The 115343-nt window shown below is 47.1% G+C and carries 110 protein-coding genes and 4 tRNA genes (2 of these 114 cut by a window edge); 48 read left to right on the top strand and 66 right to left on the bottom strand.

The window, feature by feature from the left end; genetic code table 11:
- From pta to BACHE_RS01845, 3 genes are all read left to right on the top strand, one after another.
- Nucleotides 1-580 carry the 3' portion of a phosphate acetyltransferase gene (gene pta, locus BACHE_RS01855; protein ID WP_013546000.1) on the top strand. 440 nt of this gene lie to the left of the window's left edge, so 580 of the gene's 1020 nt are visible here — the last part of the coding sequence; the start codon falls outside the window, past its left edge; the stop codon is at nt 578-580.
- Nucleotides 581-600: 20 nt separating this feature from the next.
- Nucleotides 601-1800, top strand: a complete 1200-nt coding sequence (locus tag BACHE_RS01850) for an acetate kinase (RefSeq protein WP_013545999.1) — start codon at nt 601-603, stop codon at nt 1798-1800.
- A 177-nt stretch (nt 1801-1977) separates the two neighbouring features.
- Nucleotides 1978-3375: an alkaline phosphatase gene (locus tag BACHE_RS01845; RefSeq protein WP_013545998.1), complete on the top strand. Its 1398-nt coding sequence runs from the start codon at nt 1978-1980 to the stop codon at nt 3373-3375.
- 67 nt (nt 3376-3442) lie between these two features.
- Here the strand turns inward: BACHE_RS01845 and BACHE_RS01840 are convergent, their stop codons facing one another.
- Both BACHE_RS01840 and BACHE_RS01835 read right to left on the bottom strand, forming a co-directional pair.
- Nucleotides 3443-4207: a UDP-2,3-diacylglucosamine diphosphatase gene (locus tag BACHE_RS01840; RefSeq protein WP_013545997.1), complete on the bottom strand. Its 765-nt coding sequence runs from the start codon at nt 4205-4207 to the stop codon at nt 3443-3445.
- Between the two features lie 26 nt (nt 4208-4233).
- The gene (locus BACHE_RS01835; protein ID WP_013545996.1) at nt 4234-4545 is read right to left on the bottom strand and encodes a metal-sulfur cluster assembly factor; all 312 of its coding nucleotides are present in this window, start codon (nt 4543-4545) and stop codon (nt 4234-4236) included.
- Nucleotides 4546-5370: 825 nt separating this feature from the next.
- On the opposite strand from BACHE_RS01835, the gene BACHE_RS01830 reads away from it, so the two are divergent.
- The 8 genes from BACHE_RS01830 (at nt 5371) to BACHE_RS01795 (ending at nt 16348) form a co-directional block, all read left to right on the top strand.
- Nucleotides 5371-8520, top strand: a complete 3150-nt coding sequence (locus tag BACHE_RS01830; protein ID WP_013545994.1) for a SusC/RagA family TonB-linked outer membrane protein — start codon at nt 5371-5373, stop codon at nt 8518-8520.
- Nucleotides 8521-8539: 19 nt separating this feature from the next.
- Nucleotides 8540-10459 (top strand): RagB/SusD family nutrient uptake outer membrane protein, encoded by a 1920-nt coding sequence (locus BACHE_RS01825; RefSeq protein WP_013545993.1) that lies wholly within the window; start codon nt 8540-8542, stop codon nt 10457-10459.
- A 16-nt stretch (nt 10460-10475) separates the two neighbouring features.
- Nucleotides 10476-11336 (top strand): discoidin domain-containing protein, encoded by an 861-nt coding sequence (locus BACHE_RS01820; protein ID WP_013545992.1) that lies wholly within the window; start codon nt 10476-10478, stop codon nt 11334-11336.
- 263 nt (nt 11337-11599) lie between these two features.
- Complete coding sequence (locus BACHE_RS01815) at nt 11600-12955, top strand: hypothetical protein (protein ID WP_148229805.1); 1356 nt, start codon at nt 11600-11602, stop codon at nt 12953-12955.
- Between the two features lie 20 nt (nt 12956-12975).
- Nucleotides 12976-14199 carry a 6-bladed beta-propeller gene (locus BACHE_RS01810; protein ID WP_013545990.1) on the top strand — a complete coding sequence of 408 codons (1224 nt, stop codon included), beginning with the start codon at nt 12976-12978 and terminating at the stop codon, nt 14197-14199.
- Nucleotides 14200-14213: 14 nt separating this feature from the next.
- Complete coding sequence (locus BACHE_RS01805; protein WP_148229804.1) at nt 14214-14759, top strand: hypothetical protein; 546 nt, start codon at nt 14214-14216, stop codon at nt 14757-14759.
- An 8-nt stretch (nt 14760-14767) separates the two neighbouring features.
- On the top strand, nt 14768-15748 hold the full coding sequence (locus tag BACHE_RS01800; protein WP_013545988.1) for a retropepsin-like aspartic protease: 981 nt from the start codon (nt 14768-14770) through the stop codon (nt 15746-15748).
- A gap of 30 nt (nt 15749-15778) precedes the next feature.
- On the top strand, nt 15779-16348 hold the full coding sequence (locus tag BACHE_RS01795) for a hypothetical protein (protein ID WP_148229803.1): 570 nt from the start codon (nt 15779-15781) through the stop codon (nt 16346-16348).
- 26 nt (nt 16349-16374) lie between these two features.
- On the opposite strand, the gene radC is transcribed toward BACHE_RS01795, so the two are convergent.
- The 3 genes from radC to efp form a co-directional block, all read right to left on the bottom strand.
- Complete coding sequence (gene radC, locus BACHE_RS01790) at nt 16375-17061, bottom strand: RadC family protein (protein WP_013545986.1); 687 nt, start codon at nt 17059-17061, stop codon at nt 16375-16377.
- Between the two features lie 35 nt (nt 17062-17096).
- The gene (locus BACHE_RS01785; RefSeq protein WP_013545985.1) at nt 17097-18086 is read right to left on the bottom strand and encodes a glycosyltransferase family 2 protein; all 990 of its coding nucleotides are present in this window, start codon (nt 18084-18086) and stop codon (nt 17097-17099) included.
- Nucleotides 18087-18258: 172 nt separating this feature from the next.
- A complete protein-coding gene (gene efp, locus BACHE_RS01780; protein WP_013545984.1) occupies nt 18259-18825 on the bottom strand; it encodes an elongation factor P in 567 nt (188 codons plus the stop codon).
- A 193-nt stretch (nt 18826-19018) separates the two neighbouring features.
- Here efp and rpmH point away from each other — a divergent pair, with 193 nt between their 5' ends.
- From rpmH to BACHE_RS01745, 7 genes are all read left to right on the top strand, one after another.
- Nucleotides 19019-19180 carry a 50S ribosomal protein L34 gene (gene rpmH / locus BACHE_RS01775; RefSeq protein ID WP_013545983.1) on the top strand — a complete coding sequence of 54 codons (162 nt, stop codon included), beginning with the start codon at nt 19019-19021 and terminating at the stop codon, nt 19178-19180.
- Between the two features lie 190 nt (nt 19181-19370).
- Complete coding sequence (locus tag BACHE_RS01770) at nt 19371-20024, top strand: PASTA domain-containing protein (protein WP_041579562.1); 654 nt, start codon at nt 19371-19373, stop codon at nt 20022-20024.
- A gap of 59 nt (nt 20025-20083) precedes the next feature.
- A complete protein-coding gene (locus BACHE_RS01765) occupies nt 20084-21151 on the top strand; it encodes an RluA family pseudouridine synthase (protein WP_013545981.1) in 1068 nt (355 codons plus the stop codon).
- The gene (locus tag BACHE_RS01760; protein ID WP_013545980.1) at nt 21148-22137 is read left to right on the top strand and encodes a D-alanine--D-alanine ligase; all 990 of its coding nucleotides are present in this window, start codon (nt 21148-21150) and stop codon (nt 22135-22137) included. The genes BACHE_RS01765 and BACHE_RS01760 overlap by 4 nt, the downstream gene beginning before the upstream one ends.
- On the top strand, nt 22134-23282 hold the full coding sequence (locus BACHE_RS01755) for a hypothetical protein (RefSeq protein ID WP_013545979.1): 1149 nt from the start codon (nt 22134-22136) through the stop codon (nt 23280-23282). Before BACHE_RS01760 ends, BACHE_RS01755 begins: the two co-directional genes overlap by 4 nt.
- Nucleotides 23283-23310: 28 nt before the next feature.
- The gene (locus BACHE_RS01750) at nt 23311-23979 is read left to right on the top strand and encodes a NigD1/NigD2 family lipoprotein (RefSeq protein ID WP_013545978.1); all 669 of its coding nucleotides are present in this window, start codon (nt 23311-23313) and stop codon (nt 23977-23979) included.
- A gap of 13 nt (nt 23980-23992) precedes the next feature.
- The gene (locus BACHE_RS01745) at nt 23993-24379 is read left to right on the top strand and encodes a rhodanese-like domain-containing protein (RefSeq protein ID WP_013545977.1); all 387 of its coding nucleotides are present in this window, start codon (nt 23993-23995) and stop codon (nt 24377-24379) included.
- An 84-nt stretch (nt 24380-24463) separates the two neighbouring features.
- On the opposite strand, the gene BACHE_RS01740 is transcribed toward BACHE_RS01745, so the two are convergent.
- The 11 genes from BACHE_RS01740 to ribD all read right to left on the bottom strand — a co-directional run bounded on the left by BACHE_RS01740 (nt 24464) and on the right by ribD (nt 36514).
- A complete protein-coding gene (locus BACHE_RS01740; protein WP_013545976.1) occupies nt 24464-25417 on the bottom strand; it encodes a Rossmann-fold NAD(P)-binding domain-containing protein in 954 nt (317 codons plus the stop codon).
- A gap of 50 nt (nt 25418-25467) precedes the next feature.
- A complete protein-coding gene (locus BACHE_RS01735; protein ID WP_013545975.1) occupies nt 25468-26718 on the bottom strand; it encodes a glutamate-5-semialdehyde dehydrogenase in 1251 nt (416 codons plus the stop codon).
- Nucleotides 26719-26756: 38 nt separating this feature from the next.
- On the bottom strand, nt 26757-27836 hold the full coding sequence (proB, locus tag BACHE_RS01730) for a glutamate 5-kinase (protein WP_013545974.1): 1080 nt from the start codon (nt 27834-27836) through the stop codon (nt 26757-26759).
- Nucleotides 27837-27863: 27 nt separating this feature from the next.
- Nucleotides 27864-28103, bottom strand: coding sequence for a DUF2007-related protein (locus BACHE_RS01725; protein ID WP_013545973.1), 240 nt, complete (start codon nt 28101-28103; stop codon nt 27864-27866).
- Between the two features lie 310 nt (nt 28104-28413).
- On the bottom strand, nt 28414-29259 hold the full coding sequence (murI, locus tag BACHE_RS01720; RefSeq protein ID WP_013545972.1) for a glutamate racemase: 846 nt from the start codon (nt 29257-29259) through the stop codon (nt 28414-28416).
- Between the two features lie 93 nt (nt 29260-29352).
- The gene (locus tag BACHE_RS01715) at nt 29353-29859 is read right to left on the bottom strand and encodes an OmpH/Skp family outer membrane protein (protein WP_013545971.1); all 507 of its coding nucleotides are present in this window, start codon (nt 29857-29859) and stop codon (nt 29353-29355) included.
- 68 nt (nt 29860-29927) lie between these two features.
- The gene (locus tag BACHE_RS01710) at nt 29928-30443 is read right to left on the bottom strand and encodes an OmpH/Skp family outer membrane protein (RefSeq protein ID WP_013545970.1); all 516 of its coding nucleotides are present in this window, start codon (nt 30441-30443) and stop codon (nt 29928-29930) included.
- Between the two features lie 45 nt (nt 30444-30488).
- Nucleotides 30489-33128, bottom strand: coding sequence for an outer membrane protein assembly factor BamA (bamA, locus tag BACHE_RS01705; RefSeq protein WP_013545969.1), 2640 nt, complete (start codon nt 33126-33128; stop codon nt 30489-30491).
- A 53-nt stretch (nt 33129-33181) separates the two neighbouring features.
- The gene (locus BACHE_RS01700) at nt 33182-33916 is read right to left on the bottom strand and encodes an isoprenyl transferase (RefSeq protein ID WP_013545968.1); all 735 of its coding nucleotides are present in this window, start codon (nt 33914-33916) and stop codon (nt 33182-33184) included.
- Between the two features lie 95 nt (nt 33917-34011).
- Nucleotides 34012-35337 (bottom strand): BamI family beta-barrel-assembly machinery protein, encoded by a 1326-nt coding sequence (gene bamI / locus BACHE_RS01695; protein WP_013545967.1) that lies wholly within the window; start codon nt 35335-35337, stop codon nt 34012-34014.
- 133 nt (nt 35338-35470) lie between these two features.
- Complete coding sequence (ribD, locus tag BACHE_RS01690) at nt 35471-36514, bottom strand: bifunctional diaminohydroxyphosphoribosylaminopyrimidine deaminase/5-amino-6-(5-phosphoribosylamino)uracil reductase RibD (protein ID WP_013545966.1); 1044 nt, start codon at nt 36512-36514, stop codon at nt 35471-35473.
- Between the two features lie 176 nt (nt 36515-36690).
- Between ribD and prmC the strand changes: the two genes are divergently transcribed.
- From prmC to BACHE_RS01655, 7 genes are all read left to right on the top strand, one after another.
- Nucleotides 36691-37527: a peptide chain release factor N(5)-glutamine methyltransferase gene (prmC, locus tag BACHE_RS01685; RefSeq protein WP_041579110.1), complete on the top strand. Its 837-nt coding sequence runs from the start codon at nt 36691-36693 to the stop codon at nt 37525-37527.
- Entirely contained in the window at nt 37524-38003 is a 480-nt protein-coding gene (locus BACHE_RS01680; RefSeq protein WP_013545964.1) for a regulatory protein RecX, read from the top strand. The genes prmC and BACHE_RS01680 overlap by 4 nt, the downstream gene beginning before the upstream one ends.
- A 79-nt stretch (nt 38004-38082) precedes the next feature.
- Nucleotides 38083-38721 (top strand): orotate phosphoribosyltransferase, encoded by a 639-nt coding sequence (gene pyrE, locus BACHE_RS01675; protein ID WP_013545963.1) that lies wholly within the window; start codon nt 38083-38085, stop codon nt 38719-38721.
- A 92-nt stretch (nt 38722-38813) separates the two neighbouring features.
- Nucleotides 38814-39224 (top strand): SRPBCC family protein, encoded by a 411-nt coding sequence (locus tag BACHE_RS01670; RefSeq protein ID WP_013545962.1) that lies wholly within the window; start codon nt 38814-38816, stop codon nt 39222-39224.
- A 19-nt stretch (nt 39225-39243) separates the two neighbouring features.
- Nucleotides 39244-40584 (top strand): argininosuccinate lyase, encoded by a 1341-nt coding sequence (gene argH, locus BACHE_RS01665; protein ID WP_013545961.1) that lies wholly within the window; start codon nt 39244-39246, stop codon nt 40582-40584.
- Between the two features lie 103 nt (nt 40585-40687).
- Nucleotides 40688-40760: transfer RNA gene (locus BACHE_RS01660), tRNA-Gly, on the top strand.
- 14 nt (nt 40761-40774) lie between these two features.
- Nucleotides 40775-40858: transfer RNA gene (locus tag BACHE_RS01655), tRNA-Leu, on the top strand.
- 445 nt (nt 40859-41303) lie between these two features.
- On the opposite strand, the gene BACHE_RS01645 is transcribed toward BACHE_RS01655, so the two are convergent.
- A complete protein-coding gene (locus BACHE_RS01645) occupies nt 41304-41567 on the bottom strand; it encodes a hypothetical protein (protein WP_013545960.1) in 264 nt (87 codons plus the stop codon).
- 119 nt (nt 41568-41686) lie between these two features.
- Between BACHE_RS01645 and BACHE_RS01640 the strand changes: the two genes are divergently transcribed.
- From BACHE_RS01640 to BACHE_RS01630, 3 genes are all read left to right on the top strand, one after another.
- The gene (locus BACHE_RS01640) at nt 41687-41941 is read left to right on the top strand and encodes a helix-turn-helix domain-containing protein (RefSeq protein WP_013545959.1); all 255 of its coding nucleotides are present in this window, start codon (nt 41687-41689) and stop codon (nt 41939-41941) included.
- An 86-nt stretch (nt 41942-42027) separates the two neighbouring features.
- Entirely contained in the window at nt 42028-42354 is a 327-nt protein-coding gene (locus BACHE_RS01635; RefSeq protein ID WP_013545958.1) for a type II toxin-antitoxin system RelE/ParE family toxin, read from the top strand.
- Nucleotides 42341-42646: a helix-turn-helix domain-containing protein gene (locus BACHE_RS01630; RefSeq protein ID WP_013545957.1), complete on the top strand. Its 306-nt coding sequence runs from the start codon at nt 42341-42343 to the stop codon at nt 42644-42646. Before BACHE_RS01635 ends, BACHE_RS01630 begins: the two co-directional genes overlap by 14 nt.
- Nucleotides 42647-42965: 319 nt before the next feature.
- Here BACHE_RS01630 and BACHE_RS01625 read toward each other — a convergent pair whose 3' ends face one another.
- From BACHE_RS01625 to proC, 15 genes are all read right to left on the bottom strand, one after another.
- Entirely contained in the window at nt 42966-43154 is a 189-nt protein-coding gene (locus BACHE_RS01625) for a hypothetical protein (RefSeq protein WP_013545956.1), read from the bottom strand.
- 2 nt (nt 43155-43156) lie between these two features.
- Nucleotides 43157-43459, bottom strand: coding sequence for a hypothetical protein (locus BACHE_RS01620; RefSeq protein ID WP_013545955.1), 303 nt, complete (start codon nt 43457-43459; stop codon nt 43157-43159).
- A 2-nt stretch (nt 43460-43461) separates the two neighbouring features.
- On the bottom strand, nt 43462-44151 hold the full coding sequence (locus BACHE_RS01615; protein WP_013545954.1) for a hypothetical protein: 690 nt from the start codon (nt 44149-44151) through the stop codon (nt 43462-43464).
- A gap of 16 nt (nt 44152-44167) precedes the next feature.
- Entirely contained in the window at nt 44168-44374 is a 207-nt protein-coding gene (locus tag BACHE_RS01610; protein ID WP_013545953.1) for a hypothetical protein, read from the bottom strand.
- Complete coding sequence (locus BACHE_RS16575) at nt 44358-44690, bottom strand: hypothetical protein (protein WP_013545952.1); 333 nt, start codon at nt 44688-44690, stop codon at nt 44358-44360. Before BACHE_RS16575 ends, BACHE_RS01610 begins: the two co-directional genes overlap by 17 nt.
- Nucleotides 44691-44712: 22 nt before the next feature.
- Nucleotides 44713-45297 (bottom strand): P-loop NTPase family protein, encoded by a 585-nt coding sequence (locus tag BACHE_RS01600; protein WP_013545951.1) that lies wholly within the window; start codon nt 45295-45297, stop codon nt 44713-44715.
- Between the two features lie 2 nt (nt 45298-45299).
- On the bottom strand, nt 45300-45845 hold the full coding sequence (locus BACHE_RS17695; RefSeq protein WP_013545950.1) for a DUF6291 domain-containing protein: 546 nt from the start codon (nt 45843-45845) through the stop codon (nt 45300-45302).
- Nucleotides 45846-45887: 42 nt separating this feature from the next.
- Entirely contained in the window at nt 45888-46160 is a 273-nt protein-coding gene (locus BACHE_RS16800) for a helix-turn-helix transcriptional regulator (protein ID WP_013545949.1), read from the bottom strand.
- A gap of 204 nt (nt 46161-46364) precedes the next feature.
- Nucleotides 46365-46940, bottom strand: coding sequence for an ORF6N domain-containing protein (locus tag BACHE_RS01580; protein ID WP_013545948.1), 576 nt, complete (start codon nt 46938-46940; stop codon nt 46365-46367).
- 76 nt (nt 46941-47016) lie between these two features.
- Complete coding sequence (locus tag BACHE_RS17235; RefSeq protein ID WP_148229802.1) at nt 47017-47235, bottom strand: site-specific integrase; 219 nt, start codon at nt 47233-47235, stop codon at nt 47017-47019.
- A gap of 288 nt (nt 47236-47523) precedes the next feature.
- The gene (locus tag BACHE_RS01575) at nt 47524-48765 is read right to left on the bottom strand and encodes an acyloxyacyl hydrolase (protein ID WP_013545947.1); all 1242 of its coding nucleotides are present in this window, start codon (nt 48763-48765) and stop codon (nt 47524-47526) included.
- 69 nt (nt 48766-48834) lie between these two features.
- Nucleotides 48835-50493, bottom strand: coding sequence for an AMP-binding protein (locus BACHE_RS01570; RefSeq protein WP_013545946.1), 1659 nt, complete (start codon nt 50491-50493; stop codon nt 48835-48837).
- Nucleotides 50494-50506: 13 nt separating this feature from the next.
- On the bottom strand, nt 50507-51061 hold the full coding sequence (locus BACHE_RS01565; protein WP_013545945.1) for a helix-turn-helix domain-containing protein: 555 nt from the start codon (nt 51059-51061) through the stop codon (nt 50507-50509).
- A gap of 60 nt (nt 51062-51121) precedes the next feature.
- Nucleotides 51122-54073: a sensor histidine kinase gene (locus BACHE_RS01560; RefSeq protein ID WP_041579107.1), complete on the bottom strand. Its 2952-nt coding sequence runs from the start codon at nt 54071-54073 to the stop codon at nt 51122-51124.
- A gap of 1 nt (nt 54074) precedes the next feature.
- Complete coding sequence (gene proC / locus BACHE_RS01555) at nt 54075-54857, bottom strand: pyrroline-5-carboxylate reductase (RefSeq protein ID WP_280956461.1); 783 nt, start codon at nt 54855-54857, stop codon at nt 54075-54077.
- A 197-nt stretch (nt 54858-55054) separates the two neighbouring features.
- On the opposite strand from proC, the gene BACHE_RS01545 reads away from it, so the two are divergent.
- Both BACHE_RS01545 and BACHE_RS01540 read left to right on the top strand, forming a co-directional pair.
- Nucleotides 55055-55873: a hypothetical protein gene (locus tag BACHE_RS01545; RefSeq protein ID WP_013545942.1), complete on the top strand. Its 819-nt coding sequence runs from the start codon at nt 55055-55057 to the stop codon at nt 55871-55873.
- Nucleotides 55874-55962: 89 nt separating this feature from the next.
- Nucleotides 55963-56403 carry a DUF6078 family protein gene (locus BACHE_RS01540; protein ID WP_013545941.1) on the top strand — a complete coding sequence of 147 codons (441 nt, stop codon included), beginning with the start codon at nt 55963-55965 and terminating at the stop codon, nt 56401-56403.
- A 116-nt stretch (nt 56404-56519) separates the two neighbouring features.
- Here the strand turns inward: BACHE_RS01540 and BACHE_RS01535 are convergent, their stop codons facing one another.
- On the bottom strand, nt 56520-57437 hold the full coding sequence (locus tag BACHE_RS01535; RefSeq protein ID WP_013545940.1) for a helix-turn-helix domain-containing protein: 918 nt from the start codon (nt 57435-57437) through the stop codon (nt 56520-56522).
- A 138-nt stretch (nt 57438-57575) separates the two neighbouring features.
- On the opposite strand from BACHE_RS01535, the gene BACHE_RS01530 reads away from it, so the two are divergent.
- Entirely contained in the window at nt 57576-59048 is a 1473-nt protein-coding gene (locus tag BACHE_RS01530) for an amino acid adenylation domain-containing protein (protein ID WP_013545939.1), read from the top strand.
- Entirely contained in the window at nt 59045-59506 is a 462-nt protein-coding gene (locus BACHE_RS01525; RefSeq protein WP_013545938.1) for a GNAT family N-acetyltransferase, read from the top strand. The genes BACHE_RS01530 and BACHE_RS01525 overlap by 4 nt, the downstream gene beginning before the upstream one ends.
- A gap of 16 nt (nt 59507-59522) precedes the next feature.
- On the opposite strand, the gene BACHE_RS01520 is transcribed toward BACHE_RS01525, so the two are convergent.
- A complete protein-coding gene (locus BACHE_RS01520) occupies nt 59523-60272 on the bottom strand; it encodes a DUF1349 domain-containing protein (RefSeq protein WP_013545937.1) in 750 nt (249 codons plus the stop codon).
- Between the two features lie 88 nt (nt 60273-60360).
- Here BACHE_RS01520 and BACHE_RS01515 point away from each other — a divergent pair, with 88 nt between their 5' ends.
- Entirely contained in the window at nt 60361-61107 is a 747-nt protein-coding gene (locus tag BACHE_RS01515; RefSeq protein ID WP_013545936.1) for a response regulator transcription factor, read from the top strand.
- Between the two features lie 65 nt (nt 61108-61172).
- On the opposite strand, the gene BACHE_RS01510 is transcribed toward BACHE_RS01515, so the two are convergent.
- The 12 genes from BACHE_RS01510 to BACHE_RS01455 all read right to left on the bottom strand — a co-directional run bounded on the left by BACHE_RS01510 (nt 61173) and on the right by BACHE_RS01455 (nt 72771).
- Entirely contained in the window at nt 61173-61790 is a 618-nt protein-coding gene (locus tag BACHE_RS01510; protein WP_013545935.1) for a hypothetical protein, read from the bottom strand.
- Between the two features lie 325 nt (nt 61791-62115).
- On the bottom strand, nt 62116-62832 hold the full coding sequence (locus BACHE_RS01505; RefSeq protein ID WP_013545934.1) for a LytR/AlgR family response regulator transcription factor: 717 nt from the start codon (nt 62830-62832) through the stop codon (nt 62116-62118).
- Nucleotides 62829-63914 (bottom strand): sensor histidine kinase, encoded by a 1086-nt coding sequence (locus BACHE_RS01500; RefSeq protein ID WP_013545933.1) that lies wholly within the window; start codon nt 63912-63914, stop codon nt 62829-62831. Before BACHE_RS01500 ends, BACHE_RS01505 begins: the two co-directional genes overlap by 4 nt.
- A complete protein-coding gene (locus BACHE_RS01495; RefSeq protein WP_013545932.1) occupies nt 63911-64963 on the bottom strand; it encodes a sensor histidine kinase in 1053 nt (350 codons plus the stop codon). The genes BACHE_RS01500 and BACHE_RS01495 overlap by 4 nt, the downstream gene beginning before the upstream one ends.
- Before the next feature lie 45 nt (nt 64964-65008).
- The gene (locus tag BACHE_RS01490; RefSeq protein ID WP_041579553.1) at nt 65009-67363 is read right to left on the bottom strand and encodes a TonB-dependent receptor; all 2355 of its coding nucleotides are present in this window, start codon (nt 67361-67363) and stop codon (nt 65009-65011) included.
- A 300-nt stretch (nt 67364-67663) separates the two neighbouring features.
- A complete protein-coding gene (locus BACHE_RS01485; protein WP_013545930.1) occupies nt 67664-68788 on the bottom strand; it encodes an aspartate aminotransferase family protein in 1125 nt (374 codons plus the stop codon).
- 6 nt (nt 68789-68794) lie between these two features.
- Entirely contained in the window at nt 68795-69763 is a 969-nt protein-coding gene (argC, locus tag BACHE_RS01480) for an N-acetyl-gamma-glutamyl-phosphate reductase (RefSeq protein WP_013545929.1), read from the bottom strand.
- Between the two features lie 7 nt (nt 69764-69770).
- Nucleotides 69771-69965 carry a PspC domain-containing protein gene (locus BACHE_RS01475; protein WP_013545928.1) on the bottom strand — a complete coding sequence of 65 codons (195 nt, stop codon included), beginning with the start codon at nt 69963-69965 and terminating at the stop codon, nt 69771-69773.
- Between the two features lie 20 nt (nt 69966-69985).
- Nucleotides 69986-71194 (bottom strand): argininosuccinate synthase, encoded by a 1209-nt coding sequence (locus BACHE_RS01470; protein ID WP_013545927.1) that lies wholly within the window; start codon nt 71192-71194, stop codon nt 69986-69988.
- Nucleotides 71195-71206: 12 nt separating this feature from the next.
- Nucleotides 71207-71764 carry a GNAT family N-acetyltransferase gene (locus tag BACHE_RS01465; protein ID WP_013545926.1) on the bottom strand — a complete coding sequence of 186 codons (558 nt, stop codon included), beginning with the start codon at nt 71762-71764 and terminating at the stop codon, nt 71207-71209.
- Between the two features lie 39 nt (nt 71765-71803).
- Nucleotides 71804-72277 carry an arginine repressor gene (argR, locus tag BACHE_RS01460; RefSeq protein ID WP_013545925.1) on the bottom strand — a complete coding sequence of 158 codons (474 nt, stop codon included), beginning with the start codon at nt 72275-72277 and terminating at the stop codon, nt 71804-71806.
- Nucleotides 72278-72372: 95 nt separating this feature from the next.
- Nucleotides 72373-72771 carry an HU family DNA-binding protein gene (locus BACHE_RS01455; RefSeq protein ID WP_245530908.1) on the bottom strand — a complete coding sequence of 133 codons (399 nt, stop codon included), beginning with the start codon at nt 72769-72771 and terminating at the stop codon, nt 72373-72375.
- A gap of 401 nt (nt 72772-73172) precedes the next feature.
- Here BACHE_RS01455 and BACHE_RS01450 point away from each other — a divergent pair, with 401 nt between their 5' ends.
- The 7 genes from BACHE_RS01450 (at nt 73173) to BACHE_RS17690 (ending at nt 84805) form a co-directional block, all read left to right on the top strand.
- Nucleotides 73173-73775: an RNA polymerase sigma-70 factor gene (locus tag BACHE_RS01450; RefSeq protein WP_013545923.1), complete on the top strand. Its 603-nt coding sequence runs from the start codon at nt 73173-73175 to the stop codon at nt 73773-73775.
- Nucleotides 73776-74104: 329 nt separating this feature from the next.
- Nucleotides 74105-75079 carry a FecR family protein gene (locus BACHE_RS01445; protein ID WP_013545922.1) on the top strand — a complete coding sequence of 325 codons (975 nt, stop codon included), beginning with the start codon at nt 74105-74107 and terminating at the stop codon, nt 75077-75079.
- A gap of 177 nt (nt 75080-75256) precedes the next feature.
- A complete protein-coding gene (locus BACHE_RS01440) occupies nt 75257-78709 on the top strand; it encodes a TonB-dependent receptor (protein WP_013545921.1) in 3453 nt (1150 codons plus the stop codon).
- Between the two features lie 28 nt (nt 78710-78737).
- Nucleotides 78738-80621 carry a RagB/SusD family nutrient uptake outer membrane protein gene (locus BACHE_RS01435; RefSeq protein ID WP_013545920.1) on the top strand — a complete coding sequence of 628 codons (1884 nt, stop codon included), beginning with the start codon at nt 78738-78740 and terminating at the stop codon, nt 80619-80621.
- Between the two features lie 25 nt (nt 80622-80646).
- Nucleotides 80647-81561 carry a DUF4959 domain-containing protein gene (locus BACHE_RS01430; RefSeq protein WP_013545919.1) on the top strand — a complete coding sequence of 305 codons (915 nt, stop codon included), beginning with the start codon at nt 80647-80649 and terminating at the stop codon, nt 81559-81561.
- Between the two features lie 292 nt (nt 81562-81853).
- Entirely contained in the window at nt 81854-84616 is a 2763-nt protein-coding gene (locus tag BACHE_RS01425) for a M60 family metallopeptidase (protein ID WP_013545918.1), read from the top strand.
- Between the two features lie 18 nt (nt 84617-84634).
- Nucleotides 84635-84805 carry a hypothetical protein gene (locus BACHE_RS17690; protein ID WP_245530907.1) on the top strand — a complete coding sequence of 57 codons (171 nt, stop codon included), beginning with the start codon at nt 84635-84637 and terminating at the stop codon, nt 84803-84805.
- A gap of 78 nt (nt 84806-84883) precedes the next feature.
- Here BACHE_RS17690 and BACHE_RS01420 read toward each other — a convergent pair.
- The 10 genes from BACHE_RS01420 to BACHE_RS01380 all read right to left on the bottom strand — a co-directional run bounded on the left by BACHE_RS01420 (nt 84884) and on the right by BACHE_RS01380 (nt 92194).
- Nucleotides 84884-84956, bottom strand: a tRNA-Pro gene (locus tag BACHE_RS01420).
- Nucleotides 84957-84971: 15 nt separating this feature from the next.
- Nucleotides 84972-85044 (bottom strand) — tRNA-Phe (locus BACHE_RS01415).
- 137 nt (nt 85045-85181) lie between these two features.
- On the bottom strand, nt 85182-86183 hold the full coding sequence (locus tag BACHE_RS01410) for a malate dehydrogenase (protein ID WP_013545917.1): 1002 nt from the start codon (nt 86181-86183) through the stop codon (nt 85182-85184).
- Between the two features lie 237 nt (nt 86184-86420).
- Nucleotides 86421-86543, bottom strand: a complete 123-nt coding sequence (locus BACHE_RS17905) for a hypothetical protein (RefSeq protein WP_280956417.1) — start codon at nt 86541-86543, stop codon at nt 86421-86423.
- Between the two features lie 55 nt (nt 86544-86598).
- On the bottom strand, nt 86599-87108 hold the full coding sequence (locus BACHE_RS01405; protein ID WP_013545916.1) for a DUF4870 domain-containing protein: 510 nt from the start codon (nt 87106-87108) through the stop codon (nt 86599-86601).
- Nucleotides 87109-87140: 32 nt separating this feature from the next.
- Complete coding sequence (locus BACHE_RS01400; RefSeq protein WP_013545915.1) at nt 87141-87614, bottom strand: zinc-ribbon domain-containing protein; 474 nt, start codon at nt 87612-87614, stop codon at nt 87141-87143.
- Nucleotides 87615-87649: 35 nt separating this feature from the next.
- Nucleotides 87650-88663: a hypothetical protein gene (locus BACHE_RS01395; RefSeq protein ID WP_013545914.1), complete on the bottom strand. Its 1014-nt coding sequence runs from the start codon at nt 88661-88663 to the stop codon at nt 87650-87652.
- Between the two features lie 20 nt (nt 88664-88683).
- Nucleotides 88684-89649 (bottom strand): HlyD family secretion protein, encoded by a 966-nt coding sequence (locus tag BACHE_RS01390; RefSeq protein ID WP_013545913.1) that lies wholly within the window; start codon nt 89647-89649, stop codon nt 88684-88686.
- 6 nt (nt 89650-89655) lie between these two features.
- Entirely contained in the window at nt 89656-90915 is a 1260-nt protein-coding gene (locus BACHE_RS01385; protein ID WP_013545912.1) for an OmpA family protein, read from the bottom strand.
- A gap of 136 nt (nt 90916-91051) precedes the next feature.
- The gene (locus BACHE_RS01380; protein WP_013545911.1) at nt 91052-92194 is read right to left on the bottom strand and encodes a helix-turn-helix domain-containing protein; all 1143 of its coding nucleotides are present in this window, start codon (nt 92192-92194) and stop codon (nt 91052-91054) included.
- Between the two features lie 343 nt (nt 92195-92537).
- On the opposite strand from BACHE_RS01380, the gene BACHE_RS01375 reads away from it, so the two are divergent.
- The 3 genes from BACHE_RS01375 to BACHE_RS01365 all read left to right on the top strand — a co-directional run bounded on the left by BACHE_RS01375 (nt 92538) and on the right by BACHE_RS01365 (nt 94944).
- Complete coding sequence (locus tag BACHE_RS01375) at nt 92538-93374, top strand: CvfB family protein (protein WP_013545910.1); 837 nt, start codon at nt 92538-92540, stop codon at nt 93372-93374.
- Between the two features lie 100 nt (nt 93375-93474).
- Nucleotides 93475-94110, top strand: a complete 636-nt coding sequence (locus BACHE_RS01370; RefSeq protein WP_013545909.1) for a proline and serine-rich protein 1 family protein — start codon at nt 93475-93477, stop codon at nt 94108-94110.
- Between the two features lie 12 nt (nt 94111-94122).
- Nucleotides 94123-94944, top strand: coding sequence for a hypothetical protein (locus BACHE_RS01365; RefSeq protein WP_013545908.1), 822 nt, complete (start codon nt 94123-94125; stop codon nt 94942-94944).
- Here the strand turns inward: BACHE_RS01365 and BACHE_RS01360 are convergent.
- The 6 genes from BACHE_RS01360 to BACHE_RS01335 form a co-directional block, all read right to left on the bottom strand.
- Nucleotides 94912-96864, bottom strand: a complete 1953-nt coding sequence (locus BACHE_RS01360; protein WP_041579099.1) for a biosynthetic peptidoglycan transglycosylase — start codon at nt 96862-96864, stop codon at nt 94912-94914. The genes BACHE_RS01365 and BACHE_RS01360 overlap by 33 nt on opposite strands.
- Nucleotides 96865-97046: 182 nt before the next feature.
- Nucleotides 97047-98375, bottom strand: a complete 1329-nt coding sequence (locus BACHE_RS01355; RefSeq protein WP_013545906.1) for a TolC family protein — start codon at nt 98373-98375, stop codon at nt 97047-97049.
- Between the two features lie 28 nt (nt 98376-98403).
- Nucleotides 98404-99510 (bottom strand): efflux RND transporter periplasmic adaptor subunit, encoded by a 1107-nt coding sequence (locus tag BACHE_RS01350; RefSeq protein WP_013545905.1) that lies wholly within the window; start codon nt 99508-99510, stop codon nt 98404-98406.
- Nucleotides 99511-99586: 76 nt separating this feature from the next.
- Nucleotides 99587-100828 carry an ABC transporter permease gene (locus BACHE_RS01345; protein WP_013545904.1) on the bottom strand — a complete coding sequence of 414 codons (1242 nt, stop codon included), beginning with the start codon at nt 100826-100828 and terminating at the stop codon, nt 99587-99589.
- 32 nt (nt 100829-100860) lie between these two features.
- Nucleotides 100861-102120, bottom strand: coding sequence for an ABC transporter permease (locus BACHE_RS01340; protein ID WP_013545903.1), 1260 nt, complete (start codon nt 102118-102120; stop codon nt 100861-100863).
- Between the two features lie 10 nt (nt 102121-102130).
- Entirely contained in the window at nt 102131-102847 is a 717-nt protein-coding gene (locus tag BACHE_RS01335; protein ID WP_013545902.1) for an ABC transporter ATP-binding protein, read from the bottom strand.
- A gap of 176 nt (nt 102848-103023) precedes the next feature.
- On the opposite strand from BACHE_RS01335, the gene BACHE_RS01330 reads away from it, so the two are divergent.
- On the top strand, nt 103024-104004 hold the full coding sequence (locus BACHE_RS01330) for an ROK family protein (RefSeq protein WP_013545901.1): 981 nt from the start codon (nt 103024-103026) through the stop codon (nt 104002-104004).
- A 90-nt stretch (nt 104005-104094) separates the two neighbouring features.
- Here BACHE_RS01330 and BACHE_RS01325 read toward each other — a convergent pair whose 3' ends face one another.
- From BACHE_RS01325 to BACHE_RS01310, 3 genes are all read right to left on the bottom strand, one after another.
- Complete coding sequence (locus BACHE_RS01325; protein ID WP_013545900.1) at nt 104095-106128, bottom strand: tetratricopeptide repeat-containing sensor histidine kinase; 2034 nt, start codon at nt 106126-106128, stop codon at nt 104095-104097.
- 5 nt (nt 106129-106133) lie between these two features.
- A complete protein-coding gene (locus tag BACHE_RS01320; protein ID WP_013545899.1) occupies nt 106134-107246 on the bottom strand; it encodes a sensor histidine kinase in 1113 nt (370 codons plus the stop codon).
- Nucleotides 107247-107638: 392 nt separating this feature from the next.
- Nucleotides 107639-109666, bottom strand: coding sequence for a tetratricopeptide repeat-containing sensor histidine kinase (locus tag BACHE_RS01310; RefSeq protein WP_013545898.1), 2028 nt, complete (start codon nt 109664-109666; stop codon nt 107639-107641).
- 227 nt (nt 109667-109893) lie between these two features.
- Between BACHE_RS01310 and BACHE_RS01305 the strand changes: the two genes are divergently transcribed.
- On the top strand, nt 109894-110661 hold the full coding sequence (locus tag BACHE_RS01305; RefSeq protein ID WP_013545897.1) for a LytR/AlgR family response regulator transcription factor: 768 nt from the start codon (nt 109894-109896) through the stop codon (nt 110659-110661).
- Between the two features lie 122 nt (nt 110662-110783).
- Nucleotides 110784-113354: a mechanosensitive ion channel family protein gene (locus BACHE_RS01300; RefSeq protein WP_013545896.1), complete on the top strand. Its 2571-nt coding sequence runs from the start codon at nt 110784-110786 to the stop codon at nt 113352-113354.
- Between the two features lie 63 nt (nt 113355-113417).
- On the opposite strand, the gene rplS is transcribed toward BACHE_RS01300, so the two are convergent.
- On the bottom strand, nt 113418-113771 hold the full coding sequence (rplS, locus tag BACHE_RS01295) for a 50S ribosomal protein L19 (RefSeq protein ID WP_013545895.1): 354 nt from the start codon (nt 113769-113771) through the stop codon (nt 113418-113420).
- 221 nt (nt 113772-113992) lie between these two features.
- On the opposite strand from rplS, the gene BACHE_RS01290 reads away from it, so the two are divergent.
- Nucleotides 113993-114763 (top strand): 5'-nucleotidase C-terminal domain-containing protein, encoded by a 771-nt coding sequence (locus BACHE_RS01290; RefSeq protein ID WP_013545894.1) that lies wholly within the window; start codon nt 113993-113995, stop codon nt 114761-114763.
- A gap of 15 nt (nt 114764-114778) precedes the next feature.
- On the top strand, nt 114779-115343 hold the 5' portion of the coding sequence (locus BACHE_RS01285; RefSeq protein ID WP_013545893.1) for a bifunctional metallophosphatase/5'-nucleotidase. The gene runs 278 nt beyond the window's last position; the window shows 565 of its 843 coding nt (coding positions 1-565); its start codon is at nt 114779-114781; its stop codon lies beyond the right edge, outside the window.

Raw genomic sequence — 115343 nt, 5'->3', positions numbered from 1 at the left:
CATTACTTGTGTCTCCGGCGCCATGCTGCTGCTTACTCATGCGCCCGAATATGGAAAGAACGGTATTTTAGTGATGGGAGATGTTGCCGTGACCCCGGTTCCCGATGCCGGCCAGTTGGCGCAGATCGCCGTTTGTACGGCACGTACGGCTCAGGCTGTGGCAGGACTTGATCCTAAGGTGGCATTATTGAGCTTCTCTACCAAGGGGTCGGCCAAACACGAAGTGGTTGATAAGGTGGTTGAGGCCGTGAAGATTGCCAGAGAGATGGCTCCTGACATTGCCATTGACGGTGAATTGCAGGCCGACGCCGCATTGGTTCCTGAAGTCGGTGCAAGCAAAGCTCCGGGCTCTCCGATTGCCGGACAGGCAAATGTTCTGATTGTTCCGAGTCTTGAAGTGGGAAACATCTCTTATAAGTTGGTTCAACGCCTGGGACATGCCGATGCTGTGGGACCTATCTTGCAGGGTATCGCCCGTCCGGTGAACGATTTGTCACGCGGTTGCTCCATCGAGGACGTTTATCGCATGATTGCAATTACTGCCAATCAGGCAATCGCAGCTAAAAATAACGCCAAATAACTTATAAATCTGAATATACAATGAAAGTCTTAGTATTGAACTGCGGCAGCTCGTCCATCAAATATAAATTGTTTGATATGGATCATAAAGAGGTCATCGCTCAGGGTGGTATTGAAAAAATAGGATTGAAGGACTCTTTTCTGAAGTTTACTTTGCCTGACGGCAAGAAGAAAATCCTCGAAAAAGACATTCCTGAACATACCGTAGGTGTGGAGTTTATTCTGAATACACTGACCGATGCGGGATATGGAGCAATCAAATCTTTGGATGAGATTAATGCCGTAGGTCACCGTATGGTGCACGGAGGAGAGAAGTTCAGCAAATCGGTATTGCTGACAAAGGACGTTTTGGATGCTTTTACCGCATGCAATGATCTGGCTCCTCTTCACAATCCGGCCAATCTGAAAGGCGTAAATGCAATCTCCGCCATTCTGCCCGATGTGCCGCAGATAGGTGTTTTTGATACCGCTTTCCATCAAACCATGCCTGACTATGCATACCTGTACGCCGTTCCTTACGGTTTGTACGAGAAATATGGCGTACGTCGCTATGGCTTCCACGGGACTTCTCACCGCTATGTGTCACAACGCGTTTGTGAATTCCTCGGTGTACAATCCGAAGGAAAAAAGATTATCACCTGTCACATAGGTAACGGTGCTTCCATCTCTGCCATTAAAGACGGTAAGTGCATGGATACCAGCATGGGACTGACTCCGCTTGAAGGTCTGATGATGGGTACTCGCAGCGGTGACATCGACGCGGGTGCGGTGTCGTTCATTATGGAAAAGGAGAGCCTGGATGCCAATGGTGTTTCCAATCTTCTGAACAAGAAAAGCGGTGTGCTGGGCATTTTCGGGGAATCCAGTGATATGCGCGACTTGGAGGCTGCCGTGGCGGCAGGCAATAAGAAAGCCATTCTGGCGGAAAATATGTACTTCTATCGTATCAGGAAATATATCGGTGCATACGCTGCTGCCCTGGGCGGTGTGGATATTATCGTGTTTACCGGCGGTGTAGGTGAAAATCAGGCGAGCGCCCGTTGGGGAGCATGTGAAGGCCTGGAATTCATGGGTGTGAAGCTGGATGCCGGGAAGAACAACGTTCGAGGTGAAGAAACGGTTATTTCTGCGGAGGACTCCAAAGTGAAAGTCGTTGTGATTCCGACGGATGAAGAATTGGTGATTGCTTCGGATACACTGGCCATTCTGAAGGCCGAGTAATCCCGAAATCATATTCCTGACCGGGTAAGATAGAAAGCCGGAGGCAGCGAAGCTGTTCTCCGGCTTTTCATTTTTAACAGAATCTTCATCACTTAATGCTTTAAAATCTCTATCTTTGTTAGCCTTTTGATAGATATAGGCATTTTAAAACAATTCTAAATAAATGGATAAACTTTTATGAAACGATTAATGTATCTGTTGTTTTTTGTACTGTTGACGGGCGCTGCACATGCTCAACAGGCAAAATATGTGTTTTATTTCATCGGTGATGGAATGGGAGTAAACCAGGTGAACGGTACAGAAATGTATCTTGCCGAGAAAGAAGGGCGTATCGGTATAAAACCTTTATTGTTCGCTACATTTCCCGTAGCCGGTGTGGCTACCACTTTCTCCGCCACCAATTCCATTACCGACTCTGCGGCTGCCGGAACGGCTCTTTCCACAGGAGTGAAGACTTATAATTCCGCCATCTGTATGGACGGTGACAAGAATGTTCTCCAGACGGTTGCCGAAAAAGCCAAGAAAGCAGGAAAGAAAGTCGGTGTCACCACCAGTGTAAGTGTGGATCATGCCACTCCTGCTTCATTTTATGCGCATCAGCCCAGTCGCAGCATGTACTACGAAATAGCTCTTGACCTTCCGAAAGCGGATTTCGATTTCTATGCAGGCAGCGGCTTCCTGAAACCGACCACGACTGCCGACAAGCAAGAAGCTCCGAGCATTTTCCCTATTATCGAAGAAGCTGGTTATACCATTGCCAGAGGGCTTGAAGAATATAAAGCGAAAGAAGCAGATGCCAAGAAAATGGTACTTATCCAAAAAGAAGGTGCAGAACCTTCCTGCCTTCCCTATGCCATCGACCGCAGAGAAGGTGACCTGACCCTGGCCGAGATTACGGAAAGTGCCGTATCCTTTTTGACAAAGGGAAGCAATAAGGGCTTTTTCCTCATGGTGGAGGGCGGAAAGATTGACTGGGCTTGCCACAGCAATGATCCTGCCACGGCTTTTGAGGAAGTAGTGGATATGGACAATGCCGTTAAAGTGGCTTATGAATTCTATAAGAAACACCCCAAAGAGACGCTGATTGTGATTACTGCCGACCATGAAACCGGTGGTCTGGGGCTGGGGACTTCCAAGTATGAACTGCACTTGAAGTCTTTGACTAACCAGAAAGAATCACAGGATATGCTTTCACGTTCCATTACCGACTTGCGCAAGATGCGTAAAATCATCAATTGGGAAGAAGTGAAGTCTCTGCTTGGCGAGAAGATGGGATTCTGGAAAGAATTGCCGTTGACATGGGAACAGGAAAAGATGCTCCGTGATGCTTATGAGGAGTCTTTCGTAAAGAAAAATGTGGTGTTTGAAGAAAGTCTTTATGCCAAGACCGAACCGCTTGCAGCCGCAGCCCGCAAAGTGATGAGCCAGATTGCTATGGTAGGATGGACAAGTCCTAACCATACAGCAGGGTATGTGCCGGTATATGCGATAGGAGCAGGTTCAAACCTGTTTGCAGGCAAGATGGACAATACGGATATTCCGAAACGTATAGCAAAAGCTGCCGGATATAAATAATCCCTTGGGTAGCTTTGGAAAGAAAGAGGTTGTTTTCGAGAGAAGGCAACCTCTTTCTTTTGAAGTCTTACAAGATTGTTTCCCCTTCAATGAATTCTTCCAGAAACAAATTCTCGCCGTCGAAAACGGCATAGGAGAAAAAGTTTATCCAGTCTCCTAAAATCAGGACACGTGCCGTGGAGCTGAGCATCAAGTCAAGTTCGATATGGCGATGCCCGTAGATGAAGAAATTGATGTTGGGATGGCTTTTCAGATACTCTTTGGTGTAGAGCACTAAATATTCCTTATTCTCCCCCATGTAGTCGGGCTCTTTTCCATCTATTCTTTTTTGGCGGCTGTGCTTGGCCCATGTCAGTCCCAACTCCATGCTCCAGCGGGGATGCAGAGCAGAGAAGATGCATTGCAGTGTGGAGTTGCGGAACATGCTGCGTAGAAATTTGAATTTTTTGTCAGGATCTCCCAGACCGTCGCCATGAGCAAGGTAGAACTCCTTACCATAGATTTCGGTAGTAAGCGGTTCGCGATGGATGATGACACCGCATTCCTGAGTCAGATAGTCACCACACCAGATGTCGTGGTTGCCGGTGAAGAAGTGCACTTCCACTCCCATATCTGTCAGTTCTGAAAGTTTTCCCAAAAAACGGGTGTAGCCTTTGGGCACTACTGTTTTGAATTCGTACCAGAAATCGAACATGTCTCCTAACAGATACACGGCGTGCGCTGTGTGCTTTATACTGTCTAAGAAGTTGACCAATCTCCGTTCCTGGGTGCGTCCGTGCTCGATGGCACGTGAACCCAAGTGGGCATCTGAAAGGAAATATACATTCTTCATAATAGCATTCTTATTCTGTGGTCTGCCTAAAGGAATCCCAGTTCCAGTTTGGCTTCTTCGCTCATCATGTCCTTGTCCCATTCGGGCTCAAAGACAAGGTTGATGGTGGCGGATGTCACTCCGTCGATGGACTCTATCTTTTGGCGTACATCTTCCATGATGAAGTCGGCTGCCGGACAGTTTGGGGCAGTCAGTGTCATGTCGATGGTTGCTTCTCCATTGTCAGAGATGTCTATTTTATAAATCAGTCCCAAGTCGTACACGTTCACCGGGATCTCCGGATCAAATACGGTTTTGAGCATGGCTACTATTTTTTCTTCTGTTTCAAATCGGGTCATACGCGTGTGATTCTGGATTTAGTTTGGCAAAGCTAAAGAATTTAATCGAGACTACAAAGAAACGGGAGGGGAGCTTTATGGCCTGTTGTCGGGAACACTTCTTTTTCTACCGTTTCCCGGATTACTGACATGTGTTTCAGCCTAAGTACTTATGAAATAAACAGATGATTGATATGTTGAGATATTTATATAAGTTCTTCTTGAACTATATTTACTTTATAAAACAAGATATTGGTTGCAAATATACAATTTATTTTAAATATAAGAATATTTAAATGAACTTTTAATAATTTTCCTATTCTCATCTTTCTACTTTTGATTAATTAAAACATTTTATTTCCATTATCTGTCATATTTCTCTCAGGAATTGCGAATATGATAGTAGAATAAAAGAATGTGTTTTCCTCGAAAGGGGTACTCTTTTCTATACCGGTTTTTCTATGCCAGGAAACGCAATAACTTATTTTTTTGTTTTGATTTCGGATGAAAATCCGAACTATATACACTTGGTATTTACTATCTCCTTAATTTATTCAAAATGAAAGCCGAAATGAAATTATGAAATACATTCTCAGGTAGTTCTTTTTCAGAATAGATACTTCCGGGAGTGTATTTTTCATAATGAAGATGTCATCATTTTATTAAGTTCAAGAAGAACTTGGTTTATCTCTTTAAACGCATTTAAACGCAAGTTATATAGTTAACATTTTTATTAATCTTAATCCACATCGAGAAAATGAGAAAAACTTAGAAAACACTATCTCTTCAAGAAACAATTAAGCAAAAAACTTAGAAAAAACAAAACCTTTAATTAGTAAAAGTATTATGAGAAAAAGAATACTATTGGTAGCCCTTTTGGGAGGATATTTCCTTGGGGCACAAGCAGTAGAGGTTCCTGTTACGAATGAATCGGCCATTGTACAGCAAAGCGGAAAAGTGCAAGGCGTGGTGGTCGATGAGACAGGAGAGCCGGCCGGCGGCGTAACTATCCGGATAAAAGGCAAACCCGGACAAGGAACGGTGACTGATATTAATGGTAAATTCAGTATCAATGCTTCCTCAAAAGATGTCTTGGTTATTTCGTTCATTGGCTACACTACTCAGGAAGTTAAAGTAGGAAATCAGAAGAATTTGCAAATCAGACTGAAAGAAGACAATGCCCTGTTAGACGAGGTGGTGGTTACAGCTTTTGGTACAGGACAAAAGAAGGAAAGTGTTGTGGGCTCTATACAGACTGTACGCCCCAACGACTTGAAGGTTCCATCCTCTAATCTGTCCAACTCTTTTGCCGGACGTCTCTCCGGTGTCATAGCCTACCAGCGTAGCGGACAGCCGGGAAGCAACGGCTCCGATTTCTATATCCGTGGTATTTCCACTTTAAGCGGTATGACTTCACCGCTTATCATTCTGGATGGTGTAGAGGTGAGTTCGGCGGACTTGAATGCGCTTGATCCCGAAATCATCGAAGGCTTTTCTATTCTGAAAGACGCCACTGCCACCGCAATGTATGGTACACGCGGTGCAAACGGTGTGATGATTGTGACTACAAAAAGCGGAGCCGACCTGGAAAAACCTATTATCGGCGTGCGTGTGGAAACCAATATCACTACCCCGACCAAGATACCGAGCTTTGTGGACGGATATCGCTATATGGAACTGTATAATGAGGCCGTCAACAACGAAAAAACGGGTAATATCCTCTATACGCAGGAACAGATTGACAATACACGTAGCGGCGCAAATCAATACATCTGGCCTAATGTGGATTGGTATGGATCACTGTTCAAGGATATGGCTTTCAACCAAAAGGCGAACTTCAACATCCGTGGCGGTACGAAGAAGATCACTTATTTCATGAATGTAGGAGCGAACCACGAAACGGGTATGTTGAAGAACGAAGCGTCCAAATACTTCTCCTATAAGAACAACATTGACCTGATGAAATATACCTTCCAGAATAATATTGACTTTCACATGTCCAAGACTTCAACCATCTCTTTGCACCTGAATGTGCAGTTGAATGACTTGACGCAACCTAATACATCGGTAGGTAGCCTCTATTCGGCCGTAATGAACTCCAATCCGGTGGACTTCCCCATTGCTTATCCGGCAGACGGAGTAAACAACTGGGTTTATTGGGGTGCATACGCCGGTGGTAACGATCAGGGAGCAGTGAACCCTATGGCAAGCTTGACCAACGGCTATACCGATATTTTTGAAAGTACCGTGATGGCGAACATTGATTTCGAGCAGAAGTTAGATTTCTTGCTCAAAGGTCTTCGTTTCAAGGCTTTGTTCTCTTATAAGAATTACAATAAGACTACTACCAAACGTTCGCAAGGCATCAACCGCTATACTTTGAGTGGATATACGCAAAATGCAGACGGCACTTATGATTTGAATGTGACTCCTTTCGGTTCGTCCAATCCTACAAAGCCGGTATTGAGCACTACCTCGGAGGTGGGTGGCGATCGCCGTATCTATTTCCAGTCTTATCTGGACTATAACCGCAAGTTTGGCGACCACAATGTCAGCGGAATGGTGCTTTGGAACATCGACCAGTACGACAACAATGCTCCCTCTGATTTGGTGGCTTCTCTTCCGCGCCGCAAGATGGGATTTGCCGGACGTGCGTCATACGACTATGCCAACCGCTACATGCTGGAGGTGAATGCCGGTTACAACGGTTCCGAAAACTTTGCCAAAGGGCATAAATGGGGCTTCTTCCCCTCCGTTGCCATAGGATGGAATGCCAGCCAGGAGCGCTTCTTCGAACCGCTGAAGGATGTCATTTCCAGCTTGAAGCTTCGTGCTTCCTACGGTTTGGTAGGTAATGACCAATTGCTGAATTCAAGTGGCGCCCTTATCCGGTTCATCTATATGTCCGACATTACGTTGCAGGGTGACAATGCGGGCTTCATTACCGGAGACAGGCAGCAGGTTTCCTTGAATGGCCCGGTATATACCCGCTATCAGAACAATGACCTGACGTGGGAAGTAGGCGAGAAGCTGAACGTGGGACTCGACCTGCAACTGTTCCATGCCTTGAACTTCACGGTGGACGCTTTCCGCGAAATCCGTCGCGACATTTTCCAGCAACGCTATTCTATTCCTAACTATCTGGGTACAGCAAGCACGGCTGTTTACGGCAATCTGGCCAAAGTGAAGAATTACGGTTTTGACCTGTCATTGGACTATGGCAAGCAGATAAACAAGGATCTTGCCATCCAGTTTAAGGGAACATTCACTTTTGCGCGCAATGAGATATTGGAGTATGACGAAGCTCCGGGCGTGCGCCCTGCACTTTCCAATGTCGGAAAGAAGCTGAATACAATCTATGGTTATGTGACCAACGGACTGTATATTGACAAGGCCGACATCGCCAACAATGCCACCTCTACATTGGGTAACATAGCCATTGCTCCGGGTGACATCAAATACGTGGATCAGCCTGATAAAGACGGCAACTATGACGGAAAGATCACCAGTGACGACCGTGTAGCGATGGGCTATCCCACGGTTCCTGAAATCGTTTACGGTTTCGGCCCGTCCATCTCTTACAAGAATTGGGACTTCTCCTTCTTCTTCCAGGGTGTGGCCAACACTTCGCTGATGATATCCGGTTTTGCTCCTTTCGGAACACAGTACAACCGTAACGTCCTGTCGTGGATTGCCGATGACTACTGGTCTGCCAGCAACCAGAATCCCAATGCCGCCTATCCGCGCCTGACCAAGAACGACAATAATCACAATACCCAGGCATCCGACTATTGGCTGCGCAACGGCGCTTTCCTGAAGCTGAAGAATGCGGAAATAGGCTTTACTTACAAGAAAGCCCGGTTCTACGTAAGCGGTGTCAATCTGCTCACCTTCTCACCGTTCAAACTGTGGGACCCTGAAATGGGTGGAGGTAAAGGATTGAGCTATCCTACACAGCGCACTTTCAACATCGGTTTCCAATTGTCATTTAAATAACCTCCTAAAACGAACAGATATGAAAAAGTTCAATAAAATATTTATCGTGATGGTCTGCTTGCTTTCGGGATTTATGTCCTCCTGCGACTATCTGGACGTAGTTCCCGACGAGAAAGCGACCGAGAAAGATGCCTTTGAAGATAAAGATGCGGCCAAGCGCTTCATCTATTCATGCTATGCATACGTTCCCAATCCGAGAAACGGTACGGGTTCTTTGGATCTCTTTACTGGCGATGAAGTGGTGACGGCATTCGAGCACGAGACGTTCGCCGCTTTCCCCAAAGGCAATTATTCGGCTTCAAATCCTGTAATTTCATACTGGAACTCATTGTTCCAGGGCATCAAGCAATGCTACATCCTGCTGAACAACATAGATATGGTTCCGGCACTGGAAGCATCCATAAAGGCGGACTACATTGCGCAGGCCAAGTTTCTGATAGGCTACTATCACTTCTTGCTGGTGCGCAGCTATGGCCCTGTCATTCTGGTAAAGGAAGAACCCTCACTTGTAACTCCGGCCGATCAATATGCCGCCCGTTCACCCTACGATGAGTGTGTGGACTACGTGTGCCAGATGCTGGACGAAGCGGCTGAAGGCCTGCCCGCCACCCGTCTCAATGAGAACTACGGATTGGCTACCAGCGTAGCGGCCAAAGCCATAAAGGCCAGAATGCTGCTTTATGCCGCTTCTCCCCTGTTCAACGGTAACAGCGAGTTCTATGCCGACTTCAAGGATAAAGAAGGAAATCCGTTGATGCCCCTCACTTACGACGCCAACAAGTGGCAGAAGGCAAAGACGGCCTACGAAGATGCCATCAAGGTGGCCGAGGCCGCAGGATATGCCCTTTATAATAACACTGGTTATATGCTGAACGGATATGACAACCTGGAACCCACCGACCCCGTGCAACACACTTTGCGCTATACGGTCATCGAACCTGCCAATAAGGAAGTTCTTTGGGCGGACTGCCGTTCGGAAGGTGCATACAGCATACAGAACAAGTCATTGCCGTTCTGCAATGGTTCTGCCTATAACGGTGTGTCGCCTACACTGACCATGCTGAAGCGTTTCTATACCAAGAACGGACTTCCCGTGGATCAAGACCCGGATTTCCCGAAAGGCAACGGCATCTTTGAAGTGACTACTCTGGGTGAAGAAAATGCCAATATCGGCGATCCGGAGGCCAAGACTATCCGTTTCAATCTGGATCGTGAACCCCGTTTCTACTCATGGGTGGCTTTTCAGGGAGGCTTCTATGAAATTATGAGCGCTTCGGACGGTAACGGCGCTTACCAGAACGATGCCAGCTATAACAAGTTCAGTGATGATGAATCAGGCAAGTTGGTGTGCGATTTTGTCATTGGCGGCAATACCTCACGCCAGCCCAAAGGAAGCAGCTTGCGCACCAACAACTATTCTCCTACCGGCTACCTCAATAAAAAGGGAGTAGTGCCGGGCTATAATGTGCGCACTTCATTATACTATCCTCCTTTCTATCCGTGGCCCGTTATCCGCCTGGCCGAGCTTTATTTAGGATATGCCGAGGCTTGTGTGGAATGCAACAGTCTGGACTTGGCCAAGACCAACTTGGACAAAGTGCGTACGCGTGCCGGCATTCCTACGGTAGAAACCTCCTGGAACGGTATTGCTACTCTGGACCAAAGCAAACTGCGCGAAATCGTCCGTCAGGAACGTACCATTGAGTTCTATCTGGAGAACCAGACTTTCTGGGACTTGCGCCGATGGAAACAAGCCGAGCAATATTTCGGCGTGAAGGTTAGGGGCATGAATATCATAGGCAACACCATTGACGCGTTTGCCCAGGAAACGGAAGTTTCCTTTGAACGTAAGTTCGAGAGCCCTACCCAATACCTGATGCCTGTTCCGTTGACAGACATCAACCGAAACATGAATCTGGTTCAAAACCCCGGTTATTAATTAAAACAAAATGAAAATGAAGAAAATACTTAAATCTTATGCCGGGCTGCTTCTGTTTGGAGCTGCCTTGGCCACCGCAAGTTGCAGCAGTGACGATGGGGGAGTAACTCCTGCCGAAGTCACTAACCTGACAGCAGAAAGCACTTCCGGGCGCATCGTATTGCGCTGGACTACTCCCGCAGAGAGCAACATCCGCTATGTTGAAGTGAAATATCACGACCCGTTGCTGAAGAAAGACGTGATGCGTGCAGCGAGTGCCTATGCAGACAGCATCGAGATTCCGGACACCCGCAAGAAGTATGGTGAATATCAATTCACGGTGCAATCCGTAAGCGCAACGGGCGACAAGAGCAGTACGCAAACCATCTCCAAAGCTTCGGAGGCTGCGTTGCCCACTTATGTGAATACGCAGATAGCTCTGACTGCCGCCGATTTATCAACCAATGCGCAGGAACCCTCTGAAGGGCCTATTGCCGATTTGCTGGATGGCAATACCGGAACTTTCTTCCATACTGCATGGAGTGTTGCCGTTTCCGGTAAGCACTGGATGCAGGTCAATCTGAAACGAGAGATTACGGGAGCTTATAAATTCTTTTACGCGCCACGTGCCAACGGCAACAATAAACCGACGGATTTTGATTTGATGGGCAGCACGGATGGAGCAGACTGGTTTCTGGTAAGGAACTTTACCAAAGAAGCCGATGGCCTTCCTGTCACTTCTACCGGAACTTACACCTCAGAGGTATATAACGTGGAAAAGCCATTCAGCCAAATCCGTATCGTAGTCAATACGACCAATAACGGCACTGCATACTGGACGATGTCCGAATTCAAGTTCTATTCGGTTTCCATCGAAGATCCTGAAGCAGCAGATTAAGATTTACCATTGACAAATTAGTAAATAACTGACCTTTAATTTAAATCTTTTAAGAGAGGGGCGCAGGTGCTCGTGAGAGTGTCTGCGCTCAATTTTTTACTAACTTTTTAAATTGATTCTTATGAGAAAACTTATTGCTATCGTAGTTTTATTGTTGTTCTCTTGAACTGGAGTTCATGAAAGGAGAACTGAAAGAGGTAAATGCGATAACCAGAATTGGAAAGAACGTATCGTTTAAATAAATATTAAATATGCAAATCCGTATGAAACATCTATTATTTTTATCCTTTTTGTTTGTCGTTTCTGTCGTGTACGGGCAGAATCGCCCGGACATCCCTCATCGGACTTATGCCGAAGAGTTGAAGTTTTATCAGGAAAACTTTGGAGTATCGGAATTTGATTTCCGTTATCGCTATCCGGAAACAGGTGCTGAATTCGACTATTTCCGCTACCTTTACTCGGACGATTGCCTGGGAGATACCTTGGTAGTGAATGGTAAGACGTATTTCTTCAGTCAATCTTCCATGAAACAATTCCCTGAGTATATGTTCGGTGAAAAGGATTGGGGAGCAGTAGAGGCTTTTCCTAAACTTACCACTTCGGGCTTGAGTGACAAGGGCTATGTACTCCACTTCAAGATAGGTGAGGACAAGGTGGCTTATGTGGATAGAGTTACTTACAATGGTTATATCTATCCTGACAGCATGAAGCTTAGTCCGATGGATATGCGGAAGATTGCGGCTCTGACGGGTAGCGAGCTGACAGGCAGCCGGACTATCCGTGCCAACTGGCTGAACGGAAACTACCGCATGAACGACATGCAGATGCTTACCAGGGCACAGAGTTATACAGGAGAACGTTATGTGGCGGTATTCAAAGCCGGGAAGCTGACGGATATACGCATTGACAAGGAGAAGGATCGCAGCAAAATTCCGGTGGTGGACTTAAAGCAGAAGCCGGACACGGTATGGATGCGCAATTATGTTCCGGAATACGTTTATTATGTACAGCCTGACAAGACCGTGAAAGGAGAGAAAAGGACTGCCGCAGCGCAACGGCTGAGAAAGAAAATTATGGGCACTTATAAGAAGGAACCTTTTCTTGATGACTATTGTGTGAAGGTTTTGCGTAAGATGGGAGTTCAGGAATCACTGACATCGGACGAAAGAATACTGGTAGGCGAATATGCCTGCACGATATCACGGGAATTGAATAATGACACGGTGGGTATCAATGCGTGTATGACGCAAAATAGCAATACGTCCTATAAGCCAGACTGGACGTATGAGGACAAGGGTACTGTAGTCTTTGTCATCAGGATGGCAAAGTTAGATCAGGCTGATTTAACTCTTGAGTATGATTTCTCGGACAAGGGCACTTGGAAGATAGAAGATGGATTCTTGCTGGAAACGACAAATGGAGAATTTGAATGCAAGTTCGTCAAATCCAATGCGGAAGCAGATCTGGCTAAAATGCTTGTTGAAGTGATGAAAGCCAATGTGCCGAAAATGGTGATGAAGCAAGCTTCCGGTCGTTCGAGAATAGCGGAACTTACCGGCGAGAAGCTGGTCATAGTGAAGGATTGGGTAGAATTTACTCTGACCAGAATTGGAAATTAAGATTGGATAATTGATAGAATATGAGAACCGCTATTTACATGCTATTATTGGCAGTCTTCACGGGCTGCCAACATAAGGGCAAAGAAACGGTAGCAGAGGCTGCGGGCAATGTAGCAGATACCACAGTTATAGAATTGACTATTGATCCGGACAAGATTCCGGCCGTTCCTTTTGACAGCCTTATGGACGATGTGAAATTCGTTCGTTTACAGACAGACGACAGGTGTCTGGTCGGTGTTGTCGATCAGTTCATCTGTACGGATAATTATATCTTTATAATGGATAGGGAGTCGGCAAGGGCTGTCTTCTGTTTTGATATGCAAGGACGCTTCGTCAGAAAAATAGGACGGACAGGAAGTGGGTCGGGAGAGTATGTCCGGCTATGCAACATCGCCTTGTCTGCCGACAAAGAGCATCTGATAATAGTAGATTGGGCAGGCAAACTATTGTATTATGATTTTTATGGTAATCTTGTAAAGGCTGTCAAAGTGGATATAGGCAAACTCCCGTTTGATAGTATAGAAGAGATAGATAATCAAATTATCGCTGCCTATTATAACATAGGTTGTCAGGAAGAAGATGAAAAGCCAATGCTAACTGTAGCCAATTCTACTGATGGGGATATTCTGTATAGGACATTCCCTACTTACCAAACCAAGCTGTTCCGAATGAATAATGGCATGTTCCCGTTCCGGAAATATGGTGGTAATGTATATCTCAATAAATCATGGACACAATCGTTCTATAAGGTAGGGGCAAATGGTTGCACGGAACTTTATCGCCTTCATATTGCAGGAGGGGGATATCCGGAAATCACTGATGAAATTAATGATGATGCTTATATAGAACTTTTAAATAAAACGACTATTTTGCATGATTATGTTTTCTTGAAAGATGTTTCGGTGTTCTTCTTCTCACCTCCCAAAGTCTATTGGCATCCATTCGTTGTTTACTTTCATGAGACAGGCTCTATGCTTATATGTTCCGGAAGCTATACAAATCCGTTGTTTGAGTTCTATTCAACTCTTAATACCCCTTTGGTTCGTCAAGGTGATAACACTTATGTCGTTCAACATTCGGCCGGTGACGTCTTATCTAAAAAAAAGAAAATATTCGGTAACCCGTTGATACAAGACGATACTTTGGAAAAATTGTACAATGGATTGACAGAGGATGAGAATCCGGTATTCTTCTTTTATCAACTGATGAAATATCGTACTATAAAAACATTAAATAATAAATAATAACTTAAATGATTATGAGAACAACAACAATTACTCTTGTTTTGACGCTTTTTACATTCTTGGCAGGATACGCCAATGATAAGCAATCGCTTACACCGGACGAAAAGAAATTGGTGGGTGAATACTATGGTCTGAAATCACAAAAGCTCGATAATGACAGTGTGGAAGCCAGCGCATTTATTATAATGAAAAGCAATATGCGTTATAAATCAGACAGAACGTATGAGAAAGAAGGTACTATGACATTTGTCTTCAAAATAGGGTTGTTGGGTCAATCTGATTTGACCGCTGAATATGAATTCTCGGAGAAAGGAAGCTGGAAGATAGATGCCGGATTCCTGCATGAAACGGCAGATCCGGAAATGAAATATAGATTTGTCAAGTCTAATGCGGAAACTGATACGGCTAAACTAATTCTCGAATTAATGAAGACCAACCTGGACAAACAGAAGGTTTCAATCGCACAACCTTCTGACAGCTCTAAAATAGTAGAACTTACCGGTAAAAAATTGGTCATAGAGCAGGATGGCGAAAAATTGACTCTGACCAGAAAGAAATGATGATTGACATGGGAAAGATTCATTCCGGAATATTCGTATTATTGATACTTGCCTTGGCGTCTGGTTGCGGCAATAAAGATGTGGTGACTTTATCTTACGAAGAACGAGGAGAAGGGAAGCACATATACATACCTGTCACAATTGGGGGCGAAAAGTACGATTTCATATTTGATACAGGATCGGATGGCTCCGTCCTCGATTATCCGGTTGCATGGAAATCGGGTATTCGTCCCACTCACAAAGCTCTGCAACGTTCCAATTATTCCCTTACTAAAGAGTTTAAGGATGATGTCTATTTTGCCACCAAAGATATCTATATCGGCAAAATGAAATTCGATTCCGTCATGTTGCACTTGGACCATTATAACCACTCTCTTATAGCTGACTTTTGGGGAATGGATCATGATGGAATATTGGGCACTAAAGAAATTGAGAGTAAGAATTGGTTGTTTGATTTAGAATCGAAGACGGTTACTATCTCGAATAAACCGATACGGGAATCCCGGATAAAAAGCCCTTTGGCTCTTTGTCTGGACGTAAATCCCGATTACTCCAATATGAACGTGGATATATTGCTTAATGACTCTTTGCTGAAAACTTTCTTGTTCGATACGGGATATCCGGGGAGAGTGTCTGTGATTTTTAATGATAAGGCTTATCCAATGCGGTTTGGCGTGAGCATTGCAGATTCTCTGCGAAGCATTGTACAAACAATCACTCCTCTTGATTCAATTGCTCTGTTGGCCGACAGGTTGAAGATAAACAATCTGAGCCTTGACAGTCTGGTTATTCTGATTGCGGATAGATATGAAGAGAAGATAGCTCCCGAAACCTCGTATAAATTCCTGAATTTTATAGGACTTTCATTCCTGGACTATTTCAGATACATGCTTTATGACAGCCGTGCAAGGCAAATCCGGTTCTACGGCTATCATGCAAACAACCAAGGAGAGAAGGATTTTATAAAGGCATTAAAACGTAAAGAATGACTTAAATAATAAATAGTAACTTAAATGATTATGAGAACAACAACATTGATTTTTGTACTGACACTGTGCTGCACACTGCTGATGGGCTGTAAAAGCCCAACTTCCCCTCTTACGCAGGAAGAAGAAAAGTTAGTAGGCAAATATTATGTCACCATGTCAAAGGATATGGAAAAGACCGATGAAGCACCGGCAATGTCCGTAATGCTGGAAGGCTATACCCAATACGGTTCTGACAGAACGTGTGGGATGGAAGGAACCGCTATGCTGGCAATCAAGGCTCTGGATGAATTGAAACAGCTTACCGTAACCTTGGAATATAGCATTACGGAAAAAGGGACCTGGAAAATAAAAGATGGATACATAGAGGAAACGCCAGATCCTGAAAGCGTTGAATGGAAATTCGTAAAATCGAATGCCGAAACAGAAGAGGCGAAAAGGTTTGTGAAGCTCCTATATACTAACACTCCCGTAGCGGCTTTTAAGATGAAAGAATTGTTTATGCGGTCGGAAGACAGCAATGCTAAAATAATAGAGCTTACTGATGAAAAATTGGTTGTGGAGCAGGATGGAGAACAAATGACTATGATTAGAAAGAAATAATTCCCAACGTTTCGGCGAGTGGGGGATTACAGTAATCCCTCATCGCAGAAGCTGTAATATCTTCCGTCCGTAATGATGACATGGTCTGTCAGGCGTATGTTCATGGTATGGGCGGCTTTCTTTATGAGTTCCGTCAGGTGTTTGTCTTCCATGCTGGGGTGTGGGCTTCCCGAAGGATGATTGTGGATGAGTGCTATTTGTGTGGCGCGCTGTAGAAGCGCCTCGCGCAGAATGGTGCGTACATCGGCAGTGGTCTGGTCAATGCCACCCCGGCTGATACGCACTTTATCTATCAGCTTGGAGGCCTGGTTCATGAGTAGTATCCAGAATTCTTCGATGGAAAGATCGCAGAGCAGGGGATGAAACAGTTCGTAGATGTCTGCGGAAGAACGGATGGTGGCACGTTCCGGCCGTTCTTGCTGCTTGCGGCGTTTGCCGAGTTCCAAGGCTGCCATGATGGAGATGCTTTTGGCCGGGCCCAATCCTTTGAAACGGGAGAAGTCGTGCACTTCCCATTTGCCGAGTCGGTTCAGGTCGTTCCCGCAATCGGATAGCACCCGTTGCATCAGGGTTACGGCACTCTCTTCCGTGTTGCCGGAGCCGATGAGGATGGCTAACAGTTCGGCATCACTCAGGGCTTCCGCCCCTTTTTGCATCATCTTCTCCCGTGGGCGGTCTTCTTCTGCCCACTGATTGATATTGAGTTTCTCCATAAATAGTTATCTATTGCCCTCTTGCCCGTTGTGTGCTATTTATAGAAGTTCTTTTTGAAAGCCTCGAATTCATTCTTCCCAAGTATGCAGCGGTTCCACCAGGCACGCCAGAAGCCGGTTCCGTATCCGATAAGCTGGATAAAGGCGGCGGCGATGGAATAAATACCGATGCGCAGGCTGTGGTTCCGGATGGTTGAGTCCGTGCATACCAACAAGGCATACAATAAAATCGGTGTCAGGCTATATAGGCAGAAGGGAGCGCCCAACAATAGCAGTGCTACTCCTAAAGTGAATGCGGCAGGAAGCAGGTGGACGAGTTTCAATGATTCGGGATATTTCTTGTACAGGTTGATGCGGGCGATTCCTGAATTATGTACCTGCTTGAAGAATTTCTTCAAATCTGTCCGGCGCTTGTGATAGACCCACGCACCGGGAAACAACCGGCATGTATATCCGCCCTTGAAGATGCGGATGCTGAAGTCGATGTCTTCTCCGAAACGCATCTTGGAGAATCCACCCAAAGCTTGATATACTTCCCGACGTACTCCCATGTTGAAGCTTCGCGGATAGAACTTGTCCAGCTTCTTCTTTCCTCCACGTATGCCTCCGGTGGTGAAGAAGGAGGTCATGGAGTAGTTGATTGCTTTCTGTATATCCGTAAAGGAGGAATGTGCGCGGTCAGGGCCTCCGAAGGCATCGGCGGGAGATGCTTGTATCTCTTGTTCTATTGCGGCGAAATAGCTTTCGGGCAGGATGCAGTCTGAATCGAGTATAATCAGATAATCTCCGTTGCTTTGCTCTGCACCGTAGTTACGGGTCTGCCCGGGACCGGAATTGGGCTTGTTGTAGTAATGTACGTCCAGCTTTTCCCGGTATGTTTCTACCACAGCTTTGCAGGGGACGGAAGAACCGTCCTCGACGATGATTACTTCGAAATCCTTGAAACTTTGCCGGGTCAGGCTTTGCAACAGTTCGTCCACTTCGTCAGGACGGTTATATACGGGGATTATGACAGAATATCTCATATCTCTTTTTATGCTTACGGGGACAAATATACATCTTTATTTGTCGATAATTTCTTCAATAGCCTTTTCTTTTGCTGCATTTTGTGTGATAATGCCTCGAACGGGGGAATAATAAAACAGCTTGTCCGATATATTCGGACAAGCTGTTTTGCCATGTGGTAATTTATATAGTTTATGCCTTTATGCGCCCCACGTAAGAGCCGTCACGGGTATCTATTTCAATAGTCTCGCCTTCGTTGACGAACAAAGGAACGCGAACCGTTGCGCCCGATTCTACGGTAGCGGGTTTCAGGGTATTGGTTGCCGTGTCGCCTTTCAGTCCCGGTTCGGTATAGGTGATTTTTTGTTGCACCTTGACGGGGATGTCGGCATAAAGGACGGTTTCGGTCGATGCGTCTGAAACGACATCTACAATCATTCCTTCGAGCAGGAAGTCCACACCGTTGATCAAATCGTGCGAGATGGGGATTTGATCGAAAGTTTCCTGATTCATGAATTGGTAATTGTCACCGTCATGGTAGAGATATTGATGGGGGCGGCGTTCTACACGTACGTCTTCCAACTTTTCACCGATATTGAAGCGACGTTCCAATACGTAACCGTTGACAACGTCTTTCAGTTTGGTACGCATAAAGGTGTTACCTTTTCCCGGCTTTACATGCAGGAAGTCAATACAAAAATAAAGCTTGCCATCCATACGGATGCAAGTCCCGATTTTAATGTCTTGGGCATTAATCATACTTATAGTCTTTATAATTATTATGTTAGAATATGCTTTTTTGGCGCAACTTTGCAGGTGCAAAAGTAATGGAAATCGGTAAAAAACACAAAACTTTTGAGAGAAAATGAGTTATCTCTTGGTTTATTTGAAAAAAGTACCTATTTTTGCAGCCCGAATTCGTGAGAATAATAACATAAAACAAGATACAGTAATGAAAAGAACATTTCAACCCTCTAACAGAAAGAGAAAAAACAAACACGGTTTCCGTGAGAGAATGGCAACAGCAAATGGTCGCAGAGTATTGGCGTCACGCCGTGCCAAAGGACGTAAGAAACTGACTGTTTCTGACGAATACAATGGAGTGAAGGCATAAGCCCCTGTGTTAAAAGAAAAAAGGCCGCAAAGGATTGGTGACAATGTTTTGCGGCCTTTTTTATCGTAAAACTTATCCCCGGAATGTGCCGTAAATTGTCTCATAACAATGACTTTGGATAAAAACTTGTCACTTCTCCGTGTACTCTGTACTGAAAATCGTATCTTTGCCCCTGATAATGCACTATATTATGACAATAAAAGAATTTTTCTCTTTCCGACAGAATAAATACTTCTGGATAAACATCATTGCGATGGTTATGGCAGTGGGATTGGTGCTGTTCGGAGTTCTGAAAGCGCTTGATATATATACGCGTCATGGAGATGCAGTGGTAGTTCCTAATGTGAAAGGAATGGGAATGGAAGAGGCGGAAAAAATGTTTCGCAATCATGGATTGAACTGCATCGTTTCGGATTCCGGCTATGTGAAGACAATGCCTGCCGGGTGCATCCTCGAATATAATCCTGCTGCCGGACAGAAGGTGAAAGAAGGTCGTACCATCTATCTTACCGTCAATGCCAGGAGTACCCCTTTGCAGACAGTTCCCGACGTGGCGGACAATAGCTCGCTGCGGCAGGCGGAAGCGCGTTTGTTGGCTGCCGGTTTCAAGGTGGCCGAAGTGCAGCATGTGGCTGGAGAACGAGATTGGGTATATGGCGTGAAATACAGAGGACGCCAGCTTGCTATCGGTGAGAAAGTACCTGTCGGTGCTGCCTTGACGCTGATGGTAGGCGGAGGTGGAGAGCTCCCTCAAGAGAGTGACTCATTGGAGACGAAGCCGGTCGAAACCGCCCCTGAGTCTGCTGCGTCCGGTAAGTCTGCGGCAGACGAGTCATGGTTCTAAACACTTTACGGACAGTAAAAGTAACTTCAGTCGTAAACCGTCAAATTGTACATAAGCAGATGATAGAATTGCCGGACGAAATAGAAAATGATGAGTTGGATGACATAGAACCTGTCGGTGATGAGGCGCAACTCTATGAACACTTCCGGGTAGTGGTGGATAAGGGACAGGTGATGATGCGTGTAGATAAATATCTGTTCGACCGCCTGACAAACGCTTCCCGTAACCGTATTCAGAAAGCTGCCGATGCAGGCTTTGTTATGGCTAACGGAAAGCCTGTGAAAAGCAGTTATAAGGTGAAACCGCAAGATGTCATCACAGTGATGATGGATCGTCCGCGCTATGAAAATGAAGTCATTCCCGAAGACATTCCCCTGAATATAGTATATGAAGACAAGCATCTCATGGTAGTGAACAAGCCTGCCGGACTGGTTGTGCATCCGGGGCACGGCAACTATCATGGCACTCTTGTCAACGCCATTGCCTGGCACATGAAAGATAATCCTGATTATGACGCCAATGATCCGCACGTGGGACTTGTGCACCGTATTGATAAGGATACTTCCGGACTTTTGGTGATAGCCAAGACACCGGATGCCAAGACCAATCTTGGCAATCAATTTTTTAACAAGACCACTAAACGTCGCTATCGTGCCTTGGTATGGGGGAATGTGGAACAGGATGAAGGAACCGTAGTGGGCAATATCGGCCGTAATCCCAAAGACCGTATGCAGATGACTGTACTTCCCGATGATCAGGGAAAACATGCCGTCACCCACTACCGGGTATTGGAACGTTTGGGGTATGTTACACTCGTGGAGTGCATACTTGAAACAGGACGTACCCATCAGATCCGTGTGCACATGAAGCACATCGGACACATCCTTTTCAATGACGAACGCTATGGCGGCCATGAGATACTGAAAGGAACCCACTTTGCTAAATACAAACAATTTGTAAACAACTGCTTCGATACTTGTCCACGGCAAGCGTTGCATGCCATGACACTGGGATTTGTGCATCCCGTCACAAAAGAGGCGATGGACTTCACCTCGGAATTACCCGACGACATGGCCCGGCTGATTGATAAATGGAGAAGCTATATCAGTAACAGAGAATTAGAATGAAACGTACCATTGCAATTGTAGGAGGAGGCGATACTTCCGAATACCATGTTTCCCTGCGCAGCGCGCAAGGCATTTACTCCTTCATCGATAAGGAGAAATATACATTATATATTGTGCAGATGCACGGCCTTGACTGGCATGTCTTGCTTCCTGACGGCACAGCGGCTCCTGTGGATCGTAATGACTTCAGCTTTATGCTGGATGGGAAAAAGATTGTGTTCGATTTCGCCTATATCACTATTCATGGCACTCCGGGTGAGGACGGGCGTTTGCAGGGGTACTTCGACATGCTGCACATTCCTTATTCCTGCTGCGGTGTGCTGGCAGCTTCCCTGACTTATGACAAATTTGCCTGCAATCAGTTTCTCAAGGCTTTCGGAGTACGTATAGCCGAGTCGTTGCTGCTGCGCAAAGGACAGACGGTTTCCGATGAGGATGTCATTGAAAAGATTGGTCTGCCTTGTTTCATAAAACCAAGTCTTGGAGGGAGCAGTTTCGGCGTGTCGAAGGTGAAAAAACGCGAACAGATACAGCCTGCCATAGCCAAAGCCTTCGAAGAAGCGCGTGAAGTTGTGGTGGAGGCATTTATGGAGGGCACTGAGTTGACTTGCGGCTGCTATAAGACAAAAGATAAGTCCATAGTATTCCCCATCACTGAAGTGGTGACGCACAATGAGTATTTTGATTATGAAGCCAAATATAATGGTGAGTCGGATGAGATTACTCCTGCCCGAATCCCCGACGGACTGCGTGACCGTGTGCAGAAGCTGACTTCTGCCATCTATGACATATTGGGAGCGCAAGGCATTATCCGTGTGGACTATATCGTTACCGAAGGAGAGAAAATAAATTTGCTGGAAGTGAATACTACTCCGGGCATGACTCCTACCAGCTTCATTCCGCAGCAAGTGCGTGCCGCCGGACTGGATATAAAAGATGTGATGACAGATATAATAGAGAATCAACTAATGACGACAGACTTATGAACGCAGAGTTTGATGAAATCCGTCCTTATTATGATGAGGAACTTCCACAGATTTATGAGGAGCTGATTGCCGATCCGGCATTTCGTGAAGCTGTCTCTACGGTGATACCCGATGTCCCGTTCGACGCACTGGCACAGAAGATGCGGGCATGCAAGACAAAGAAAGACTTTCAGAAAGCTTTTTGCTATGGCCTCTTGTGGAAGATAGCGAAAGAGGCTACGGATGGGCTGACGCTCAATCATACCGCATTGCAGGATACGTCAAAGGCATATACTTACATATCCAACCACCGCGACATCATACTCGATTCCGGTTTCCTTTCCATTTTGCTGATAGATTTGAATCTTGATACGGTAGAAATCGCCATTGGCGATAACCTGCTTATCTATCCGTGGATCAAGAAATTGGTACGTGTCAATAAGTCCTTTATTGTGCAACGCGGATTACCGATGCGGCAGATGCTTGAATCTTCGGCACGCATGTCGCGCTATATGCATTACACGATTGCACAGAAGAAACAGTCCGTTTGGATAGCTCAACGCGAGGGGCGTGCCAAGGATTCTAATGACATTACGCAGGACAGTATTCTGAAGATGATTTCCATGGGTGGTGAGGGTGACATTATTGACCGTTTGATGGAAATGAATATTGCACCGTTGGCCATTTCGTACGAATATGATCCTTGTGATTTCCTCAAAGCGTGGGAATTCCAGCAGAAGCGAGACGTGCCCGATTACAAGAAAACGACGGCCGATGACCTGAGAAGCATGCAGATCGGCTTGTTCGGTTTCAAAGGACTGGTACATTTCCAGACGGCGGCTTGTATCAATGATGAATTGGGACGTATGGACCGTTCGCTTCCTAAACCGGAACTTTTCAGCCGTATATCGGCTATGATAGACAGGCGCATCCATTCCAATTACCGGATTTATCCGAACAATTATGTGGCATACGACCTGCTGGAAGGCAATGACGGTTTTGCCCGTCATTATACGGAGGAGGATAAGCGGCGCTTCCTGGTGTACCTTGAGCAGCAGTTGGCACGTATTGAGATTCCCAATAAAGATATGGATTTCTTGCGTGGGAAAATGTTGTTGATGTATGCCAATCCTTTGAAGAATTACTTAGCGGCAACGAATGCCTGAACTGTGGTTCTGGCTAAACTATAAAAGTATGATTAGAGGTAAGTGTTTTTGGTGTTTTTTGTCCTTGTCTGCCTGTCTGCTGATGGCCTGTGGTGGCGATGAATATCATTATCCGTCCGTGAAGTTGGAGTTTCTTACAGCTTATGCGGGGGCGGATGGCAGTTTACAGTCTATCCGGACAGATGAGGGTAAAGCTTATATGGTGGTTGAAGATGCGGCGAAGTTTAGTATGAAAGCAGATTCATCGGCCCGTATTGTCAGCAACTATGAACCGATGGTTGCGGCTGACGGCACTTCCGGTGTGAAGTTGTATGCTGTGAGGTATGCGGTTTCACCTGTTCCCTTGCCTGCCGCGAGATTTGAAGATGGTGTCAAGACAGATCCTGCCGACGTGTTGAGTATCTGGATGGGATTGGACTATCTGAATATCATTCTGAACGTCAAGGCTCAGGGAGGCAGGCATACATTCCATTTTGTGGAGAATAAGGTTGTTTCGGATGCGGACAGCAAAGAGGTAAGTCTCACTCTTTTTCATGACGCAAATGGGGATGTGGGTTATACACAGCGTGCTTACCTGTCTGTTCCTTTGCGGCAGTATGCGACCGGTGGTGTAAAGAAAGTGACAGTTCACTTCAGCTTGTGCACAGGCTCCGGCAAGATAAAAACCTATGATTTATACTATGTTCCTATCAATTAAAACAAAACGCCCTATGAAAGCATTGTTTGCAGGTATTTGCCTTTTCTTTTCCGCATTCTTCTCTTGCCAGCAGAAGGGAGGAGAATTCCAGACCGTTTCTGCGGATAAATTTGCCGAACTGATTGCTGATCCTGAAGTGCAGCGTCTGGATGTGCGCACGCTGGCCGAGTATTCGGAAGGACACATTTCCGGCAGCATCAATATCAATGTGCTGGACAGGGATTTTGAATCAGTGGCCGATTCCGTTTTGCGGAAAGACAGGCCTGTCGCCCTTTATTGCCGCAGTGGCAAGCGCAGTGCAAAGGCGGCTGCCGTCTTGGGCAGTAAGGGCTATGAAGTCTATAATCTGGATGGGGGAATTATGGGCTGGAAAGAAGCCGGTAAAGGAATAGAGAAATAAAAGAGGAGGGTGTGCCGAAACCCCTCGATAGAAGAGGAGTCTTGACACATCCCCGTGTTTATTAGAGCCTCTGAACCGATGTCTTTATAGACCTTCAATAAGCCTTTTCAGTACCACAGTGGCAGATATTTCGCGGTTTGCGGCTTCGGGTATCACGATGGATTGCGGGCTTTCAATGACGTCGTCCGTCACAATCATGTTGCGGCGCACGGGCAGGCAATGCATGAAGTAGGCATTGTTGGTAACGTTCATTTGGCGTTCGCCAACAGTCCACTCGCGGTCTTTGCTCAGTATTTGTCCGTAGTTGTCGCCTGCATAGGCGGCCCAGTTCTTGGCATAGACGAAGTCCGCGCCTTCAAATGCTTTCATCTGGTCATATTCCACACGGGCATTGCCCACGAATTCGGGAGCAAGCTCATAGCCTTCGGGATGTGTGATCACAAAGTCATAATCCGTGGCATTCATCCATTCGGCAAAGGAGTTGGGAACGGCTTGCGGCAGCGGGCGCGGGTGCGGCGCCCAAGTCATCACCACCTTAGGGCGTGAAGTCTTTTTATATTCCTCGATTGTGATGAGGTCGGCAAAGCTTTGCAACGGATGGCGTGTGGCGGCTTCCATCGAGAATACCGGTCGGCCGGAGTGCCGGATAAACTGATTCAGTATCACCTCATTGTAATCGTATTCCTTGCTCTCGAAGCGGGCAAAAGAACGTACTCCTATCACGTCGCAGTAGCAGCCCATCACCGGAATGGCTTCTAACAGATGTTCGGGCTTGTCACCGTCCATTATGACTCCCCGTTCGGTTTCCAGTTTCCAAGCTCCCTGGTTGATGTCAAGTACCATTACATTCATGCCGAGGTTCAGGGCGGCCTTCTGTGTGCTGAGGCGGGTGCGGAGGCTGGAGTTGAAGAAAATCATCATCAACGTCTTGTTGCGTCCCAGTTCCACGTATTTGAAACGGTCTTTTTTAATCTCGAATGCTTCATTCAGTGCAGACTTCAGGTTGCCGATGTCCTGCACGCAGGTAAACTTCTTCATAATAATCCAAATGTGTTAATGCGGCTGTGCGCCGCCGGTATGCATGTTAATTAATTCTCTCTGATTTGCCCTGTCCCTTCGATAATCCACTTGTACGTGGTGATTTCCTCCAGCGCCATGGGCCCCCGGGCATGCAGTTTCTGTGTGCTGATGCCTATTTCGGCGCCCAATCCGAATTGCGCTCCGTCTGTGAAGGAGGTGGGGGCATTGACATATACGCAGGCGGCATCTGCTTCGCGGTAGAACCATTCGCCGCGTGCCTTGTCTTCCGTAATGATGCATTCGCTGTGTTTGGAACTGTACTTCCGGATATGTGCCATCGCTTCTTGGGCAGATGCCACGGTCTTGATGGCCATTTTATAATCCAGGAACTCCTTGCCGTAGCAATCTTCGGTGGCGGGTCGCAGTAATTCGGTGGGATATTTGCCCTGCAAGGCATTATAGGCAGGTTGGTCAGCGTAAATCACTACATCATGCAGGTGCAGCGGTTGACACAGAGCCGGCAGATCGGTCAGGCGGTCAAGGTCAACGATAAGACAGTCCAAGGCATTGCAAACGCTGACGCGCCGTGTCTTGGCATTGTTGATGATGGAGGCGCCCATCTCCACATCTCCGTAACGGTCAAAATAAGCGTGACAGACGCCTGCACCTGTCTCAATGACAGGAATGGTGGCATTCTGGCGTACAAAGTTGATCAGACTGCTGCTGCCGCGCGGAATTATCAGATCCACATAGCCGTCGGCGTGCAGCAATGCGGAGGTGGATTCGCGGTCGGAGGGGAGCAGTTCCGCGATATGCGGGTCCACATCGAAGCGTTTCAGCACCCCGTGTATGACGTCGGCAATGGCGCGGTTTGAATGATCCGCATCGCTTCCGCCTTTCAGAATGCAGGCATTGCCGCTTTTGAGGCAAAGCGAGAATACATCGAAACTCACGTTGGGGCGGGCCTCGTAGATGATTCCGATTACGCCGAAAGGTACGCTCACTCTCTTTATCTTCAGTCCGTTGGGGAGTACGCTTTCCTTCAGGATACGTCCAAGCGGAGAAGGGAGTGCGGCTACCTTGCGGATGTCTGCTGCAATGGCTTGCAGGCGGGCTTCCGTCAGTTGCAGGCGGTCATACTTGGGATCGGAAGAATCCATGCGTTCCAGGTCTTTCAGGTTTTCGCTCAGAATGAAGTCCGCCTTTTCTATGGCAGCGTCCGCAACGGCGAGCAACACCCGGTTGATTTCTTTGTCGCTCAATGACAGTAATCGGCGGCCGGCTTCTTGTACAGAGGCAAATGTCTGGTTTAAATTCATCTTGTAGGGTAATTATATCTGTTTTATAATGCGTATTTCTATTCTATATACAGATAATCGTAGTGCACCACCGGTTTCTTGCCATGCTTGCCCATTGCTTCGCGTGCCTGCATGGAGTCACAGTTTGCTTTTCCCACGCCGACGGGGTTTCCTTCAAAGTCCACGATCCGCACGATGTCGTCTTTCTCGAATTCTCCTTCGACGGCGGTGATGCCTATCGGCAAGATGCTGGCGGCCTTGTCGGCGAAAAGTATCTTCGTGGTGCAATCGTTGATGTGAAGTTCGCCCTTGGCAAAGCCCTCACTGTGGGCTATCCACTTTTTCACACTCGAAACCGGATTGGCAGAGGGGATGAAGCGGGTGCACACGGTATTTTCGTTTCTTATTATATCCACGAGGATGTTGTCCCGTTTTCCGTTGGCAATGATGACGGTGATGCCTTCATCCGCCACTTTGCGGGCAATGTTTGTCTTGGTCAGCATGCCGCCCCGGCCGAAGCTTGACTTGGAAGCCTGTATGTAGGACGAGAGGTCCTTGCCCTGTCCTATTTCACGGATGACAGTGGAGGCGGGATCGGCGGGAGGACCGTTGTAGATTCCGTCAATGTTGCTGAGGATGATCAAAGCTCCGGCATCCATCATGGAGGCTATCAGGCCCGAAAGTTCGTCGTTGTCAGTAAACATCAGTTCGCTTACGGAGATGGTGTCGTTTTCGTTGACGATGGGAATCACGCCGTTTTCGAGCATGACGCTCATGCAATTCTTCTGGTTGAGGTAGTGGCGGCGTGTGCCGAAGTTCTCTTTTGTAGTGAGTACCTGCCCTACGGGGATGCCGTGTTCGCGGAACAGTTCATAATAGCGGTTGATGAGTTTGGCCTGTCCCACAGCCGAGAACAGTTGGCGCTGATCCACGCTGTCCAGCTTCTTGGCGGGGCGCACTTCGCTCCGTCCCGAAGCCACGGCGCCGGAGGAAATGAGTATGATTTCTACGCCTGCCTTGTGCAGTTCGGCTATCTGATCTGTCAGTGCAGACATGCGCGTGACGTCCAGTGTGCCGTCACGGCGTGTCAAGACGTTGCTGCCTATCTTGACAGCTACTCTTGCGAAAGGTTGTTTCATATTTGTGATATGCCCGGTCGGGGCGGTTTAATCTCCGTCTTTGTTTTTCTCGCGTTCGCGGATTACTTCCATTGCCGCTTCATAGTCTTCTTCCCTGACGAGGATGGCCACATCAATGGCGGTAGGGGGCAATATTACATCTGCTATCAGGCTGTCTTTGGCCATGGAGTCGATGCCGTTGCTTGCAAGTTGGGCTTTTACGAGTTCGGCCTCCCACGGTGCTCCATTGAAAACTTCAATGAGCTTGCTTTTATCATCTTCTTTCATATCGGTATGAATTTAGAGGTTTGGTAGGGCAAATATGCCACCATTTCCATATATAACAATCGCAAAGGTAAAGAAGTTTTTTGGCTTTTCCTCTTTTATGTTTGGATAGTTTCAATAGGAATCCATATCTTGGCTTTGTCTTTATGCCATTGCTGCAAAGATGCGGGCAGATTTGAAAGAGGTGCTTCCCCTGTTCATCTTCCTTGGTGTTATTGCATGAGATGCACATCTCACATTGCACGAGATGCACATCTCATGCAGTACGAGATGTGCATCTCATGCAAGGACGGATGTATCTCTCCTTTCACATTCAGTATTCCAGTGAGATCCGTTCCACTTTTATTGCTTCGTTCAGGAAAGTGGAGGCCGATTCGGTGAATTTTTCTTCGGCTTCGGTGGTGCGGTAAACGCATCTTCCTCCTTTGGTGCACTTCTTGTCCATTTCCGGGTGGCGCCGGAGATAATCCTTCAGGCTCTCTGCCACCAGTTCTCCCTGCGTTACGGTAGTGATGCCTTCAGGCATATACCGGCGGATTTTGGGCAGCAATAGCGGATAGTGCGTACAGCCTAAGATGACGGTATCCACCTGGCGGTCTTTGGCAAGTAATGAGTTGATGTATTTGCGGATGAAGTAATCCGTGCCGTCTCCCTGCGCCTCGTTGTTTTCCACGAGATATACCCACATGGGGCAGGCTTCCCCACTCACCCGGATATCGGGGAAGAGCTTGTGTATCTCCAGTGGATAAGATCCTGACTTGATGGTTCCTGCTGTGGCAAGCACTCCTACGTGGCGGTTTTTTGTGATGTCTCCTATTCGTTCCACCGTAGGGCGGATAACTCCGAGCACGCGGCGCATCGGGTCGAGGTGCGGAAGGTCGTTTATCTGTATGCTTCGCAGAGCTTTGGCCGAGGCCGTGTTGCAAGCTAATATTACAAGATGGCAGCCCATCTCAAACAGTTTGGTGACTGCCTGCAGGGTGAATTCGTACACAATCTCGAAAGAACGGGTTCCATAAGGGGCGCGGGCGTTGTCACCCAGATAGATATAATCGTATTGGGGAAGCGCCTCCCTTATTTTGCTTAAAATAGTCAGCCCGCCGTAGCCGGAGTCAAATACGCCGATGGGACCGGGAGTGGAAGGTAATGTCTGTTTCATGTTTATTTGGAAATTTTCTGCTCCACAAAGATAGTGCAAAAAATAAAAAGGCGCAGACGAAAAGTCTGCGCCTTTTTATTTTTTGCAAGTTTGTTATTTGATGCCCAACTGTGTCTTTACTTTAGCTGTCACATCCGTACTTTGCGTCCCTACAAAGGGTATGGCTGTACGTGCCAGGTCGAAAATGTAGATCACGCCTTCTGCCTTGCCTACAGCCTGTATGGCTTCATCCAGTTTCTTGTAGATGGGGGTCATGGCATCTTGCTGTGCCTTCTGCATGGCTTGGTAGGCTTCCTGCTGGAATGCTTCCTGACGTTGTGCCATTTCATTGATTTCTTTCTGGCGGCGTTCAAGGATGTTCTTGGGCAGAGAGTCCTGCTGTTGCAGCAATTCCTGATATTTTCTGTTGAATTCTGCCTGAGAGGTTTCCATCTCTTTCTGGTACTGCTTTGACAAAGCGTCTAAGTCAGCTTGAGCCTTTGTAAACTCAGGCATGACGGAGATAACCTCTTGGGAATTCATGTGGGCGAACTTAGCTTGTGCCATTGCTCCTAACGGGAGGGCGAACATAACTACGAGTAGTGCGATTTTTTTAAGCATAATGTTTAATTATTTATTTGAATGATTATTTGTTTATAAATTTAGATTCGTTTGGCAAATGTATGAAATTAATTTGAATATCCTAATTTTGCAAGCACTTCATTGCTGATGTCGATGCTTGGGGAAGCAAAGATGATGCTTGTTGCGGAGGCGCGGTCCACTACCATCGAATAGCCTTTCTGCGTTGAAATCTCCTTTACGGCATTGTATATTTCGTTCTGTATCGGGCGCATCAGGCCTTCACGCTTTTTGTAGAGTTCACCTTCCGGGCCGAAATATTGGCGGCGCAGTTCGGATGCGGATTTCTCTTTTGCTACGATGGCTTCTTCTCTTTTGCCTCTCTGTTCTTCCGATAGGGTGGCTATTTGGGCCTGATAGTCCTTATACATCTTCTTGGCTTCTTCGGAAATCTTTTCGACTTCGCTCTGCCATACTTTGGAGGATTTGTCCAATAGTTCGTTGGCGCGTTCGTAGGCCGGAATATTCTTCAGGATGTATTCCATGTCTATCAGGGCAAACTTCTGTGCGTTTGCCGCCATGCCTGCGGCAAACAGCAGAAACAGGATTAATAAACTCTTTTTCATAACATAACGCTTTTTTATTGTCAATTATCAACTGTCTGTTGTAGCTTAGAATTCTTGTCCTAAGATAAAGTGGAATTGGCTGCCACCATATTGTTTGGAGCCGAATACTTTATCGAAACCATAAGCCCAGTCAATACCCATCATACCGATCATCGGGAGGAAGATGCGGACACCGACACCGGCTGAACGCTTCAACTCAAACGGGTTGAATTTATTGATGTCGTGCCAAGCATTACCTGCTTCTACAAAGGTCAGCGCATAGATGCTGGTGCTTGTTTCCAGCATCAACGGGTATCTCAGTTCCAGTCCGAGGCGGGTATAGGCATAGCCTTCATTTCCGTACGGGGTTAATGAACTGTTTTCGTAACCACGAAGGGCGACGCTTTCGGTAGCATAGCTGGAATAGCCGGTCATACCGTCACCGCCCACATCAAAGGTTTCGAACGGAGATTTCTTGTATTTGTTGTAGTGTCCCAACAGACCGAATTCTACACGTCCCATAATTACCGGAGTGCGTTTTACAGTCATCGGGTCCATCAACGGAATATAGACTTTGGATTTGAACTTCCATTTATGGTATTCTACCCATTTGTGCATCTTGTTCATGTCGTTCTGGTTGCTGGTGCTATACTGACTGTAGTCCTTGCCATCGAACAGGGAGTAGGGCGGGGTCAGTTGTACGGATAATGAGAACTCCGAACCACTGCGCGGATAAATCGGGTAGTCGATGGAACTGCGTGACAAAGTCAGATTCAAGCTCAGATTATTACATTTACCATTGGTGACAGGAAAATATTGCCAGTCGCTCAGGATGTAGCGTTGGTATGACAATTCCGCTGTAAACTGGAAGTAGTCATCCGGCCATTTCAGGCGTTTACCGAACATTGCTGAGAGACCGTACATCTGGATGGATTTGTCGGGGTCGTAATAGTTTTCGTAGTTGTTGTAGTTGCCATAATTGTACATGCCATAACCATACATTCCGCTATAATAGCTGTTGTAATAGTTGTTTCTGTATGCCGAGTTATAGTATTGGCTGCTGATGTCTGTTTGGCGGGAGTAGAACGCTGAGACTGAGAAAGCATTAGGGCGTTTGCCTCCAAACCACGGATCGTAGAACGAAACACTGTATGACTGGTAGTATTTGGCATTGGTCTGGCCGCTGATGGTCAGTGTCTGTCCGTCACCTTGCGGAAGTATTCCGCGGTAGTTTTCGCCCGGATGCAGCAAGTTGGCCAGGGAGAAGTTGGTGAACTTCAGACTCAGTTTTCCGATGATACCCGTTTGCCCCCAGCCGGCAGAGAATTCTACCTGGTCGTTTGCTTTGGACACAAGGTCGTATCCTATATCCACGGTTCCGTCTTCAGGGCGCGGCTTGATGTCCGGCTTTATCTGTTCTGCGTCAAAGTGCCCCATCTGTTGTATCTCACGCATGGATCGCATCAGGTCATCGCGGCTGAACAATGCACCGGGGCGGGTGCGCAGTTCACGGCGTATCACATTTTCATACAAGCGGTCGTTGCCGTTGATGCTGATCTTGTTGATAGTGGCCTGACGTCCTTCATAAATACGCATTTCCAAGTCGATGGAGTCACCCACGATGTTCACTTCTACCGGATCGAGGCTGTAGAACAAATAACCGTTATTGTAATAGAGGTTACCGATGGCATCTTCATCCGTCGAGGTACGCTCTTCGAGTAGCTTCTGATTATAGACATCTCCTTTCTTCATGCGGAGCATGAGGTTCAGGTTTTCGGAAGGATACAGTGTGTTGCCTACCCATGTCACGTTGCGGAGGTAGTATTTCTGTCCTTCTTCAATTTCCATGAAGATGTCAACGGTGCGGTCATCGTAAGGCTTGATGCTGTCTTTTACGATCGTTGCATCACGGTAGCCCAATTCATTATACTTGTCGATGATCAGTTGCTTGTCTGCCTCATAGTTCTCTTCAATGAACTTCTTTGTGCGGAATATGTTGAGCAGCTTATTCTTCTCATTTGTTTTCTTCATTACGCGTTTCAGCTTCTTTGCAGTGAGTGCCTCGTTGCCTACAATGGTGATCTCGTGTACTTTTACTTTCTCCTTCTTGTCGATATTGACCTCAACTATAACTTGGTTCTTGTTGTCCGGATCATCTTTCTGGTTGATCATGATGTCTGCATTCTTGAAACCTTTGTCGTCAAAGTAACGTTTGGCCAGTGTTTTGGCGCGGTCTATTATATTAGGAGTAATCTGCCCTCCCTTTATCATGCCTATTCTGCTTTCCAGGTCTTCACGTTCGGATTTCTTTACGCCGTGATAACGGATGTCGGAAACGCGGGGACGCATGGTGAGATGAATGGTCAGCCAGATTCGGTCGCCCTCCATTTTGTCGGCGGTTATCTCTACATCGGAGAACAGGCCGTGACGCCAATAGCGCTTACAAGCCTGCGTGATTTCATCTCCCGGTATGGTGATTGTCTGTCCTTTGGATAAACCGGATAGTCCGATGATTACATAGTCCTCGTAATTCGGGGCTCCTTCGACTTTGATGTCTGCTATTTCATACTTCTTAGGTGTCCCATTATAGAGGATAACCGGTTTTTCGGTTCCATTGGTGTTGTTCGCATCCTGCGCAGTAGTTGTCAGTACGCAGCCAAAAAGGCAGATAAACGTTACGAGTATGGAGAAAATACGATAATGCATCTTTTTATTTACTGTTTTACAAATTACAAATTACTATATATGTGTCCGTTGACTTAGCTGATTTGCTCACTGGTTTTACCGTACCTGCGCTCGCGTTTCTGATAGTCGCAAATGGCTTTGCAAAGCTCCTCTTCGCGAAAGTCAGGCCAATAAGTATCGCAGAAATAGAGTTCCGAATAAGCGGCTTGCCATAGCAGATAGTTGCTGAGACGGATTTCTCCTCCGGTGCGTATAAGCAGATCCGGGTCCGGCATGAAATTGGTGGTCAGGTGCTGTGAAAACAGCTTGCTGTCGATTTGATCAGGAGCCAATTTCCCTTGTTGCGCCAAAACCGCTATCTGCCGGGTAGCTTCTGTTATTTCCCAACGTGAGGAATAACTGAGCGCCAATATCAGGCTCATGCCTGTGTTACGTGAGGTGTGTTCCACGCAAGCGTTTAAACGTTGCTGTACATTCACCGGTAATTTTCCTATATCTCCGATTACCCGGAATCTGATGTTGTTCTTCATAAACGTTTCTTCTTCGATGGAGTCGAAAAGAAGTCCCATCAAAGCGGCCACTTCATCGGAAGGTCGGTTCCAGTTTTCAGTAGAGAACGTGTATAAAGTCAGATACTTGACACCAAGCCTTGCTGCTTCTTCGGCAATGATATGTACGGTTTCCGCGCCGACCTGATGTCCATAGCTGCGCTCGTGTCCGCGCTGCTTGGCCCACCGTCCGTTACCGTCCATGATAATGGCTACATGCCGGGGCATCCGGTTAAAATCAATTTGTTCTTTATATAGCATCTTTTTTAGTTGTTACATTCCTTTCTGAGCTTCGATGCTGCAGAGCCGAAGAATGGGCGGACAAAAACAAGGAATCAGAGACAACAGAGCCGTACTCATTGTTCTTTGAAACCCAGTCTGTTGAGGCGACCACGCCATACTTCATTCTTGGTGTTGTTACCGCCAAATACAATCCAGATAAAGTTGTCTTTGTCTATTGTCATGGAATAAGCCCCCTTGTTTTTGAACTCTGCAGGTAGCAGGAATTTCTTTTTTGTCTTATACCATGCGATACCCGCTACAGAAGAGTAAATGGCATCTAATTCACCTCCAAAGCCGTAAAATGTTCCACCGTAGTACATGATGGAAGGATCAGTCATTCCCGGATAATAGGAGTTTGATGTGGTGGCCAAACTTGCCCACCCTTCACCATTCATTGAAAACCAAGGTGTGGTTTTGTTGTCGCTGCCCGAAGGCATGCCTACAACCACAGCTTTATTTACCCCGTTGGCGGTAGTAAGGATTGTTGAGTATATATTTTCCATTGGGAACCCGTCGGGAACCTTCTCGGCAGTGCTCCATGTAATTCCATCTTTTGTGGTACAGAAGTGGTTTGTGCCGTCACTGCTTTTATGAATGCCGACCATTGTGGCAGCCGTGTCGTCTGTGTCATTCTTTGGGAAGCAGGCAATCAATGCCTTCATGGGAGAAACGGAACTGCCTTTTTCCCACGTTGCTCCGTAAGTTGAGGAATAGAGCTCCCCACTTTCGGTAATCATGTAAAGCTTGTTTTGGAAGTTTATGACAGATGTCAGCTTTGCATCCGAAGGGAGATTGGCAACTGCCAGCTCGCTCCAGCCATATTTGTACAGTTCTGTGGATGTCTTGTAGGCAGTAGTGTTGGACGTGTACACCAATAACTCGTTATTGAGAATGACCGATCTCTGAGTTCCCTGAGTAACAGCATTTGAGAAGATGCTTCCTTCGTCTTTCATGTTTTTCCAAACCAAGGAGTCGGGGTCTTGCATGTGTACGTTTACTTTTAGAGTGTAATCACGAGTTGTCACACCGTCGGGAGCATGTATCTTGAACTTCATCCCTCCGTCATTATTCATAGCGGGTAGCAGGTTTACGGAATCTTTTGTGAGGAACAGTGTGTCTGTAAGCCCGGAAGTGATCCATCCTGAAACAGTCATTGTATCAATCAAAATACGGTCAATGATAGTGTCGGAACCCACAGGAAGCGAGTCTTTGTTGTAGATTAATCTGTTGAGCTGGTCAATTGTAAATTTATAATATTTGCCATGTATGGTATCTATACCGAAAGCATGTACAATAGCATCGGAGCTTAACTCGTAATTGTCGTCAGATTTAAGGCATGAACTTAAAGCTATTGACACAATCAGAAAAACCACAATTACAGATAAAAACTTTATTCTCATTTGAAAGTTAGTGTTTATTTACAAGTTGCAAAAATAGGAACATTTTTTTCTATAAACAGCTTTGCAGGGAAGTTTTATATAAAATTATAGATAATATGCCCCTTTTTCTCGATAAAAAAGCCCAAATATGAGGCTATTGACTGTTTTTTACAGTTGTATAACAGCGAAAGTTCCTACCGAAAGATTGCTTGATGACATAAGGATTCTTACCGCTTATTTCGGGCGCTTTAACACCGGAGTGGAGCAGGATCGGAGCTTCTTCTACGAATATTTCATCCCATATTCCGGTGTCTATGAATGACTGTAACAAGATGCTGCCTCCTTCTACCAAGAGTGATTGGAGTCCGCGCGTATATAATTCTTCCATAATTTGTGGCAGGATGTCTTGTTGATAGTTGATAGGGAGATATTCTACATTAGGTAACAGATCGTGCGGAGTTTCTGTAAACACGAGAGTGAGGGTATCTCCGTCAAACAGGTGCAGGTCGGTTGGCAGGGCCCGATCCTTGTCCAGTACGATGCGTACTGGGGGATGCCCGTACCAATGGCGTACATTCAGGCGGGGATTGTCCAGCTTTGCGGTGTGTGTGCCCACCATGATGGCGCTGTGTTCTGTCCTTTGCTTATGTACCAGCATGGACGTGAACGGACTGGACAATACAACCGGATTTCCATTTGTGCGGTAGCTGTCAATGTATCCGTCTGCCGATTCTGCCCATTTCAGCGTAATGTAGGGGCGTCGCAGTGTGTGGAAAGTGACAAACCTGCGGATAAGTGACTTGCATTCCTCTTCCAATACTCCCACGATAACTTCCCTGCCGGCATCTTTCAGCTTTTGTATCCCCCGGCCTGCCACCTTGGAAAAGGGATCCATGCAACCGATTATGATGCGGGGAATTTGTTTCTCGATAATAAGGTCTGCGCAAGGAGGGGTTTTGCCATAATGAGAGCAAGGCTCCAGACTGACGTAGATGGTGGCCCGTTGTAATAATGATGGGTCTTTCACGGAACGTATCGCATTGACTTCAGCGTGCGCCTCTCCACAATGCACGTGATAACCTTCACCGATAATTTTACCGTCGCATACTATAACCGCCCCTACCATGGGATTGGGGGCTGTATTACATAAACCGTTTTGTGCCAGTTGGATGCAGCGCCGCATGTATTTTTCTTTCATATCCATATTCTCTTATTCTTGTTTTTTGTCATTTCACATCTATGCCCTCTCTATCCTCTCCTTGCCTTCTCCTTATGTCATTGCTTTCTATAGACACGGAGAAAACAAGACATTGTAAAGGGCCGGATACGGTATTTCGAAACTTTTTGCTACTTTTGCAGCCTGAATTCATTTTTATGAACCTTACGACTCAACATATCCGTACTGAATTGGAACGATGCTATTCCGCGCAGGAAGCCGCTTGCCTCTCACGTATCATTTGCTGTGAGATGTTGGGGCAGAGCACGGTCGATTATTACCTGGGCAAAGATATGATTTTATCTTTAAAGGAAAAACAGGAATTGGATGGCATTCTTTCCCGTTTGCGTGATTTTGAACCGATACAATATGTACAGGGAACCACCAGCTTTTTGGGGCGTACATTTAGGGTTGCTCCCGGTGTGCTGATTCCTCGTCCGGAGACGGAAGAATTGGTGGAGATAATGCTGAAAGAAATACCGGCCGATGCACGTATTCTTGATATCGGGACAGGCAGTGGCTGTATTGCGGTTTCTTTGTCAAAGGGACTGCCTTGTGCACAAGTGGTGGCTTGGGACATTTCGGAGGAAGCGCTTGCCACAGCTCACCGGAACAACGATGCTTTGCAGGCTTCCGTACAGTTTGCTTTATGCGATGTGCTGACTTGTTGCCCGGATCAAGAGGATCGTTATGACGTAATAGTCAGTAATCCTCCTTATGTTTTGGAAAAAGAGAAGCTGCAAATGGAACGTAATGTGTTGGATTGGGAACCCTCTTTGGCTTTGTTTGTTCCTGATACAGACCCGCTTCTCTTTTATCGCCGCATCGCCGAACTCGGACAGAAGTTACTGGTGGCGGGAGGTAAACTTTATTTTGAAATAAACCGGGCTTTTGGAGAAGCTACTGTTGCCATGCTTGGCGGGCAGGGCTATGCAAATGCCCATATATTAAAAGATATTTCCGGTAATGACCGGTTTGTAATTGCAGAACGATGATTGAAATAACCGAAACAGAAGCCTTGAACCGGGTAGCGGCCTATTGTGCTGCTTCAGAGCATTGCCGGGCAGAAATAGCAGAAAAGTTGCAACGGTGGGGGATAGCCTATGATGTCATAGACCGTATTTTGAAGCGTTTGGAGGAAGAAAAGTATATTGACGAAGAACGCTTTTGTCGTGCCTTTGTTCGTGATAAATACCGCTTTGCCAAGTGGGGAAAGGTAAAGATAGGGCAGGCCTTGCAATTGAAAAAAATATCTTCCTCGGTTTATTATTCTTATCTTAATGATATAGACGAAGAAGAATATCTTTCCATCTTACGTGATTTGTTGATCTCAAAACGGAAAAGTATCCATGCGGAGAATGATTTTGAATTAAACGGGAAATTAATGCGTTTTGCTTTGAGCCGCGGATTTGAAATGAAAGATATACGTCGTTGTATCGACATTTCCGATGAAAATGAGTCTTCTGAGTGAAAAATATTGGTATTCTCTTTTCTATTCTCATTCCCTTTCCGTACTTTTGCATCATATTTATCATAATAGTTAGTTTGCTATGAAAACTTTAGAAAGATTGTTTGCAGAAAAGTTGCTGAAAATTAAAGCGATTAAACTACAACCGGCAAATCCTTTTACTTGGGCATCCGGCTGGAAATCTCCGTTTTATTGTGATAACCGCAAAACCCTTTCTTATCCTTCTCTCCGTAATTTTGTAAAGATAGAGATTACGCGTCTGATTTTGGAACGTTTCGGACAGGTAGATGCTATTGCAGGCGTAGCGACCGGGGCTATCCCTCAGGGAGCTTTGGTAGCCGATGCATTGAACCTGCCGTTTGTATATGTGCGCTCCACTCCGAAAGACCATGGACTGGAGAATTTGATTGAAGGTGAACTTCGCCCCGGCATGAAAGTCGTGGTGGTAGAAGATTTGATCTCTACCGGTGGTAGTAGCTTGAAGGCTGTAGAAGCAATCAGACGTGACGGGTGTGAGGTTATCGGCATGGTTGCCGCCTACACTTATGGTTTCCCCATTGCCGAAAAAGCTTTCAAGGATGCCAAAGTACCTTTGGTTACGCTGACGAATTACGAAGCGGTGATGGAGGTTGCTTTGCGTACGGGATATATCGAGGAGGAAGATGTGGAAACGCTGAACGAATGGCGTAAAGATCCTGCGCATTGGGAAACCGGAAAATAAGGTTTGTTTTAAATGATATAAGCTTGATGAAAGAGCCATTCGGATAGATTCTGTCCGGATAGTTCTTTTTGTCTTTTTAATTCAATTGGATTATGACGAAATTTGAGAGTGGGGTGAAAGTGATTACAGCTTCGCAAGAGGCTGTTTATGAGAAACTTGCTGATCTGAATAATTTGGAGAAAATAAAAGATCGACTGCCGGAGGATAAGGTGAAAAATCTGAGTTTTGATGCTGATAGCATGACTGTCGAGGTAGCTCCCGTAGGAAAAATTACTTTGCAGATTGTAGAGAAAGAACCTTGTAAATGCATTAAGTTCGGAACAACTACCTCGCCACTGCCATTCAATTTGTGGGTGCAGATTGTACCCGTCACCGATATGGAATGCAAAATGAAACTGACTATCGGTTTGGAATTGAATCCGTTTATGAAGGCCATGGTGCAGAAACCGTTGCAAGAGGGATTGGAGAAAATGGCGGATATGCTGGCCATGATACAATATTAACAATTAATTATTAAACGAAGTGACTCAGAAACTTTGGGAGAAATCCGTTCGGGTAAACAAGGATATTGAACGCTTTACGGTAGGACGTGATCGTGAGATGGATCTTTATTTGGCAAAGCATGACGTGCTGGGTTCGATGGCACACATCACGATGCTTGAGAGCATCGGCTTGCTGACTAAGGAAGAGTTGGAGCAGTTGCTTGCGGAGTTGAAGAATATTTATGTTTCTGCCGAACGGGGAGAATTCGTGATAGAAGAAGGGGTGGAAGACGTGCATTCGCAGGTGGAATTAATGTTGACACGCAGCTTGGGGGATGTCGGCAAGAAAATTCACAGTGGGCGTTCACGTAATGATCAAGTGCTGCTTGATCTGAAGCTTTTTACCCGTGCGCAGATAAAGGAAATAGCGGAGGCGGTAGAACAATTGTTTCATGTACTTCTGATGCAGAGTGAGCGTTATAAGAATGTCTTGATGCCGGGATATACTCATTTGCAGATTGCTATGCCCTCGTCTTTCGGACTTTGGTTTGGGGCGTATGCGGAAAGCTTGGTGGATGATATGTTGTTTTTGCAGGCTGCCTTCAAGATGTGCAATCGCAATCCGTTAGGATCGGCGGCAGGTTACGGTTCTTCTTTTCCGTTAAACCGTACTATGACTACTAATCTTTTGGGATTTGACTCTTTGAACTATAATGTTGTGTATGCTCAGATGGGGCGTGGTAAGATGGAACGTAACGTGGCTTTTGCCTTGGCAAGCATTGCCGGAACAATTTCCAAACTGGCTTTCGATGCATGCCTGTTCAATAGCCAGAACTTTGGTTTTGTGAAGTTGCCGGATGATTGTACTACCGGTTCCAGTATTATGCCGCATAAGAAGAATCCTGATGTTTTTGAACTGACACGTGCCAAATGCAACAAGTTGCAATCATTGCCACAACAGATTATGATGATTGCCAATAACCTTCCTTCCGGTTATTTCCGTGATCTACAGATTATAAAGGAGGTATTTTTACCGGCGTTTCAAGAGTTGAAAGATTGCTTGCAGATGACTACCTATATCATGAATGAGATTAAGGTGAATGAGCATATTTTGGATGACGATAAATATCTGCTTATTTTCAGTGTGGAGGAGGTGAATCGCCTGGCTCGTGAAGGTATGCCTTTCCGTGATGCCTATAAAAAGGTAGGGCTTGATATTGAAGCCGGACATTTCTCGCACGCCAAAGAAGTACATCATACCCATGAAGGCAGTATTGGAAATCTTTGCAATGATGAAATCTCTGCATTGATGCAGCAAATTGTAGATGGTTTTAACTTTCATGGAATGGAAGCCGCAGAAAAAAAATTACTGGGACGATAGTCGTAAAGTATTTAAGTCTCACTTTGGATGCAATACTTTTTGAAGGAAATATTTGGTGGGAAAGGGAAAACTGTTTATCTTTGCACCCGTTCTCCAAAAACCTGCGGAAATAGCTCAGTTGGTAGAGCACAACCTTGCCAAGGTTGGGGTCGCGAGTTCGAGTCTCGTTTTCCGCTCTCCTTCATAGGATGCTCGAATGGTGGAATGGTAGACACGAAGGACTTAAAATCCTTTGGCCATTGCGGCTGTGCGGGTTCAAGTCCCGCTTCGAGTACAAGAAGAAACGCTAATTGCTTTGTTTATAAGTGATTGGCGTTTTTCTTTTGAAATAAATGCGACTAAAATGCGACTTCATTCTGTAAATGCTATCTTTGGGGCGTAAAAAAGGTGTTACCTACCTTCGCAAGCAAGTAACACCAATACGATTTAAAACACCATTATGGCATTTCTCCACAAAGATACGAAATGATTGCATCATATCAAAAAAGGAGTCCCATTTCCGAAACTCCATTATCCAATTAGTACGAAGCTCTCCAGTATCGCTTCAATTCGCTGCCCAAATAAAACTTACGCATATTCGAGCGTCTTATTCCGCACTTAATAAAACCTTGCTTTGTATGTTTTAACAAGGTATCTCTATTTATTTGGAGCACCTTTGCCGCTTCGCCCAATGGGTATCTCGCATTGTCTGAAATCTGAGGTTCTTCTACTATCATGGCTCAATCCTCCGACAAACGTTCTTCATTCAGCTTCTTATGTATGAGTTCTCCGGCAACTTTAAGGCAGAGTTCGATTGAGTGGTTAATGCTCTTTGATAGCTCAATCATTGTTTCATTGTTGATGTCCTCACTCTGTATCGCTACGCTTGTTTTCTCGTCCAACAACGCTAAATCAATAGCCGCCATGTGCAAATCTTTAGCAGCAGGGGAAACGGTTGCAATACCTTCCAAACACTCTTTTATAAAATCTACTCCAGTCTTCATAATACTTTCTTTTTTATTTTTAATAATACGTGATTTAACTTTGATGGTGCAAATGTAAGCCAATAGTTTTACATTTCATTATTATATGTAGTTTTGCAAAGGAATTAATACTTATAGTTATGATAGATAGATTAATGATTAAAGACGCTATGAAGCGTAACGGCACATCTGTAAATGAAGTGGCAGATAAAATGGGAATATCACGTGTGACGTTGAGCACTCACATTAACGGCAATCCATCTACAGAGATTCTTTTGAGGATAGCGGATGCAATAGGTTGCCCGATAACAGAACTGTTTGAGCATCCAAAGAAAGACACCCTATCAATCACCTGCCCCAACTGCGGAAAGGATATTAATATTAAAGTGGAATAATGTGAACGAAAGGATATAGATTAGTTAAACTAAAAAAATGGCTTGATAAAGTTTCATTATCTTAAAACATTTACTATATTTGTCGCATGAAACGTAGCATAAGAACATACGGGGGATATTTTGAGGATTTTATGAAAACCTTGAAAGAAAAGGAGCAAGAAAAAATACAATACGGATTGCTTCTTCTGAAAACGCAAGACAGACTGCCAAAGAAGTTTGTGAAACTTGTAAAAGAAGGGCTTTATGAACTCCGTACAGAATACAATGGAAACATTTACCGGGTGTTCTTTATATTCGATAACGGGCAGATAGTCATTCTTTTCAATGGCTTCCAAAAGAAAACCCAAAAGACACCATCAAACGAAATAGAAAAAGCATTAAAAATAAAGGAGGAATATTATGCGGACAAATAATCATCAAATAGTGGATTACGATGTAGTTCTCGATGCCAAGTTCGGCAAAGAAGGAACTCCCCAACGCATACAAGCGGAGGAAGATGCTTACAATTTCTATACGGGGCAAATCCTTCTTGACGCACGTAAGGAAGCTAAGGTAACACAATCGGAACTTGCCAAGCGTATCAATTCAACCAAATCTTATATATCACGTATTGAGAACGGAGATATAACGCCAAGTGTAGGCGTGTTCTACCGTATCATTGATGCTCTCGGTTTGAGGATTGATATTGTTAGACCAATCATGTGACAATTGAAATAAATGCACTATCTTTGTAGCGGAAAACCTAAGAATGTGATAGTCTTAGGGTTTCAAGGGATGTGTTACGCGTAATGGCGGCTCGGATCGCTCCTGCCTCGGCTTTTGTCGGGGCAGCGTATTTAATAAAAGTTGTGAACAGCAACACACATTTATAACAATATCCGTATCTTTGGAGTGCCGGGAAACGCCCGGTTATTGCTATTTTCAGGTTTACAAAAATGAGTTTTGTCTGTGTCTTTGATAAGGAACTGACGAAAGCCACCACTACAAAGAAAGTAGCAGTGGCTTTTTCAATTATTGATAAAATCTATTTCCTATTTCTTTCCGCAAATCCTTTCAGTGCATTTATAAGTTCATCCTCTTTATCTTCTTCGGCTGCTATATTTTGCGTTTCAGCCACTTTTCTTTGTACCATTGTTGCAACAAAACCGCTAAATTTGCCCTCTTTGGGGTATTCAGATGGAATATATCCAAATGCTTTATCTACTGCTTTCATGTTCATTCCGATTTTAATCGTTCAAATTCATCATCAATCTTAATATAATATCCAATTACTTCTTCATCGTAACTATCAATATAATCACCGTATCTGTTTGAAACAACGGTTACGCTGGAATGTGTCCGACAAACATATTCTGCGATCTTCGTTGTTGACATTCCATTTTTGCGGGCGATGTAATAAAACAGCCCCCTTGCCAAATTCTTCATGTAGGACTTGCCGCTTCTTCTTAAATCATCAATCGTCACACCTGTAACATTGGCAACTGCTGCCGCAAGTATATTCAATTCTTTGTTATCCATAATTACAGATTGTTGAAGTTAATTGTATTATCTACTTTAACGGTATCTTCTTCGTAGTAGAATAAATCAAAAATAGAATGATTTACCTTCATTGCCTTGTGTAAGTCGTTCAGAAGTGGAAGCAATAACTTTGCTTTCTCATAAACTTCAATTCCATGTTTGTCGGTTAAATAAAACTTTGATTGCTCTTCTAAAATGGCTTCCCAACCATCCACAAAAGCTGCCTTGCCGTCTTTGACTTCAAACAAAGAATAATCTACTTCAATGTCGATGCTTGGATTTGTCTTTGCTTTGATAGCTTCATCTTTAGCTGCTTCAAAATCGCCCAATATTTCGGCTTTCATTTTCGCTCTCATCTGCTTACTCAGTCCTTCAATTCCTACAAGAAGCTCCGCTTTGATTTTCTTTTCTGCGGTTGCTTCCATACATGGAACGGAAACTTTGTTTGCAATTGGATTCAGCGTTACACCCATCGGGATAATCATCTCATCTACGAGATTGCAATCGCTAACTTTGTATTTGCATCCTAAAAATGCTTGCAAATGGAATGTGTCGACTTCATAATCGTGCGCATTTAAAACGTTAATAACTCGTTCTGCGTGGACCAATGCCCGGCGATAAGCCAACATCAAATCACTTAATTTCTCCTCATCCATCGTGAGGAAAATTTTCTTTTCTTCTTTCTTTGCCATAATTTCTTTTGTATTTTTATTGTTCAATCTGCGATTTATCGTATATCACTTCTACCGTTATATCACCGCTGCCGTCAGCATCAAAGTAGGTTTCATCTGAAACGGTCCTTTTCGCTTCTAAGCCAGTTCCCTTGTCAAATAGTCTATCTACAACCTTAATACGGGATAGTAGCTTCTTGCCGCTCAAAAGAGCCTTTACTCTGTCTTTAACCCCTATTTCCATTTTCAATTATATTTAAAATGATTTCTTCAAGTTTTTTAAGTTGATTTTCATCGAGCCTATCAACCGCCTGTAATAGCGCATCCGTCTCGTCTTGGATAGAGACTTCTTTCTTCTTCGGAAGAATGTAGGATATAAACTTCTCCACTATCTTCAATCTCTCCACGGCGTCTATTATTTCTAAATCCTCCCGTATTTGTTCGCGATTTTCATTAACGAGCTTTTCAATCCAACTCCTTAAATCAGCAGTAGCCCGATTGGGCGTGCCCTTCTGTCGCCCGCCCATCCTGCCTTTTCCATCGTTCTTAAGTCTTGCCATAACTATATAATACTACTTTAGTTTACTTTCTCATTGATTCCCCAGAAAAGAGTATCGGGGTAGTTATCGCTCTTAATCTATCGAGCGTTCTTACACCGTACTTTTGGGCGAGTTCTTCAACGGTGAAGTTTGTACTGACTACAAGAAAGTGACCTCTCTTCTCTGCGGCATCTACAAGCTCCGGGAACGCCCATCGCTTTTCACCAAATCTAATAGATTGATTTTCCACCCCTATGTCGTCGATATATACAAAGTTCTGATTTTTCAGTGCATCTATCTTATTGTTAATCTCGATTGAGTCAATGCAAGTCAAATTCTTGTGATAATAGAAATTTAACACAACTGGCAATATCTTACCACAGATAAGCGTCTTTCCCCTTCCACAGTTTCCTAAGCAAAGTAAACCTTTGCCATGATTGTTTTCAAGCCACTTAGCCGCCTCGTCATATTCCGGTTGCCATTTGGCGGCATTGCCAGTAAAGTATTTAATACCTCGCCAAAGAACGTCCTTTGCATTTGGTATTTCCATTTGAAATACGTTAGGGTTTGGGTTAAAACCTAAATCTTTCATGTTTTCAATCGTGTTTTTAAAATCTTCTGTGTTCATGTTTACCATAAGTTTTTATGTTCGTCTTTGAATTTGTCTATGTTGTCGTTGTGTAGGATTACCCCGATATCCCCCTTATTCATCTTCTGCCGTTTCTGATTTCGCTGCCATGTTCTTACCGCCGCTCGCCAATCTTTCATTGGGTTTTTCCCTACTCGCCATCCGTTGGCATCGTAGTAGTCTATGAATGATTGTGCATCGATTGAATATTTCTGTTCATAAATATATTCTTCTACATCTTTGAATGTTGGTTTGGAAAATCGGAATGATTTTCCAATAGATGATTTATCATTTACATTAGGTTGTTTTTCGGTTGGTTCTTGGTTAGTCCTTTTTCCTTTTCTCCCACTGGAATTGTTAGAATTTCCGGTAGGAGCACCACCTTTGCAGCCGTTGTTATACCTTCGCCAATTTGCATCAATAATAGGTCGGATAATTGAAAACAAAGCCTTAGGAAATCCAGTTAAATTAGGCTCTACCATATCAAGACTATAATCGGAAATTGCCTCATACATTATCAGCTTATCGGCATCAGACAGTTCGCTCATGCTTTCTTTGAATGACCGATAAAAATAAATGTGTCTCTCATCTCATTTCATCAATTGTTCAACCTCAGATAATCGGTATCTCACTTTTCCACCTATCTTTAATGTTTTCAGATATTCCTCGCGATTCCATCGCCACAAAGTTGAGCGGTCAACGTGGAGCATTTCTATTACTTCTTCTACTCGAAGATACTTCTCTTTTTTCTCTTCCTTTGGCTCGGAAATAATTTTCAATTCCTCAAAAAATTCTTTCAATTCAAGTGCATTTACCACTAATTGCACATTTGCGCCACAACTTACTAATTCGCTTATTTTCATATCTCTTTACTTTGTGTTTTTATTTGTTATTGCAAATGTATTCTGAAAAAAAAGAAAAAATGAAAAAAAATACAACTCACTATGAACAGATCCCCCACTTTGTATGAACAGCTTAATTTTACGCTATTAACCTAATGCCTTTGAATTTTGGCACAAAAAAAGACCGCCTAAAAAGACGGTCTAATCTTATTTCTGATATGTATATTATTCTTCTTTTCTTCTTTCTTGTATCGCCACATACCCGATTGCATTACGGTTAGGCAGCTTCTTCTTTTCAGAAAGTTCAGTGAGAGCCATGTAAATATCATCAAGTTCTTTACGAGTGTCTTCTGATAGGTCGTTGATAGCCGCTAAGGTATCTTCGCTGCTATCTTCCAATTCTTTGACACGCTGTTTAAGTTCCTCCAACTCCTTGTTTGTGTTGACTTGTGGAAGTGCCTTGCGAATGGCTACAAAGGCTCTCATTATTGATATGTTCACGCTTATTGCTATGTCGCTGTTTAGAACGCCCGATAGCATTGCCAATCCTTGTTCAGTAAAGGCAAAGGGAAGTTTACGAGTACCGCCCCAGCTTGAAGTCACAAATTGTGATTTCAAGTTTCCCCATTCATCTTCTGATAGCTGAAACATGAAGTCGGACGGAAACCTTTTTATATTTCTCTTTACTGATTGGTTTAACACTCTTACTTCTACTTGGTAAAGCTCTGCCAAATCTTTATCCAACATTACTTTCTGACCTCTTATCTCGTAAATCTTGTTTTGGATTACTGCTATTTCCATAATATGCGGTTGTTTGAAGTTCCGAATTGGAATTTCAAGTTTTTATTCAAGATGCAATTTTGGCATCTTGGTTATTTTAGTCTATGAGTGATACAACTTCTTGCTTTACTTTATCGTCAATGGCTCTGTATCGGGCAAAAGCCTTGCTCCCTTCTGCGTGGCCCGACATTGATGCAATCAAATTAGGGTCTTTCACTTTCTGATATAGGTTGCCGACAAAGCACCGTCTTGCCATGTGGGATGAGGCTACCTCATTGATAGGTCGCTGAACTTCTTTCCCGGTAACACTATCCACAACAGTAACATTGCGGGTAACACCGCATACCGTGAATATCTCTCTACAAAGATAAGATTTGTTGGTCGCATTTCAAAAGTTTCGTGCGACTAAAATGCGACTTTATGCGACTTTTTGCAATTTATAGCAATAGAGCAAAATTCGTAAACCTCTGAAATACAATTATATTAGTTGAATGGTGTTTTGCGTTGTTTTATATCTTATATTCCCGCTTCGAGTACTTATTCAAAGCCTCGTAAACAAAAGTTTACGAGGCTTTCTTTTTGTATCTCATCGGTTTAAACTGTTTTAATGAAAAATTGGACGTCTATTGTTAAAGCGGTAGCCGATGCCTAACATCAGATAGTTAGGTTCGTGGAGATCTCTGAGGTTGTATCCAATATGTAGGAATGAGTTGCGTGATACGTCTATTTTCAAAGCCAATATCTGATAGAAAGATTTCATGTCACCGCCGCCATGCAATACATTGGCGCCGAACCCTATGCCTATGGTAAAGTAAGGCATTACAAATTCTCCGCGTGCAGATAGACCAAGAGCCAGTTGTCTGCCGGCTGGTGGAGTGTGAAACTGGTCGGTATTGGATTCTGCATTGATATTGGCGCTGCTGTCATACACTCCATCCAATGCTACGCCTGCCCGGAATTTATACCCGAGGTTATACATCGGCGCTAAATTAAAACCGAATACGGGATAAGTGCCGGGTGCAGGGACTTGCCCGCCGGGGACATTTACAGCTTTCTTGCGCCATGAACCGAATAGGGTCAGATCGTAGCTGATATGACGAGGAAAGTGTGGTGCTGTAAGATATTTCCGGTTTTTTCCCAATTCCTCTTTTATGCGGTTGAAGTTATACGCCAGCCCTATTTTGCAATCTACTGTGTTCAGGCCCGAATTGGGATATTGGGTGTTTCCATTGGAAAAGTGGCTTCCTGTAGCTCCTATCATTAAATCGAATTTGGGTGAAAGCACCCAATTCAGATAGATATTGGCATTGAGATAAGCATTGACATTCGAACCAACGACTTTGTTTTCCGGATTAGTGTATTCATCATAAGGCTTCCATCCTGCCGAAATACCGAAATTCCATTCATAGTTGAGTGATAATCGGGGAGAGAACTTGGCAATATTTCCTCCTTGAAATAAATAGAGTGCGACAGGGCTTCCCAGCTCTTGCCGATTGCCGAAATTGAAATATCCCAATCCTATACCTTGGTAGGCGTCTATGTATGTATGGCTGGCAGCAGTATGTGGCCGGAGTTTAAACGAATATTTCAAATGACCGGTATAGACGTTTTTCAGCTCCTTCATTTGAAGATTCTGTCCTTTCAGAAAAGGATTGGTCGGAAAAATATAACCAGCACGGCCTTCTATTTCCAACCGATGGATGAAATGTCGTACAAATGAAGCCGTATCGGTTGCTCTTTCCGGATAACTATCGGATCTCAGTTTCTGTGCGTATGTAATATCAGGCAGGAAGAGTATCATTACAAAAAGGGTTGCCATCTTCCAAGTCTGTATCTTATTTTCCATCTGTCATGCCGATTTTTTAAGTATCTGATAAGCATGCTGATTGGTCATGCTTATCAGATGTTGGATACTCTACTGTTTTTCGTCGTTCTTACGGATTTCTACGCGGCGGATTTTACCGCTGATCGTTTTCGGCAGTTCATTCACAAACTCGATGACACGCGGATACTTGTAGGGAGCCGTCACCTTTTTTACATGGTTCTGCAACTCCTTGATGAGATCTTCGCCTGCTTGTGTTTTGTAATTCTTTGCCAATACTATGGTGGCTTTTACCACTTGCCCGCGAATTTCGTCAGGTACTCCGGTAATGGCGCATTCCACCACGGCAGGGTGTGTCATCAGGGCGCTCTCTACTTCGAACGGACCGATGCGGTAGCCACTGCTCTTAATAACATCATCGGCACGGCCTACGAACCAGTAGTAACCGTCTTCGTCGCGCCATGCCACATCGCCCGTATAATAGATGCCGTCATGCCAGGCATCTTCGGTCAGTTCAGAGGCACGGTAGTATTCTTTGAAGAGACCCAGCGGTTTGCCTTTGTCCGTGCGGATGACGATTTGCCCTTGCTCTCCGTCTTCAGCAGAACGTCCGTCGGGTGTCAGCAGATCGATGTTGTATTGTGGATTGGGCACTCCCATGCTTCCCGGCTTCGGTTCCATCCATGGGAAAGTGCCGAGGGTAAGAGTAGTTTCTGTCTGCCCGAAGCCTTCCATCAGGCGCAGGCCGGTTATCTTCTTGAAGGTCTCATAGACGGAAAAGTTGAGTGCTTCGCCGGCGGTGGTGCAATATTCCAATGAAGACAGGTCATACTTGCTGATGTCTTCTTTGATGAGGAAACGGTAGATGGTAGGCGGTGCACAGAGCGAGGTGATGTGGTAATCGTGTATCTTGCCCAATATGTCGGCGGGTGTAAATTTCTCGTGGTCATAGACGAAGATGTTGGCGCCGGCTATCATCTGTCCGTAGAGTTTTCCCCATACTGCCTTTCCCCAGCCGGTGTCGGCAATGGTGAGATGCAGGCTGTCACGGTGCAGGTTGTGCCAGAAGCTGGCGGTGACAATGTGTCCCAGGGGATAAGTGAAGTCGTGCGCCACCATCTTGGGCTCACCTGTAGTACCGCTGGTGAAGTACATCAGCATGGTGTCCTCATTGGTGTTGGGATGTTCGGGTTTCACAAAGGCGGGAGCGTTTTCCACTCCCCGGTGGAAGTTCTCGAAGCCATCCGGCACGTCGGGGCCGATGCTGACCATTGTCTTCAGACTGGGAGACTGTGGCAGGGCGTCCATGATATGCTTGGTGATGATTTCTTCGCCGGCGCAGACTATCATCTTGATGTCGGCGGCATTGCAGCGATATACGATGTCTTTTTTTGTCAGCAGGTGAGTGGCGGGAATAACCACCGCACCGAGTTTGTGCAGGGCGATGATGCTGAACCAAAACTCTACACGACGCTTTAGGACGAGCATTACCATGTCACCTTTGCCGATCCCCAAACTTTGGAAGTAGGCGGCGGTACGGTCGGTTTCGGTCTTGAGGGCGGAGAAGGTGTATTGGTGGTGCTCGCCTTTATCGTTGGTCCAGAGCAGAGCTTTTTTCTCAGGTTCTTCCGTTGCCCAGGCATCTACTACATCGTAGCCGAAGTTGAAATTCTCCGGTACGTTTATCTTTAAGTTTTTGATAAAGTCCTCTTGAGAAGTGAAGGACGTTTGTGCTAAAAATCTTTCTACCATAATTACTCATTTGTTACATAATGACTGCCAGGAATTTCACGGTCTTTCCGTCCAGTGCCTTCATTCCGTGGGGCAGTTTGGAGTTGAAGTACAGGCTGTCTCCCTCATTCAGTATTAACTCTTTGCCATCGATGCACAGCATCATTCGCCCTTCCAGCACGAGGTTGAACTCTTGTCCGGCATGGCTGTTGTAGTGCATCGGTTCATTGTCCGGTTTCGGCTCCACGGTAACGATAAACGGGTCGGCGCTACGGTTGATGAAACCTGCTGCCAACGACTGATACTTGTAGGCTTTGGTGCGCTCGATGCTTGTTCCTTTTCCGGCACGTGTCAGGAAGTAGGAGCTCATTTTGGGCTCTTCGCCAAACATCAGTGCATCCAATGCGACACCGTAGTGGCGGGCAATCTTTTGCAGCATGCTGACAGAGATATCGAATTCTCCGGTTTCGGCAAGGCGGTATTCTTCAGCAGAGAGGTCGCAGTCGCGGGCAATGTCTTCGGCAGTAAGCTCCAGTACGTCACGCAATCCGCGCAGGCGCTCGGCAATTTGTTTAATCTGTTCGTCCATACTATTTTGTAAGTTATTAGTTTGATGAATGTTTTTTAATGTCTTTAAGCACTTTTTCCTCTATCCCGCTATTTCCAGCCAGAACCAGAAGGTGCTGCCCTTGCCCAAGGTGGAATCCACTCCGATTTTTCCATGCATGCGGTCGGCCAGCATCTTGCAGATGCTCAGCCCCAGTCCCGTGCCTTTCACCATGGAGCCAAGCTTCTCGAAGCGGTTGAAGATTTTGTCCAATGCTTCGGGTGGCATGCCCACTCCGGTATCGGTTACGGTGAATTTCACCCCTTGATCCACTTTTTCATAATCCAGTGTGATGCTCCCCTCGGAGGTGTATTTTATGGCGTTGTTCACAAAGTTCGTCAGTACCTCTATCAGCCGTTGGCGGTCTTGATGCAGGCGGATGGACTTACCTTTGGGCACATACACCAGTTTGGTGGGCAGTTCCCTGAACCGGGGCTGATAGGATGAGAATATCTCTCCCAGCAATTCTTCTACACCGAAGTCGGTTTCCGTGAATTCCACACAGCCCGACTCCAGTTTGCTCAGGTCCAGAATGTCGTTGATGAGTGTCAGTAGCTGTTCGTTGTTCGACCTGATTATCTTCCCGAATTCCCGCTTATCTTCCGGACTCAGGTCTTCTGTCACGAGGATGTCGCTGAAGCCCACGATGGAGTTGAGTGGCGTGCGTATCTCGTGGCTCATGTTTGCCAGGAAGGCGCTTTTCAGTTGGTCGCTTTCTTCGGCCTTCAAGCGTGCCCGATGCATGTCGGTCACATCGGTCAAAGTGCCATAGTAGCCTGCCACCTTGTCTTCGGTATCTTTTATGGCGATGCACCGGCTTTCCATCCACTTTATTTTGCCTCCCGGTGTCTTGAAGCGCAGGATGTATGAGAAGTCTGCTCCCTGTTCCTTACTCTCGGCAGCCAGTCGGTTGAATTCGGGTCGGTCTTCTTCGTAGATGCAACTGCGGATGTCGAAGTCGGGGTCATCCACATCCAGTTCTAACAGCGTGTGTATCTCTTCGGTGTGCATGTGCTTGCCTGTGCGGAGGTCGATGCTCCACGAGCCTACTTTGCCCACTTCCTGCGAGAAGCGCAGCATGCGGTCGGTCTGCTCCTTTTCGGTTTCGTCGATGCGGGTGATGCCATATTCCGTCAGCGTGCCGTTTTCGTCGAAGAAAGGCATCTGAATGAAGTTGTAGTAGCGGTAGTCCATGCTGTTTTCCCAAGCACAGTGGCAATGGAACTGCTGCATGTCCGTGCAGAGGCCGGCGCTGCGGCCGAGGTATTGGCTCACGGTGTCCTTGTCGTTCGGATGCGTGAAGCGCAGCAGGTCATCGGCACTCATGTCGGGCGAATATTCGTCCAGATAAGGGTCTATGTTGTGGAAGATGCGTGTATAGGGATTGTACTTCCACAGGGTGATGCCGCAACTTTTGTTTATCTGGTGCGTATGAGTGGCATATCGGGTGATTTCGTGCAGTTGTTCGCGCTCTTGCGTGATGTCGCGACAGATGAAGATGTAGCGTTTTATCTCGCCGCTCTCATCGCGCACGCAGGATGGCACATAGTGCAGGTAGATGTAAGGAGTGTCCGGCCCCATGTAGTGGCGGAACACGTAAGGCTCCATCTTGAAGGTGTGGTTCCGCATTTCCTCGATGAAGTGTCGGGCGGTGGACTGGTCGTCGGGATGGAGGGTCTTGATGTACTCTTCCATGTTGAGAGACCGGTATAGGGGGTTACTGGAGCCTTCATTGTCGGACACCAACTCATCCTTTTCCATATCATACTCCCAGAGTGAGATTTTGTATTTCTCGTTCAGGGCTTGTATCTGCTTCATGCGGTCTTCCAACTTCTGCCGTCCTTGCACCTCGTCGGTCATGTCGCGCATCTTGCCGCTGTAGGCTATCACTTCGTTTTCGGGACCGTGGTCGGGGACGAGTGTCATCACTTCATGCCGATAGTCCGGGGTGTTAGGGTGGAGGATGCGGAAGCGTACTTCCAGAGTCTCGTCTGCTAAGTTGCATGCCTTGCGGAAGGTCTCGGCCAAAGCATCCCGGTCGTGCGGATGCGTCCGTTGAAGTATGTCCTCCACGGTCCACTCTATGGCGGTGGTGTCGCCGTTGTCCGTGTGCTGCATCTGTTGTATGACGCGTTTGTGCGGGTTCAGCAAGATGCGTGTCAGGTGGAAGTGTTCGTCCAGAATGTACAGTTTCTTTTGGAAGCGCACGTTCTCTCGCTCGCGCAGGGTATCTTGGGTGATGTCTCTCACTAAGAGCAGGTTCACGATGAAGCGGCCTTTGCGGTCTTGTATGGGGATGTAGTTGATGTCGCCCACGAAGAAGTGCTCGATGTTCTCCTGACAGAAGGGCATTCCCGCTTCGCCGTCCAGTTGGGTGCTGAGGGTATAGGTGAAGGGGCGGTGCTGGCAGAAGGCCTCCCGGTGCTCGTCATTATATACGTAGTATTGGATGATGTTCACCTTGTGGATGTCGCAGTGGAACTTCTCCCGGCTCATCAAGATGGCAAGTTCGTTGGCGTTGAGCACCTTTCCCTCGTTGTCGAAGGTGAGGAAGGCGTAGGGCAGTTGGTTGAATATGCCGGTAAACTGGTTTATCAGTTCCGTCTGCTTCTGGTGCTGCTCCACCTTGACGGTGATGTCGCGCCGGGTGCAGAGCATGTAGTCCATGTTGCCCTGCGCGTCGGTGTGGCGCATGAAGCGGATGTTGTAGTGGCGGTAGTTGCCGTCGGCATCCTTCGTCCGGAAGTTGCCTTGACTCTTGCTGACGGTTCCCGCCAGTATGTCGTTGTATATCTGCACGTAACGGGATGCGTCGTCGGGATGCATCAGGGTTACGGCTGTGTCAAAGTCCATGTTGGCGTGTTCCAATCCACCCTTCTTGTAGATGTAGAATTGGTTGTCGCTTACGGTCAGTATCCATACGTCTATCTGCGACTCTCCGACGATGAAGTCGAGGACATCTTCTGTCAGTTCCAAATGGTTGGTGTTCATCATGTCAGACGCTTTTTTTGATAGCCTTTATCAAGGCGGAGGAGAAGCCTTCGTGCTCCAGCTCGTTGATTCCCCGAATGGTGATGCCGCCGGGGGTACACACCTTGTCAATCTCCACACTGGGGTGCGTGTCGTTGTTCAGTATCAGTTCTGCCGCGCCTTTCACCGACTGCGCCACCATCTTCATTCCGTCTTTGGGGTAGATGCCCAGTTCGATGCCCGCTTGCATCACTGCCTGGATGTACTTCAGCGCATAGGCTATGCCGCAGGAGGTCATGGCGGTGGCGGCTGCCATCTTCTCCTCGGGCAGCCACATGGCAAGCCCCATCTCGTTGAAGATGTCCAGCAGCAGTTGCTTCTGCTCAGCCGTGGCATTGTATCCGGTGAGGAGCGTCATGCTTTGCAGCTCGCTGATGGCGGTGTTGGGGATGAGGCGGAAGATGGACTGCCGGATGTTGCCGATGTATGCCGCCAACTGTCCGCAGGCAATGCCTGCCGCTACCGACACTACGATGGCGCCGGGCTGTATGTCCAATTCGCTGATGACGGCTTCTATCAGCCACGGCTTCACGGCCAGTATTATCAGGTCTGCTCCGGTGGTGGCAGTCCGGTTGTCATTGGTTACGTGCAGGGTAGGGAACTCGGCTTTCAGCTTATCCAGTTTTCCCTGCGAGGGGTTTGCCACTGTGATGCTTGTGGCGGGGACAATGCTGCCTTTCGCCAGCCCCCGGGCAATGGCGCCTCCCATGTTTCCGGCTCCAATGATTGCTACTTTCATGTCTGTTATGTTTTTTAAGTACGTTGTTGTGTGGCAAATATAGTCATTTTAGTATTGCAAAGGGCAGTTGAAGGGTGAAAATGTAAGTCACGGGTATATATATTGGAAAATAGTTCGCTCCCTTACGCAGTAATGTTGTACTTTTGGCATTTATTAGCAAGAAATCACGGGCGTGTGCCTCTGGTACGATTAATACAATAAAGATTATGAAAAGCGTAAGATTAGCGGGAGTCCTCTCCATGCTGTTGGCTTTGGTCTGCTTCTCCGGTTGCTCGGACAGCGACGAAGGCATCTATTTCACCCAAGACGAAGTGGTGCAAGGGGATATCTTGACGGGCAAGCAAGTCAATATCGGAAATTCCCTTACCGTCTATACGGGAATGGGCAATGAAGTTTATGTGCAAGGTGGCAGCGGTAACCTTTCAGCGGTTTCGGCTGATGAACAGGTGGCTACGGTGGAGGTGATTCAGGGGCTCTTTGATGACTCCAAGTATCCGCGGTTGCGAATAATGGGAGTCAGCGTGGGCAATGCGGCAGTCACGGTAACCGATGAACGGGGAAATACCGCCACGCTCCAAGTAAAGGTGGAAGACTCCGAGACGCTTTGGAGCAGCTATACCTACCAAAAGACGAGCCTGATAGAAGACGTTTGCCGTGTCACCGGGGTGTCCGATGAGGCTGCCGGGGCTATCCGGTCCGATATCCTTACCCGCAAGAACAAGGAATTCCGGTTCGTGTTTAAGGTTCGTTCTATATCGGCAGGCTTGCCTTCAATGTCTAAACTGTCTGTCAGGGATGCAGAAGGCAACCAACTGTATGAGTTGTCTGACGGGTATCTCACTCAAAAAGGACAACTTACCTTTGGTATAGTGAACGCCGACGGTGTGCCGGAAAAAACCTATACATTCTCCCTGATTGATGACGAACAAGGGCGGTGGTTGGTAGAAGACTTGACCTATGACTACAAGGCGCAATATCCCGGTGTGCAGGTGGAACTCCGGAGACTGGTCAAGAAAATCGGGTGACGCAATATTGCGCCTCCGCTTTTGCCCGTTATCATCTTAATGCCTATATTTGCGCTTCCTTCAGTACGAACTTAACCCCTGAAACGCCCATGAATACCGAATTCGATTACAGCCTTGTACCTTCGGGCTATGCCCACTGCTTCAATGCCTCCTGCCCGCGCGGCGGGGAGTGCCTGCGCCACCTGGTGGCTCTCCATGCTCCGAAAGAAAAGGAGCTCGTCACCTGCCTTAACCCCGCCGCCTATCCCAAGAACGCCGTGCAGTGTCCGTACTACCGTTCCCTGGCCAAAGTGCGCCTGGCATGGGGCACGTCCGTCTTGTGCAACCAAGTGCCCTATGGCATCGGTCGCGGACTGATGTCGAGCGTCCGCCACTCCTTCTCCAAAGCCACCTACTATCGCATCTTGCACCACGAACGCCCCCTCTCTGTAGAGGAGCAGCAGATGATAACCAACCTCTTCCGTCGCAGCGGTGTGGAGACGGAACCCACCTACGATTATTACACCGAAAATTACGACTGGAATAGGTAACTCCTACTTCTCTTAGTATGAACGACTTAATGGTTCCACCATTTTTCATTGAGGTGGAACCTGTTTCCCATAACGAGTGAAGCCAATTCCATCCCGGATGGAATTGGCTTCACTCGTTATGGGAAATCCCCTCTTGTATGGGGAGAGAGTTCATGCTCACGATATTGTAATGGCGTAATGCCGGTTTGCTTCTTGAAATATCGGACAAGATAGGATGACGATTGAAAGTGCATCCGTTCTGCAATCTCCGCAACGGACAAAGAGGTGTATTCCAATAGACTCTTTATTTCCTGCAAGGTTCTGTCGTTGATGTAACCTTTCACATTTGTGCCTAAAGCTTGTTTGGCTATTTTATTCAAGTAATTGGGAGTTATACAGAGCCGGTCTGCATAGAACTGTATGCCACGCTGCTCTGCAAAATACTGTTCAACCATTTTGGTGAAAGGTTCCACATATCGGCTTAGGGACGTTTCATTTTCGGTTGATACCACCCTATCATCGGCTCGCCTTAGCAGTACCAACGTTTCATAGAGCATCGCACGCAATACGTGTTGGTCTATTTCCGGCAGGGATGTTCTTCTCAAATTGGTCTCATCACCATGTATTTCGTCTTGTATCTGCTTCATCACGAGGCACACTCTCTCAAAAAGGCTGTCACCAAGATAGTAGAATGAAGAACGGCGGTTACGCTGCAAATAGGAGAATTTCTGCAAGAACAACCGGTCTTTGAAAAAGGAAAGCAGAAACTCCTCCTCAAAGACCAAAGCATATCCTTGTAACTGCGTGTCCGGATTCCAATGCCAGACATCACCCGGAGTGCTGGTTATAAGTGTTCCTTTCATTGCTATGACAGAATTATCATTAAGACCAATTTCTTCCTGTCCGTCGGTAATAAGTACCACGGAATAAAAAGTATAGCGGTGAATAGGCAGTTTCATGATTCCTGCCTTCATATAATGTATGTCGATGAGGTCAATGAGCAGTTCGCCGCCGTATTTTCGCTTAAAGAACTTTAATACAGGTATCTTCTCCATAAGGGCAAAGGTATTGAAACTTTTGCAATTGAAAAACCGGGAGTCCCGAAAAGTGACATTTCCGTCTCTTTTTGTCTTGCAATGATGAAGCGTGGATGCCGTACTTTTGTACTTAGAAACTAAAAAAACATTAGAAGTATGGAAGAGACTATTTACACGCTTTTCAAAGAACAAGTTCTGACAGGGGCTGATAAGCCGGCGGTGACGGATGGAATACGAAAAGTGTCATTTGGAGAGCTGGATAAGATGGCAGATGCGATAATCGCCGAGTTCCCGGTAGAAAGCCCGAAGTTTGTAGGCATCGTGATGAACCACAGTGTGGAGATGATAGCAGCAATATTTGCTGTTCTGAAAAGCGGGGCGGCGTATGTCCCCGCAGAACCGACATTCCCGGTGGAACGCATCAGGTATATGATGCAAGAGTCGGATGTTGATTTCATAATCACCCATCGTGAATATTCGGAACTGTTGGACGGGATGCCTCAGATGTTTATCGAGTGCGGATTGGATGCGGAACAATCCGACATCGCTGTAACGGCAAAAGGAAACTCGCAGTCACTCGCCTATGTACTTTATACATCGGGGACGACCGGAGCACCCAAAGGAGTAATGGTCGACAACAAGAATGTGTGTCACTATGTGCGTGCTTTCAAGAATGAGTTTCATGTGAAAGAAGGAGACGCGATGCTGCAATATTCCGTCTGTTCGTTCGACATCTTCGTGGAAGAAGTATTCACCACGCTGCTCAACGGTGCGACACTTGTCATTCCACCGGAAGAAGCAAAATCGGATATTCGGAAACTCATGCGGTTTGTAGAGGATAACCGTGTTACGGAAATAAGTGGCTTCCCCTATCTGTTGCTCGAAATGAATAAGTTGGAGAGTATTCCTCCTTGCCTCCGGCTACTTATCAGCGGCGGTGACGTACTTCGGGCTTCCTATATCAGTCGTCTGGCAGATAAAGTGGAAATCTACAATACTTATGGCCCGTCCGAGACAACCGTTTGTGCCTCTTATTATAGATGTAACGATGTGAAACCTCTTGCCGATGGCACTTATCCGATAGGGAAAGCGGTATTGGGAACAACCATCGAAATTCTGAACGCTCATTTGCAACCGGTAAGAGATGGAGAAATCGGTGAAATAGGTATCTTCGGTGACGGTATTTCACAAGGGTACATCGGGCGAAAACCGGAAAATGCAAATTTCACCTATATGGCAGACGGCCGTCGTGTCTATCGCAGTGGAGACCTCGGTTATCGGTTGCCCGATGGAAATATCGCCTTTCTGCGCAGGAAAGACAAACAAGTAATGATAATGGGCAAGCGTGTGGAATGTGACGAAGTGGAGAATGTGCTTTGTGCCTGTCATGAAGTGGAGCGTGGCGTGGTCTGTCCTTACACGGACACACAAGGATTATCCTATCTTGTTGCTTACATTGTGCCACGTACCTCCTTGTCTATCGAACACCTGAAGCGGAATTTGTCCAAGTATCTGACTTCGTTTATGATTCCCGAATATTTTGTAGCCATGCCGGCAATGCCGCTGACCACAAACGGTAAGATAGACCGGAAGGCGCTGCCCGTCATCTTGAAGGAGGGGAGCTTATGAACGACATCGCTATTACAAGAAGTGACAACATTGATTTGTTGATGTTCTGGAGAATGAAAGTGCTGCGTTGCGTGTTTTCCATTCCCGAGGGAGAGGATACCACCGAATTGGAACGCAGCAACCGAGGGTATTATGAACAACACTTGGCAGACGGCAGCCACATAGCTTGCACGGCAAACGTTGCAGGTGAAGTAATCGGTTGCGGAGGCATCTGCTTCTACGACGAGATGCCTTCGCCCGACAACAGAGACGGTCGCTGCGCTTATCTGATGAATATTTACGTGAGTGAGCCTTTCCGTAATCAAGGGGTAGCCAAACGGATTGTCCGCTGGCTTGTGGGGCAGGCATTGGCGCAAGGCGTAGGGAAGATATATCTCGAAACCTCCGATATGGCACGTCAATTGTATGGCGACTTGGGCTTTAATTACATGAAGAATATGATGAAGTTGGAAGCATGATGGAAACTGCGCAAACTCACTCTCCCATGCGGAAGTCGCTTACATTGTCATGCGTCAGGGAAACGTCCTCGAAGCGGCTGGTACAGCTACCCTTCTGGGGGCACTGACTGCTGATGCCCAGATAGATGTCCTTCGGATAATAATTCTTATAGAGGCGCACCATGTGCCATTCCTTCCGGTCGGTGGAGTAGTAGCTGGCTATGGTTCTGGTATCGGATGATATCTTCAGATAGACCGAGGCTACATCTAATTTGTCGTGGTTGTTGTCGTCGGAAGTCCCTTGCGTCCTTACGGAAACTATGCGATGGTTGCCATATTCATCTTGCTCAAAAGCAAGCTTCTGCCAGAGAGAGTCGTTGGCATACACAAAGAGATCGGCTGCATTGTACAGCCCTTCTGCCGTGAACTCAGGCGTAACCCGCGCCACCAGCGTGAAAGGACGGGTGTTGTCCACCGGGACAAGCAGGATGGGGAGGGTGGTGTTCGAGAGTTTTCCGTCAGGGTCGCAGAAGAAGTCGAGCTTTTCGGCACAATGAAACTCCAATGCGCCGTCGTCAAGCAGCTTTACGCAGTTCTCCGCTCCGTTGATGGCATTGGTGAAGGTGATGTTTCCGGCACTGACCTTGCAGTCTGTAATCTTGTTCATGACGGTTTCGCTCGCTGCCTGCGGTGTTTCGTCGTCAGACTTTGCCGGACTCTTGGGTTGGCAAGAAGCCAATATCAGGCTTCCTGTGAGAAACAAATTGCACATAGTACTACTTTTCATTGTTCATTCTATTTTAAAGGATTATTTTTGCTGCAAAATAAGGTCTTTTCCACTATTCCCGCAATGGTGAAATATAACCAAATGCACAATGAAAGAACAAGAACTGAAAGAACTGCTGACCGGGCAATCCTTTGATACCGGAAACGAACGGCTTCACACTCTGAACACCGTGAGGGGCTATGCGCAGGCCTATGCACAAGCCACCAACGGCATTGCCGTCATTTCCGATTTCCAAAGCAAGGCTTGTTATATCTATTCAGGAGCGTTCGGGCGCATATTGGGTCTGTCGGAGTCGTTCATTGATGCTGATACGGCGTTCGAGGACAAGATTTTCAATAACATCCCCGATGAGGAACTGTTGCAGAGGCATATACTCGAACTCCGTTTCTTTCACTTCCTGAAGAGCGTGCCCGCAGCCGAAAAGACAGACTATGCGGCCGGTTGCCTCATACACTTCCAACGGGCAGGGCAAGCGCCCTTGCCTGTCTATCACAGCACCCGCTACATAAAGTTGGACTCCAACGGCAATGCGTGGTTGGGGCTGTGCACCTACATCCCGTTCCGGAATGGACAAGGCGCTGTCAATGAAAGTATCATAAACACCTCTACCGGAGAGGCCGTCTGCCTGATGCAATGCGACAGTCGATTGCTCAGTCAGCGGCAGCTTGAGATAGTCTCTTTGTTGGCCAAAGGCTATGGCAGCAAGCAGATTGCGGATAAGTTGTGTATATCTGTCCATACGGTGAGCCGCCATCGCCAGGACATTCTCTCATTGCTCAATGTCACCAATACCGCCGCTGCGGTGGAGATAGCCTTGCGGATGAACTTGATTTAGCAAAGTAATCTTTGTTTTTCAGTTGGCTTCATCATTGTTTTTCATGCGATTATTACAATTAATTTCTATTTGACGCTATTCTGCAAATCACTTAATTCTTTATCAGTCATTTGTACGTATATGGACACCCCATAGATTTCTCTGTTATTACTTCTTACTCCCAGCGAATGTAGCATACAAAAACTGGGTTGGCTTCCTTGAGTCCAACCTGTTATCTGAAGGTATGTGTCGGAATCTAATAACAAAACAGTTCTTGATGTACCATTATATCTTTCATTGAAACTATATGATATGACGTTCTTCTTAACCGCACCGGCTTCTGCATCTGAATGATAGTATGTTGTCAATTGAGTTTCATTGTCAAAATAGTAATAAGTAGGACTTGCTCCATACATGTTACTATAATACTCGTTTGAAAGTCTTTTCCCATTCTCGTCAATTTCCCACGTGCCATAGTTTTTCCAACCATGTCCAATGAACATTTGGTTAAAATTCTCTTTACTTATTCCTCCACCGTCTCCGAAACATTGTCCATTATCGTCATAGTCATAATTACTGCCATGATTATCCAAAACAGTTTCCCATTCCGAAGATAGTGTTACCTCGTCTTCATCGGAACATGCTGTGAAGGCGAATGATGCAAATAGGACTAATGTAAGTCCGATAAATGATTTAATATTCATATCAATTTAGTTTTAGTTCTTATTAAATGCTTTCCTATTGACATTACTGTATGAGTGCAATGTTATTTTAATAACTTTCTATTTTGAACTGTTATTTTAGCCATTATATAAATTTTGTTGTAAATATACCGCCTTTTCTCTATACAGATAGAATAAAGTAGAATTATTTAATTCATTAAGAATGCATTAAGTTTAAAAAGGCATTTAGTAGAATTTTCTTGAATACAAGCAGCCCCGCCACGGAGATTTTCATCTCCCGGCAGGGCTGCACTTTCTTTATATCGGCAACTCTTTTACCCGTTCGTTGCTGTTTGTTGTGGGTGGCTTATCCTTTTCTTTTGCGGGCAACGAATTCATCGAAGAACGCTTCCCGGTAGCTGTTGCCGATGGCTATCTCGTGGCTTTTGATAAAGAGGTCGTTGTTGTCGAAAGCTTCGATGTGCGTGGTGTTCACGATATACGATTTGTTCACTCTCAGGAAAGTGCTCTTGGGCAGTAGGTCGTACATGGCTTTCAGATTCATCCGGGTGATGATGTGCTGTTCTTCCAGTTGCAGAATCACATAGTCTTTCAGTCCTTCCACAAAGAGAATGTCCTCGAAGTTCACTTTGAAGTACTTCCGGTCCGACTTCACAAAGAAGTAGTCGTCGTCGGCAGGCTCTATGTGTTCCTTTTCCTCTTGCAGCAGCAGTGAATGGTAGGCAAGCGCCTTTTCTGCCGCCTTCTTGAACCGCTCCGGCTCTATGGGTTTGATGAGGTAATCTGTGGCATCCACCTCATAGCTGTCAAGGGCGTATTCCGAATAGGCGGTGGTGAAGATGATGAGGGTTCTTTTGGAGATGGTCCGGGCAAACTCCAAGCCGGTGATGCCGGGCATCTGTATGTCGAGGAATATCAGGTCTACCGTGTGTCCCTCCATGAAGGAGGCTGCCGAGGCGGCATGGTTGAAGCTTCCGGTGAGGTTCAGCCAAGCTATGTCCTTCACCAGCAATTCGATGGCTTCGCGTGCCAACGGTTCATCATCTACGATTATGCAGTTCATAATGTCAGTTGTAAGTTTACTTTATACTCGTCTTCTGTTTCGTCTATTTCCAAAGAATATCTGTCCGGATATAGCAGTTCCAAACGACGCTTTATGTTCTTCAAGCCCAGTCCTCCTGCCTTTGCCGTACTTGTCTCGGCTTTCTTCTTCGGCTTGGAGTTGGTGCATTGAAAGGTGAGTTGCTGCTTCCACATCTTGAAGGAAAGGTGTACGTAGGAGGTGTTCTCATTGTCCGGGTTATGCTTTACGGCATTCTCCACAAAGGGAATGAACAAAAGCGGCGGCAGGTATATCCTGTCTATGTCCCCTTCTTTGGAGAGGGTGTATTCAAAGTGGTCGCGTCTCACCTTCTCCAGATTGAGGAAGTCGTTGAGGAAACGGATGTCGGAACTCAACGCGACTTCATCCTCCGAACTGCTGTTGAGTTGATAGCGCAGCATGTCTTCCAGTTTGAACAGCAATTGTGAAGCTTCTTCCGGGTTCTTCTTGAGAAGGACATTGGCGTTGTTGAGCATATTGAAGAGGAAATGCGGGTTAATCTGCCGTTTCAGTTGCTTTAACTCAGACTGTAGGGTGTTCGACTCCAGCTCACTGATGCGCTGGTTGTAGCCCGCCCAGTGGCGTAGCAGCAAGAAGGTGGAAGTCCCGGCAAGCATCAGACCGATGGCGAGTGTAGAAGAAAGAAGGTTCAGCGATACCAAGCCGGGGCTCAGGATGGTTTCGGGTGATTGGGAATCTAATACGTTGGCCTGCAATGCAAAGACTCCCGCCAAGATAAAGGCCGTAGTACATGCTATGCCGGCGAGATACCTTTTGTATCTCTCCTTTTCCAGATAGCGGGGAGCCAATACATAGAGATTGAAGTAGATGCCGCAGTTGACGAGCAGGTAATAGCTTGCCCAGGCGATGGTGTTGCCGGACTGGCCGCATAGCTTTGCCTCTCGGTCCAAAGCAATGTTGAGGGTCATAATCAGAATGACGGATTGCAGGATGAGGTGTCTGTATATTCTGAGCCGGGGGCTTGTGAACAAGGAAGGGACTGTGTGCTCTCCGGGGTGTTGGGGTGTCGATGTAGGAGTCATTGCTTCAGATTCAGGGTGAGTTGATGTGCCGTTGTGATCAGGGAATAGCGTTTCGCATAGAGTATGTCTATCCGTTGAATCACTTTGGAGTAGTCTATCCGGTCGAATAGGGGGGCCGGACGGCTGTTGCAGCAGAAGGTGATGCCGTTGTCCGTGGCGGTAAAGTCTATTGTCAGTGTCGTCTCTTGGCTCATTTCGTATAGCCGGATGATGGCGGCTTGTACAAAAGAGATGAAAAGCAACGGAGCCACCAGGATGTAGGCGACATGCTGGTCTTCCTGCACCGTGAACCGGAATGTGTGTGAGTAGGCTTGCTCTAAGGCTAAATAGTTGCTGAGGAACTTCACTTCACTGCTCAGCAGCACTTGCTCCCGGTTGCAGTCGTACAATTGGTAGCGTAGCAGTTGGCTCAGCTTGATGAGCATGTCCGAAGCTTGGCCCGGCTGGTGCGTGGCAAGCACGCCGACACGGTTCAATACGTTGAACAGGAGGTGTGGGTTGACCTGTTCCTTCAGCCGTTCCACTTCTGCTTGCGCATGTCTTTTCTCCAGTTGTTCCACTCTTTCGCTCTCCGTCAGCCAGTGTCTCAGCAAGATGGTGACGGCTGCTCCCGACAGGCTCAGGAAGACCAGTGCAAAAGCCGATAGGTTGTTGAGGTAGATGCCGGGGAAGTCATAAGATTCATTGGAGATGTTGAAGTGGGTTAGCAGATAGCGTTCTTCCACCGTTTGCAGGGCTACTAACAGGAAGACGGAGATGGTCAGCAGAAGCGTGTATCGCGCATATTCTTTTTTCAGCAGATAGCGTGGCAACAGAAAGTAGAGGTTGAAGTAGCCGGTCAGCAGGTAGCTGAGACACAGCAGGAAGGCTTGTAGATAGACCCGGCTCCCCAAGATGTCCAACCCGCTTCGGAAAGTCATGAAAGCTTGGTTCAAGGAGATGACAATGATAATGACCACAAGCAGCAGATGTCTGGCCGGCTTGTAGCCGGATTCTACCAGGAATTTGTGCAGAAAGGAGGTCTTGCTTGCTGTGTCGGGATGGTTCATTCCTCGTCTTTTTTTATGCTGTGCCAAAAGTACTACATTTATCTCTTAAAACTCTATTTTATAGTAGATATTCGGCAGGGCGGTCATTTGTTTGTTCTCGTCTATCTTTCCGGTCTTCAGGTTGTAGGAGTGCCCGTAGTGCTCTTGGTAGCCGGTCAGGTTCACCAATTTGATGGCAAACTCATGCGTACATTTCTTCTTGTTTATTTTGTAGCTGGCGGAGAAGTTTGCCAATAGCATCGCTCCATATTGCTGGCTGTAGGCTCGTGTCTCGTCATATTGCACTTCCTTGTCGGGATGGGCTAAGGTGGCATCCGCATCTATCGGTGAGTAACGGTCGCCTCCCTGCAGGGTGATTTTAGCGTTCAGGCTCAATACGTTCTGCTTGCCCGGTCCTGTCATCCATTCTTTTCCGCCTAACAGGTTGAGAATATAGTGGCGGTTGAATTTGGTGTTGTGCCACACTTGGTCTCCTCCGCAGTAGCGGGAGTCGAAGAAAGAGCCGGTGAACAGATAGTAGTATCCCCGGTCGAGGTATCTCTCCAGAGTGATATCTACCCCCATATTCCGCCCTTTTCCTTTGTTCACCAGGGCATCTTCGATGTAGAAATCGGTGCGGTTCAGTACGGAGTAAGAGTCGTTGGGCCTTACCGGAACGTTGAACAGCCTTTGGAAGTAGGGCTCTATCTTCAGCGTCATGTTGTCTGAGATTTTATAGTCGAAGGTCAGCATGAGGTGGTGCGCTTTGGTGAAGTCCAGTTCCTTGTTCACCGGGCTTTCTCCGGTTTGGGGCGTGCGGGTGTAGTACACGTCCATCTTTTCCATCCGGCTATACAGACCGTAGGCCATGGCAAAGGATGTCTTGGCAGATGTCCGCCACTTCAGACCCATGCGCGGTTCCAGTGTCCGGTGCTTGTCCAGCATCAGCATTTGCGCGTTCAGTCCCAAGTTCATGGTCACGCTGCCTATGGTGATGGAATTGCTGGTATAGGCAGCGAGTAGGCTGGTGTTGCCACTGCCCAGTGAAATGAGGTTCATGGGTTGGGCTATGTAGGGTGCGATACTCATCTGCGTGTTGTAGAACATTTCGGTGAAAGTAAACCCGGTCTTGCTGATGAAGCGTGCATTGAACTTATGGTTGTAGGCCGAAGTGACTATCAGGTTGGTGTTCTCCCTTTCCATGTCCAGGTTGGGGGAGGCTTTCAGATGGGTATCGAATGTTTCGGCAAAGGCGGTGCTTCTGAAATAAGTGGCAGCCAGCGTAGTCTTCAAGAATCCTTTTTCATTGATGGGGTAGCGGTGGCTGAGGCCTCCGGATGCCATGTATTGCTTCATCTTGGACTGTGAGCTGTCATCCGTATATTCCCATTTGTCCACATCGTTTTCTTTGTCACTTCCGTATTTGTCTATCAAGCTGGAGCCCCAGATGGAGAAAGAACCTGCTTTGCGGGTAGGGAAGTTCAGCTTGAAATTCAAGTCCTGATAGTCGAAAGCTCCTCCCAAGTCCACTATGCCGGTGTTGGTCAGCAGTCCGGTGGCCGAGTAGCGATAGTTCACGATGTACGATGCCCGGTGCTTCTTGCTCAATGGCCCTTCCGAAGCGAAGTCTATGCCCAATACGCCTATCTGGAATGTATTTTCCATCTTGCGGCTGTTGCCGTTTCGCAGTTGCATGTCGAAGACACCGGATACGGCATTGCTGTATTCTGCCGGAAATGCCCCGGTGAAGAAGTCGGAATTGCCCAATACATGATTGCTGAGCGAGGAGAGTATGCCGCCTCCTAAGGTGGCGATGTCTGCATAATGGTTGGGGTTGGGAATCTCCACGTCTTCCAGCCTCCATTGCAGCAGGTGTGGTGCATTGCCGTGAATGGAGATGCCATTGTGCGATACGCCGGACGATATTCCGGCAAAGGAACTTGCCAGACGTGCGGGGTCGTCCAATCCTCCGGCATAGCGGGATGCCTCTTCTACGCTGAACATACGTGCCCCGGTCAGTGCCATCTTGTTGAGCGCCTGCTCTTTGTTGACTTGCGGGCGCACTACGATTTCCTTCAGTTCTTGAGTGTTTTCATTCATGGTGATGGATAGAAACACTTCTTTGGCGGAAGAAACCAATACTTCGCGCACCAAGCTGGATTCATAGCCTATGAAAGAGGCTTTCACCGTGTGGCGTCCCAAGGGAATGCTTTTCAACAGGAAGTTGCCCACGCTGTCCGTAACGGTTCCCTTATCGGGCATGTCCGTCAGTTGGATGGTGGCGTAGGCAATGGAGATGCCCGACGCTTGGTCGGTTACAGTGCCTCTGATACTTTGGCTGAGTTGCTGGGCGAGGGAGGGAAAACTGAAGAATATCATTAATAGATATATTCCGATTCTTTTGGTGATAGAGCGCTTCATATCGTGTTTGGTACGTCTTCTTGTCTTGTTCATATTTTCTTTTGGCTTTTTAATGACAGACAAAAGTAGATATTGCCGGCAGACGTTGAGGACTTTGTATATCAAAGCGGGTGGTTTGTATATCAAACGCTGTTTTTGGGGGCTGTAACAAGAGAAAGTAGGGGGAAAAGGAGTTGTATCAATTATAGACAAGCAGCCCCGCCACGGAGATTCTCATCTCCCGGCAGGGCTTCACTTTCTTTTGCTGATTATTGATTGATGCGCCTTGCCGACAAGTGCTGCAAGGCGTGTGGGGGCGGCTTACGCCAATACCTTCTTGAACCGTTCGAGGAACAGGTCGGCTTCCTCCATGCTGAGGCAGAGAGGGGGCAACAGTCGGAGTACGTTTGTACCACTGACGCCTGTAAATACGTGTTGTTCCTTCAATAGCTTCAAGCGAAGTTCCTTGATGGGTTCTTCAAACTCCAAACCTATCATCAGTCCCATGCCGCGCACGTCCTTGATTTGCGGGAACTTCTTCAGTTCCGCTAACAGATAGGCGCCTACTTTCCCGGCATTTTTCACTAAGTTGTCCTGTTCCATCACGTCCAGAACAGCAAGTGCTGCACTGCAAGCCAAGTGGTTGCCGCCGAAAGTCGTACCTAATTGTCCGTACACCGGCGTGAACATCGGGCTGATGAGTACGCCTGCCATCGGGAAACCGTTACCGATGCCTTTGGCTACGGTGATGAGGTCGGCCTTGATGCCATAGTGCTGGTGGGCGAAAAACTTGCCACTACGTCCGTAGCCGCTTTGTATCTCGTCCAATATCAATACCGTGTTGTGGTCCGTGCAGGCTTGGCGCAGGGCGTGCATGAATTCTGCGGTAGGCAGTTGTATGCCGCCTACGCCTTGTATGCCCTCTATGATTACGGCGCAGACATCACCCTTTGCCAATTCAGTCTTCATGGCTTCGGTATCGTTCCACGGCAGGTAAGTGACGTGTCCGCAGTCGTTGATGGGAGCGATGATTTTGGGGTTGTTCGTCACTTCCACCGCCAACGATGTACGTCCGTGGAAAGCTTTGGAGAAAGACACCACACGGGTGCGTCCGTTGTAGAACGAGGCAAGCTTCAAAGCGTTTTCGTTTGCCTCGGCGCCACTGTTGATGAGGAACAGGGAATAGTCCTCATAACCGCTGATTTTGCCCAGTCGCTCTGCCACCTGCTGTTGCAGCTTGTTGATGACGGAGTTGGAATAGAATCCTAATGTGCCCACTTGTTGGCTTATCATCTCCACATAGTGCGGATGTGCATGTCCGATGGAGATGACAGCATGACCGCCGTAGAGGTCGAGGTACTCCGTACCTTGTTCGTCCCATACACGGCAGCCTTTCCCTTTGACGATGTTGATGTCAAAAAGGGGATATACGTCGAATAGTTTCATTCTTCATTAAAAAGCGGAAGGTTTCAGCTTGAGGCCTACTGTCTCTTCCAAGTTAAACATTAAATTCATGTTGTGAACCGCCTGGCCACTGGCTCCCTTCAGCAAGTTGTCTATGCAGGAGATGACGAGCAGCTTGTCGCCATGCTTCTCCAGATGGATGAGGCATTTGTTGGTGTTCACCACTTGCTTCAGGTCGATGTTCTTCTCCACGATATGCGTGAAAGAGTCCTTTGCGTAATATTCCTCGTAGATGCGGGTAATCTCTTCGAGAGAAACTTTGGTCTTTACTACGATGGTGGCGAAGATGCCGCGCGGAAAGTCCCCACGATAAGGGATAAAGTCTATCTCCGAGTCGAAGCTGTTCTGCAACTGCTTGAGTGATTGCTTGATTTCGGGCACGTGCTGGTGCTCGAAGGCCTTATATACGCTCATGTTGTTGTTGCGCCAACTGAAATGGCTTGTCGCACCCGGCTTCACGCCTGCGCCGGTACTGCCCGTGATGGCGTTCACCATTACGTATTCGTTCAGCATCAGGTGCTTGGCAAGCGGCAGTAGCCCCAATTGGATGCAGGTGGCAAAACAGCCCGGATTGGCTACGTGTTTCGCGGTGCAGGTGGCGCGGCGGTTCAGTTCCGGCAGTCCGTAGATGAAGTCGTGGTCGGGTGAGGCTATGCGGTAGTCCATAGAAAGGTCGATGATTTTCAGCTCCTCGGGCACGTTGTGGCTTTCGAGGAACTTCTTCGTGTCGCCGTGTGCGGTGCAGAAGAAGAGCACGTCAATCTCGTCCAACGGCAGTTCGTCGGTGAATACTAAATCTGTCTCGCCGTACAGTCCTTCGTGTACGTCGGTGATTTTGTTGCCGGCGTTGCTTGAGCTGTTGATGAATACGATTTCCGCTTCCGGGTGGTTCAGCAACAGACGTATCAGTTCACCTGCCGTATATCCGGCTCCGCCGATGATTCCTACTTTTATCATGTCGTTCTTATCTTTTTTCCGGGACAATAAGCCACATTATTAAATATACCGGTACTCCTGCAAATGCAGTGAATAGCGTGAGTAGTGCATAGCCGATACGCACCATTGAGGAGTCAAGTCCGAAGTATTCTGCCAGTCCGCCGCAAATGCCGACTAACATTTTGTCGCTGCGTGAGCGTGTGAGTTTTTTGTTATTGTCCATGATATTCGTTTCCTTGTTAATTAAATTTTTTCGTCCTTGTGGTTGGAGTAATATGCCCGCAGAGCCGTGGAGGTCACTTTGATAAAACCTTTGGCGTCTTCGGCAGTCCAGCCTTTCTGCCTTTCGCCATATTCGCCGAATTTATTCTTCACAAGGTCGTCTTTGCTTTCCACACCTACGGTAGAGAAACACAGTGGGTGAAGTTCCAGGATAGCCGTGCCATTCACATTGCGCTGCGAAGATTCCAGCATGGCTTCGATGTCACGCATTACCGGTTCCAGGTATTGGCTTTCGTGCAAGAACATGCCGTACCAGTTTGCCACTTGGTCTTTCCAGTACTGCTGCCATTTGCTTAAAGTGTATTTTTCGAGGAACTTGTGCGCTCCGATAATCAGCATGGGTGCGGCAGCTTCAAAACCTACACGGCCTTTGATGCCGATAATCGTGTCGCCTACGTGCATGTCGCGTCCGATGCCGTATGCTGCACCAATCTCTTCCACCTTCTGTATGGCCTTGATAGGGTCATCAAATTTCTCGTCGTTCACGGCTTTCAGTTCACCTTTCTCAAAAGTAAGACGCAACTGTTCGCTGCCTTCTTTGGTGCAGTGCTTCAGGTAGGCCGTTTCGGGCAATCCCTGTGCAGAGTCCAGAATCTCACCGCCACAGATGGAAGTGCCCCACAGACCTACATTATAGGAGTATTTCAATTTGGCGAAGTCGGCGGCAAAGCCATGTTTATTCAAGTAGTCTATCTCCTCTTGGCGGCTCAGCGCCATGTCGCGTGTCAGGGTGATGATTTCCACTCCCGGAGCCATTACCAGGAAAGTCATGTCGAAACGGATTTGGTCGTTGCCTGCACCGGTAGAACCGTGGGCGATGGCATCCGCACCTATTTCATTGGCATAGCGGGCAATGGCAAGCGCCTGGAAGATGCGTTCGGAGCTTACGGAAATGGGATAAGTGCCGTTGCGTAGTACATTGCCGAATACCATATATTTCAGGCTCTTCTCATAATATTCCTGTGTTACATCAATAGTGACATATTCTTTAGCACCTAATTTGTAAGCGTTTTCTTCATTGGTTTTCAGTTGTTCGGGACTGAAACCTCCGGTGTTGGCACAAGCCGCATATACTTCGTATCCTTTTTCTTTGGCAAGATACATCACCGTGAACGAGGTGTCCAGACCGCCGCTGAATGCGACTACCACTTTTTTCTTCTTTGCTTCCATATCCTTGTATTTTTAAATTTTATCTTCTTCGTGCAGTTTCGGGTCGTAAAGCATCGCCGTGCAGATGCAGAACTTGCGCTTTTTGGTTACCAATATATCATGGTTGATGCAACCGGCGCAACCTTTCCAAAATGCTTCGTCATCGGTCAGTTCGTTGAAGGTGACGGGTACGTATCCCAGTTCGGTATTCATCTTCATTACGGCAGCTCCACTGGTCAGACTGAATATCTTGGCGTTGGGCCATCGCAAGCGTGCCAATCGGAAAGATGCTGTCTTGATTCGTTTGGCTAATCCCAGTCCCCGGTAGTCGGGGTGAACTATCAGTCCCGATGTAGCCACATATTGCTTATTGCCCCAGCTTTCTATATAAGTGAAGCCTGCAAAATCATCTCCGCAAAGGGCGATAATTGCCTTTCCTTCTCTCATTTTAGTAGCTACGTATTCGTGTGTGCGTTCTGCGATGCCTGTTCCGCGTACCTTTGCAGCCTCCCGGATGGTATCCAAAATTTTATCCACGTAAACTTCATGTGAGGCGTCGGCCACCATCACATCAATTTGTTTAGAATTCATTTTTTCTTAATTAAAATCTTTACTATCGTTTGAGTTTACTTACTTTACATTCGGAATGATTTGTGACAGAAATGCACGAACCTCCTCATGGGATGCTGCTTCATGTACCACCAACATGATGGTGTCGTCTCCGGCAATGGTTCCTAAGATGGCGGGGCATTCGCGGTTGTCTATGTCGTAAGCCATACTGCTGGCATAGCCGGGACGGGTGCGGATAACAGCGATATTACCTGAGAATTGAAGTGAAATAAACCCGCTGGTCATCAGCATTTCGCTTGCACTTTGGTCGTTGGAACGTTTGTACATGATGTTGTTGGGCAATACATATACATATTTACCGTTCATATTGGCTGCTTTGGCAACTTTCAGTTGCTTCAGATCGCGTGATAAGGTGGCTTGCGTCAGTTCAAAGCCTTCTTTTCCCAAAGCCGACAGCAATTCTTCCTGAGAGCTGATGTCCTTGCTTGAAATAATCATCTTGATGGCATCTAACCGATTGGCTTTTTTCTTCATATTTCCGTATAATTATTCTAAGAATGGCGCAAAATTACAGAATATTTTGGATATAATATACAAAAAGGAAGAAAAATGTAGTATTTTTATTCTGATTATGGACGAGGTGGTGAAGATAAGTACGACAACGCCGATTCAATTGTCACACGGGTTACTCCGGAGGTCTTCATCATATTCTTTAACCGCATTCCGGGAACGAAGATCAGTTTTTGCCGATAAACTACATCTGCTGTCACAGCCTTTGCCGTGTCTTGGCTTCTACTGTTCAGGCCCGGACGAATGCTGCCGAAATCGCCCAGTCTAATAGTTGTACCAATGCTTGCATAGGTGCAGAGTACGTCAATCATGCCGTCGAGGACAGCTTTCACAATGCCTCTGGGCACAAAATCCTGACTGGTGACTTGGTCGCATAATTTATCGAAATCAATGTCGGCTACTGAAACTGAAGTGGCTATATTTATATTGGGAAATGAAGATATAAATTTATTTCCCATTTCTTTTGTCACAACCGCCATTACCGCATAATCATATAATCTGCCAACTTAATGTTTATTTTTTATTGTAATGTCCTTTTGCAGAGACTACTGTTATAAAGATATATGTATATATTATATATACATATTCATTTAATGATAAGGGAAAAAGCACTTTATGTCACTGCTGCCGCTACTGTCACTGCAATACACGTTTTTCTGCGTTCATGGGTGCAAAAGTAGTGAAAGGACAAATTAATCACTATATTTGTTCCCTTAAAATAGCAAACCGTAAGCATAACCGGAAGGGTTGACCGCTGTTCTCTTTTTGTTTTTTCAAACAGATTCGGGTGCAAAAGAAGATTTTTTGCTAATTTTGCTATTGTTGTTTATTTCATTGAGTAAATCTTTTTAATTCTACAATGGATAGAGCATGTTTTGAACGCATATATACCGATTACTATAAAGTTTTACGCTTCTTTGCCATGCGCGTCGTCGGCGACATGCCGCATGCCGAGGACATTGTTCAAGAAGTTTTTACCCACTGTTGGGAAAACCGGGAACAGATAGACGCCTCCATTCCTATAAAATCCTACCTGTACACGTTGACCTATCGTCGCGCCCTTGACCTGCTGAAATCGTCCCAATATGCCCGAAAAGATTTGTCGGAGGATGTCTCTTACCTGGACAACCTGCTTTTCACCACGTTCACCGCAGACGAGCAGTTGAGCACGGACGAGATAAAGAAAGAGATAATACTTTGCGTGGAGCTCCTGCCCGATAGGTGCAAGGAGGTATTCATGATGAGTCGTTTTCAAAACCTTAAGAACCGCGAGATAGCCGAAAAGCTAAACATTACGGTGAAAGCGGTGGAGAAGCACATTTCGAAGGCGCTTAAGGATATTCGTGCCCATCTTTTGCGGAACGGATATATGCCTGTGGCTGCTTTCATCCTTTCACTACCCTCTATTATTACCCCCCCCCCATATTTAATTATATTTAACAAATTCCGAATCGGAAAGTGACTAATTCCTGCACCGCCTCATTGGTTTTCCTCTCCGGTTCAGAACTTTCTTCAATCCTAAACGCTACACTTACCGCTTGATTGCCGTTGCAAGCATTGTTTCTACAGGCATCAAGGCATGTGCTCCCTTCCTGCAACGATTCGCTCTGTCCGGTGACACACGCACGGCCTCCTCTCCCTGTAAATCGGGAAAGCATGTTTTGTATCTGCAATGTCCGTTTATGAGTATTACAGATTTCCGGCAGGTGCACCAAAAATAATTCGCAAACTGAGGTAGGGTATATCCTTTGTGAATCGTGATAATGGAAATCAGTTAAAAAAATAGGTATTATGCAACAGAATATGACAGACTGCGATGTACTCATCCTTAATTTTCTGGAAGGTAACATCGAGCCGGAAGAAGAAGAGAGGCTTACACAATGGGTAAGGGCATCGAAAGAGAACGAAGACTACTTTGTGCAGATGGCGAAAGTGTGGGAAGAATCGACCATCGAACTTCAAGACAAAGCGGCGACCCGGAAAGCTGCGAATATGTTCTTTGCACGAATGGAGGCAAAGAAACGCCGCAAGCTGTATCGGTGGATGGCAAGTTCGGCAGCGGCAGTGCTCCTTCTGCTGCTGGGATTGCAGATGTGGGACGTTGAACTTGCGTTCGGTGAGCGGATGCTGACCGTTGTCACTTGCGACAGTAAAAAAGAGGTCATCCTCCCGGACAGCTCCATAGTCTGGCTCAATGCCCGAAGCGAGCTGACGTATCCGAAGAAGTTCGGCCGCAAACGGCGCAACGTGGCTTTGAAAGGCGAAGCTTTCTTTGACGTAAGGAAAGACAAGAAGAGACCCTTCTCGGTGAATACGTCGACGATGACCGTAAGAGTGTTCGGAACCACTTTCGTAGTCACCGACAGGAAAGAACTGCCACATGCTGAGGCCGTATTGGAGACGGGCAAGATTGACGTGACGGTGAAAGAGACGGGACGGAAACTGGAAATGCAGCCCGACCACCAGCTTATCTACAATAAAAAAGAGAAATCCACGGAAGTGAGAATGGTAAATGCCTCGGCCTACACTAACTGGCGAAAAGAACATCTCCTGTTTGAGAATACGCCGCTAAAAGACGTGTTTATTCAGTTAGGCAAGTGGTATAACATAAGCATTTCGTGCAAGACGTGCTGCCCGCAACTGCTGAATACCCCGGTATCTTTCACACTCGACAATGAAACCGTGGACGACATCCTGAGCATCTTGCAGAGCATCACGCCCCTGACATGGAAAAGAACCGGAACCAACGAAATAACAATCGAATAATAACCCCCTTAAAACCTGAATGCCTATGAAAACATAAAACGAAGAATATATAAAAAAATAAGGAGCGGATGCCTTCACCTATCCGCCCCTCGTTCTAACTATTTCTTCCACTCTTGCCGAAAACCGAGAGAGCGCAAGAGGAGGAAGCTAATTACTCAACAAAAATAAATAAATAGTATGAATTACACAGGAAAACAGAACGACTTTTCATTCTGTTGCAAAAAAATAACGTTTTGTACACAATTGTGCATCCTGATTATAGGCCTGTTTGCCTCCACTTTCTGCATGGCGGCCGTGGCCAAAGACAACCGGATAACCCTAAAACTGAATAATGTAACTGTCGTAGAAGCCGTAAGGGCAGTCGAAAAACAATCTACCTACAAATTTGTGTATAACAATGCCGATGTGGACGTTTCGCGCAAAATTAGCGTAAACATAGAGAAAGCAACCGTGGAAACGGCGGCTAAAACCATTTTTGCAGGCTACAATGTGAATATCAAAGGAAAAAACGTAATCATCACCTCTTCGAAGAAAGCCGGAACAAATGCCAAGCAGCAATCTTCGCGCCGCAGCAAGGTGATAGGCGCAGTGGTAGATGCCGTGACGGGCGACCCGCTGACCGGCGCCTCCGTGCTCGTGAAGAACGCCACTCCTCCCTACGGCGTCACGGCCGATGTGGACGGAAAATTCGAGCTTTCGGTATCGCCCGACGATGTGCTGGTGATCAGCTTCATCGGCTACCTATCCAAAGAAGTAAAAATAGGCAACCAGAAGGTACTCAGCGTCTCCCTGTCGGAAGACGCGACCACGCTGGGAGAAGTGGTGGTGACGGCCTTCAATATGGGGCAGAAAAAAGCCACCATGACGGGCTCGATACAGACACTGCGCCCCAGTGACTTGAAAGTACCGGCAACGAACCTCTCCACCGCCTTTGCCGGACGTCTTTCGGGTGTCATCGCCTATCAGCGTAGCGGTGAACCGGGAGGAAACGGCGCCGACTTTTTTGTGCGTGGCGTTTCCACCATGAGCGGCGCAACCAACCCGCTCATCATCCTCGACGGGGTGGAGGTGAGCAAAGCTGACCTCGACGCACTGGACCCGGAAGTAATCGAAGGCTTTTCGGTATTGAAAGACGCCACCGCTTCGGCTATGTATGGTACGCGCGGAGCCAACGGAGTGCTCATCATCAAGACCAAAAGCGGTGCCGACCTCGACAAACCGGTGATAAGCGTGCGTGTGGAAGGCTATGTGAACAAGCCCATCAACGTGCCGCAAGTGGTAACTCCCGTCACGTTTATGCGCATGTTCAACGAAGCGGTCACCAACCAAGGAACCGATGCGTTGCTCTATTCCGAAGACAAAATTAACGGAACGATGCAAGGGCTCGACCCTTATCTCTATCCGAACGTAGACTGGTATAACGAGCTGTTCAACCGCTCCACGTTCAACCAGAAGGCCAATTTTAACATCCGCGGGGGTACGAGCAAAATCACCTACTTCATGAACGTCAACGCCGTGCACGAAACCGGTATGCTGAAAGGACGCAGCAAAGACTTCTTCTCGTTTGACAACAACATCAGCTACATGAAGTACGCATTCCAGAACAACATTGACTTCAACCTCTCCAAGACCGCCAAGATAGGGCTTAACCTCAATGTGCAGCTCAACAACTTGCATGGCCCCATTACGGCCAGCGACGGCGGTGGTGGAGTGGGCAACATCTTCAACGCTATCATGCAGAACAACGCCGTCGATTTCCCCATCCTTTATCCGCAAGGCGGCGACCCGTGGTATCATTGGGGAGGCACAAGGATAGGCTCCACCCCGATAGAAAATCCCATGGTGGTGGCCACAGCGGGCTATAAGGACATGTTCGAGAGCACCGTTGTGTCCATCCTCAACTACGAACAGAAGCTCGACTTCATCACCAAGGGGCTGGGATTTAAAGTGCTCTTCTCGTTCAAGAATTGGAACCGGACAACGAACTACCGCTTTCAGGGTGGCAACAGATACGTTCTTGAAGGAGTAGAGACCGATGCCGAAGGAAACACAGTATACATTCAGACCCCCTTGGACGGAAACCCCTCCAAACCGAGCCTGAATGCCGGTTCGAGCGTGGCCGGAGACCGTAGCTACTATTTCCAGAGCTACTTAGACTACAACCGTTCGTTCGGCAATCACAACGTGTCGGCCATGCTGCTCTACAACATGAGCGAGTACAACAACAACGTGATAGGCAACAATAACCTGATAGGCTCGCTCCCTAAACGCAAGCTCGGCTTTGCGGGACGTATCACTTATGATTACGCCAACAGATATCTGTTCGAGGTAAATGCCGGATACAACGGTTCGGAAAACTTTGCAAAGGGACACCGTTTCGGATTCTTCCCTTCCGTGTCGGCGGGGTGGAACGTCAGTGAAGAGAAATTCTGGACCCCCCTCAAATCCATCGTGTCCAATTTCAAAATCCGCACTTCCTACGGATTAGTAGGAAACGACCAGATCGGCGGTGAGCGCTTCATCTACATGGGCATCGTTTCATTGAACAATACACCGGGCTACATCACCGGCTACGACGACGCCCGGACGGGAGAACGCAAAGGTCCCAGCTACTCGCGCCTGCAAAACGATAACATCACTTGGGAGATAGGGCGGAAATACAACGTCGGGGTGGACTTGCAGTTTTTCAACTCGCTGAACCTCACCATCGACGCCTTCAAGGAAATACGTAGCGACATCTTCCAGCAAAAGCAATCCATCCCGAACTCGTTCGGCACAGCCGACACGAAAATCTTCGGAAACTACGCCAAAGTGAAGAATTGGGGTATAGATGCTTCCGTGGACTACGGGAAGCAAATCACCAAAGACTTCTCCTTACAGTTCAGAGGTACGTTTACCTTTGCCCGCAACCGGGTGCTCGAATACGATGAGGCTCCCATTTTGCGTCCCGCCCTACGCCAAGTGGGCCGCCGGCTGAACACTTACATGGGATACGTGGCCGACGGACTTTACATCGACGAGGCGGATATAGCCAACAACCCCACTTCCACGCTGGGCAACATCACCATCGCTCCGGGCGATATAAAGTATGTGGACCAGCCCGATGCCGACGGCAAGTATGACGGGAAGATTACCTCCGACGACCGGATTGAAATAGGACACCCCCATGTTCCGGAAATCGTATATGGTTTCGGCCCATCCATGAGGTATAAAAATATAGACCTCTCGTTCTTCTTCCAAGGTCAGGCCAACGTGTCGCTCATGATGAGCGGTTTCTACCCGTTCGGCACACAGGAAAGACGCAACGTGCTGCAATGGATAGCCGACGACTATTGGAGCAAGGACAACCAGAACAACCGTGCCCGCTATCCGCGCCTGACGCATCATTACAACCAGAACAACCAGCAAGGATCCACGTATTGGTTGCGCAACGCTGCGTTCCTGAAGCTGAAAAATCTCGAAGTGGGCTATACGTATAAGGGCATGCGCTTTTACGCAAGCGTAACCAATTTGTTCACGCTCTCCGGTTTCAAGCTCTGGGATCCCGAACTGGGAGGAGGAAGCGGAATGAAGTATCCGTTGCAACGCACGTTCAACGTGGGTGTGCAAGTCCGGTTCAATGATAAATAAGTTTTGCATCTTTTAAAAATAGACATATATGAAATTATTATTCAAAATATTTGCCCTGACACTGGCCATGCTATGCAGTGTATCTTGCGATTTTCTGGACGTAGTGCCCGATGAGCGGACTACGGACACCGACACGTACACAGGACGCAACAACGGTATCGATTATCTGTATTCCTGCTATGCCTACCTGCCCAATCCGGCCAACACACCCGGAGGGTTAGACCTGCTCACGGGCGACGAGGTGATAACCGCTTTCGAGCACGAAACGTTCGCCGCTTTCCCCAAGGGAAATTATTCGGCCTCCTCGCCGGTTATTTCATACTGGAACACTTTTTTTCAAGGAATACGCCAGTGCTACATGTTCATGGAAAGAATAGACAAGTTTCCCGACACCACGGATGCCGAAAAGAACGATTATCGGGCACAGGCCAAATTCCTCATCGCCTATTATCACTTTCTGCTTTCGCGCGCCTACGGCCCCATTCTGCTGATTAAGGAAACACCGTCGACAGACATTCTTGCCTCTGAATATCCCACCCGTGTGCCTTACGACGAGTGTGTGGCTTGGATTTGCGACCTGCTTGACGAAGCTGCCAAAGACCTGCCTGCCAAGCGGGACATAAAGAGCCAATACGGATTGGCCACCAGCATCATGGCTAAATCGGTAAAGGCCAAAATGCTGCTCTATGCCGCTTCGCCCTTGTTCAACGGAGGCATTGTCGATTTCAAGGATAAAGAAGGTGTAGCACTGATGCCCGCTACATACGATGCCCAGAAGTGGACGAAAGCAAGGGAGGCTCTGATGGAGGCCATCAAACTGGCCGAGAGCAATGGACATGCCCTTTACGTCAACGACGCCTATCGGGGCGAAGATGGTTCGGCAAACAAATTTCCGGACAAAGGCATCGTACGCCGCATGCGTACCCTGACCCTTGATTGGAAAGGATCGGAAAATCCTGAAGTGCTGTTTGCTGACACGCGAGGAGAAGGTTACTATGATATACAACTGAAATGTTCGCCTAAAACGTCCGCGGACCAAGGCGCCAACGGCGTGTCGCTCACTTGGATCATGTTGAACCGTTTCTATACGAAGAACGGGTTGCCGTGGGATGAAGATCCTGAATTCAAGTCGAACGACAAGCTGGCGGTTGTCAGCATAGACGCCGATCATGCCGCCTACGGCAAGGAGGGAGAGAAGACCATTGCCTTCAACCTCAACCGCGAACCTCGCTTCTATGCTTGGGTGGGCTTCCAAGGCGGATACTATGAAGTGATGAACGGCGACGACAACGCATACCCCATTCCTTCCTACATGAGCGAACGGGGACGCGTGCTCCTGAACTTCCTGAAGAATGGCAATCAGGGACGCAAGAATCGCACCAACAACTATTCGCCCGGCGGATACCTTAATAAGAAAGGTACAGATCCTAACATGGTTATGAAAAAAGGAGGCCCCAACCGCACAGTATATCCGTGGCCTGTCATCCGTTTGGCCGACCTCTATCTGGGCTATGCCGAAGCATGCGTGGAGACGGGCGAACTGGATGCCGCCAAGACTTACCTGAACAAGGTGCGCACACGTGCGGGCATTCCCACCGTGGAGAAAGCATGGGCGGGTGTGGCCGAACTCAATAAGGACAAACTGCGCCAAATCGTGCGTCAGGAACGCCAGATAGAGCTTTATCTCGAAAATCAAAACTTCTGGGACATGCGTCGCTGGATGATTGCCCAAGAAACTTTCAGCAAGAAAGCTCAGGGACTCAACATCGAGGGAAATACCATCGACGACTTTGCAAAACTCAGGGAAATCCCTTTCGAGCGCAAATTCGAAGCGCCGAAGAACTATCTGTTGCCCATACCGAGCGATGACGTCAACAGGAATCCCAAACTTGTGAACAATCCCGGTTATTAACGCTTAAATCCATTTTATATAAGATATGAAACTTTTATTTTTGTATGCCTTTGCAGGAGCCATTGAGCTGCTTGCACTTACGAGTTGCCAGAAAGAAGATATGGGCCCACAGCCTGTGGCAATCGAAGCTTCTTCCCTGACTGCCGAGTCGCAGGAGGGGGCCGTCAAAATAAGCTGGAAGATTCCGGAAGCGGCCAATTACGAATACATCCGGGTCACTTATACGCATCCCGGCACGGGCAAGAAGCATATTCGTCTGGCCAGCGTGTATGCCGACCACATTGTCATCGACGGATTGCTGAAACGCTACGGACCTATCGAGTTCAAGCTGATGCCCGTAACCGCCAAGGGACGCGAAGGAGAAGTGCGCACCATAACTGCCGAGTCGCTCGCTCTGCCCAAGAAAACCAAAGTGATTTCCGACTCCAAGGAACAGATGAAGATAGACCCCACCCGGATATGGGCGAGCAACCCGCAGCAGGACAACGAAGGATTGGTGGCCAGCTTGGTAGACGATAACTACAACACGATTCTGCACTTCAGTTGGAGCAATCCCAAGCCTTTTCCGCACTACATCGTGATGGAGATGCCCGTAAAAACCAATACGTTGAGCTTCTTCCTCAAAAACCGTACGAATGCCAACAACAACAATCGCCCGAAAAGAATGAATCTGTGGGTGAGCGAAACTTTCGACGGAGCCACTTACAATCCGGCAGACTTCAATGCGCATAAGGTGGCGAAGTTCGAGGGAATGCCCGAAGGAAGCGGTAGTGAAGTGGAGTCTCCGGGCTACATTCTTCCGTCCGCAATGCAGTATGTATGGTTCGAAGTGCTTGAGCCTCACGGTGGCGAGTTGTGGTTTTCTCTGGCCGAAATCAAGCTGTACAAGTATAAACTCGAAATGTTCGACCCCGAGACGGGAGAAACAACCGTATTGTAACGCCTGACAAAATTCTTGAGGGTGTGCCGGAGTGAAACTCGCACAAGAAAGGCATAAAAGCGTTCTTGGCGCACCCTCTCGACTTTGACGGGCTTTTATTTTACAACCGCCGCAATTCCACTGACCTGACATCTTTTTTTTCTCTATCATTCGAAGCCTTCATTGTCGCCATGAACCTGCCCAAGTTCTCCAAAAAAATAACTTTGACGGAAAATCGACGGCTCGACGGCTAAAAAATATATTTTTGCAGAATCATATCAAAAAAAGTAAAACCTATCAAGAACGAATCTACATGAAACCAAGCATTCTATTTTCGTGCCTCTTATCCGCTTTCCTGGCGTTTGCGTGCAGCGACAAGCAGGAAGACGAGATACCGTCTCTTACCGTCGAGCCGAAAACGGTGAACTTTGCTGAGACGGCTTCCTCATTCGAGGTTCAGATAAAGACGAACGACGGCCATTGGACAGCCGACGTCCAAGGCGACGCCGGAGCATGGCTCCATACGCAACGGCGAGGCTCCATACTGAGGATCAACGTGTCCGCAAACGAGGGAGACGAGAAACGGCACGGAGAAATCAAGGTGACGGTCGGCCGTCTTTCCGAAATCATCGTTGTGGAACAACTGGGCATGGCTCCCGCCCTGCTGCTCTCTTCCGGGATGTTCACCGTCGCAGCCGGCGGCGGAGAGATAAACCTGGAAGTGACGGCTAACGTGGAATACGACATCAGCATCCCGGCGGATGTAGCCTGGATTAAGCCCATGGCCGATACGCGCACCGCAGGAATGGTGAAGAAGGCGCATCGCTTCAGCGTGTCGTTCAATGTCACGGAAGCGGCGCGTACCACCGAGCTGGTTGTAAAGCAGAAGGACGGAACACTGGAAAAGCGAATCCCGGTGACGCAGAAAGCGCAAACGGGCTATGCGGGCGAGAGCAACGGCGACATCAAGGATGACGTGAAAGTGCCCGTGAGCCATGCTAAGGCAAGCTCTTTCCAGCCGCAAGGCGGGGAAATCGAAAAATCGTTCGACGGCGATTACAACACCCTGTACCACTCGTCGTGGAGCAATCAGGGAGACCATTATTTTCCCATTACGCTGGAGTATTTCTTCGAGAATCAGGAAAGCATCGACTACCTGATTTACTATCCCCGCGCCACGGGCTACAATGGTCATTTCAAAGAAGTGGAGATTTGGGCGTCCACGCAAGCCGCTCCCAATTATGCGAAAGTGAAAGACTATGATTTCAAAGGCTCTTCGGTGGCGGCGAAAGTCATCCTGGACAAGCCTCTGATAAAGCCGTTGTCCGTGAAGTTTGTCGTGAAATCGGGTCACGGAGACGGGCAGGGGTTTGCCTCGTGCGCCGAGATGGAGTTCTATCGCCACAACCTCGACAACTTTGACCCGCTTACGCTGTTTACCGACCTCACCTGTTCGGAACTGAAGCCCGGCGTCTCGCTCGAAGAGATTGAGAAAGTGCCGAACAACCTCTATCGCAACATTGCCTACTATCTACACAAAGGAAGCTATCCGCACGAGTTTCGCATCCAGAACTACCGTGCTTGGCCGCATCCCGATGACTGGGCGGGCACGAACAAGACCTCCACGTTGAGCCTGCTCGACAATCCTACCGGCATCAGTGTCGATGAGAACGACGAGCTTATCGTCTTCGTAGGCTCCACCGGAGGATATGAACTCGGCTTGAAAGTACAGAATCTGAACAAACCCGGAGGTGACGGTTATGGGAATGCGTCGTACTATTCGCTTTCGGAGGGAGTGAACAAACTGAAAATGAGGAACAGAGGGCTGATATATGTATTCTATCATACCCCCGATTATCAGTCGGCGCCTCAGGTCAAGATTCACTTTGCCACCGGAAAGGTGAACGGATATTTCGACTCGCAGAAGCATCAGGCGTCCGATTGGCAGAAGTACCTCCATGCAGCCGTCGATGAATATTTCGACGTGTTGGGCAAGCACGCTCACCTCACATTCTCCACCGCACACTTCAAGACCTATGCGGCCAACAATGGCAAGCAACTGATTGATGCTTACGATGAGCTGGTGCGTCTGGAGAAAGAGTTCATGGGACTGATGAAGTACAATCGTCCCACCGTGAACCGCGCCTATTTCCATGCCATGTATCACTCTTATTTCTACTCCACCTCCTATCGCACGGCCTACAATGTGACGGGCGAAAACGAACGTCGGACGTTGCTGGACGTGAATGAACTGAAAAAATCACCGTGGGGGCCGGCACACGAGCAAGGGCACTCGTTTCAAACCCGTCCCGGATTTAAATGGCACGGCATGACCGAGGTGACGAATAACGTCCACTCCCTCTACGTGCAAACCGAATGGGGAAACGCCTCGCGCATTGAGTCGGAAGCGATGGGGCGTTTCAACAACCGCTACGAGAAGGCTTACTACAACTCGTTCGTGAAGCATGTGCCCCATCCCGGCGAGGAAGATGTCTTTTGCAAGCTGGTTTCGTTGTGGCAGTTGCAGCTCTACTTCTCTAATGCGCGCGGCAAGACGGACTTCTACAAAGATTTGTATGAAAAGATACGCACCTCGCCTGACCAGCCGGATCCCGGAGCCCAGCAACTGGAATTCGTGAAGATGGTGTGCGACATTGCGCAGGCCGACTTGACCGATTTCTTCCGGAAGTGGGGCTACCTGTCGCCCTTCGACGGCGAGATAGACGACTACGGGAAAAGACGCTTCCTGCTTGAGCAGAACAGGATAGACAAAGCCGTGGCCGAGATAAAAGCTAAAAACTATCCGTCAACCGGCGAAAAGATAGAGTATATCTGTGATTCTAACTGGAAGGTATTCAAGGATCGCTTGCCCGTGCATCAAGGAACTGCCGTGAAGAGCGGTAAAACCATTACCATGACAGGCTGGCAAAACGTGGCTGCCTACGAAGTGTATGATGGCGATACGTCGGTATTCGTGTCCAACAGACCTTCTTTCAGTCTGGATACAGAGGTCGGCTCCGGCATCAAGGTGATGGCCGTGGCCTACGATGGAAGTAAGACGGAAGTGAAATTCTGACGACTATTCTTTAGGTCTGTGGCAAAGTTAGAGTGGCTTTTCCACCTGTGGTTGGGCAGCAAGTTCCGCCATCGTTTTGTGACGATGGGGCTGGAACGGAAGGCATCCCCTTATGCTTCGCGCTCCAAACTGACGGAGGAGCAACGGATTATTCATAAATACGGATCGGGTAAGGTGGGGTTTATCTGAAACAATAAAACCTTGCAACACGGACGGAGTAAAATAAAAAACAAAAAGGTCTGACTTTCAAAAAGTCAGACCTTTTTGTCGGAATGAGGCGACTCGAACGCCCGACCCCTACGTCCCGAACGTAGTGCGCTACCAACTGCGCTACATTCCGATACCTTTCGGAAAGTGGTGTCACCAGGAATCGAACCGGGGACACAAGGATTTTCAGTCCTTTGCTCTACCAACTGAGCTATGACACCTTTTTTGTTTGCGGGTGCAAAGATAAAGAGATTTTTTTATACTACAAGGCTTTTGAGGAAAAATATCTAAAAAAGGTGTCACTCTCCGGAAAAAGGGACACCTTCTTTAAAAGAGGATAGATTAGCTTGTTTCAGAATCAGTCGATATTCGGGTTGATGCTATGCCAATCTTTGATTGGGGGCAATACGCCCATACTGATTACTTCATCACGCAGTTTGCAGAGGTGTGTGTAACTTTCTTGCAGTTTAGCTTCTTCTTCGGGAGTGCCGTTCAATTCTTTATAGTGTACACCCTCTTTGGTGATTTCGGTTTCCATAGCCATCATAATGTGGTTGAATCCGTGGCTGTGCACGTATGTACCGGCAGGCCAGCGGAAAGATTTTCCTCCCATGGCGGCTGCAATCATTTCGATGGATACATAAGACGGGCTTTGGAAAGATGAACGTCCGCGTAAGGCGATGATGTTGGCTCCTCCTTTGGTTACTTTTTCCTGTATCTCTGCCCATTGCTCTTTGGTCAGGTCGGGAGTGCCGATGATTTCCGATAACGGTTTGCCATCTACTTTAGCGGTAGATGCATATACTGCCATCTGTTCTCCGTGTCCGCCATAAGTGCGGCAGTTTTCTATCTTATCCGGGGCTATGCCGAAATGTTTGGAGAGTTCGCTGCGCAAGCGGGTGCTGTCGAGAGCTGCCAATGTCGTCACTTGAGAAGGCTTTAAACCTGAATATAATAAGGTGATCAGGCCGGTGATGTCTGCAGGATTGAAGATGACGACCACGTGCTTCACGTCCGGACAATAGGTCTTTACGTTTTTGCCAAATTCTTCGGCAATAGCAGCATTACCTTTCAGTAGGTCTTCGCGGGTCATGCCAGCCTTGCGAGCTGCGCCACCTGAAGATACTACATACTTGGCATTGGTCAGCGCTTCTTTGATGTCTGATGTAAACGTCAGGTTCAGTCCTTCAAATCCACAGTGAAACAACTCCTCCGCCACACCTTCCAGCCCGGGGGCATATGGGTCATACAAACAGATGTTAGGGGTGAGATGCATCATGATTGCCGTTTGCGCCATGTTGGAGCCGATCATACCGGCAGCGCCTACAATTGTCAATTTCTCATTTGTTAGAAAATCCATAATCTTTTATATTTAAAGGTGAATAATATCTTGCTCCATTGATAATCATGTCACAAAGATAATCTCTTTTAAGTGGAGTTGTTTATAGAAAAAAGTTATCTTTTAGAGCAAAAAGTTATTTCTTCCTCTTGAATAGGCATTTAGTTGCCAATTATTATATCGTATTACTTATATATCTGCATAGGCATAATACACGATAGCTAACTGATTCGGGCACTGCGCGCCCGGCTACACACTTCAATGCACGGTTCCAATCATCCCTTTTTCTCTCATAATGCGGTTTTTGGCATCTGTCAGGCTTTCGGCATATTTGCTGTCGTGCACGTAAGGCCCCAGCAGATAACCGTAGCGATGCTGCATTCCGTTGCAGAACGGAGGTTTTGCTCTTGGAAGTTTGATTATGACACCTCACCGCCTATTTCAACAATTTATATTTGCCAATCAATGGCAACTCTTTCGCCCGTCCGTTTACGGCATTGATGATGCCGATAACGCATAATACTGCGAATACAACGCCTACCAGCCCGATGATGCTTACCAAGAAGTAAAGCCTCCACGAGATAGCAAGAATAATACTGCTCAAAATGCTGTATGCCACACCGTAGAGGATACAGGCGATGCAGAGTATCAACCCCTGATTGGCGTGATAGCGGGCGAATGGCGAATCTTTGGCGGCAAGAATCGGTATGAGTACCAGTATGCCGAGGTAGGCCAGTACCCCCATCGCCTTGTTCTTCTCCACGTCTGCGGGGTCGAACTGCGTTGTGGTGTCCGCCGTGTTCATCGTTTCGGAAAATTTGGTTTCCGTACTCTGTTGTTGCTGCCGGTTCTCTTGGGCTGCGGATGCCCCGGCAGGTGTACCGCACGAAGGACAGAATTTAGTCCCGTCGGTAATTTCAGTTCCGCATTTGCTGCAATAAGCCATAGTTTTGTTTATTAAATTGTTTATATTTCCATTTATTCACCCGCTGTTTCCATAGCCCGGTCGAGAAGTGAATCTTTGATACCGTCCAGTCCGCCCAGACTGCCGAGGAACAATCCGGCGACGAGCGTGAGAAGCACAGTCAGCACGATGCCTATCAGCATCAGCACGAGCATCGCTCTTGCCAGGTTGGTCTGGTTCACCTTGCGGCAACCACCGCACGCCCAGACAATCAGCAGAATCAGGTTCACTATCGGAATCAGCATCAACAGGAAGATACCGATAAATCCTCCGGTTGACATGGGAGCATAACGGCTGCCCGCAGGCGGAGGTGTCACAACACCCTGCACGGTCGCTGCCGCAGGCGCCGCTTGCCGCTGTTCTACTTTTATCTCTTGTTGCGGTGGCGACACCTCGGTCGCCCCGGCTGACGGTACGGGTGTTCCGCATCCGGTACAGAAACGTACCCCGTCCGACAGCTTCATTCCGCAGTTTATGCAATAACTCATTTTGATTCAGGGATGTTTTTCATACGCTTTGTTTTTTATTCGGCCCCCACCGCTTTCCGCGCTTTCTCCATGAATTCGCCGAAGCATTTGGAATTGGGACGCTCTTCCGTCACTCTCTTGAAATGTGCCCACACCATCATGGCAGCACTGCCCTGCGCCTGCTGCTTGATGCCCATGCGTGCCATTGGGTCTTTGATGGTGGAAAGGCGTAGTTTGGCGATGGTGAGCCGCGCGTCGTCGGCTTCCTCGGCGTAGGAAAGCAGGCTTTGCAGGCTTTCGCGCGCCGCACCCACATAATGCAGTTGCCATTGCTGGTCTCCGGCTCTCCCTCCTGGCGCATAGGTGTCCTCGGCGAGTCTTGCCTGATTCTTGCCATGAACGTCTTTCTCTATATGCTGCCATTTATTCCAGTATTCCACCATTTTGTCATAAAGCCCTTTCGCGTTGTTGTCATAGGTTTCTTGCTGCTCCTTCCGCAGTCCCTCGATTCTCTTCATCACCTGTTGGAAACGTTCGTCGTAGGCGGCTATCTTGGCTTCCAACGCGGGTATTTGCGCCTCGGCATCTTGGCGTTTCGTTGTCTCCGCCTGCTCTTTCGGGTCGTAGTGCATACCGTATTTCGAGGGGTCGAGGGGCTGAATACCCAGTTCCTTGCAGCGTTTGGTGATGAAGGCTTCCGACTGTTTGTCGCTCATGCGTTGCAGGTTGGCAAATTCCTTATCCGTCAGTTTGTAGTGCGTCTTCATGTCCTGCATCATGCGCTGGATATTCGCCATCTGTTTCTCCGGGTCTATCTGGACGTTTTCCTGACGTTCGCGTTGCGCTTCCTGCTCTTGCTTCTCCATTTCTTTGAAATCAATTTCCTTGACTTCGAAGGCTTGCTGCTGTTCCATCCATTTGCCCACGGCGATGTCTAACTGCTTGTTTTTCTCCACGTCGGCGGGCATCTTGCAATTCGCCATTGCCGCACGGGGCGACATCGGGGCTTGCGCCACGGCGGTTATTGCCGCAAGGCATAATAATGTTGTTAATATGCTTATCTTTTTCATACTTTTTATTTTTAAGTTTATCAGAATAATTGAATCGGCGTCCAACCTTTTTCCTTCATGATGCGGTCTTTTGCTTTATACATTTCCTCTGCATTGGGGCCGCTGTGAATGAAAGGTTCAAGCACGTTTCCGTCGTAGTCGATAATGCCGAACTTTCCTTGTGTCTTCTCCGCTTTCAGCAGGCAGCAATCCCTAAAAAAGGAGAGCCACAGGTAGTCGCCCGACAACAGCACGCGCCCCTTGTTGTCTATCATGCAAGCGCTTCTATACTCGTCCTTTCCGTTCCAGATATGCGCTATCGCCTTGTCGTCGATACTGAAACACATAGAGGCGTTGTCACGGTTCCAAGTTATCCCCGCTACGCCCGAGTTGAAATTCGAGTATCGGTCGGGTTCAACCATGATTTCGCCTAAACTATTGATAAATCCTCTGTATCGGGGTATGGGACCTCCATTAAGCGAACCCACATCGACCCGCCGCACGCCCTTCACCTCGGGGCACACATGGCGGTAGAACCGTTTACCCACGCAGTATTGGCGTATCCGCTCCTTCAGGGCGGCGGGGTCGGAAATGCCTTTGCCGGAGGCTTGTTGCCCGACCGTTTCGTCAGCTTTCGCCATGTCGGCTTTCGCTTTGTTGAATTGGGCAATCGCCTTTTGATAGTCGGCTTCGGATATCGCGCCCATTTTCCGGACTTCTTCGAGTTTCTGCAACGAGGCATCGAGATTGCTGCTGTTGTTCTTGTGCATGTCTTGCGCTTCGGTTGCCAAAGTCTTGTTGGCGTGCTGCCGAAGTTGCATCAACAGGCTTACAAATTCCTCGTCGTTGGCGGTTTCTTCGGTTACCACGCCTTCCCGTTCGTAGTTTCCCTTTTCCGACAATGTTGAGACATCAACCACCCGAAGTTGTGCATGCACCGCTGCTGTCGGTACTCCGAAAAGTGCCGACAACAATAGCGTTTTCAATAGTATAGTGCAACGATACATGGCGGCTTATATTTTCACGAATTCTACTCTTCGGTTCTTGGCACGTCCCTCATCCGTGGCATTATCGGCAATGGGGGTGGTTTGACCTTTGCCGGAGGAGGTGAGGCGGTCGGCGGCGATGCCCATTTCCACTAACTTATCGACGATGGATTTCGAGCGGGCTTCGCTGAGTGTTTGGTTGCTCGTGGCGTTGCCGGTGCTGTCGGTGTGTCCCTCGACGGAGAATTTCAGCGTCGGATTCTCGGTCATCAGTTGCACAATGCGGTTAATCTCACCCATCGATTCGGGTTTGATGACGGACTTGCCCACGTCGAAGGTGATGCCGTAGGTAATGAACTTGCCGTCGCTCATCATGCGGTCGTACAGGGGAACAGCGCCTTGGGCAATGCGAAAATTGGTAAGGGCGGCTCCTGAAGCGCTATTCATCGGGAAGTCGGAATACATGAAATTGGCTGGCTGTTTCATGTTAGGGATATTCGCAATACGCACCCCGTCGATATACATCTTGAATGCTCGCTTATTGAACGACATCGCCAAATGATGCCAACCGCCGGAGGTGATAAGATCTTCCGTTTTAAATTCTCCCTCGATTCTTTCATTTGAAGGAGAATAATAATCCCAAGAAACAACGTAATTCACACGACTATCAATCTGAAATTCCATCACAGGTCTTTTACCAGCATCATAAAAATACATTTTATACCATTGGTTGCCTTCTCTGCGTGGAGCCATTAGAATATCCATTTCGATAGTGAATTTCTCAGGCAGATAATTTGTCATGTCTTTCATCAATGGTACAATTTCCGCATTGACTCCCGGATCACGGGTAACAGCTTTCTTACCATTAACCATAGAAATTTCGCAACTTCCTTTTTTCAAATCCCACATCGAAGGAAATTCGCCTAATTGTTCATTATCCATCAAATCCTCGAAAATAATCTCATCGCCCGGCACGAAATCGCTCTTGGCATAAGTCATTTCAAGAGATTGCCCTTTCTGTTGCTGTCCGCCGTCCTGCGCCACCTGCTCGTCGGCATCCTGTCCGGCATCGTTGTTCTGGGTTTTGGCCTTCTTGCCTTTGCCCGTTACGGCATCTTCCGCCTTGTCGAAAACCTTGTCCACGGCTTTCTCCGCTTTCTCCTCCACTTTTCGTTTGGCCTTTTCTTCGACCTTTTTACCTAACCTGTTGAGCCACCCCTGCGAGTAGGCTTCCGTTGCGCTTCCCATTATAAAGAGCAGCAATGCCAATGTAATGATTCGTTTCATGTTTCCTTTTTTTATGTTCAACAATTCGTTTTTTCGTTGTTGAACAAAGTTATGGGAAATGTAACCTTTGGGAGATAAAAGGGGAAAATGATTTGTCTAACTGTGGCACGGTTAGACAAAATAGCCGGAAGAGGAGTTATTTCTTATGCGAATTGAGCCATTGGGACGGTGTGATACCCTCGCATTTCTTGAAAGCGTTGTAGAATGTCGCGCGGGAATTGAAGCCGCAGTTGGAAGCTACAATGTCGATTGTCTGATTGTTCTCCTTATAATCGGTAAGCAATTCTTTCGCTTTCTCGATTCTCATTCCATTCACCAACTCGAAGAAATTCTTACCTGCTATCAGATTGATTGCTTTAGATAATTTGTTTAACGATATTCCGGTTTCTTTCGCCACATCCTGCAATGTCAAATCGGAATTAAGATAGGCCTCCGATGCTTTGAGGTGTTCTACAACGGCATCGGCATACGTCTGCAACTGTTCCCTATTGACCGTAGCATCATCATTGCACTTGCTGTTTGCCGGCTGCACAACCTCTGCCTGCACTTCCGAGAATGTCAGTGTAGGCGGAACGTTGGCCGTCTTCATGGCATGGAATACCAAATAGCCCATTGCAACGATGTTCAGCAACTGTATCAGCCACGCATCGGTGCGCGGCCAAAGGGCGTAGCACACGAATACGGCCATGAACAGCCCGGCAAACAGCATCATGAACTTCGGAATCCACAGCTTGGAGAGCCATTCCGCTTCGGAAAAGTTCTCACGGATGATTTTTCCCGCCCGATGCAGATAAACGAATATCATCGTGAAATAGACAAACATCTGCGTAAAGACCACCACGGCATTGACATCACCCAGCCAAGTATCATCGCCCGTGTTCTCGTGAACCATAAAGTTGTATCGCTCTGCGGACGGAAGCGAAAGCATATAGAGGAAATAGAGCGCCAAGCACCCCACGGCAGGCAGGAAGTGCAACAGCCTTGCCGGATGGAACTTGAACCGTGCATTGAAATTGCGGTAGGTGAACAGCCACAACAAAGGCATCAGCATCGTATTGACCGAGAAAGAGAACGGAGCAAACCACAGAGCGATGTCATACCACCCCTCGCTGCGGCAGAGGTTATAAGAGTAGGTCGGAATGGTCGTCAGCACGATGATGGCGGCGGCATATGCGTTCTCGCCCCGGAACTTCGTGGCAGCTAACAGCAATACGGCCAGCAATGCCATTACAAAGATTGCCGAAGTATTGACAATCGCAATAAATTCGTTGTATCCCATAGCCTGTGATTTTAAGATAAGGCGTAGCGGGACATCAAGAAATGTGCATATTCTCCTTGTTTATTGCACTGAATTCCTGGTAGATGCTTCTGCCGTTTATGATGCCCCACTGTTGTATATAACTTTAGCATGTTGTCACTTTACAAAGGTATCCTTTTTTGTGATATACACCAATGTTTATAAAATTTTTATTGTAGGGCTATTTGTCTTTATTCTTCGAAATATCGATTACTTGTTCAGCTTTATCTGATCATCACCTAAATCGCTTGTTTACAACCTTCTTCTTTATCTTACACTCTGTCTCATTTTTATTTCTTATCTTTGTACCCAAAGTAACAAAGTTATGAGCATTGAGTTAGGAAAGTACAATACACTGACAGTAGTAAAGGAAGTCGATTTCGGCATGTATCTGGATGGCGGTGAAGAAGGCGAAATTCTGCTTCCGTCCCGCTATGTTCCTAAAGACTGTAAGGTGGGAGATGAATTGAACGTTTTTATATATCTTGATAATGAAGAACGTTTGGTTGCTACAACGCTGACACCCTTGGTACAGGTAGGGCAGTTTGCCTATTTGGAGGTGGCATGGATAAATCAGTACGGTGCTTTCCTTAACTGGGGATTGATGAAAGATTTGTTCGTACCTTTCCGTGAGCAGAAAATGAAGATGCAGGTGGGTAAGAGTTACGTCATCCATGCACATCTGGATGATGAAAGTTATCGTATCGTAGCTTCGGCTAAAGTGGATCGTTATCTCTCCAAAGAAAAGGCCTCCTATGAGCCGGGACAAGAAGTGGATGTTTTGATTTGGCAGAAAACGGATTTAGGCTTTAAAGTGATTATAGAGAACCTGTATGGTGGTCTGTTGTACGATAGCGAGATATTCCAGCCACTACACACAGGCATGGTGTTGAAGGCTTATGTGAAACAAGTGCGTGAAGATGGTAAGATAGACTTGGAATTACAGAAAGCGGGGCCTGCCAAAGTGAATGATTTTTCTTCTGTTTTGTTGGATTATATCCGCAGGCAGGGTGGGCGAATCACTTTGAATGACAAAAGCCCGGCGGAAGATATTTATGCTGTCTTCGGAGTAAGCAAGAAGACCTTTAAAAAGGCTGTGGGTGATCTGTATAAGAAACGTCTGCTTATATTGGATGAAAACGGCATTGAGATTAGGAATTAGTCTGCGGACATTAGGAATTTCCCTATTCATAAATAGAGACAATCATTAGGGAGGGGGGATTTCTTCTCCCTATTTTTGTAGTATAAAAAAAAAGAATACCATGATACGTCATTTAATGTTAAGTATTTGTCTGGCTCTATTCGCATTTTCAGACGCAAAAGCGGAATCGGTCGATGGAATTCGCATAGAAAGCCCTTATCGGAAGATTGTAGTAGTGGTGGACGGTCAGCCGGTTTGTTTGCCCACATTCAGTTGTTTCGTTGCCAATCTGCGAGGAAGTTACCGGGTAGAAATTTATGCAGCAACCTCTCGTGGTGAGAATCTTCGCAGAGAAAACCTTTTGTATGATGAATGTGTGAGTTGCTTCATTGGCGAGGTGACAGAAATATTTATCCCGGGTGGCAGACCGATGGGAGGAAAATGGCATGATCAACTTGTGATGTCCTCTTCTGCTTTTGAACAGTTTATAGAATTGATGAAGAAACAGGTTTTCGATTCCGACCGCAAAACGGTACTTGACCATGCTTTACAAACTTCTTGTTTCACTACTGATCAGTGCATCCGTCTGATGGAGTTTTACAGCTTCAGCAGTGAAAAGAAGGAGCTGATGAAGAGGATGTATCCTAAAATAGTAGATAAGCCGAATTTTTATTATGCGATAGATAAGCTGGACTTCTCGACAGATAAGAACGAGATAAGTGCCTTTATCAGACAATATCATGCTACAAATAACTAAAATCGAATGATTATGAAACGGATTATATTTGTATTTATCGCCGTTGTAATGAGTACAGTTGTTTACAGCGCGGCCATGAGTAACAGTAGAGTGCGTAAGGAAACCCGTTTCCTTACGGACAAGATGGCTTATGAGCTGAATCTGAATACAGAGCAGTATAATGATGTATATGAAATCAACTATGATTTTATCAATGCCATACGTTTCTTGATGGATGATGTGCTTCGGGGAGAGGAATGGGCGTTGAACCGCTATTATGATTATTTGGATGTGCGTAATGATGATTTGCGTTGGGTGTTGAGCAGCCGGCAATACGGCAGTTTTATGCAGGCTTCCTGCTTTTATCGTCCGGTTTATGTAAGTGGCGGGCGCTGGGAGTTTCGTGTTTATTTGAATTATACCAACCATAATCATTTTTACTTTCCGCGTCCATACCATTACCGTACATATTGCGGCGGGCATTATCGTACTCATTATCCTAATATGAGCTATTACCGGGGACGTTATAACCACTCTGCTTACAGTGGAGCATACCGCATCCGGGATAACAGATCATATCGTACTACCCGTCATTCTGATTTCGGTTCGGTAAATATTCGTCCGGATTCCGGTGTCCGTCCTTCCGGAACTACCCGAACGGGAAATTATAGTAGGGGTACAACTCGTCGGAGCAGAGTAAATACAGAGTCCGAAGAAGGGAGGAGTTCTTCTTCTGGCGTCAGGAGATCGAGATCGGAAAGCAACACCCGTCGCAGTAATTTTTCCGAAATACGTTCTTCCGAAAGAGAATCTTCGCATTCTTCACGGTCTGTGGAGAGAAAGAGGAACCGATGAGGTGAAATATTCTTTTGCCGTTCCTTTCAGTACCAGTTTTTCGATGTTTACCAGTGAGGCTTCCGCCTCACTGATTATTCCTTTCTTCACCAGCCTTTCTGTAATCAGGCGAAAATATCCTTCCTGATTATCTTTCAGTCTGCCATCTCCGGTAAATGAATTTTTGAAGTGTTTGGGCTTGGGGATGATAGATGCAAGGAAGATGCATTCTTCTATGTTCAACTGCGAAGGATATTTATTGAAATAAAACTCGGATGCTTCCCGTATTCCGTAAATCATCGGTCCCCATTCTGCAATATTGAGATACACCTCGTACATTCTGTCTTTTGATGTCAGCCGTTTTGTTTCTATCAGCCATACTATAAGTGCCTCTTCCAGTTTCCGGGCGATATTCTTGCTCCGGTTCAAAAAAATGTTTTTTACCAGTTGCATGGATATCGTACTTCCTCCCCGTGCAAAGCTGCGTACTTTCAGGTCGTGGATCAATGCTTCACGCATGGCATCGGGCAGAAACCCCCGGTGATAGAAGAAAGCGCCGTCTTCACTTTGCATAACCGACATTTGGAGTAAAGGAGGGATGCTGTCCAGCGGTGTGAAACCTTTCCAAGACGGACCGACGGGGAAAGTGCGTACCGGTTGTCCGTTTTCATAAGCCGTATATTCAAATTCGCCGGACATTTTGCGAAGGTCTGTTTTGCCGTAACTGAGAATCCGGAAATCTTTTTCATTCAGAGACGATTCCAGTTTCATGCTGTCCGGATGTGCGAAGTCCACATCCAGCAGAAAATGAAAGGCCAATTGTCCGGAGGTCCGGATACCTTCCAGATTGTCAAACAGCCCCTTGGGTAGCGAACGGAACAGCTCTTCTGCCGGGAACCACGGCTTATGGACAGAGGCGGTGAGGTGTAGTGCTTTCTCCAGCGCATTGTCTCTTTTCCATCTTACTCTCAGGTAAGGATGAAAAGTTAGCGAGTTGAAGCGGATGAGACTTGTGCTGTCCAGCTCTATAACCTGTGAGGTGATGTTCAGATGGAAGTCTAATTTCCCTTGATTCAGATTGATGGTTTCCGGAGAAAGGCGTTTGTGGTATAGGTGTAGGCCGCGTACTTCGGATTGTCCGGTGAGGCGTGCCTTCTCTCCTTCCGTCTTCCCTTGTGAGAGACTGCATACAAGGCTGTCAAATTCTATTTCAGCACCCAAACGGCGGTGGACGTAAGGAATTCTCAAGTGTGGAGCCGAGATACTGATACTTAGCTTTCGTGCAGATGAGTTTATTTCTCCTATTGTATGCCATTGTTGTACAATGGTATCTTCAATGACAGAAATATCGGATCGGAACCGATTCTCGAAAATACTGAATTTCGGAATGCGGAAAGTGACAAAATTATGGTTTTTACGTTCGCTGATGCAGAGGTCGGTCAGTTCTCCGTTGGCGGGGAGTATGCCGAACAGCAGATTCAGAATCGTATTGGTGCGGCGAGCATAGTTGCTGGTCTTTTCTTTCTCTGTGTGGGCAATATTCCTGTCGGCATCCGGTGGAAGGAACAAAAAATCGTAATTTGCAACGGAATCCCGCTTGATGAAGTTGAGCTTCAATCCGTCCATCCGGACATCTTTTACGTTGATATTGCCCCAAAGCAGTTGCCACAAACCTATACGAATATCGAGCGACTGCAAAGAGAGTAGTGTGTCGCGATGTTCGGGAATCACAGACAATCCTTTGAGGCAGACGGTGCTCAAACCCTTCATGGCTAAGTCGGCATAAGATACATTCAGTCCATAGCGTGTTTCTATACGGGTGATATGTTTGTCCGCCATCCGTTGTAATAGAGTGGTGCGGCAGACATACAATGTTGCCAATGCCAGCAGAAACAGGAGACTGCATCCGGCCGTTGCTTTAACAATTATTCTTTTGGTCATTTCTTTTCTCTTTTTTCTTTGGGAATATCCGCAAACCATGTCCATACCGGTATGCCTTATGGTTTCTTGAAATATTAAAACTCCCCTCTTTTTTCCTTCGGAAAATATAAGAGGGGAGAATCAAACACAACAACTAAATTTCATATTTGAAATATCATGCCATAAGCTGATTTTGGAACACTTTATTCAATGGGGACTCCTTTATAGAAATCCAGTATCTTGGAGCTGAACAGATAATCGTATTTGGCCTGCAGTTCGTCAGATTGTGCTTTCATCAGGTTTTGCTTGGCCTCATTGTACTCTACGGCATTGGCTTTTCCATTCTCGTATTTTTCGCTCATCAGTTTGAACGATTCTTCGCTGGCAAGGGCTGCGGTATGACTGCTGGTGTATTTGCTTTCGGCTGCTGTCGCTTTGTACCATGCCTGTTGTATCTCCTTGTAGAGTGTTTTCTTGGCATTATCCAACTGCAAAGCATAATTTTCGCGTTGCAGGCGTGCCGTGCGTACACGGTTGCGGGTGGCAAACCGATTGAAGATGGGAACGCTGAGGTTAAGTCCCACATACTTGCTGAAGTTGTCACTCATCTGCTGGCTGAAAGTGCGGTTGATGGTGGAGTAGTAGTTTGTGCCGAGGCTGCCATTCAATGACAGTTGCGGATAGAAAGCGCTTTGGGCAATGCGTATGTTGTGCTTGCTGCCTTCAAGACGGTATTGTGCTGCTTGTATGGACGATTTGTTTACCAAAGCTGTCTGGAAGATGTCATCCGGAGGTGTCAAAGGTGTCAAGCTTGGATTGACAGCGGGCGATTCCAGAGTGAAACCTTCCGGAGTTTCCAGTTCTATGAGCTGGCTGAGATCGAGCAGGGCCAGTTTGTAGTTGTTTCTTGCTTGTACGGCACTCATTTCGTCCTGCGCCACCCGCGACTTAGCTTCCGCCACCTCTGCTGGGGATGCTTTGCCCAGCTCGGCCAGGCGGTTGATACGGGCATATTGCTCCTTGCTCAATTGCACCTGTCCCAAAGCCACCTGATGCAGTTCCTCATTGAACAATGCTTGTAGGTAGGCCGAGGCTATATTGATGGAAATATCTTCTTTGGCTTTTTCAAGATCGGCCATGGCAGCTTTCAGGTTCAATTTAGCCAATGCGTATTGGTTAGGAATTTCCAGGCCTGTGAAAACAGGGATACTGGTGCTGAGGTTCATATTTGTCCCGTTACTGCTGGTATTGACATATACGGTAGAGTAGTCACCGGTATTTTCATTTTTGACGGCGGTCTGCGTACGTCCCCAGTTCCAACTTTGACCGGCGCTGCCATTTAAATTCGGGAGTCGTGCCCATTTAGCGGTATTGACGTCCACGGCGCTTTGCTCGGTTGCATTGGCGGTTCTGCGAATGTCGATATTGTGCTCGATGGCATAGTCGATGCATTGGCGTAAAGTCCAGCGTTCTTGAGCCTGTGCCGATAGGTAACAGGCTGTGACAAGACAGAGGAATATCTTTTTGTTCATAATGTTTCTCCTTTAAGTCTGTTTAAAGTCATTTGTCTTTTTTCTCGGCTCCGCGCACCTTGTCTTTGGCGGTGATTCCGCTTTTGACAGCAATCTTGATGCCGTCGCTCATGCCGACTTTGATTTGTCGGCGCTCGAATTTCTGTGTCGGCACGCTGTCCGTCAGTATATATACAAAGGTACTGTCACCGCTGAATTCAACCGTACTTTCCGGCAAGGCCAGTGTCTTTTGTGCGCGTTCCAGTACAATCTCGGCATTGGCGGAGTAGCCCGAACGAATCTGTACACTGTCCGGTGCGGCTATCGCAGCTTTGATTTCGAACTGGTTGGCGCCATTTTCTTCTACACCCTTTGGAGAGATGTACTCCAGTACGGCGTTGAAGGAAACGTTTTGCAAAGCTCCGATGGTCAGCTTCACAGGCATACCTTCGTGTACGCGCCCCACTTCGGTTTCGTCAATCTTTCCTTTGAAGATAAGATCGTTCATGTTGGCTATGGTGGCGATAGTTGTTCCGTCATTGAAAGTGTTGCTCATGATTACGGAGTTACCCACTTTGATGGGGACGTCCAGAATCAGACCATCGATGGTGCTTCGGATAAGTGTGCTGCTGAAAGAGGCGCTGTTCTTGGTGATGCCTTCCTTCACGATTTCCAGATTGTCTTTGGCAGTCTGCAATTCTTCGCGTGCCTGCTTCACGGTCACTTCGCCCTTCTCGTATTCCTCACGGCTGATGAGCTTGTCTTTATATAGCTTTTCTATGCGCGAGAAGTCGGTTTCCGCTTGTGTGGCACTGATTTTGGCGAGACGCACGCGGCTTTCGGCCGAGTTCAGGGTTCCCAATTCGGGAATAACTTTTACTTTGGCTATCACTTCACCTTGCCTGATGCTTTGTCCCGCTTCTTTATATACCTCGGAGATGATGCCGGAGATTTGAGGCTTGATAAGAACTTCGTCTCTCGGTTCTACTTTTCCGGTGGCTACGGTTGTCTTTTCAAGGTCGGCCACTTCAGCATTGATGGTTTCATAAACAATCACCTTGGGTTGCGACTTTTGATATAGGAACACGAATGTCCATACAAACAGTGCGGCAACGATGACCAGTGACGCGATTTTCAGATACTTCTTGGTTTTCATCTTAATATTTTTTTATATTTGTTTATTCTTCATTTTCTATTCTTTCTTCCATGCGGGTTGTCTTCGGGGCAGATTTTTATTCGTCCCTGATGGCTTCTATCGGCTTTATTGCCATAGCCCTGTAAGCGGGCGCCAGTCCGGCAAGCATACCTAAGGCTATAAGTAGCAGGCATGTGCCTATCGCCAGCCCGAAGGATACCTGAAAGTGTGTCTTTATCACTCCTGGATCGTTTGTGGCAGTTTCCAGCACTTGCAGCACCAGTACGGCAAAAGAAATACCCGCCATGCCGGCTGCGGTAGTCAGTACCATACTTTCAGAGAGAATCTGTTGCAAGATGTCCTTGGGTTGTGCACCTATGGCGCGGCGGATGCCTATTTCCGTGGTACGCTCCTTTACGGTGACCATCATGATGTTGGATACACCGATAGCTCCGGCAAACAAAGTGCCCAAGCCTACCATCCAGATCAGGATATTCACACCGGACATCAGGTTATCCATCATGGAGAACATCGCTTCTGCATTCAGAAACATGATGGCCTGCTTGTCGTCCGGTGAAATGTAATGCGCTTCCTTTACAAGACGTTCCACTTCCGGCTCCACATCTGTCACCTTTACGCCCGGTTTCATGATGAAACATACTACATCCAATTTCCCCCCCAGATTGTAGGTCTGCTGCATGGTGGTAAAAGGTAGCACAATAGCTTCGGAAGCCTGGCCTTGGATGTTGACATTGCCTTCGGAAGAGCACATTCCGATTATCCGGTAATAAATGCCATTTACCCGGATATACTTGCCACAGGGATCTTCTCCCGATTTAAAAAGGCTCTCGTAAACACGTTTGCCGATTACGCAGACTTTGCGTGATTCTTTGATGTCAACGTCGTTGATAAAACGCCCGTAAGTTATTTCCTGGTGCTCTATCTGTTCGTATTCGGGGTAAAATCCTTTTACGCTACATTCATATTTGTTTTCTCCGTAAACCGCAGTCTGACTCCAAAGAGCAAATGAAGGCGTGGCAAGTGCTATGCCGTCCACACTGCGTACACGGTCCACATCTTCCATTTCCAAATCCCACCATCGTCCTTTACGAAAACCTTTGTAAGCTTCACTCGTCTTCTGTGCAGCGATGAAGCCGGAGTTGGTGGCAAATCCTTCGAACTCCGATTGCAGCTTTTCCTTTAACCCTTGCCCGCCGCCTATGAGTGCTACGAGCATGAAGATGCCCCAGAATACACCGAACGCTGTCAGCAGGCTTCGTGTCTTGTTTCTTGTTATCGTGATAAGGATTTCCTCACACGTATCTAAGTCTATTCTCATTTTTTTTATGTATTAGCATTTTATGGAATGGGTCAGTCTGCCCTTAGCGCTTCTATCGGACTGATGCTTACTGCTTTCTTGGCTGGGAAGAATCCTGCCAGTGTGCCGGCTATGATTAATGTCAGTGTGGCCTGTATGGCAATGCTCAGATCTACGGTGGGATTGGAGAACATGGTCTGCTGAAACAAGCCTGCATCCATTGTCTGGTTGCCGAAAGCCGTGTTCATCCATTCTGTTACCCCGATGCCGGCTACCATACCGATGTAGCCGAATAGGGTGGTGATGGTGACGCTTTCCACTATAATCAGCCAGAGGATGGAGAACGGCTTTGCCCCTAATGCCTTGCGAATGCCGAACTCGCGGGTGCGCTCTTTCACGGTAATCAGCATGATGTTCGATACGCCTACAATGCCGCTTAGCAGTGTGAAAATACCGATGACCCAGATGGCGGTGCGCAGCACGCCCATTGCGTTTTGTGTTTGCAGGTAGTTGGTGAAGCGGTTCCATACCCAGATGGCGCTTTCGTCTTCCGGGTCAAAGCGGTGGTTGGAAGCCAGCGCCTTGCGGTAACTTTTCTCGAAAGCTTCGTTGCTCTCCATGCTGCTCAGGTTTTTGGTGGTAAAGATAATGTTGCTCAGCTTGTCTCCTTTGCCGTAGATGGTTTGCAAGGTGGAGAAGGGAATGTATGCTTCGTTGGCATCTCTGTCTCCCTGATCATCGTACAATCCCACTACCTGATAAGCCACTCCATTGGCATTCACGAATTGCCCGATAGGTTGGGTATGGCTTTTTCCGAACAGTATATCTGCCGTTTTCTTGTGCAGGATGATAATCTTGCGGCGATCTTTCAGGTCATTTTGGTTTATGAATCTCCCACCGGCGGTCTTCACGGTTTCCACTTCCGTATAATTGGGGTGGACTCCCAGCAGTGAGATGTTGACGTATTCCTGTCCGAAGTTGATGTTCACATTGCTTTGTCTCACGGTGGCGCCTGCGCTGATGACGTTATCGGGAAACAACTTTTCCGTGGCGGATAGATCCTTGTTGTCCAACTGTATGTTGCGTCCTTCTTTCAGGCCGTCGTACGATTTTGTGGTCCATCCGGGGAAGATGCGGATGGAATTCAGGGCGCGTTCCGAGGAGTTCTGCTCGAAGGCATGTATCAATCCGTTGCCGGCTCCAAGCAATACGATGAGCATGAAGATGCCCCATGCTACCGCAAAGCCGGTCAGAAACGTACGCAGTTTATTGCGTTTAATGGTTCCGTATATTTCTTGCCAGAGGTCTATCATAAGTCTGTTTTTATTTCATATATCCATTCTGTCCGAAAGGACTTGCGTCGTGGTTCAGGTTCTCCTCGATGCTTCCTATCACGCCGTCCTTGATATGGATGATTTTATCCGTCTGGTTGGCGACACCACTCTCATGAGTGACGACTACGATAGTCATTCCTGTTTTGTGCAGGTCTTTCAGAATTTGCATCACTTCCACGGATGTTTTACTGTCCAGTGCTCCGGTAGGTTCGTCGGCAAGGATAATCTGTGGCCGGGTGATAAGTGCGCGGGCAATGGCTACACGCTGTTTCTGCCCACCGGACATTTCATTGGGCATGTGGTTTGCCCACTCCTTCAGTCCCAGACGGTCAAGGTATTCCAAAGCCATTGCATTGCGTTTGCGGCGACCCACTCCCTGGTAAAAGAGGGGGAGTGCAACATTCTCCACTGCATTTTTGAATGAAATGAGGTTGAATGACTGGAAGATGAAGCCGATCATGCGGTTACGGTATTCTGCCGCTTTCGTTTCACTGAGATTCTTGATAAGAGTACCGTTGAGGTAATACTCGCCGGTGTCGTAATTGTCCAGAATGCCTAATATGTTGAGCAGTGTGGACTTTCCGGAACCGGATGCTCCCATGATGGAGACAAATTCCCCTTTCCCTATATTGAGGTCGATGCCTTTGAGTACATGCAGAGGTGCTCCGTTGTTGTAGGTCTTGTTGATGTCTTTTAATTGTATCACGATATGTCCTGTTTATGACTTTATTCTTATGAATTTTCAATATTAGACGCAGGGATGTTACTAAAAGTTGCATATCGGGCAAACTTTTTTAAAAAAAGATTTTGCAGTGTCGTTTTTCTTTGTGACTTTTGTAACCATTATTATTATTAACTAACTCTTTAAACAAACGTAATATCATGAATTCAAGCATGGAAAAGCCTTATGTGGTAGGCATTGACATAGGCGGAACAAATACCGTCTTTGGTATTGTGGATGCACGCGGAACTATTATTGCAAGTGGCTCTATCAAAACAGGAGCCTATGAGCAGGTTGAAGAATATGTGGATGAAGTATGCAAGAATCTGCTTCCTCTGATTATTGCCAACGGTGGTGTGGATAAGATAAAGGGCATCGGTATTGGTGCACCAAATGGCAACTATTACAGTGGAACCATCGAATTTGCCCCGAACCTTCCGTGGAAAGGAGTGATTCCTCTGGCTGCCATGTTCGAAGAGCGTCTTGGCATTCCCACTGCATTGACCAATGATGCCAATGCAGCCGGTATCGGCGAGATGACCTATGGTGCTGCGCGCGGTATGAAAGATTTCATCATGATTACTCTTGGCACGGGTGTGGGTAGCGGTATCGTCATCAACGGCCAGATGGTTTACGGTCACGACGGCTTTGCCGGAGAGTTGGGGCATACCATAATCCGTCGTGAAAACGGCCGTCTTTGCGGATGCGGGCGTCACGGCTGTCTGGAAACCTATTGCTCGGCTACGGGGGTAGCCCGTTCGGCGCGCGAGTTTCTTGCTGCCCGTACGGAACCCAGTTTGTTGCGTTCCATACCTGCCGAGAACATCACTTCCAAGGATGTGTATGACGCCGCCGTCAAAGGTGACAAGCTTGCGCAGGATATCTTTGAATTCACGGGAACGATCTTGGGTGAGGCTTTGGCCGACTTTATCGCTTTCTCCAGTCCCGAAGCCATTATTCTGTTCGGTGGTTTGGCTAAGTCCGGTGAATATATCTTCAAGCCCATACAGAAGGCGATCGATGCCAATATACTGACAATTTACAAAGGTAAAACCAAACTGCTGGCTTCCGAGTTGAAGGATTCTGACGCTGCGGTGCTGGGAGCCAGTGCACTGGGGTGGGAATTGAGAGACATCAAGTAGAAAAGGCTCTTTTCCCCGTTGTTATACAAACATAGATGAAAGGCTGTTGGCAGGAAGTTTGTCAATAGCCTTTCATATATATGCTTGGGCTTATAAAGTTCCTTCAAATGTCACTTTCCCATTCATTTCTGCGAGGTCTGTTTGGTAAGAAGCTCCTAAAACCTTCATGTACAGGCTGCAGATGCGGTTGAGTATGGATTGTTCCTCGCTTTCCATGCTTTGTGCGCTTAATGGTGAGTTTTCAACGGTCACTTTCCATCGTTTGCATTTTCCTCCGCCGTCTTCCACGTTCAGTATCATTTTTTCTGTCCATTGCGTTGTTCCTTCAGGAAGTTGCACATAAGAGGGTATCTGTATGGCTGAAACCAGTGTCTTCAGCATTCGTTGCAAATCGTGTTCAATCATGACAGGGGCGGCGCACGTTGTTTCAAAGGTTATCACGCAGCGTTTGTCGTCGCTGTTCTGGAGCTGGAATACAGCTTCGCGGCATACCTCTGCCAAATCAAATGAAGTTATCTGATATTTCATCTTACCCGACTCCAGACGTGAGAGGTCGAGTACATTGTTGACCAGATTCATCAGACGGTCAGAGTTTTCTTTCAGGATGGTGCGGATTTGCCGGCGTTCGTCGGTGTCCAGTTCGCTGCTTTGAACCAGAAGTTGGGAGAATCCGATGATGGCGCTGAGTGGTACACGTACATCGTGGCTGATGTTCCGCATGAACGACTCTTTCATGTGATCTGTCTGTTCGGCGTCTTTTTTTGCATCGTCCAATAGGTGGAGGGCATGCAAGAGCGCACGGTGTACCTTGAGGATGCGGTAGGTGATGAATACGATAAAGATCAGTATGGCCAATGCAAAAAAGGCCATCAATGCACTGGCGTATAGCACAACGCGCTGGTGTTCCATCTCCGCTTCCGTCCAGCGGGCATTTTGCAGCATGGCTGCCCGGTTGTTGGTGTCCATCAGTTGCTGCCGTTCGGCCTGTATTTGTGCAAAGTCTTTCATCAGGGGGACGGCTTCCTCGTATCGGTGTAGGGCAAGCAGTGCGCGTATGCGGTTTTCTTTGGTGATATACATGGCTACGGGCAGGCTTTGCCGTTTGTCGGCTTCGTCAAAGTAGCTCATGCTTCGTTCATAGTTGCCTGTTTCGGCTTCATATAGTCCCCAGAAGATATTGTAATAGAGGTACGAGCCTATCATCATGTCCTTGTAGTAGTATTGGGTAGCTTCGTCTAACCAATGCTTGCACAAGTCCGGCCGGTTGTCTTCCAGGTGGCAGAATGCGGCGAACACGCAGTTGTATAGTGCTACATCGTAAAATGAGCGCGGAAATTTACTGTCGGGAAATTGCGACCGGTATGTAGCGATGGCCTTCTCATAGTAGCGGGCTCCTTGGGCGTAGCAACTGTCGTTGAGGTAGATGTTTCCTATGGTGGCGTAGATGGAGGCTTCGTCTGACACAGCCAGTGATTTCAGGCTCAGAGCCTTGTTGTAGTAGTCCAGTGCCACCTCATATCGTCGGTATCTCAGTGAGACTTCCGCCAGTTGCGAGTAGGCCAGCGCCAGTCCTTTGGGCGAATGCCGTTGTTGTGCCTCTTGCTCCATTTTGAGGCTTTCTATCCGCGCCAATTCCAGATTGTTTTGTGAGATGCATACAGAGGTATAGTTACGCCATGCATGGAAGTAATAGCGGTTTCCTAAGTTGGTGGTGTCTGTCAGGGTCAGTTGTTTCACTTTCTGGCAATAGTAGTGCACGGAGTCCAGCAGTTGCCGGCTTTGGAAGTAAAGTTCCTGTTGATACCATCCGCTGTATATGAGCTCCTTGTTTTTCAGCTTGGTGGCGTCCTTTACCAACTGCCGTGTGACTTTCAGTATTGCCGGAGTGTTTCGGTTCTGTGGAAAGAGGTTTTGGAGCACCCTCAGTCTTGTGGTGTCCAAAGGCATGCGTAGCACTGTTTGCAGCATGCTGTCCACTGATTCCGAGGTGTCAAGCTGTTGCGACCGTGCGGTTTGGAGGCTTGTGACGAACAGGAGTGCCGTTAACATGAATCTCAGCGGAGAGCGTCTTGAGTTCCGCAGTGCGGATATGCAATGAATGGAAAGTATGTGTGGCTGCGTCATAGTGCTTATTCTTTAAGGATGGGGTGAGTGAAGAAAAAACGTGTCCCGCTTGTATAGTCGGGGTCTATGCCGATGTTTCCACCCAGATACTTGATGATGATTTCGCAGATGGAGAGTCCGAGACCGGTTCCGTCGGCATGCTCGTTCAGCTTCTCGAATCGGCCGAACACTTTCGACTGCTGTTCAAGCGGGATGCCGCATCCGGTATCGGTGACGGTGAAGTAAGCCTTTTCTTCACGCAGCTCTAACGCCAGTGTGATGCTGCCTTGCTTGCAGAACTTGGTGGCGTTTACGATGATATTGATGAGCACTTGTTGGAGACGTTGCGAGTCGGTGTTCAGTGGGAGATACTCAAGCTCTGTCTTGAAAGAAATTTCCGCATCCGTTTGTTTGATTTGCTGGATGGATTCTACCACGCCGCGACATAAGGCCACTGCATCCGTTTTTTCCAGATTGAACTTCATATTGTTGAGGTCGAGTGTGGAGAGATCCACCACATCGTCTATCAGCTTGATGAGTAGCTGTGAGTTCAGTTGGATGATGTCGTTGAACTGCTTGCACGAATCGGCGTCCATGTCCATCGTGCAGAGGATGTCCGAGAAACCGGCCAATGCATTGAGTGGAGTGCGTATTTCGTGGCTCATGTTCGACAGGAAGAGAGCCTTGTTGGCGGTGGTGCGTTTCAGCTCTTGAATCTGGAGTGTCACCTTTTCCTTGCGTTGCTTCAGTCGTTTCACTCTGCGCGATGCCAACAGATAGATGGCGGTGAAGAAGATGCAGAGTGCCAGGGCTCCTGCCAGAGTTTGGTGCATAAGGTGCGACTTCAGTTGCGCGTTCTGCATGTGGAGCTCTTGCAACTGTATGGAGTCTTTCAGCAGCTTTACGTCTTGCAAGGTTGATTCTGTGTGCAGACTGTCGCTGAAGTCATGAAGTTGCTTGTAGTAGATTGCCGCTTGTTGATAGTCTTTTCTTGCGGTGGCCTGCTCTGCCCGGCGGTGCAACAGGAGTATGGTCTTGTCGGTGGTTATGCTGCCGGGCTGGGCATTGCTCTGTGCACCGGTCTGTATAAACGGCAGGCATAGTAGTAAAAGCAAGTAGTAGGCGTGTTTCTTTTTCATAAACGAATCGTTCCTTTATATCGTTTGATTCCTGACTTTGTTAGCAAAATTAATGAATAATAAGGATACTACCTATTATTTGGAAAAAGAATTTATATATTCAATAGAAAATCCTCTGCCTGTATAGATGTGGCGAGCCGGATATATAGATGCGGCAGGCTGGATATATAGATGCAGCAGGCTGGATATATAGATGCAGCAAGCTGGATATATAGATGCAGTTTGCTTATTGTTATATTGCTGATTGATAGCTGATTGCTCCGTGCCGCCAAACGCTTGCATTTGGCGGCACGGACACCTGTGTTTATCTTGACAAACACAGGTGTTTATAGTGGTGAATACAAGTGCCAGATCGGGCAGCCTTTATGTCTGAAAGCGCTTGAATGTCTGTTTTACCAATTGAATGTATATATATAAGGAATATAGATGATGACTTCTGTGCCTTCGTTTTCGCGGATATCGAATGTGATGTGTTCCTTGTTGCGGGCATTCATCAGCATGAGGGTCTGGTAGATGACTTTCAGGCCTGTGCCGGTGCTGTTGTTGCCGGCGGGCCGGAAAGGCGTGTACTTCAGTCCGTTGTTTCGGACAGTTATTTGAGTTCCGGCATCCATTTTCTTGATGGAAAGGTCGATGACGCCGCCTTGCTCCATTCCCGCAAATCCATGTTTGATGGCATTCTCCACAGGCGTCTGGATAATCATGGAGGGTACTTGTACACTTTCCGTGTCCACCTCGCTGTCTTTGTGGAATCTGAAGCTGAAGTGGCTGCCTGTGTCTTGCAGCAGACTGACATAAGTGGTGACGAAGTCCAGTTCATCGGTCAGGGAGATGGCGGGCCGGCCGGATAAAGTCAGTCCTTTTCTCAACAGTTTGGTAAGTTGCATCAGGCGGTTATATTCCGTATCCGATTCAGGGTGAGAGTTGATTTCTCGGTTCAGTACATTGAAGATGAAGTGGGGAGATATTTTCTCGCGGATGTTTTGCATCTTCAGTTTGCTGATTTCGTACAGATGTTGCTCGAATTGATACTTGCGTTCTTTCTTCATTCTCTGCAGGTAACCGATGAAGTACACCACAAGCCCGATGAGAATTATAGCACCTGAGGCGATGCCCAGACGGAGAAGCATTATCTTGTTTTCCTGCCTGCCGATGGTGATGCTTTGCCTCAAGTGTGTGATGTCATTCTGGTAACGCATACTCAAGTCCGCTACATATTTCTTCTGTCTGTCGCTCCTGAGCGAGTCTTCTATCCCGATATTGCTTTCCAGAATGGAAAGAGCCTTCTCTGCATTGTGCGTTGTCTTATAGTATTCGATGAGGGCGGAGTTGCGGAACTTCCGGTAGTTGATCTCGATGCCGGTGTCCGGTGCTTCTTTTTCAAAACGCCCGACGAGGTTCCGGGCTTTTGGCAGGTCATTGGTCTTGAGTGCCAGCCACAGTTGCATACTCTCTAAGTAGTGGCGTGGGGTAATCATTCCCAATTTCTCGAACCGTGCCATGGCTTCTTTCAGAAAGCCGTCCGCACAATTCAGGTTCTTTCCCGATTGGATGGCAAGGTCTGCATAGTTTGTCTTTACCAGAGCATCCTCATAAGGCATCTTGTCTTTGCATGGCTCTATCATCTGATATACTTTTGTCATGTATTCCCAAGCCTGATCATATTTCCGCTGATAATAGTAGTAGTTTATATAGTTGTTGAACGCGAGAAACTGTTCTTGTACGGAGAGGCTGTCTTTCATGCGGTAGGCTTTGGCAAGATATTCTCCGGCTTGGTCAAAGTCTCTTATCGAAAGATAGCTGAATCCGAGGGCAGAATAACAATTGTACTTGTTCGTTTCCGGGATGGCGAGCGAGTCGGCTACAAACAGCCCTCTCCGATAGAAGTAGGCCTGCAAAGGAAAATCGTTCTTCATGCCGTAAAGGTCCCCTATCTTGCAATAGATAGAGGGAATCCATTTTTTGTACAGCCCCTGCATGCTGTGTTCCACTACCTTCTGATAGTTGGCGATGGCCGCATCCGGCTGTTGCTTGTATTGGAGGATGAGGCCCCGGTTATGGCCGGTCAGGGTCAACATGGTGTGGTGCAGTGTGCTGAGGTGGGACAGGCGTGAGCAATAATCTTCCACCTCATCAATGTAATGCATGGCCGAGTCCAGCCCCACGCAATTCAGCATCAGCGACGAGCGAACGGCTTCCGCAAAGTAATATTCGGCACTGTCTTTGGCTTCTTTCTGCGCTTTTTCAATCAGTTTCTGCGCTATTCCCGGCTTGGCTTGTAGGATGGAGTCTTCCGCCATTTGCGAAAACCTTACAGATTCAGAGTTAAGAAAGTTGTTTTCATTGTTTCCGCAGCCCGATAATAAGATTGAAAGGAGGCAGGCTGCTCCTGCATAAGATATGAGAGTCTTTTTTGTCATGGTTTACTTTTATTTGACTCGGTTTATCCGACTGTGCAAAAATACGTTTTTTTATTGAACATCTCATCTTTTTGGGATTAGTCGCTCATTTTAGCGCATAAAATACCTGTTTTGCCGTATAAGAGTTTCCGGGCATAGCTTGAATGCCTTCTTTTGCAGACTGTGGAATTTGTGCATTACGTTTTGAGATGTTACTTTTGCGTGGAATTTAGTTAAAAGAGCCGATAATGGAGAATATCTATAAAGTTGTGATAATAGAAGATTCGGAAGAAGACTGCAAGCTTTTGGAGGACAGTTTGCTGGAATACGGCTTTTTTCGGATTGTGGGAAAGCTGTCTTCCGGTTTCACTGCCCCCGCCTTTATACGAGACGCGCAACCCGATCTGTTGTTTATGGATGTGGAACTGCCGGGTGTAAGAGGATATGAGGTCTTGGGCAAACTGCACGGTCTTCTCACTTGGGATATGGAAGTTGTGTTCTATACGGCTCACCCGCAATATATGATTGATGCCATACGCATCTCTGCTTTTGATTATCTTTTAAAGCCATTTGAAAAGAAAGACCTTGACCTGATAGTCAACCGTTTCATCCAGGCCAAGATGGAATGCCGTTCTCTTTCCTTGCGGCAGCTTTCGCCGGAAACGCAGATGGCCGGAGACAAGGCGACATTTACCATCCAGCTTCCTACCGGCGACATACACATGCTTCGGCTCACCGATATCGGCTATTTCAGATTCAATGCGCTGCGCCGTTGCTGGGAAGTTTTCCTCTATACACAAAAACCGTTAGTGGTACGTTCATCCATCAATGCGGCGCAGATACTTAGTTTCTCCTCACAGTTTGTGCAGATTCATAAATCGTATATCGTCAATATCCGCTATCTGGCAGTTATTCATGGTGATGTCTGTATCATGTTTCCGCCCTTCAATAAAGAGGAACTGCCCATTTCGAGCAAGTATAAGAAAGAATTGCAAAATAACTTCATCCAGTTTTGAGAGATTTGCGAGTGGTGCGCTTGCACGATAGCGATATTATTACGTATCTTCGCACGTTGAAACAGAGTGCCTCACGTCAATAGCCGCGAGATACACACATACACACATTTATCTACAAGACAATGAAGAAGTCCGGATTTTTATTCCTTCTCTTCCTTTGCATGGCATTGCCCTCGAAGGCTGTTCTGAAAGAGAAGGATCTTGCCCGTACCTTAGGGGTGCTGAAGGCAGAGTTGGAGCGCACTTATCAGGAACAGAAGGTGAACTTGCTGCGCTACGAGCAGATGACGCAGATGCAGCATGCCAGGCTGATAGAGTTCATGCAGCGCAGTGACCAGATAGCTTTGATGCTCTATTCGCAAAAATCGGACTTCACCTTCGACCTCACCTATGCCTGCCAGGAGGCCACCGAACAATACAAGAAGCTGCGTGCCACCAACCTGCCCTACGACAAGATAAAGGATCGCATCATGGAGGAAGTGGCCCGCTACAACGGGCTGATAAGATCATTGGAAGAACTTCCTCCCGCCATAGGCAAGGACAGCCTTCCGCCGCCGCCTCTTGCGGATGCCCACGACAGCCTGTTTGTGAACATGTCCGACAGCTTGCTCCACCGGCACATTCATCATTCCGATGACGTGCATATCTTTCTGCTGGACGACCGGCAGAAAGCCGACCGGGAGCTTTGCCTGATATTCGCCAAGGCCATACGCAACAATATGATTCGTCTGCAGAACGCCATCCTGCAGGACAGCCGGCATTATGCGCAGGTATCCGAAAAGCTGAAGACACTGAACGATTATGCCATGAAGCGCTACGAGTCCTTGCAGCAGAATATCTTTGTGAATGGTGGAGACAATTATTTCTCGATGCTTTCCAGAATAGGCCGCAATTATAAAATGGCGAAGAAAGATGTTAGCGACAAATATATGCCTCTGAAGGAAAACCGCATTGCCGATTCGGAATGGCGCGGCCCTATTGTTTTCAGCGTGTCGTTCTTCACCTTATTCTATATACTTATCGCCACGCTGTTGAGCAACATCATCATGCGCTGGCTGCTTCCCAAACGCATCCGGGTTTCAGAGGCATTCAGGACGAAGCGGCCTCTGCTGATGTTGACGGTGGGGGTGGCCATTTTTGCTCTTGCCGTCATGGTGGCGAGAATCTCTGTAAAGCAGAATTTTGTGCTGATGGCCTGCGGACTGCTGATTAATTTTGCCTGGCTGCTGGCTGCCATTCTGCTCTCACTGCTCGTTCGCCTCAAAGGGAAGCAGTTAAAGTCCGGTATAAAGATTTATGCCCCCTTTCTGTGGATGGCGTTTCTGGTCATAGCTTTCCGTATTATCTTGATACCCAATAATCTTGTCAATCTGATTTATCCTCCCATTTTGCTGGGCTTCACCTTCTGGCAATACTGGGTATTGAAGCGCCTGAAGACGAAACTGCCGGGCAGCGACATGGTTTATTCCGGAGTGTCTATGGCCGCAATGGTGGTGGCATGCCTTGTTTCGTGGAGTGGATATGTATTGTTGGCGGTGCAGATTATGATTTGGTGGATATTTCAGTTGGCGGCCATACAGACCATCACTTGCTGTTATGACTTGATGAAGATGTTCGAGGCGCACTATATGGTGAAGAAAATACTTGCCATGTACGGTGCTGATGCTTTGAACAAGGGACGGTTGCATTGGATGACTGCGTTGCGCGGCGGCGAGTTCATTCATAAGACATGGTCCTATGACTTTGTGAACCGTGCCTTGATGCCTATCTTGGCTGTCATTTCCGTTCTGGCAAGTATCTATTGGGCTGCCGATGTGTTCGATATGACTGCCGTATGCCGCAAGATCTTCTTCTTTAATTTTGTGGACGAGAAAGGAGTCATACAGTTGTCACTCTTTAAAATCAGTTTGGTGACGGCTTGCTGGTTCTTCTTCAGTTATCTGAATTATGTATTCAAATCCTTCTATAAACATTATAAGACGAAGCGGTCGAGGGAGCAGAATTATAACCTGACACTGGCGAGCAATGTGATAGCCATTTCCGTATGGGGAATTTATTTTATCTTTGCATTGGTGCTGCTGCAAGTACCCAAAAGTGGCATTTCATTGGTAACGGCAGGTCTGGCTACAGGCCTCGGTTTTGCCATGAAGGATTTGCTGGAAAACTTCTTCTATGGCATTTCGCTGATGACGGGTCGCGTACGGGTGGGCGACTATATCGAATGTGACGGCATTCTCGGTAAAGTGGAAAGCATCACTTATCAAAGTACGCAGGTAGTGACATGGGATGGAAGCATCATCGCTTTCCTGAATGCTTCACTTTTTAACAAGAACTTCAAGAATCTTACCCGCAACCATAGCTACGAACTGGTAAAAGTTCCTATCGGTGTGGCCTATGGCACTGATGTGGATGAGGTGCGTTCCATGCTTACATCGGCTATCAAGCCGCTTATGGTAAAGAATGCCGATGGCAGGCAGATAGTCAGCGGCAAACAGGGAGTGAAGGTTGCCATCAGTGACTTTGGCGACAACAGTGTGAATCTCTTGATTGTATTCTGGGTATTGGTGGAAGAAAAGGTTGGCTTCGTCAGCCGGGTAAATGAGGTTATCTATAATACGCTGAATAAGAACCACATTGAGATACCTTTCCCGCAGCGGGATATTTATATAAGGAAGATGCCGGATAAAGAGTAAATAAAAAAGGGAAAGCGCCTGAAGCGTTTTCCCTTTTTTATTTCGAAATCAGAATATAACAGATTAACCGTTAACTCTTTTTTCTTTAATTCTTGCTTTCTTGCCGGTAAGTGCACGCAGGTAGTACAATTTAGCGCGACGAACTTTACCCACTTTGTTCACTTCGATGCTGTCGATAGCCGGTGATTCAATCGGGAAAATACGTTCTACGCCAACAGTACCGGACATTTTACGAACTGTAAAACGCTTCTTTTCACCATGTCCGGCAATCTTGATAACAACACCACGGTACAACTGTACACGCTCTTTGTTACCTTCGATGATACGATATGCTACTGTTACAGTGTCACCCGCCTTGAAGTTTGGGTGTTGTTTTCCAGTGGCAAATGCTTCTTCTGCAATTTTAATTAAATCCATTGTTTTTTTATTATTAAATTGTTTGATCGTTACAACGCAACATACCAGGCTTCTCTCTGTTTGTCCTGACAGCGATTGCGCGAAAGCGGCGCAAAGTTATGGCTTTTCTTTTGATTGACAAAGAAATGCAGGCTTTTTCTTTTGTTGTACATTTTTCCTCTATCTCTTTTGCTTCAAGGGAAAAGAAAAAGTATATTTGTGGCAATTTAAAATGGAACAAAATGAAGAAAACTTATTTAAAACTCCTTTCAGGGGTTACTTTGGCTGTATCTCTTTTGTTGACTTCTTGTCATTCTGCTTATGAAGTAACGAAAGCAGAAGGCGAAATAGTGCCCATCAATGCTGTTTGGGATGCAAAGCCGGATGCGGAGGCGATGGCACTGCTTGCACCTTACAAGGCTAAAGTGGATAGTGTGATGTATCATGTGGTGGGAACTGCTGAAATTTCGATGGATCGTTCCAGACCGGAAAGCCTGTTGTCAAATCTGATAGCCGATGTTCTTCGTGAATCGGCGACGGTGGTTTTGGGGAAACCTGCGGATATGGGGATGGTCAATATCGGCGGTATTCGCAGCTCTTTGACCGAAGGGATCATCACAACGGAAAATATTTATGAGATCCTGCCATTTGAGAATTCCCTTTGTGTATTGACAATGAAAGGTTCCGTGCTGAAGCAACTGTTCGAGAATATAGCGGCAAGGGGAGGTGAGGGTGTAAGCGGAATCCGGCTGCGGATCAGCAAAGATGGTAAACTACTGCAAGGTTCCATAGGCGGTAAACCGGTAGAGGAAGACAAGACTTACACGGTAGCAACCGTTGATTATTTGGCGGATGGGAACGATGGAATGATAGCTTTTCCGCAAGCGGACAAGAGAGAATGCCCCGAAGGCGCCACTTTGCGTGGCTTGTTTATGAAATATGTGGAAAATCGGGCCGAGGCGGGAAAGAAGGTTACTTCCCGTATCGAAGGACGGATTGAAGTTGAAAACTAATAATAGAGAAATAAGATGAAACATATATATTCCTTGGCAGTCTTGCTGCTTTTCTCCCTCTCTGTATCGGCGCAGACGGGTAAACAATTAATCATTCTTCAAACCAGTGATACGCATAGCCGTATAGAACCTGTCAGTCCGGACGCTGCTGATACCTATGCCGGGATGGGCGGAGTGATCCGCCGTACTTCCTTTATAAAAGAAATGCGTGCTAAGCATCCGGATATATTACTCTTTGATTGCGGTGACATCTCTCAGGGTACGCCCTATTATAATCTTTTTCAAGGAGAGGTGGAGGTCAAGATGATGAATCTTATGAAATATGACGCTATGACTATCGGAAATCATGAATTTGACTTTGGATTGGATAATATGGCGCGATTGTTCCGTATGGCTGAATTTCCGATAGTCTGTTCCAATTATGATGTCAAGGGAACTGTACTCGAAGGTCTGGTGAAACCTTATATTATATTAGAACGTAATGGCTTGAAAATTGGTGTCTTCGGATTGGCTCCCCAGTTGGAAGGATTGGTGCAGGCCGATAAATGTGAAGGCATTGTTTATAACGATCCGGTGGAAG

Origin of the sequence: Bacteroides helcogenes P 36-108 (assembly GCF_000186225.1) — a bacterium.
Classification (GTDB): Bacteria; Bacteroidota; Bacteroidia; order Bacteroidales; family Bacteroidaceae; genus Bacteroides; species Bacteroides helcogenes.
The sequence above is the reverse complement of the archived record's forward strand: the minus strand, read 5'-3'. Positions and strand labels throughout refer to the sequence as shown.

Bases quoted from the DNA above. Each gene is read 5' to 3' on its own strand.
- BACHE_RS01710 (WP_013545970.1), bottom strand. From the start codon at position 30,443: ATGAAAAAGAGTTTATTAATCCTGTTTCTGCTGTTTGCCGCAGGCATG.
- BACHE_RS01340 (WP_013545903.1), bottom strand. From the start codon at position 102,120: ATGATAGACCTCTGGCAAGAAATATACGGAACCATTAAACGCAATAAA.
- BACHE_RS01735 (WP_013545975.1), bottom strand. From the start codon at position 26,718: ATGAATTTAAACCAGACATTTGCCTCTGTACAAGAAGCCGGCCGCCGA.
- BACHE_RS01440 (WP_013545921.1), top strand. From the start codon at position 75,257: ATGAATTACACAGGAAAACAGAACGACTTTTCATTCTGTTGCAAAAAA.
- BACHE_RS01850 (WP_013545999.1), top strand. From the start codon at position 601: ATGAAAGTCTTAGTATTGAACTGCGGCAGCTCGTCCATCAAATATAAA.
- BACHE_RS01390 (WP_013545913.1), bottom strand. From the start codon at position 89,649: ATGTATCGTTGCACTATACTATTGAAAACGCTATTGTTGTCGGCACTT.
- rplS (WP_013545895.1), bottom strand. From the start codon at position 113,771: ATGGATTTAATTAAAATTGCAGAAGAAGCATTTGCCACTGGAAAACAA.
- BACHE_RS01380 (WP_013545911.1), bottom strand. From the start codon at position 92,194: ATGGGATACAACGAATTTATTGCGATTGTCAATACTTCGGCAATCTTT.
- BACHE_RS01810 (WP_013545990.1), top strand. From the start codon at position 12,976: ATGAGAACCGCTATTTACATGCTATTATTGGCAGTCTTCACGGGCTGC.
- BACHE_RS17905 (WP_280956417.1), bottom strand. From the start codon at position 86,543: ATGCAGCATCGCTACGGTTATCTGCTGGGGCCTTACGTGCACGACAGC.
- bamA (WP_013545969.1), bottom strand. From the start codon at position 33,128: ATGCATTATCGTATTTTCTCCATACTCGTAACGTTTATCTGCCTTTTT.
- BACHE_RS01540 (WP_013545941.1), top strand. From the start codon at position 55,963: ATGAATACCGAATTCGATTACAGCCTTGTACCTTCGGGCTATGCCCAC.
- BACHE_RS01360 (WP_041579099.1), bottom strand. From the start codon at position 96,864: ATGACCAAAAGAATAATTGTTAAAGCAACGGCCGGATGCAGTCTCCTG.
- BACHE_RS01485 (WP_013545930.1), bottom strand. From the start codon at position 68,788: ATGAAACTATTCGACGTATATCCCCTTTTTGACATCAACATCGTCAAA.
- BACHE_RS01755 (WP_013545979.1), top strand. From the start codon at position 22,134: ATGAACGCAGAGTTTGATGAAATCCGTCCTTATTATGATGAGGAACTT.
- BACHE_RS01795 (WP_148229803.1), top strand. From the start codon at position 15,779: ATGAGAACAACAACATTGATTTTTGTACTGACACTGTGCTGCACACTG.
- BACHE_RS01515 (WP_013545936.1), top strand. From the start codon at position 60,361: ATGAAAGAACAAGAACTGAAAGAACTGCTGACCGGGCAATCCTTTGAT.
- BACHE_RS01445 (WP_013545922.1), top strand. From the start codon at position 74,105: ATGCAACAGAATATGACAGACTGCGATGTACTCATCCTTAATTTTCTG.
- BACHE_RS01455 (WP_245530908.1), bottom strand. From the start codon at position 72,771: ATGGGAAATAAATTTATATCTTCATTTCCCAATATAAATATAGCCACT.
- BACHE_RS01770 (WP_041579562.1), top strand. From the start codon at position 19,371: ATGACAATAAAAGAATTTTTCTCTTTCCGACAGAATAAATACTTCTGG.
- BACHE_RS01355 (WP_013545906.1), bottom strand. From the start codon at position 98,375: ATGAACAAAAAGATATTCCTCTGTCTTGTCACAGCCTGTTACCTATCG.
- BACHE_RS01805 (WP_148229804.1), top strand. From the start codon at position 14,214: ATGAGAACAACAACAATTACTCTTGTTTTGACGCTTTTTACATTCTTG.
- BACHE_RS01475 (WP_013545928.1), bottom strand. From the start codon at position 69,965: ATGGACAATAACAAAAAACTCACACGCTCACGCAGCGACAAAATGTTA.
- BACHE_RS01510 (WP_013545935.1), bottom strand. From the start codon at position 61,790: ATGAATATTAAATCATTTATCGGACTTACATTAGTCCTATTTGCATCA.
- BACHE_RS01615 (WP_013545954.1), bottom strand. From the start codon at position 44,151: ATGGCAAAGAAAGAAGAAAAGAAAATTTTCCTCACGATGGATGAGGAG.
- BACHE_RS01820 (WP_013545992.1), top strand. From the start codon at position 10,476: ATGAAGAAAATACTTAAATCTTATGCCGGGCTGCTTCTGTTTGGAGCT.
- BACHE_RS01535 (WP_013545940.1), bottom strand. From the start codon at position 57,437: ATGGAGAAGATACCTGTATTAAAGTTCTTTAAGCGAAAATACGGCGGC.
- BACHE_RS01495 (WP_013545932.1), bottom strand. From the start codon at position 64,963: ATGAACCATCCCGACACAGCAAGCAAGACCTCCTTTCTGCACAAATTC.
- BACHE_RS01570 (WP_013545946.1), bottom strand. From the start codon at position 50,493: ATGGTAGAAAGATTTTTAGCACAAACGTCCTTCACTTCTCAAGAGGAC.
- BACHE_RS01350 (WP_013545905.1), bottom strand. From the start codon at position 99,510: ATGAAAACCAAGAAGTATCTGAAAATCGCGTCACTGGTCATCGTTGCC.
- BACHE_RS01635 (WP_013545958.1), top strand. From the start codon at position 42,028: ATGAAACGTAGCATAAGAACATACGGGGGATATTTTGAGGATTTTATG.
- BACHE_RS01375 (WP_013545910.1), top strand. From the start codon at position 92,538: ATGAGCATTGAGTTAGGAAAGTACAATACACTGACAGTAGTAAAGGAA.
- BACHE_RS01760 (WP_013545980.1), top strand. From the start codon at position 21,148: ATGAAACGTACCATTGCAATTGTAGGAGGAGGCGATACTTCCGAATAC.
- BACHE_RS01290 (WP_013545894.1), top strand. From the start codon at position 113,993: ATGAAGAAAACTTATTTAAAACTCCTTTCAGGGGTTACTTTGGCTGTA.
- ribD (WP_013545966.1), bottom strand. From the start codon at position 36,514: ATGAAAGAAAAATACATGCGGCGCTGCATCCAACTGGCACAAAACGGT.
- BACHE_RS16575 (WP_013545952.1), bottom strand. From the start codon at position 44,690: ATGGCAAGACTTAAGAACGATGGAAAAGGCAGGATGGGCGGGCGACAG.
- BACHE_RS01385 (WP_013545912.1), bottom strand. From the start codon at position 90,915: ATGAAACGAATCATTACATTGGCATTGCTGCTCTTTATAATGGGAAGC.
- BACHE_RS01750 (WP_013545978.1), top strand. From the start codon at position 23,311: ATGATTAGAGGTAAGTGTTTTTGGTGTTTTTTGTCCTTGTCTGCCTGT.
- BACHE_RS01620 (WP_013545955.1), bottom strand. From the start codon at position 43,459: ATGGATAACAAAGAATTGAATATACTTGCGGCAGCAGTTGCCAATGTT.
- BACHE_RS01345 (WP_013545904.1), bottom strand. From the start codon at position 100,828: ATGAGAATAGACTTAGATACGTGTGAGGAAATCCTTATCACGATAACA.
- BACHE_RS01525 (WP_013545938.1), top strand. From the start codon at position 59,045: ATGAACGACATCGCTATTACAAGAAGTGACAACATTGATTTGTTGATG.
- BACHE_RS01630 (WP_013545957.1), top strand. From the start codon at position 42,341: ATGCGGACAAATAATCATCAAATAGTGGATTACGATGTAGTTCTCGAT.
- argC (WP_013545929.1), bottom strand. From the start codon at position 69,763: ATGATAAAAGTAGGAATCATCGGCGGAGCCGGATATACGGCAGGTGAA.
- BACHE_RS16800 (WP_013545949.1), bottom strand. From the start codon at position 46,160: ATGAAAATAAGCGAATTAGTAAGTTGTGGCGCAAATGTGCAATTAGTG.
- BACHE_RS01320 (WP_013545899.1), bottom strand. From the start codon at position 107,246: ATGAAAAAGAAACACGCCTACTACTTGCTTTTACTACTATGCCTGCCG.
- BACHE_RS01430 (WP_013545919.1), top strand. From the start codon at position 80,647: ATGAAACTTTTATTTTTGTATGCCTTTGCAGGAGCCATTGAGCTGCTT.
- BACHE_RS01640 (WP_013545959.1), top strand. From the start codon at position 41,687: ATGATAGATAGATTAATGATTAAAGACGCTATGAAGCGTAACGGCACA.
- BACHE_RS01500 (WP_013545933.1), bottom strand. From the start codon at position 63,914: ATGACTCCTACATCGACACCCCAACACCCCGGAGAGCACACAGTCCCT.
- BACHE_RS01670 (WP_013545962.1), top strand. From the start codon at position 38,814: ATGACGAAATTTGAGAGTGGGGTGAAAGTGATTACAGCTTCGCAAGAG.
- radC (WP_013545986.1), bottom strand. From the start codon at position 17,061: ATGGAGAAACTCAATATCAATCAGTGGGCAGAAGAAGACCGCCCACGG.
- BACHE_RS01470 (WP_013545927.1), bottom strand. From the start codon at position 71,194: ATGGAAGCAAAGAAGAAAAAAGTGGTAGTCGCATTCAGCGGCGGTCTG.
- argR (WP_013545925.1), bottom strand. From the start codon at position 72,277: ATGAAGAAAAAAGCCAATCGGTTAGATGCCATCAAGATGATTATTTCA.
- BACHE_RS01645 (WP_013545960.1), bottom strand. From the start codon at position 41,567: ATGAAGACTGGAGTAGATTTTATAAAAGAGTGTTTGGAAGGTATTGCA.
- BACHE_RS01625 (WP_013545956.1), bottom strand. From the start codon at position 43,154: ATGAAAGCAGTAGATAAAGCATTTGGATATATTCCATCTGAATACCCC.
- BACHE_RS01530 (WP_013545939.1), top strand. From the start codon at position 57,576: ATGGAAGAGACTATTTACACGCTTTTCAAAGAACAAGTTCTGACAGGG.
- BACHE_RS01370 (WP_013545909.1), top strand. From the start codon at position 93,475: ATGATACGTCATTTAATGTTAAGTATTTGTCTGGCTCTATTCGCATTT.
- rpmH (WP_013545983.1), top strand. From the start codon at position 19,019: ATGAAAAGAACATTTCAACCCTCTAACAGAAAGAGAAAAAACAAACAC.
- BACHE_RS01575 (WP_013545947.1), bottom strand. From the start codon at position 48,765: ATGGAAAATAAGATACAGACTTGGAAGATGGCAACCCTTTTTGTAATG.
- BACHE_RS01405 (WP_013545916.1), bottom strand. From the start codon at position 87,108: ATGGCTTATTGCAGCAAATGCGGAACTGAAATTACCGACGGGACTAAA.
- BACHE_RS01800 (WP_013545988.1), top strand. From the start codon at position 14,768: ATGGGAAAGATTCATTCCGGAATATTCGTATTATTGATACTTGCCTTG.
- BACHE_RS01845 (WP_013545998.1), top strand. From the start codon at position 1,978: ATGAAACGATTAATGTATCTGTTGTTTTTTGTACTGTTGACGGGCGCT.
- BACHE_RS01580 (WP_013545948.1), bottom strand. From the start codon at position 46,940: ATGGAAATAGCAGTAATCCAAAACAAGATTTACGAGATAAGAGGTCAG.
- murI (WP_013545972.1), bottom strand. From the start codon at position 29,259: ATGAAACAGACATTACCTTCCACTCCCGGTCCCATCGGCGTATTTGAC.
- BACHE_RS01715 (WP_013545971.1), bottom strand. From the start codon at position 29,859: ATGCTTAAAAAAATCGCACTACTCGTAGTTATGTTCGCCCTCCCGTTA.
- bamI (WP_013545967.1), bottom strand. From the start codon at position 35,337: ATGAGAATAAAGTTTTTATCTGTAATTGTGGTTTTTCTGATTGTGTCA.
- BACHE_RS01425 (WP_013545918.1), top strand. From the start codon at position 81,854: ATGAAACCAAGCATTCTATTTTCGTGCCTCTTATCCGCTTTCCTGGCG.
- BACHE_RS01450 (WP_013545923.1), top strand. From the start codon at position 73,173: ATGGATAGAGCATGTTTTGAACGCATATATACCGATTACTATAAAGTT.
- prmC (WP_041579110.1), top strand. From the start codon at position 36,691: ATGAACCTTACGACTCAACATATCCGTACTGAATTGGAACGATGCTAT.
- BACHE_RS01600 (WP_013545951.1), bottom strand. From the start codon at position 45,297: ATGAACACAGAAGATTTTAAAAACACGATTGAAAACATGAAAGATTTA.
- BACHE_RS01520 (WP_013545937.1), bottom strand. From the start codon at position 60,272: ATGAAAAGTAGTACTATGTGCAATTTGTTTCTCACAGGAAGCCTGATA.
- pyrE (WP_013545963.1), top strand. From the start codon at position 38,083: ATGAAAACTTTAGAAAGATTGTTTGCAGAAAAGTTGCTGAAAATTAAA.
- BACHE_RS01560 (WP_041579107.1), bottom strand. From the start codon at position 54,073: ATGATGAACACCAACCATTTGGAACTGACAGAAGATGTCCTCGACTTC.
- BACHE_RS01785 (WP_013545985.1), bottom strand. From the start codon at position 18,086: ATGAGATATTCTGTCATAATCCCCGTATATAACCGTCCTGACGAAGTG.
- BACHE_RS01325 (WP_013545900.1), bottom strand. From the start codon at position 106,128: ATGACGCAGCCACACATACTTTCCATTCATTGCATATCCGCACTGCGG.
- efp (WP_013545984.1), bottom strand. From the start codon at position 18,825: ATGATTAATGCCCAAGACATTAAAATCGGGACTTGCATCCGTATGGAT.
- BACHE_RS01740 (WP_013545976.1), bottom strand. From the start codon at position 25,417: ATGAAGAAGTTTACCTGCGTGCAGGACATCGGCAACCTGAAGTCTGCA.
- BACHE_RS01830 (WP_013545994.1), top strand. From the start codon at position 5,371: ATGAGAAAAAGAATACTATTGGTAGCCCTTTTGGGAGGATATTTCCTT.
- BACHE_RS01765 (WP_013545981.1), top strand. From the start codon at position 20,084: ATGATAGAATTGCCGGACGAAATAGAAAATGATGAGTTGGATGACATA.
- BACHE_RS01300 (WP_013545896.1), top strand. From the start codon at position 110,784: ATGAAGAAGTCCGGATTTTTATTCCTTCTCTTCCTTTGCATGGCATTG.
- BACHE_RS01400 (WP_013545915.1), bottom strand. From the start codon at position 87,614: ATGAGTTATTGCATAAACTGCGGAATGAAGCTGTCGGACGGGGTACGT.
- BACHE_RS01565 (WP_013545945.1), bottom strand. From the start codon at position 51,061: ATGGACGAACAGATTAAACAAATTGCCGAGCGCCTGCGCGGATTGCGT.
- BACHE_RS01395 (WP_013545914.1), bottom strand. From the start codon at position 88,663: ATGAAAAAGATAAGCATATTAACAACATTATTATGCCTTGCGGCAATA.
- BACHE_RS01490 (WP_041579553.1), bottom strand. From the start codon at position 67,363: ATGAAGCGCTCTATCACCAAAAGAATCGGAATATATCTATTAATGATA.
- BACHE_RS01505 (WP_013545934.1), bottom strand. From the start codon at position 62,832: ATGAACTGCATAATCGTAGATGATGAACCGTTGGCACGCGAAGCCATC.
- BACHE_RS01305 (WP_013545897.1), top strand. From the start codon at position 109,894: ATGGAGAATATCTATAAAGTTGTGATAATAGAAGATTCGGAAGAAGAC.
- BACHE_RS01825 (WP_013545993.1), top strand. From the start codon at position 8,540: ATGAAAAAGTTCAATAAAATATTTATCGTGATGGTCTGCTTGCTTTCG.
- BACHE_RS01310 (WP_013545898.1), bottom strand. From the start codon at position 109,666: ATGACAAAAAAGACTCTCATATCTTATGCAGGAGCAGCCTGCCTCCTT.
- BACHE_RS01725 (WP_013545973.1), bottom strand. From the start codon at position 28,103: ATGAAAGAAGATGATAAAAGCAAGCTCATTGAAGTTTTCAATGGAGCA.
- BACHE_RS01330 (WP_013545901.1), top strand. From the start codon at position 103,024: ATGAATTCAAGCATGGAAAAGCCTTATGTGGTAGGCATTGACATAGGC.
- BACHE_RS01835 (WP_013545996.1), bottom strand. From the start codon at position 4,545: ATGACCCGATTTGAAACAGAAGAAAAAATAGTAGCCATGCTCAAAACC.
- BACHE_RS01410 (WP_013545917.1), bottom strand. From the start codon at position 86,183: ATGGATTTTCTAACAAATGAGAAATTGACAATTGTAGGCGCTGCCGGT.
- BACHE_RS01545 (WP_013545942.1), top strand. From the start codon at position 55,055: ATGAAAAGCGTAAGATTAGCGGGAGTCCTCTCCATGCTGTTGGCTTTG.
- BACHE_RS01610 (WP_013545953.1), bottom strand. From the start codon at position 44,374: ATGGAAATAGGGGTTAAAGACAGAGTAAAGGCTCTTTTGAGCGGCAAG.
- BACHE_RS01700 (WP_013545968.1), bottom strand. From the start codon at position 33,916: ATGCTATATAAAGAACAAATTGATTTTAACCGGATGCCCCGGCATGTA.
- BACHE_RS01680 (WP_013545964.1), top strand. From the start codon at position 37,524: ATGATTGAAATAACCGAAACAGAAGCCTTGAACCGGGTAGCGGCCTAT.
- BACHE_RS17695 (WP_013545950.1), bottom strand. From the start codon at position 45,845: ATGAGCGAACTGTCTGATGCCGATAAGCTGATAATGTATGAGGCAATT.
- BACHE_RS01840 (WP_013545997.1), bottom strand. From the start codon at position 4,207: ATGAAGAATGTATATTTCCTTTCAGATGCCCACTTGGGTTCACGTGCC.
- BACHE_RS01815 (WP_148229805.1), top strand. From the start codon at position 11,600: ATGAAACATCTATTATTTTTATCCTTTTTGTTTGTCGTTTCTGTCGTG.
- BACHE_RS01465 (WP_013545926.1), bottom strand. From the start codon at position 71,764: ATGAATTCTAAACAAATTGATGTGATGGTGGCCGACGCCTCACATGAA.
- proB (WP_013545974.1), bottom strand. From the start codon at position 27,836: ATGAAACAACCTTTCGCAAGAGTAGCTGTCAAGATAGGCAGCAACGTC.
- BACHE_RS01435 (WP_013545920.1), top strand. From the start codon at position 78,738: ATGAAATTATTATTCAAAATATTTGCCCTGACACTGGCCATGCTATGC.
- BACHE_RS01365 (WP_013545908.1), top strand. From the start codon at position 94,123: ATGAAACGGATTATATTTGTATTTATCGCCGTTGTAATGAGTACAGTT.
- BACHE_RS01745 (WP_013545977.1), top strand. From the start codon at position 23,993: ATGAAAGCATTGTTTGCAGGTATTTGCCTTTTCTTTTCCGCATTCTTC.